General features: G+C 64.3%; 91 protein-coding genes, 1 tRNA gene and 2 pseudogenes (1 of these 94 only partly in view). 46 read left to right on the top strand and 48 right to left on the bottom strand.

The genetic code is table 11. The features are described 5' to 3' along the window. The first annotated feature begins 4 nt into the window (after positions 1 to 4). A complete protein-coding gene (locus GIW57_RS01475; protein ID WP_329605736.1) occupies positions 5 to 1,543 on the top strand; it encodes a diguanylate cyclase in 1,539 nt (512 codons plus the stop codon). Between the two features lie 714 nt (positions 1,544 to 2,257). Here the strand turns inward: GIW57_RS01475 and GIW57_RS01470 are convergent. Next, positions 2,258 to 3,184 (bottom strand): DUF808 domain-containing protein, encoded by a 927-nt coding sequence (locus GIW57_RS01470; protein WP_099819718.1) that lies wholly within the window; start codon positions 3,182 to 3,184, stop codon positions 2,258 to 2,260. A 185-nt stretch (positions 3,185 to 3,369) separates the two neighbouring features. Here GIW57_RS01470 and GIW57_RS01465 point away from each other — a divergent pair, with 185 nt between their 5' ends. Beyond that, complete coding sequence (locus GIW57_RS01465; RefSeq protein ID WP_100462148.1) at positions 3,370 to 5,061, top strand: AarF/UbiB family protein; 1,692 nt, start codon at positions 3,370 to 3,372, stop codon at positions 5,059 to 5,061. Between the two features lie 271 nt (positions 5,062 to 5,332). Next, positions 5,333 to 7,438, top strand: coding sequence for a phosphoglycerol transferase I (locus GIW57_RS01460; RefSeq protein ID WP_100462147.1), 2,106 nt, complete (start codon positions 5,333 to 5,335; stop codon positions 7,436 to 7,438). A gap of 643 nt (positions 7,439 to 8,081) precedes the next feature. On the opposite strand, the gene GIW57_RS01455 is transcribed toward GIW57_RS01460, so the two are convergent. Continuing rightward, the gene (locus tag GIW57_RS01455; protein ID WP_236508969.1) at positions 8,082 to 10,511 is read right to left on the bottom strand and encodes a DUF3772 domain-containing protein; all 2,430 of its coding nucleotides are present in this window, start codon (positions 10,509 to 10,511) and stop codon (positions 8,082 to 8,084) included. A gap of 90 nt (positions 10,512 to 10,601) precedes the next feature. Next, a complete protein-coding gene (locus GIW57_RS01450; protein ID WP_329605735.1) occupies positions 10,602 to 10,850 on the bottom strand; it encodes a hypothetical protein in 249 nt (82 codons plus the stop codon). A 183-nt stretch (positions 10,851 to 11,033) separates the two neighbouring features. Here GIW57_RS01450 and GIW57_RS01445 point away from each other — a divergent pair, with 183 nt between their 5' ends. From GIW57_RS01445 to GIW57_RS01435, 3 genes are all read left to right on the top strand, one after another. Then, positions 11,034 to 11,528: a lipocalin family protein gene (locus GIW57_RS01445; protein WP_100462144.1), complete on the top strand. Its 495-nt coding sequence runs from the start codon at positions 11,034 to 11,036 to the stop codon at positions 11,526 to 11,528. Positions 11,529 to 11,540: 12 nt separating this feature from the next. After that, positions 11,541 to 12,749 (top strand): FAD-dependent oxidoreductase, encoded by a 1,209-nt coding sequence (locus GIW57_RS01440; protein ID WP_236508967.1) that lies wholly within the window; start codon positions 11,541 to 11,543, stop codon positions 12,747 to 12,749. Between the two features lie 125 nt (positions 12,750 to 12,874). Then, entirely contained in the window at positions 12,875 to 13,366 is a 492-nt protein-coding gene (locus GIW57_RS01435) for a hypothetical protein (protein ID WP_100462142.1), read from the top strand. 178 nt (positions 13,367 to 13,544) lie between these two features. Here GIW57_RS01435 and GIW57_RS01430 read toward each other — a convergent pair whose 3' ends face one another. Next, positions 13,545 to 13,979 carry a PepSY domain-containing protein gene (locus GIW57_RS01430; RefSeq protein WP_236508966.1) on the bottom strand — a complete coding sequence of 145 codons (435 nt, stop codon included), beginning with the start codon at positions 13,977 to 13,979 and terminating at the stop codon, positions 13,545 to 13,547. A 148-nt stretch (positions 13,980 to 14,127) separates the two neighbouring features. Between GIW57_RS01430 and GIW57_RS01425 the strand changes: the two genes are divergently transcribed. From GIW57_RS01425 to GIW57_RS01415, 3 genes are read left to right on the top strand one after another with little or no spacing between them, the layout of a single operon-like run. Beyond that, positions 14,128 to 14,418, top strand: a complete 291-nt coding sequence (locus GIW57_RS01425) for a PepSY domain-containing protein (RefSeq protein ID WP_312704660.1) — start codon at positions 14,128 to 14,130, stop codon at positions 14,416 to 14,418. Further along, positions 14,418 to 15,077 (top strand): response regulator transcription factor, encoded by a 660-nt coding sequence (locus GIW57_RS01420; protein ID WP_100462140.1) that lies wholly within the window; start codon positions 14,418 to 14,420, stop codon positions 15,075 to 15,077. Before GIW57_RS01425 ends, GIW57_RS01420 begins: the two co-directional genes overlap by 1 nt. After that, positions 15,074 to 16,393 (top strand): HAMP domain-containing sensor histidine kinase, encoded by a 1,320-nt coding sequence (locus GIW57_RS01415; protein WP_236508964.1) that lies wholly within the window; start codon positions 15,074 to 15,076, stop codon positions 16,391 to 16,393. The genes GIW57_RS01420 and GIW57_RS01415 overlap by 4 nt, the downstream gene beginning before the upstream one ends. Before the next feature lie 186 nt (positions 16,394 to 16,579). On the opposite strand, the gene GIW57_RS01410 is transcribed toward GIW57_RS01415, so the two are convergent. Then, positions 16,580 to 16,900: a DUF6122 family protein gene (locus tag GIW57_RS01410; protein ID WP_033832425.1), complete on the bottom strand. Its 321-nt coding sequence runs from the start codon at positions 16,898 to 16,900 to the stop codon at positions 16,580 to 16,582. 57 nt (positions 16,901 to 16,957) lie between these two features. Beyond that, positions 16,958 to 18,847 (bottom strand): arginine decarboxylase, encoded by a 1,890-nt coding sequence (gene speA / locus GIW57_RS01405; protein ID WP_088101771.1) that lies wholly within the window; start codon positions 18,845 to 18,847, stop codon positions 16,958 to 16,960. Between the two features lie 179 nt (positions 18,848 to 19,026). On the opposite strand from speA, the gene speE reads away from it, so the two are divergent. After that, complete coding sequence (gene speE / locus GIW57_RS01400) at positions 19,027 to 19,881, top strand: polyamine aminopropyltransferase (protein ID WP_032977218.1); 855 nt, start codon at positions 19,027 to 19,029, stop codon at positions 19,879 to 19,881. Positions 19,882 to 20,085: 204 nt separating this feature from the next. Here the strand turns inward: speE and GIW57_RS01395 are convergent, their stop codons facing one another. Beyond that, positions 20,086 to 20,991, bottom strand: a complete 906-nt coding sequence (locus GIW57_RS01395) for an aspartyl/asparaginyl beta-hydroxylase domain-containing protein (protein WP_049465655.1) — start codon at positions 20,989 to 20,991, stop codon at positions 20,086 to 20,088. A gap of 441 nt (positions 20,992 to 21,432) precedes the next feature. Between GIW57_RS01395 and GIW57_RS01390 the strand changes: the two genes are divergently transcribed. Next, the gene (locus GIW57_RS01390) at positions 21,433 to 22,092 is read left to right on the top strand and encodes an RIO1 family regulatory kinase/ATPase (protein ID WP_236508963.1); all 660 of its coding nucleotides are present in this window, start codon (positions 21,433 to 21,435) and stop codon (positions 22,090 to 22,092) included. Between the two features lie 162 nt (positions 22,093 to 22,254). Here GIW57_RS01390 and GIW57_RS01385 read toward each other — a convergent pair whose 3' ends face one another. After that, positions 22,255 to 22,593 (bottom strand): P-II family nitrogen regulator, encoded by a 339-nt coding sequence (locus GIW57_RS01385; RefSeq protein WP_032977217.1) that lies wholly within the window; start codon positions 22,591 to 22,593, stop codon positions 22,255 to 22,257. Positions 22,594 to 22,751: 158 nt separating this feature from the next. On the opposite strand from GIW57_RS01385, the gene GIW57_RS01380 reads away from it, so the two are divergent. Both GIW57_RS01380 and arr read left to right on the top strand, forming a co-directional pair. Beyond that, the gene (locus GIW57_RS01380; RefSeq protein WP_089237467.1) at positions 22,752 to 23,003 is read left to right on the top strand and encodes an accessory factor UbiK family protein; all 252 of its coding nucleotides are present in this window, start codon (positions 22,752 to 22,754) and stop codon (positions 23,001 to 23,003) included. A gap of 126 nt (positions 23,004 to 23,129) precedes the next feature. Continuing rightward, positions 23,130 to 23,564: an NAD(+)--rifampin ADP-ribosyltransferase gene (gene arr / locus GIW57_RS01375; RefSeq protein ID WP_236508962.1), complete on the top strand. Its 435-nt coding sequence runs from the start codon at positions 23,130 to 23,132 to the stop codon at positions 23,562 to 23,564. A gap of 171 nt (positions 23,565 to 23,735) precedes the next feature. Here the strand turns inward: arr and GIW57_RS23750 are convergent, their stop codons facing one another. From GIW57_RS23750 to GIW57_RS01335, 6 genes are all read right to left on the bottom strand, one after another. Further along, positions 23,736 to 31,001, bottom strand: coding sequence for a calcium-binding protein (locus GIW57_RS23750; protein WP_329605734.1), 7,266 nt, complete (start codon positions 30,999 to 31,001; stop codon positions 23,736 to 23,738). Between the two features lie 152 nt (positions 31,002 to 31,153). Beyond that, the gene (locus GIW57_RS01355) at positions 31,154 to 31,705 is read right to left on the bottom strand and encodes a transporter (RefSeq protein ID WP_236508961.1); all 552 of its coding nucleotides are present in this window, start codon (positions 31,703 to 31,705) and stop codon (positions 31,154 to 31,156) included. A 65-nt stretch (positions 31,706 to 31,770) separates the two neighbouring features. Further along, on the bottom strand, positions 31,771 to 33,192 hold the full coding sequence (locus GIW57_RS01350) for an HlyD family type I secretion periplasmic adaptor subunit (RefSeq protein ID WP_236508960.1): 1,422 nt from the start codon (positions 33,190 to 33,192) through the stop codon (positions 31,771 to 31,773). Continuing rightward, positions 33,189 to 35,351 carry a type I secretion system permease/ATPase gene (locus tag GIW57_RS01345; RefSeq protein ID WP_236508959.1) on the bottom strand — a complete coding sequence of 721 codons (2,163 nt, stop codon included), beginning with the start codon at positions 35,349 to 35,351 and terminating at the stop codon, positions 33,189 to 33,191. Before GIW57_RS01345 ends, GIW57_RS01350 begins: the two co-directional genes overlap by 4 nt. 424 nt (positions 35,352 to 35,775) lie before the next feature. Next, complete coding sequence (locus tag GIW57_RS01340; RefSeq protein WP_236508958.1) at positions 35,776 to 36,141, bottom strand: hypothetical protein; 366 nt, start codon at positions 36,139 to 36,141, stop codon at positions 35,776 to 35,778. 54 nt (positions 36,142 to 36,195) lie between these two features. Further along, the gene (locus tag GIW57_RS01335) at positions 36,196 to 36,798 is read right to left on the bottom strand and encodes a DUF998 domain-containing protein (RefSeq protein ID WP_236508971.1); all 603 of its coding nucleotides are present in this window, start codon (positions 36,796 to 36,798) and stop codon (positions 36,196 to 36,198) included. 262 nt (positions 36,799 to 37,060) lie between these two features. On the opposite strand from GIW57_RS01335, the gene GIW57_RS01330 reads away from it, so the two are divergent. From GIW57_RS01330 to GIW57_RS01320, 3 genes and pseudogenes are all read left to right on the top strand, one after another. Continuing rightward, positions 37,061 to 37,921, top strand: coding sequence for an OST-HTH/LOTUS domain-containing protein (locus GIW57_RS01330; RefSeq protein ID WP_236508957.1), 861 nt, complete (start codon positions 37,061 to 37,063; stop codon positions 37,919 to 37,921). 482 nt (positions 37,922 to 38,403) lie between these two features. Then, positions 38,404 to 38,760 (top strand): hypothetical protein, encoded by a 357-nt coding sequence (locus GIW57_RS01325; RefSeq protein ID WP_100553860.1) that lies wholly within the window; start codon positions 38,404 to 38,406, stop codon positions 38,758 to 38,760. 46 nt (positions 38,761 to 38,806) lie between these two features. After that, a pseudogene (locus tag GIW57_RS01320) lies at positions 38,807 to 39,221 on the top strand (cold-shock protein); the annotation flags it as partial. A gap of 130 nt (positions 39,222 to 39,351) precedes the next feature. Here the strand turns inward: GIW57_RS01320 and GIW57_RS01315 are convergent. The 6 genes from GIW57_RS01315 to GIW57_RS01290 all read right to left on the bottom strand — a co-directional run bounded on the left by GIW57_RS01315 (position 39,352) and on the right by GIW57_RS01290 (position 45,245). Then, positions 39,352 to 40,599: an FtsX-like permease family protein gene (locus GIW57_RS01315; RefSeq protein WP_236508956.1), complete on the bottom strand. Its 1,248-nt coding sequence runs from the start codon at positions 40,597 to 40,599 to the stop codon at positions 39,352 to 39,354. Then, positions 40,596 to 41,903: an ABC transporter permease gene (locus tag GIW57_RS01310; RefSeq protein ID WP_100462132.1), complete on the bottom strand. Its 1,308-nt coding sequence runs from the start codon at positions 41,901 to 41,903 to the stop codon at positions 40,596 to 40,598. Before GIW57_RS01310 ends, GIW57_RS01315 begins: the two co-directional genes overlap by 4 nt. A 10-nt stretch (positions 41,904 to 41,913) precedes the next feature. Beyond that, the gene (locus GIW57_RS01305; RefSeq protein ID WP_236508955.1) at positions 41,914 to 42,687 is read right to left on the bottom strand and encodes a class I SAM-dependent methyltransferase; all 774 of its coding nucleotides are present in this window, start codon (positions 42,685 to 42,687) and stop codon (positions 41,914 to 41,916) included. Beyond that, positions 42,677 to 43,522: a hypothetical protein gene (locus GIW57_RS01300; RefSeq protein WP_100462130.1), complete on the bottom strand. Its 846-nt coding sequence runs from the start codon at positions 43,520 to 43,522 to the stop codon at positions 42,677 to 42,679. Before GIW57_RS01300 ends, GIW57_RS01305 begins: the two co-directional genes overlap by 11 nt. After that, entirely contained in the window at positions 43,519 to 44,766 is a 1,248-nt protein-coding gene (locus tag GIW57_RS01295) for a hypothetical protein (RefSeq protein ID WP_236508954.1), read from the bottom strand. The genes GIW57_RS01300 and GIW57_RS01295 overlap by 4 nt, the downstream gene beginning before the upstream one ends. 170 nt (positions 44,767 to 44,936) lie before the next feature. Next, positions 44,937 to 45,245 (bottom strand): hypothetical protein, encoded by a 309-nt coding sequence (locus GIW57_RS01290; RefSeq protein ID WP_100462128.1) that lies wholly within the window; start codon positions 45,243 to 45,245, stop codon positions 44,937 to 44,939. Between the two features lie 448 nt (positions 45,246 to 45,693). Between GIW57_RS01290 and GIW57_RS01285 the strand changes: the two genes are divergently transcribed. The 7 genes from GIW57_RS01285 (at position 45,694) to GIW57_RS01255 (ending at position 53,716) form a co-directional block, all read left to right on the top strand. Then, on the top strand, positions 45,694 to 46,044 hold the full coding sequence (locus GIW57_RS01285) for a helix-turn-helix transcriptional regulator (RefSeq protein WP_100462127.1): 351 nt from the start codon (positions 45,694 to 45,696) through the stop codon (positions 46,042 to 46,044). A 129-nt stretch (positions 46,045 to 46,173) separates the two neighbouring features. After that, positions 46,174 to 47,688: a YifB family Mg chelatase-like AAA ATPase gene (locus GIW57_RS01280; RefSeq protein WP_236508953.1), complete on the top strand. Its 1,515-nt coding sequence runs from the start codon at positions 46,174 to 46,176 to the stop codon at positions 47,686 to 47,688. 10 nt (positions 47,689 to 47,698) lie between these two features. Beyond that, positions 47,699 to 48,100, top strand: coding sequence for a hypothetical protein (locus tag GIW57_RS01275; protein ID WP_236508952.1), 402 nt, complete (start codon positions 47,699 to 47,701; stop codon positions 48,098 to 48,100). A 52-nt stretch (positions 48,101 to 48,152) separates the two neighbouring features. Beyond that, positions 48,153 to 48,416: a hypothetical protein gene (locus GIW57_RS01270; RefSeq protein WP_236508951.1), complete on the top strand. Its 264-nt coding sequence runs from the start codon at positions 48,153 to 48,155 to the stop codon at positions 48,414 to 48,416. 182 nt (positions 48,417 to 48,598) lie between these two features. Beyond that, positions 48,599 to 48,796, top strand: coding sequence for a hypothetical protein (locus GIW57_RS01265; RefSeq protein WP_236508950.1), 198 nt, complete (start codon positions 48,599 to 48,601; stop codon positions 48,794 to 48,796). A 285-nt stretch (positions 48,797 to 49,081) separates the two neighbouring features. Continuing rightward, on the top strand, positions 49,082 to 49,336 hold the full coding sequence (locus GIW57_RS01260) for a hypothetical protein (RefSeq protein ID WP_236508949.1): 255 nt from the start codon (positions 49,082 to 49,084) through the stop codon (positions 49,334 to 49,336). A gap of 36 nt (positions 49,337 to 49,372) precedes the next feature. Then, positions 49,373 to 53,716: an AAA domain-containing protein gene (locus tag GIW57_RS01255; protein ID WP_236508948.1), complete on the top strand. Its 4,344-nt coding sequence runs from the start codon at positions 49,373 to 49,375 to the stop codon at positions 53,714 to 53,716. Positions 53,717 to 53,755: 39 nt separating this feature from the next. On the opposite strand, the gene GIW57_RS01250 is transcribed toward GIW57_RS01255, so the two are convergent. Together GIW57_RS01250 and GIW57_RS01245 are read right to left on the bottom strand one after the other, a co-directional pair. Next, positions 53,756 to 54,151 (bottom strand): hypothetical protein, encoded by a 396-nt coding sequence (locus GIW57_RS01250; protein WP_236508947.1) that lies wholly within the window; start codon positions 54,149 to 54,151, stop codon positions 53,756 to 53,758. 161 nt (positions 54,152 to 54,312) lie between these two features. Continuing rightward, positions 54,313 to 56,628 (bottom strand): TonB-dependent receptor, encoded by a 2,316-nt coding sequence (locus GIW57_RS01245; protein WP_236508946.1) that lies wholly within the window; start codon positions 56,626 to 56,628, stop codon positions 54,313 to 54,315. A gap of 462 nt (positions 56,629 to 57,090) precedes the next feature. Here GIW57_RS01245 and GIW57_RS01240 point away from each other — a divergent pair, with 462 nt between their 5' ends. After that, entirely contained in the window at positions 57,091 to 57,573 is a 483-nt protein-coding gene (locus GIW57_RS01240) for a hypothetical protein (RefSeq protein ID WP_236508945.1), read from the top strand. Between the two features lie 57 nt (positions 57,574 to 57,630). On the opposite strand, the gene yidA is transcribed toward GIW57_RS01240, so the two are convergent. Continuing rightward, entirely contained in the window at positions 57,631 to 58,464 is an 834-nt protein-coding gene (gene yidA, locus GIW57_RS01235; protein ID WP_236508944.1) for a sugar-phosphatase, read from the bottom strand. Positions 58,465 to 58,636: 172 nt separating this feature from the next. On the opposite strand from yidA, the gene GIW57_RS01230 reads away from it, so the two are divergent. Further along, entirely contained in the window at positions 58,637 to 59,299 is a 663-nt protein-coding gene (locus tag GIW57_RS01230; protein ID WP_236508943.1) for an exopolysaccharide biosynthesis protein, read from the top strand. A gap of 111 nt (positions 59,300 to 59,410) precedes the next feature. Here the strand turns inward: GIW57_RS01230 and GIW57_RS01225 are convergent, their stop codons facing one another. Further along, a complete protein-coding gene (locus GIW57_RS01225; RefSeq protein ID WP_236508942.1) occupies positions 59,411 to 60,721 on the bottom strand; it encodes a sorbosone dehydrogenase family protein in 1,311 nt (436 codons plus the stop codon). After that, the gene (locus GIW57_RS01220; protein ID WP_236508941.1) at positions 60,714 to 61,154 is read right to left on the bottom strand and encodes a DUF2231 domain-containing protein; all 441 of its coding nucleotides are present in this window, start codon (positions 61,152 to 61,154) and stop codon (positions 60,714 to 60,716) included. The genes GIW57_RS01225 and GIW57_RS01220 overlap by 8 nt, the downstream gene beginning before the upstream one ends. A 317-nt stretch (positions 61,155 to 61,471) precedes the next feature. Between GIW57_RS01220 and GIW57_RS01215 the strand changes: the two genes are divergently transcribed. Both GIW57_RS01215 and GIW57_RS01210 read left to right on the top strand, forming a co-directional pair. Further along, positions 61,472 to 63,238 (top strand): S8 family serine peptidase, encoded by a 1,767-nt coding sequence (locus GIW57_RS01215; protein WP_236508940.1) that lies wholly within the window; start codon positions 61,472 to 61,474, stop codon positions 63,236 to 63,238. Then, positions 63,238 to 63,819, top strand: coding sequence for a DNA breaking-rejoining protein (locus GIW57_RS01210; RefSeq protein WP_099819761.1), 582 nt, complete (start codon positions 63,238 to 63,240; stop codon positions 63,817 to 63,819). The genes GIW57_RS01215 and GIW57_RS01210 overlap by 1 nt, the downstream gene beginning before the upstream one ends. A gap of 149 nt (positions 63,820 to 63,968) precedes the next feature. Here GIW57_RS01210 and GIW57_RS01205 read toward each other — a convergent pair whose 3' ends face one another. The 5 genes from GIW57_RS01205 to cyoA form a co-directional block, all read right to left on the bottom strand. Then, entirely contained in the window at positions 63,969 to 64,655 is a 687-nt protein-coding gene (locus GIW57_RS01205) for an SCO family protein (protein WP_236508938.1), read from the bottom strand. 115 nt (positions 64,656 to 64,770) lie between these two features. Then, positions 64,771 to 65,103, bottom strand: a complete 333-nt coding sequence (gene cyoD, locus GIW57_RS01200; protein WP_025877422.1) for a cytochrome o ubiquinol oxidase subunit IV — start codon at positions 65,101 to 65,103, stop codon at positions 64,771 to 64,773. Position 65,104: 1 nt separating this feature from the next. After that, positions 65,105 to 65,740 (bottom strand): cytochrome o ubiquinol oxidase subunit III, encoded by a 636-nt coding sequence (gene cyoC / locus GIW57_RS01195; RefSeq protein ID WP_080149637.1) that lies wholly within the window; start codon positions 65,738 to 65,740, stop codon positions 65,105 to 65,107. Further along, positions 65,737 to 67,713 (bottom strand): cytochrome o ubiquinol oxidase subunit I, encoded by a 1,977-nt coding sequence (gene cyoB, locus GIW57_RS01190; protein ID WP_100462105.1) that lies wholly within the window; start codon positions 67,711 to 67,713, stop codon positions 65,737 to 65,739. Before cyoB ends, cyoC begins: the two co-directional genes overlap by 4 nt. A 5-nt stretch (positions 67,714 to 67,718) precedes the next feature. Then, positions 67,719 to 68,624: a ubiquinol oxidase subunit II gene (cyoA, locus tag GIW57_RS01185; protein WP_100462104.1), complete on the bottom strand. Its 906-nt coding sequence runs from the start codon at positions 68,622 to 68,624 to the stop codon at positions 67,719 to 67,721. Between the two features lie 183 nt (positions 68,625 to 68,807). On the opposite strand from cyoA, the gene GIW57_RS01180 reads away from it, so the two are divergent. The 4 genes from GIW57_RS01180 to GIW57_RS01165 all read left to right on the top strand — a co-directional run bounded on the left by GIW57_RS01180 (position 68,808) and on the right by GIW57_RS01165 (position 72,697). After that, complete coding sequence (locus GIW57_RS01180; protein WP_236508937.1) at positions 68,808 to 70,223, top strand: PLP-dependent aminotransferase family protein; 1,416 nt, start codon at positions 68,808 to 68,810, stop codon at positions 70,221 to 70,223. A 72-nt stretch (positions 70,224 to 70,295) separates the two neighbouring features. Beyond that, the gene (locus GIW57_RS01175; protein WP_099819766.1) at positions 70,296 to 70,556 is read left to right on the top strand and encodes a hypothetical protein; all 261 of its coding nucleotides are present in this window, start codon (positions 70,296 to 70,298) and stop codon (positions 70,554 to 70,556) included. Next, positions 70,556 to 71,158 carry a DUF6436 domain-containing protein gene (locus GIW57_RS01170; protein WP_236508936.1) on the top strand — a complete coding sequence of 201 codons (603 nt, stop codon included), beginning with the start codon at positions 70,556 to 70,558 and terminating at the stop codon, positions 71,156 to 71,158. The genes GIW57_RS01175 and GIW57_RS01170 overlap by 1 nt, the downstream gene beginning before the upstream one ends. A 9-nt stretch (positions 71,159 to 71,167) precedes the next feature. Beyond that, positions 71,168 to 72,697, top strand: a complete 1,530-nt coding sequence (locus tag GIW57_RS01165) for a PLP-dependent aminotransferase family protein (protein WP_236508935.1) — start codon at positions 71,168 to 71,170, stop codon at positions 72,695 to 72,697. A gap of 142 nt (positions 72,698 to 72,839) precedes the next feature. On the opposite strand, the gene GIW57_RS01160 is transcribed toward GIW57_RS01165, so the two are convergent. Both GIW57_RS01160 and GIW57_RS01155 read right to left on the bottom strand, forming a co-directional pair. Beyond that, entirely contained in the window at positions 72,840 to 74,141 is a 1,302-nt protein-coding gene (locus GIW57_RS01160; RefSeq protein ID WP_236508934.1) for an aminotransferase class V-fold PLP-dependent enzyme, read from the bottom strand. Continuing rightward, positions 74,141 to 76,546 (bottom strand): TonB-dependent receptor, encoded by a 2,406-nt coding sequence (locus GIW57_RS01155; RefSeq protein WP_236508933.1) that lies wholly within the window; start codon positions 76,544 to 76,546, stop codon positions 74,141 to 74,143. The genes GIW57_RS01160 and GIW57_RS01155 overlap by 1 nt, the downstream gene beginning before the upstream one ends. Positions 76,547 to 76,898: 352 nt before the next feature. Between GIW57_RS01155 and GIW57_RS01150 the strand changes: the two genes are divergently transcribed. From GIW57_RS01150 to GIW57_RS01140, 3 genes are all read left to right on the top strand, one after another. Then, a complete protein-coding gene (locus tag GIW57_RS01150; RefSeq protein WP_236508932.1) occupies positions 76,899 to 77,726 on the top strand; it encodes an AraC family transcriptional regulator in 828 nt (275 codons plus the stop codon). 16 nt (positions 77,727 to 77,742) lie between these two features. Then, positions 77,743 to 78,822, top strand: a complete 1,080-nt coding sequence (locus tag GIW57_RS01145) for an alpha/beta hydrolase (protein WP_236508931.1) — start codon at positions 77,743 to 77,745, stop codon at positions 78,820 to 78,822. Between the two features lie 118 nt (positions 78,823 to 78,940). Then, on the top strand, positions 78,941 to 79,612 hold the full coding sequence (locus GIW57_RS01140; RefSeq protein ID WP_236508930.1) for a VOC family protein: 672 nt from the start codon (positions 78,941 to 78,943) through the stop codon (positions 79,610 to 79,612). Position 79,613: 1 nt separating this feature from the next. On the opposite strand, the gene GIW57_RS01135 is transcribed toward GIW57_RS01140, so the two are convergent. From GIW57_RS01135 to GIW57_RS01125, 3 genes are all read right to left on the bottom strand, one after another. Next, positions 79,614 to 81,026, bottom strand: a complete 1,413-nt coding sequence (locus GIW57_RS01135; RefSeq protein ID WP_236508929.1) for a TPM domain-containing protein — start codon at positions 81,024 to 81,026, stop codon at positions 79,614 to 79,616. Beyond that, entirely contained in the window at positions 81,023 to 82,861 is a 1,839-nt protein-coding gene (locus GIW57_RS01130; RefSeq protein ID WP_236508928.1) for a M3 family metallopeptidase, read from the bottom strand. The genes GIW57_RS01135 and GIW57_RS01130 overlap by 4 nt, the downstream gene beginning before the upstream one ends. Positions 82,862 to 82,933: 72 nt before the next feature. Further along, positions 82,934 to 83,437 carry a hypothetical protein gene (locus GIW57_RS01125; RefSeq protein WP_236508927.1) on the bottom strand — a complete coding sequence of 168 codons (504 nt, stop codon included), beginning with the start codon at positions 83,435 to 83,437 and terminating at the stop codon, positions 82,934 to 82,936. 81 nt (positions 83,438 to 83,518) lie between these two features. Here GIW57_RS01125 and GIW57_RS01120 point away from each other — a divergent pair, with 81 nt between their 5' ends. Beyond that, a complete protein-coding gene (locus GIW57_RS01120; protein ID WP_236508926.1) occupies positions 83,519 to 84,145 on the top strand; it encodes a YiiX/YebB-like N1pC/P60 family cysteine hydrolase in 627 nt (208 codons plus the stop codon). Positions 84,146 to 84,199: 54 nt separating this feature from the next. Here GIW57_RS01120 and GIW57_RS01115 read toward each other — a convergent pair whose 3' ends face one another. Further along, entirely contained in the window at positions 84,200 to 84,361 is a 162-nt protein-coding gene (locus GIW57_RS01115) for a hypothetical protein (RefSeq protein WP_164745118.1), read from the bottom strand. 309 nt (positions 84,362 to 84,670) lie between these two features. Here GIW57_RS01115 and GIW57_RS01110 point away from each other — a divergent pair, with 309 nt between their 5' ends. Next, complete coding sequence (locus GIW57_RS01110) at positions 84,671 to 86,335, top strand: AMP-binding protein (RefSeq protein ID WP_236508925.1); 1,665 nt, start codon at positions 84,671 to 84,673, stop codon at positions 86,333 to 86,335. Between the two features lie 63 nt (positions 86,336 to 86,398). Here the strand turns inward: GIW57_RS01110 and GIW57_RS01105 are convergent, their stop codons facing one another. The 4 genes from GIW57_RS01105 to GIW57_RS01090 all read right to left on the bottom strand — a co-directional run bounded on the left by GIW57_RS01105 (position 86,399) and on the right by GIW57_RS01090 (position 92,333). After that, the gene (locus GIW57_RS01105) at positions 86,399 to 87,823 is read right to left on the bottom strand and encodes a TIGR00366 family protein (protein ID WP_236508924.1); all 1,425 of its coding nucleotides are present in this window, start codon (positions 87,821 to 87,823) and stop codon (positions 86,399 to 86,401) included. Between the two features lie 176 nt (positions 87,824 to 87,999). Beyond that, complete coding sequence (gene ubiA / locus GIW57_RS01100; RefSeq protein WP_100462091.1) at positions 88,000 to 88,893, bottom strand: 4-hydroxybenzoate octaprenyltransferase; 894 nt, start codon at positions 88,891 to 88,893, stop codon at positions 88,000 to 88,002. 113 nt (positions 88,894 to 89,006) lie between these two features. Then, on the bottom strand, positions 89,007 to 89,996 hold the full coding sequence (gene galE / locus GIW57_RS01095; RefSeq protein WP_236508923.1) for a UDP-glucose 4-epimerase GalE: 990 nt from the start codon (positions 89,994 to 89,996) through the stop codon (positions 89,007 to 89,009). A 111-nt stretch (positions 89,997 to 90,107) separates the two neighbouring features. Continuing rightward, entirely contained in the window at positions 90,108 to 92,333 is a 2,226-nt protein-coding gene (locus tag GIW57_RS01090; RefSeq protein WP_236508922.1) for a polysaccharide biosynthesis tyrosine autokinase, read from the bottom strand. 557 nt (positions 92,334 to 92,890) lie between these two features. On the opposite strand from GIW57_RS01090, the pseudogene gmd reads away from it, so the two are divergent. From gmd to GIW57_RS01045, 9 genes and pseudogenes are all read left to right on the top strand, one after another. Next, positions 92,891 to 93,997, top strand: a pseudogene (gmd, locus tag GIW57_RS01085) (GDP-mannose 4,6-dehydratase). Further along, the gene (locus GIW57_RS01080) at positions 93,972 to 95,297 is read left to right on the top strand and encodes an oligosaccharide flippase family protein (protein ID WP_236508921.1); all 1,326 of its coding nucleotides are present in this window, start codon (positions 93,972 to 93,974) and stop codon (positions 95,295 to 95,297) included. The pseudogene gmd and the gene GIW57_RS01080 overlap by 26 nt, the downstream one beginning before the upstream one ends. Next, the gene (locus GIW57_RS01075; RefSeq protein WP_236508920.1) at positions 95,294 to 96,259 is read left to right on the top strand and encodes a polysaccharide pyruvyl transferase family protein; all 966 of its coding nucleotides are present in this window, start codon (positions 95,294 to 95,296) and stop codon (positions 96,257 to 96,259) included. The genes GIW57_RS01080 and GIW57_RS01075 overlap by 4 nt, the downstream gene beginning before the upstream one ends. Further along, positions 96,246 to 97,346, top strand: coding sequence for a hypothetical protein (locus tag GIW57_RS01070; protein ID WP_236508919.1), 1,101 nt, complete (start codon positions 96,246 to 96,248; stop codon positions 97,344 to 97,346). The genes GIW57_RS01075 and GIW57_RS01070 overlap by 14 nt, the downstream gene beginning before the upstream one ends. Continuing rightward, a complete protein-coding gene (locus tag GIW57_RS01065) occupies positions 97,334 to 98,137 on the top strand; it encodes a glycosyltransferase (RefSeq protein ID WP_236508918.1) in 804 nt (267 codons plus the stop codon). Before GIW57_RS01070 ends, GIW57_RS01065 begins: the two co-directional genes overlap by 13 nt. Continuing rightward, the gene (locus GIW57_RS01060; RefSeq protein ID WP_236508917.1) at positions 98,134 to 98,637 is read left to right on the top strand and encodes a hypothetical protein; all 504 of its coding nucleotides are present in this window, start codon (positions 98,134 to 98,136) and stop codon (positions 98,635 to 98,637) included. The genes GIW57_RS01065 and GIW57_RS01060 overlap by 4 nt, the downstream gene beginning before the upstream one ends. 2 nt (positions 98,638 to 98,639) lie before the next feature. After that, on the top strand, positions 98,640 to 99,788 hold the full coding sequence (locus GIW57_RS01055) for a glycosyltransferase (protein ID WP_236508916.1): 1,149 nt from the start codon (positions 98,640 to 98,642) through the stop codon (positions 99,786 to 99,788). A 198-nt stretch (positions 99,789 to 99,986) separates the two neighbouring features. Further along, positions 99,987 to 100,571: a WecB/TagA/CpsF family glycosyltransferase gene (locus GIW57_RS01050; RefSeq protein ID WP_236508915.1), complete on the top strand. Its 585-nt coding sequence runs from the start codon at positions 99,987 to 99,989 to the stop codon at positions 100,569 to 100,571. Beyond that, positions 100,568 to 101,050 (top strand): GDP-mannose mannosyl hydrolase, encoded by a 483-nt coding sequence (locus GIW57_RS01045; protein ID WP_236508914.1) that lies wholly within the window; start codon positions 100,568 to 100,570, stop codon positions 101,048 to 101,050. The genes GIW57_RS01050 and GIW57_RS01045 overlap by 4 nt, the downstream gene beginning before the upstream one ends. Before the next feature lie 37 nt (positions 101,051 to 101,087). Here GIW57_RS01045 and GIW57_RS01040 read toward each other — a convergent pair whose 3' ends face one another. Continuing rightward, complete coding sequence (locus GIW57_RS01040; protein WP_236508913.1) at positions 101,088 to 102,032, bottom strand: GDP-L-fucose synthase; 945 nt, start codon at positions 102,030 to 102,032, stop codon at positions 101,088 to 101,090. 196 nt (positions 102,033 to 102,228) lie between these two features. On the opposite strand from GIW57_RS01040, the gene GIW57_RS01035 reads away from it, so the two are divergent. Then, positions 102,229 to 102,305: transfer RNA gene (locus tag GIW57_RS01035), tRNA-Arg, on the top strand. Positions 102,306 to 102,550: 245 nt separating this feature from the next. On the opposite strand, the gene GIW57_RS01030 is transcribed toward GIW57_RS01035, so the two are convergent. The 7 genes in view from GIW57_RS01030 to GIW57_RS01000 are tightly spaced (at most 55 nt apart) and all read right to left on the bottom strand, a layout consistent with a single transcriptional unit that may run on beyond the window. After that, complete coding sequence (locus GIW57_RS01030) at positions 102,551 to 103,327, bottom strand: SapC family protein (protein ID WP_236508912.1); 777 nt, start codon at positions 103,325 to 103,327, stop codon at positions 102,551 to 102,553. A gap of 55 nt (positions 103,328 to 103,382) precedes the next feature. Further along, the gene (locus GIW57_RS01025) at positions 103,383 to 105,110 is read right to left on the bottom strand and encodes a putative porin (RefSeq protein ID WP_236508911.1); all 1,728 of its coding nucleotides are present in this window, start codon (positions 105,108 to 105,110) and stop codon (positions 103,383 to 103,385) included. Between the two features lie 52 nt (positions 105,111 to 105,162). Continuing rightward, positions 105,163 to 105,858, bottom strand: a complete 696-nt coding sequence (locus GIW57_RS01020) for a TonB family protein (protein WP_236508910.1) — start codon at positions 105,856 to 105,858, stop codon at positions 105,163 to 105,165. Between the two features lie 4 nt (positions 105,859 to 105,862). Continuing rightward, entirely contained in the window at positions 105,863 to 106,276 is a 414-nt protein-coding gene (locus GIW57_RS01015; RefSeq protein ID WP_236508909.1) for a biopolymer transporter ExbD, read from the bottom strand. An 11-nt stretch (positions 106,277 to 106,287) separates the two neighbouring features. Then, positions 106,288 to 108,093 carry a MotA/TolQ/ExbB proton channel family protein gene (locus GIW57_RS01010; RefSeq protein ID WP_236508908.1) on the bottom strand — a complete coding sequence of 602 codons (1,806 nt, stop codon included), beginning with the start codon at positions 108,091 to 108,093 and terminating at the stop codon, positions 106,288 to 106,290. A gap of 34 nt (positions 108,094 to 108,127) precedes the next feature. Continuing rightward, positions 108,128 to 109,720, bottom strand: coding sequence for a ShlB/FhaC/HecB family hemolysin secretion/activation protein (locus GIW57_RS01005; protein ID WP_236508907.1), 1,593 nt, complete (start codon positions 109,718 to 109,720; stop codon positions 108,128 to 108,130). A 50-nt stretch (positions 109,721 to 109,770) separates the two neighbouring features. Beyond that, a protein-coding gene (locus GIW57_RS01000) for a filamentous haemagglutinin family protein (RefSeq protein WP_236508906.1) crosses the window boundary here: on the bottom strand, positions 109,771 to 114,017 show its 3' portion. It continues 9,376 nt past the right edge of the window; 4,247 of the gene's 13,623 nt are visible here — the last part of the coding sequence; its start codon lies off the right edge, out of view; the stop codon is at positions 109,771 to 109,773.

Here is a 114,017-nt window from a genome sequence, read left to right as displayed (position 1 = left end):
TTCCATGACGGACCAGCCCGACCCCCGCCCTGCCCCCGGCACCGCCATCGGACCGCCGGCGCGCGTGCGCGCGGTTGTCGACGACGGGCGCGGCGACCGGGTGGTGCTGCAGGGTGGGAACAGCGTGGCATTGCAGCAGCTGTTCGCCGGAGCCGATGCACCCGAGCCGCTGCTGGCCGCCTTCGCCAATGGCATGGCCACCCTGCCCGGCGAGCTGGGCGACATGGGCGATCGCCTGCAGTCGGCGCAGGCCAGTGCCGATTGGCCGCGCTATGGCCGGGCGATGCGGCAGCTGATCGACAAGTACATCCGCACCATCGACCAGCATTCGCCCGATGGCCAGCCCGACAGCCTGCGCCTGTCCGAACAGCTGCGGTTGCTGCTGGGCGGCGCGGTGGTGGCGCTGCTGCAGCACGATCCTGATCTGCGCGAGCAGGCGCAGGCGTTGGCCGTACGCCTGCGCCAATGGCAACCGGGCGCGGCACTGGAGCCGATCGAACAAGGTGCGCGCGAGTTGGGTCACCAGATCGGCGTGCGCGCCGAGAGCTGGCAGGAACAGCAGGCACTGCTGCTGGAGTTGTTCGCACTGCTGCTGGAGAACGTCAGCGAGCTGCTGGATGACCGCAGTTGGCTGCAGGGCCAGATCGCAGCCGTGCGCCAGTTGCTGGCCGGGCCGCTGGAGGCCGAGTCGGTCGAGCGCACCCGCGCCGAGCTGCGCGAAGTGATCTACAAGCAGGGCCTGCTGCGGCAGGGAATCGACGATTCGAAAGCGGCCATGCGTAGCTTGATGGGCGAGTTCATCGAGCGCATGGACGGCATGGCTGCCAGTACCGGTGAATACCACGACCGCATCGGCAGCTACGCGTTGCAGTTGCGCGAGGCGCGCAGCATCGCCGACCTCAACCACCTGCTGCAGGAAGTGATGCAGGACACAGGCAAAGTGCAGCAGCAGGCGGCGCAGGCACGTGATCACCTGGCCAGCGCACGGCAGGAGGTGGAACGCGCCGAACAGCGCATCAACCAGCTGGAACAGGATCTGCGCGCGGCCGGCGATCTGGCTCGCATCGATCCGCTGACCCAGGCCCTGAACCGGCGTGGTCTGGATGAACTGCTGCAACGCGAACTGGCCCGCGCCGCACGCAACAACTCGCCGTTGGGGCTGGCGGTGATCGATCTGGATGATTTCCACCAGACCAACGACGAACACGGCCACGCCGGCGGCGACGCGCTGCTGCAGCACCTGGTGTCGGTGTGCCGCCTGCTGCTGCGTGCTACCGATGGCATCGCCCGGCTGGGCGGCGACGAGTTCGTGCTGGTCCTTCCCGAAACCCCCGGCGCGGACAGCATGGCCACGGTGCAGCGCTTGCAGCGTTCACTGGCGCATCGCGTGCTGACCGTGCAGGACCGGCGGGTACCGGTGCATTTCAGTGCCGGGCTTTCGCAATGGCAGCCGGGCGACGACGCGGATTCGATGCTGCGACGCGCCGATGACGCCCTGTATGTGGCCAAGCGCGAAGGCAAGAACCGGGTGCACGCGGGATAGTTCCCCGGCACACAGGAAACCGCTTGGTAGGTGCCAACCTTGGTTGGCGCGCGCAGCAAACAAGCCGCCGACCAGGGTCGGCCCCTACCGGGCAAGGCACCGGAAACCGCTTGGTAGGTGCCAACCTTGGTTGGCACGCGCAGCAAACAAACCGCCGACCAAGGTCGGCCTCTACCGGGAAAGACGTCGGAAACCGCTCGGGTAGGTGCCAACCTTGGTTGGCACGCAGCAAACAACCCGCCGACCAAGGTCGGCCCCTACCGGGCAAGGCACCGGAAACCGCTTGGTAGGTGCCAACCTTGGTTGGCACGCGCGGCAAACAACCCGCCGACCAAGGTCGGCCTCTCCCGGGCTGGGCATCGGAAACCGCTTGGTAGGTGCCAACCTTGGTTGGCACGCGCGGCGATCAAACCGCCGACCAGGGGCGGCCTCTACCGGGCAAGGTGCCGGAAACCGCTTGGTAGGTGCCAACCTTGGTTGGCACGCGCAGCAAACAAACCGCCGACCAAGGTCGGCCCCTACCGGACAAGGCGCCGGAAACCTCTTGGTAGGTGCCAACCTTGGTTGGCACGCGCAGCAAACAAACCGCCGACCAAGGTCGGCCTCTACCGGGAAAGACGTCGGAAACCGCTCGGGTAGGTGCCAACCTTGGTTGGCACGCGCGGCAAACAAGCCGCCGACCAGGGTCGGCCCCTACCGGGCAAGGGGCTCGCGCTACTTTCCGCGCAGCTTCTGCACGCCGGTCACCACCGCCAGCACGATCGCACCGGCAATGATGCCGACCACCATGTTGCCCAGCGCGTTGACCAGCCAGCCCCACTGGCCTTCACCGCCCAGCGCCTGCACCGCGTGGTGCAGCGCCGGCACGTTGTGCACCAGGATGCCGCCGCCGACCAGGAACATCGCCGCGGTTCCGGCCACCGACAGGAACTTCATCAGCCAAGGCGCCGACACCAGCAGGCCGCGGCCGACTGCCGCCAGCGCCGCGCCCTTGCGCGACAGGTACAGGCCCAGGTCATCAAGCTTGACGATGCCGGCGACCAGCCCATAGACGAACACGGTCATCGCCAGCGCGATCACCACCAGGGTGCTGACCTGGTTGATGAACGACGCCGTGGCGACCACACCCAGCGACAGCACGATGATTTCGGCCGAGAGGATGAAGTCGGTGCGGATCGCGCCCTTCACCTTGTCCTTCTCCCACGCGACCATGTCCACCTGCGCGTCGGCCAGCGCCTTGCGCCGCTCGGCCTGGTGCTCGGCGTCCTCGTCGGCTGAATGCAGGAAACGGTGCGCCAGCTTCTCCACGCCCTCGAAGCACAGGAAGGCACCGCCGATCATCATCAGCGGCACGATCAGCGGCACGTTCCAGCCGCGGCTGTGCAGCCAGGCTTCCAGCGCGCTGATCGCCAGCGCCGCCGGCACCAGGATCACCTTGTTCACCAGCGAACCCTTGGCCACCGCCCACACCACCGGCAGTTCGCGGTTGGCGTTGACGCCGGTCACCTGCTGCGCGTTCAGCGCCAGGTCGTCGCCCAGCACGCCGGCGGTCTTCTTGGCGGCGACCTTGGTCAGCACCGAGACGTCGTCGAGCAGGGAGGCGATATCGTCGAGCAGGGCAAACAGGCTGGCACCGGCCATGGGGAATCCAGTAAAGGGAATGAGCGGATTCTGACCGATCCTGCGCCGCCTGCGGTAGCGGGTTCACCGCGCGCCTACCGCGGCGCAGGGACACTGGCAGCGTATTCCGATCCCGCCGGGCATGGCCCGGCGCTACCCGGCCGCCAGATCACGGCCGCCGGGGCGTCGCTTTCGAGGAGTTCTGTTTGAGCAAGCCGCCCACCGCCGCAGGCAATCCCCCGCTCATTCGTGGCATGAACCGGCGCAGCCAGATCCTGCGCCTGTTGATGCGCTACCGCCATTCCGGCGTGTTCTCGGGCATGAATCTGGATGCTGCCGGCAGCCACACCGATGTGCCGCCCGACGGCAACCCCGAGCAGTTCGTCAGTGACCTGGAAGCGCTGGGGCCGACCTTCGTCAAGCTCGGGCAGATGCTGTCCACCCGCCCGGACATGGTGCCGGTGGAGTTCGCCACCGCGCTGGAGCGGATGCAGGAAAAGGTCGCCGAGATCCCCGTCGAACGCATCCACGCCATCGTCGAGCAGGAGCTGGGCGCGCCGGTGAACAAGCTGTTCGCCGCATTCGATCCGCAGCCGCTGGGCTGTGCGTCCATCGCCCAGGTGCATCGCGCGGTGCTGCATGACGGCCGCGAGGTGGCGGTGAAAGTGCAGAAGCCGGAAGTGGCCGCGCAGCTGCGTTCGGATCTGGAGGTGCTGCGCAGCTTCGCCCTGGCCGCCGACCACCTGACCCAGATCGGCCGCCGCGTGCGCCTGCGCGACTGGCTCAACGAGTTCTCCAAGACCCTGATGCAGGAGCTGGACTACCACGCCGAGGCCGAGAACCTGTCGCGCTTCGGTCGCCATCTGAAGCCGTTCCGGCGCCTGTGGATTCCGCAGCCGCTGTGGGATTACTGCAGTCATCGCGTGCTGACCATGGAACTGGCCAGCGGCGTACGCGTGGATGCCATTCCCGATGTGCGCCGTACCGAACAGGCGATGGACCCGCTGGCGGCGGCGCTGATCCGCGGCTATCTGGACCAGATCTTCGTGCACGGCGAGATCCATGCCGATCCGCACCCGGGCAATCTGCGGGTACTGCCCGATGGGCGCCTGGCGATCTTCGATCTGGGCATGGTCGCGCACATGCCGCCGCGGCTGCGCGAGCGACTGCTGAAGATCCTGTTCGCCGCCGTCGATGGCCGCGGCGAGGAAGTGGCCGATGACCTGATCAGCATCAGCACCCGGCTGGAGGCGTTCGACGAGGAGCGTTACCTGCGCGAGACCGGCCAGCTGATCGCACGCTACGCAGCCAGCGCGAATTTCTCCGAAGGGCGCGTGGTACTGGACATGGTGCGCATCGCCACTTCGTCCGGATTGCGTACGCCGCCGGAGCTGAGCCTGCTCGGCAAAGCACTGCTGAACCTTGAGACCGTATGCAGGCTGCTGGCGCCGGACCTGGATACGCGCCGCATCGTCGAGCGGCAACTGCAGCACGTGATGCGCGCGCGCCTGAAGAAATCCCTGTCGGCCGCCAACCTGGCCAGCGAAGCGATGGAGGTGCAGCAATTGTTGCGCGACGGGCCGCGCAAGCTGTCGGACATCATGGCGCTGCTGGCCGAGAACCGCCTGCAGATGAAGGTGACCGGGCTTGAAGAATCGCGGCTGATGGAAAACCTGCAGAAGATCGCCAACCGCGTGGCGGCCGGCATCATCAGCGCGGCGTTGATCATGGCCGCGGCGATGATGATGAAGATCGACACGGGCTGGCATGTGTTCGGCTATCCCGCCATCGCACTGGTGCTGTTGTTGATCGGCGTGGTGCTTGGGCTGGGCATCGTGACCAGCGCCTTGTTGTTCGATCGGCGTGCGCGTTCGCGCGAAGAACGCGGGCACCGGTAGTGGTGATGCGTGGTTGTATCCACGTGTCGCGCGGATCTACGCAAACAGCGTATTCATGCGGTTTTTAATGCAATCTAGCGTGAGTTTTCACGCTCGACTTACGTTAGCGGCGTGATATCGCGCGCACGATTTCAACAAACATTTCAGTCAGGTTCGTGCATGCACTATCGGGTCATCGGCCTGTCATGCAGATGTGCTTGCAGCAGCGCCGGTCGGATGGACACGCGTCGGTACGACGTCCATCGCCACCCCGTCACTGCCGAAGCTGCCTATGCTCTGGATTCTGCTGCTGTCGCTGTTGCTGCTGTCCTGGTTGTTCCTCGCGTCCGCAAAGTGGGTGTGGTGGAAAGCCGGCTTGTTCTCGCTGTTGCTGCTGGCGCTCAGTGCCTGGTGGCTGATCGACAAGCTGTCCGGTGACGGACTCAACGCCGCTACCCTGTATCACCTGGGTGCGGACATGGAGGGCGCCGGTGTCGCCGACTTCAAGGGCTATATCGCCGGCTTCATCGTGCTGGCTGCCGTTTCGCTGCTGCCGCTGTTCGCTACGCGGGTGAAGCGTTGGCGCCGCCCCACGGCCGGTGGTGCGTGGTTTGCCGGTTTCGCCGCGCTGTGGGTGGCCACGATCATGATCAGCCCGCTGGCGCGCGATGGCCAACGCCTGTACCAGCAGCTGCGCCCGGTGGATTTCGCCCGTATCGCCCCCGAATACCAGGTGCCTACGCAGGCTCTGCAGCGCCCACGCAACATCGTCTGGATCTACGGCGAGAGCCTGGAGCGCACCTATCTGGATGAGGCCGTGTTTCCTGGCCTGATGCCCAATCTCAACCGTTTGGCGGCCAAGTCGCTGGATGTACGCGGGCTGGCCTCGGCCGAAGGCGGCGGCTGGACCATCGCCGGCTTGGTGTCGTCGATGTGCGGCGTGCCGCTGACCACCTCGCAGGGTGATGAGAACAGCATGGACCGCATGGGCAGCTTCCTGCCCAAGGCCGTGTGCCTGGGCGACTACCTGAAGCAGCAGGGCTACACCAACCATTACCTGGGCGGCGCCAACGGCCAGTTCGCCGGCAAGGGCCAGTTCCTGGCCAGCCATGGCTTCGACGAAGTACATGACCTGGCGTGGTTCAAGCAGCAGAAGAAGATCGGCCGCATCCACTACTCGGCATGGGGCGTGCATGACGACGTGCTGCTGGACACTGCCTACCAGCGCTTCGAGCAGCTGTCGCGGCAGGACGTACCGTTCATGCTGACCACGCTGACCATGGACACGCACCACCCGGCCGGGCATCTGCCGGTGGCCTGCAAAGGCACGCGTTACCAGAGCCAGCACGGCAACATCGGCATGCTCAATGCGCTGAAGTGCACCGACCGCCTGATCTCGCAGCTGGTCGAGCGTATCCAGGCCAGCCCGTATGGCAAGGACACGCTGATCGTGATCGCTTCAGATCACCTGGCCATGCCCAATGACCTCAGCCATATCCTGACCAGGCAGAAGCGCGAGAACCTGCTGCTGTTCCTCGGTGACGGCGTGGCCCCGCGCCAGCTGGCCGCCGAAGACGGCTCGACGCTGGATTCCGGTGCCACCCTGCTCAACCTGCTCGATCCGAACCTGCAGACGATGGGCTTTGGCCGTTCGCTGCTGGACGACAAGCGCGCGCCGAGTGCCAGCGCCGCCGCGCGCCGCGATGGCGGCCGCGACTATCCGCAGTACCTCGCCTTCGCACGCTCGCTGTGGCTGGGTGAACCGACCCGGCAGCTGAAGATCGACGGCGATGACCAGGTCGTGGTCGGCCTGCAGCACGTGCAGCCTCCGGTGCTGCTGGAGTACGACAAGGACTGGGACCTGAAATCGGTGTACCTGGAAAACACCTCGCGCCAGTTCGACGACGCCGACCCGGACAACACACTCGCCTACGTCGATCGCTGCACCGCGTTCGAGGATGGCTCGGCCGACGGCGACTGGTGCGCGCTGCTGGTGAACCGCGACAACGGCATCAAGCTGTACCGCGATGGCCAGCTGCGCAACGGCATCGACGTGGATGCACCTCTGGATGCGTTCCAGGGCCCCCGCCCCAGCGTGCGCCAGGCACACATGATCACCCAGAAGGGCCGCCGCACCCGCGCGGGCCAGTACATGCTGCAGCTGGTGGCGAGTACGCGCCCGGATCGCGGTTTCTGGATCGAAGCGGTGTCCTCGCAGCGCAAGGTGGTGCTGGCCCAGCAGTGGGTGCAGCCCGATGCCGACGGCAAGATCAACGTGTCGTTCGGTCTTGACCACGAAGTGGACGATCTGGAAATCCGCGCGTGGTTGAACCACGCCGAGAAACTGGCAGTGGATACGTTCGCACTGGTGCCCTCGCGCGGGCGACCGCGGGGATAAAGGGGTTTCGGCAGGGCTGCGCCCTGCACCTGCCGAAGCCGAAGCAACGGCAACAGCCGAAGCAAAAGCGGGTTTCCTGTGGGATGGCGGGGTGGGTCCGGTTGCGGGGGACGCCGTGAATCCGTCCATGGAGGCTTGGCCGCGGCATCCATGCCGCGGACACCCCCGCAACCGGACCCACCCCGCCTTCGACAGATTTCCGCGATCTGTCGGAATGTCATGGCCTGCTTCTGGTGGGCGTCGACCTTGGTCGACACGTAGATCCACGCCATGCGTGGATGCTTTTTGATCAATTGTCGACATATTCGATTTCGATGGAGATTCATCCACGCATGGCGTGGATCTACCAGACATCGGGAAACTGTCGAAGGTGGGGCGGTGTCGGATTGCGGGGTGTCAGCCGCATGGGCCCGAGGCATGCCTCGGGCGGGTTGGGCAGGATGCCCAACCCCGGTCTTGCCGTGTGCGCAGGACAGCGCACACGAGCAAGCGGCTGCCAAGCCTACAAGGACGTACTTGCGGCGTCCCCGCAATCCGACACCGCCCCGCCACCCCACGGAATACCCGCGTTTGCTGTTGCTTCGGCTGTTGCCGTTGCTTCGGCTTCGGTAGGTGCAGGGCGCAGCCCTGCCGACCCACCCTCCTACTGCGGCGGGTCGCGGGTGATGTGGATGTCCGTCGGCGTGGACAACGGGATGTTCCGCTCGGCCAGGATCTGCAGCAGGCTGAAATACAGATCGCTGCGCGTGCCGTACACCTGTCGCGGGCTGGCCACGTAGGCGAAGCTGTTGATGGTGATCTGGCCGCCGGCGATGCTGTCGATGTAGACCGACGGCGCCGGCTGCTGCAGTACCGTGTTGTGGGCACCGTAGGCATCCAGCAGCGCCTGTCGCAGGCTCGCAACGTCGGTGCTGGCCGGCACCGCGAACTGGATCTGGATGCGGCCCTGGTTGTTGCCCATCGTCATGTTGCGGATGGTCTTGGTGATCAGTTCCGAATTGGGCACGATCAAGGTGGACTTGTCGCTCACCTGGATCTCGGTCGAACGCACGTTGATGCGCTTGATATCACCTTCCTGGTCACCCAGCTTCACCCAGTCACCGATCTTCACCGGCCGCTCGGTCAGCAGGATCAGGCCGGAGACGAAGTTCTGGATGATCGCCTGCAGGCCGAAGCCGATACCCACCGACAGCGCACTGACCAGCAGCGCCAGGTTCTTCAGGTTCAGGCCCATCGCGGTCAGCGCCCACAGGCCCACCAGGATGATGCCGACGTAGCCGGCGATGGTGCTGATCGAATTCCGTGCACCCAGGTCGAGTTCGGTCTTGGGCAGGTAGGTATCGGTCAACCAGCGCTGCAGCAGCTGGGTCAAGCCCATGCCCACCAGCAGCACCAGCACGCCGGTGACGATGCGGCCCGGCTGCAGCGTCAGGTCCTTGTTGATCTCGATGCCATTGGCCAGCGAGGCAATGCGTTCAACGATCGTGCCGATGTTGCCGAACGGTGCGGCCAGCGCCAGCAGGGCGATCAACACCACCAGCGTGCGCAGCATCGCCGACAGCAGCACGCCCGCCTGTTCCAGCTTCGACACGCTCAGTCCGGTGCTGAGCAGGATGGTCTGGCCAACCTTGCTGTCGGCGTTGAGCAGCCAGGTGGAGAAATCGTCGACGAACTTGAACAGCAGGGTTGCCGCCAGCACCACGATGCTGCCGCCGATCAGCTGCTGGTTCACGAACTTGGCGAAGTTCACATAGCCCATCAAGGTGGCGATGATCGCGGCGACCACGGCGATGTTGCCCGCCACGCGGGCCAGCACCAGCCAGCTGCTGCGTCGTACCGGCAGCTGTGCGCCAAGACCGTCGGCCTGTGCTTCCAGCTTCGCTTCGGCCTCGGCGGTCTGCCGCCGATGCAGGCGCGCCAGGGTCACCAGCATGGCCATGATCAGGCCCAGGTAGGTCAGTGCGATCACGCCGTCCAGCGCCACCGTGGTGACATCGCTGGTGCGGGTAGCTTGGTCGACAGCCAACAGCACCGTGCTCAGCCAGGCCAGTGCCGCCGCACCCCAGGCGTATTTGCGCAGCTTCAGCGCGGCGGTGTCATCCAGATTCAACAGCCGCCAAGATGGGCGCTGGGGCACCAACATGCAGGCACTGAGCGCGGCGATGAAGGCCGCGCGGAAAGTGGCGGTCTCCAACCCCTCGGCCACCACCTGCAGGCGCGGTGCGATCGCATCGATCGCATCCAGTGCCGCCATCAGCACCACCACGGCATAGCCGGGCAACAGCGTACCGACCAGCAGCAGCCACATGGCGAGCCCCGAGCGGCGCAGTCGGCCGTCAGGCGCACGTTCGGATGCGGCAAACCGCCGTCCCAGCGCGCGCAGCCACAGCCGCAGCGGGAACATCATCACCAGTGCGGCCACCACGCCCAGCAGCAGGGTGCCCCAACCGTGGGTACGGATGCCGGCGACCAGCGCGTCCCGGCCCATCTGCGCCAGCGGTGCGACACGTGCGATATCGATCGGCAAGCGCTCGGCCACCTTGGTCCACAGCGCAGGAGACAGCGGCGAGGCGACCTTCTGCCCCAGTTCCTCGGTGCGCTGCGCGTTGCGCTGCTTGTCGATGTCCTCGCTCAGCTGCTGCGCACGCACGGCGCTGGATTTAGCCTGGGCAATCGATGCCACCAGGGCATCGCGCTGGCGGGTCAGCGTGCGCCGCTGCGCGGCCAGCTCCGGCGGTTCAGTGGTGTCCTTGGGCGCATCGCCCAGCTGCGTCAGCTGCTCGATGAGCTGGTCCAGCTGCGGCTGCAGGGTCTTTTCCAGCGCCTCGGCATCGCGCTTGGCCTGTGATGCATTTTCCGAAAGCGTGCCCAGCGTTTCGGTGGCCTCGGCGTCAACGCGCTTGCGTGCAACATCCTTCAGCGTGCTGTCGATCTGCGCCAGCTGCTGCTTCGGTGTGGGGTCGTCATCCTGGGCCAGTGCCGGCACAGCCAGCAGCAACGTGCAGCACAACAGCAGGCCCAACCAGGGGCCACGCACCAGGATCGTTCGGAAGAAGGAAGACAAGCCAGCCACACCGGTTCACGCGGACCACCGCGCCTGCGCGCGACTATACGGCAGGTGCTGTAAACGGCGGATGCGCAGGCGCTGGCGGCTGGCGGCGGCTCAGTACTTCAGCCGCAGCTCTTCCACCTGCGACTGCTGCAGCGCGTACCACTCCTGGAATTCTCCCTCGGTGATCTCATCCGGCGCGTACACCGCGATCGGGTGCCAGGCATGGTCGGTCGGCAACGGCTGGCGCGGCCCAGCGCGCAGGCTGTAGGCCACGCCTTCGTAGTCCACCAGATCGTCGACCTGCGGCCACTGCTCGCGGGCGAACTGGGTTTCACTCTTCAACAGGATCACCTGGTACATCGGCACCTCCACTGCGGTTGGATCGGAAAAACGCGGCGCTGGGCGGAAGCATACCGCTGCACCGATGACGGCACGCGCTCCGCCGAGGCGACGGAACGTTCTGGACATGGCCCTCGCCCCGGCTTCACCCGCCCGTGGCAGTGTCCTCGTCATCGTGGAGGTCCTCTCCTGCCACGCCTGACAATGACCGACCTGCCGCCCCTGAAGACCGTCGCCGACCTCAAGCTGCCCCGCTACCTGGGCACCTGGTACGAGATCGCCCGCCTGCCGATGCGCCATGAGCCGGAGGGCTGCACCGACGTGTCAGCCCATTACCAGCTGCTTGACAACGGCAACGTGGGTGTCACCAACCGCTGCCGCATGGACGGCGAGGTCGAAGAAGCCACCGGCGAGGCCTGCGCCATCGACAACGACAGCGCGCGGCTGGAAGTCAGCTTCCTGCCCAAGGGCCTGCGCTGGCTGCCCTTCGCCAAGGGTGACTACTGGGTGATGCAGGTGGCGCCGGACTACAGCGTTGCCCTGGTCGGCAGCCCCGATCGCAAGTACCTGTGGCTGCTGGCGCGTGAGCCCCGGCTGGATGCCACCGTGCAGGAACATTATCTGGCAGCCGCACGCCTGCAGGGCTTCGATCTGTCCGAACTGATCCAGACCCCGCATACCGGCCACCCCACTGCCTGAGCACCAACGCGCATGGACCTGAAGAGTGGCTACCCGTGGTGGGCGGTGCGCAATGGCCTGATCCAGACCTTTCCGCCGCTGGAACAGGATCTGCACTGCGATGTGCTGGTGGTCGGTGGCGGCATCACCGGCGCGCTGATCGCCGATGAGCTGTCGGCCCATGGGCACGACGTTGCAGTGATCGAGCAGCGCGACATCGGCTGGGGCAGCACCGCAGCCAGTACCGCGTTGCTGCAGTACGAGATCGACACCCATCTGCTGGAGCTGGCCTCGCAGTATGGCGAAGACGCTGCGGCGCTGGCCTACCAGGCATGCGCGGATGCGATCCCGGCCCTGCGCCAGGTGGCACGCGGCCTGAAGGAGGTGGATTTCAAGCAGATGGACAGCCTGTACCTGGCCAGTCGCCGCCGTGACGTACCGCGGCTGATGGCCGAAGGCGAGGCGCGCCGTGGCATCGGCCTGGATGCGCGCTGGCTGGACCGGGAGGCGCTGCAGGAACGTTTCAGCGTCGATGCCGGCGGCGCGCTGCTGACCCGCCAGGCCGCGCGCGTGGATCCGTACCGTCTGGCCTATGGCCTGCTCGAGCGTGTGCGTCGGCGCGGCGGCGTGGTCCACGACCGCACCGTGTTGCATGCCCTCACCCCCAGCACGCGCGGCGTGACTGCGCGCACCGAATCCGGCATGCAGATCCGCGCCCGCCACGTGGTGCTGGCGATGGGCTATGCCAACCAGCAATGGCTGGACCCGCGGGTAGCCCGCAACCGCAGCAGCTACGCCTTCATCACCGACCCGATCAACGCCGACGAACTGGGCTGGCTGCAGCGCACGATGGTCTGGGAGAGCGCGCGTCCCTACCTGTACCTGCGCGCCACCGGCGACCGCCGGTTGCTGGTGGGCGGGCTGGACGATGCCATCGATATTCCCGCCCGCCGCGATGGCCGGGTGGAAAGCAAGGCCCGCAAACTGATGAAGCAGCTGCTGCAGTGGTTCCCGCACCTGCAGCCAACCCCGGCGTTCTCGTGGGCGGGCACCTTTGCCGAGACCGCCGACGGTCTGCCGTTCTTCGGGCCGCATGCGCAGTGGGGCCAGCGGGTGCAGTTCGCCATGGCCTACGGCGGCAACGGCATCACCTATTCAATGATCGGCGCCGGGCTGCTGCGGGCCGGGATCGAGCGGCGCCGACACCCGCTGCAGGAGCTGTTTGGATTCGGGCGGTTGTAGCGTGCAGCCAGGCATGGCCTGGCTCTACCGCAAGCGGGCGCCGACAGGCATCATTCAAGCAACGCCTGCTAGCGTCGGCCTGTACCGCCGCGTGCTGCGCGGCCCCTCTCCGTTGGAGCGCCGTCATGATCCGCCCCCTGACCCTGCTGCTGTGCCTGGCCGCCCTGCCCGGGACCGCGTTGGCGCAGTCCGCTGCTGGCGCCACCGCGCCGCAGGCCTCCGGCCTGGACCTGTCCGTGCCGCAGACGCCGATCCGCTATCTCAACGATCCGGCGCTGCAACAGGATCCGCCGGGCACGTTCTACGGCGACAAGACCGGCCCGCGCGTGAATGGCGACGGCAGGATCGCCGACGTGACGGATGACAAGGTCAAGGTGTCCGGCAGTTTCACCACCGGCATCGGCTACGCCAAGAATTACGGCAACACCCACTACAACGCCGCCACGCTCAACCTCAGCAAGAACTACACCAACGATGAAGGCAAGACCCGCGGGGTCAACGTCAACATCCACGTGAGCGAAGGCAAGGGCCCGGGCTTCTTCGGGCCGTATGGCGGTGGCGGCTACTACGGTGGTGGCCCGGGCTATTGGGACTACCCGCCGCCTTACGGCTGGTAAGGGCCCGCTCCATCGTTCGGGACACCCCACGCTTGGTAGGTGTCGACCTTGGTCGACACGCTTTTCCGGCCCTGTGCCGACCAAGGTCGGCATCTACCGAAGCGCAGCTCAATCCAGCCAGCGGCCGGCCCTACCCGGTAGGTGTCGACCTTGGTCGACACACCCACCCCAGCAGGCATCAATCCAGCCAGCCATCACGCTCGCTGTGCAGAATGCGGCCATCATAACCACTCAGGCGCACATCAACACGCTGGTTGCGGGCATTGCGGGCTTCCAGCGACCACGTCGCACCATCGCGTTCCAGCGAATGGATCTCACGCAGTCCCTGCGACTGCGCCTTGGCCAGCACCTGTTCGGTACTCAGCAATGCGCGGCTGTCATGCTCGTCGAAGATCTCGCCGGTCTTCGGGTCCACATACACCTCGCTGAAGCGGCCGTCGGCACGGCTGACATCGGCTTCCCACAGGCCGTCATCGCGCTCGATCTCATGGATCTGGGTGTAGCCGGCCTTGCGCAGGGTCTGTTCGACCTGGGCCATGCCCAGCGGTGCGGCCTGGGCAGCGGGAGCGACGGCGAACGCAACGACAGTGGCGAGGGTGAGCGACTTCAACATGGGGGTTCTCCTGTTCGGTGCCGGACCATCCCGGCAACGCCACGATGCGCCGCGTGGTTAACAGCCACTTAGCCGGCGCTGTTAGCCAATGGTTAGTCAGCGGCGGCACACTCGCGCCTGTTCCCCATTCCCCATCCTCCACGTGCCGATCCTGCCTTCCCTGTCCTTGCTGCTGGCCCTGGCCAGCGCCCCGACCGCCACCGGCCCTGCCCAGGACCCGGCGCAGCAGGTCGCGCGCCGCGCCGTGCAACAGGGCCGCTACGTGCCGCTGGAAAGCGTGGTGCGCGATGCACTCAAACGCCACCCCGGCCAGCTGCTGGAAGTGGAGCTGGACGATGGCGTGTACGAAGTGGAGATCCTGCGCGCCGACGGCGTGGTGGTGGAGCTGGACTATGATGCGCGCAACGGCAGGCTGCTGAAGACGGAGCTGGACGACTGATGCGCATCCTGTTGGCCGAAGACGATGCTGCATTGGCCGAGCGCCTGCAGCCGCTGCTGGAGCAGGCCGGTTACGTGGTCGACGTGGTTGCCGATGGTCGCCAGGCCGAGGAGATCGGCCAGGTGGAAGACCTGCAGGCCGCCATTGTCGATCTGGGCCTGCCCGGGCTGGATGGCCTGAGCGTGATCGAGCGCTGGCGCGGCAATGGCCGCGACTTCCCGGTGCTGGTGCTGACCGCACGCGGACGCTGGCACGACAAGCTGGCCGGCTTCGATGCCGGCGCCGACGACTACCTGACCAAACCCTTTCAGGCCGACGAACTGGTGCTGCGCCTGCGCGCTTTGATCCGTCGCAGCCGCGGCCACGCCAGCCCGCGCCTGCAGTGCGGCCCGCTGCAGCTGGACGTCAATGCCGGGCGCTTCGACCTGGATGGCCAGGCACTGGCACTGAGTCCACAGGAATTCCGCCTGCTCAGCTACTTCATCCACCACAGCGGCCAGGTGATCGGCCGCGACCGTCTGGGCGAACATGTGTTCGATGGCGGCCACGATCCTGATTCGAATGCACTGGACGTGCTGCTGGGACGCGTGCGCCGCAAGCTCGGCACCGACCTGATCCAGACCGTACGCGGCCAGGGCTGGCGGTTGGCCGCGCCGTGAGCCGGCAACCGTCACTGCGACGCCGGCTGCTGCTGGCCGGTGGCATCGGCCTGCTGCTGGTCTCGGCACTGGCCAGTGCGCTGCTGGGCGAACTGTTCAAGCGCAGCGCGCGCGACCGCCTGGACAACGAACTGCAGCAGGACATGCTGACCCTGCTGGCGCAGGCCGAGATCGATGCCGACGGCCAGCTGCAGCTGCGCCAGGAACCCAACGACGCGCGCTTCCAGCGTGTGTTCTCCGGCGCCTACTGGCAGATCGCCGATGGCAGCGGCAAGGTGTTGCTGCAGTCGCGTTCGCTGTGGGATGAAACACTGGCCGCGTCGGCTGCGGGCCCGACCGCACGCAATCTTCCCGGCCCGCTGCAGCAGTCGCTGCGCGCGCGCGTGCAGCAGGTGCGCCTGCCCCGCGCGAACGAACCCTATGTTGCCGTGGTCGCCACCGACCGCAGCGCACTGGACGCGGACGTCGCCGCGTTCCGCCAACGCAGCGCGATGGCGCTGGCGGTACTGGTTGCCGCGTGGCTGGCGGTACTGGCCAGCCAGGTGCATTTCGGCCTGCGCCCGCTGCAACGTCTCGGTACGCAGTTGGAACGTGTGCGCCGCGGTGATGCACAGCGCATCGATACGGCGGGACTGGGCGCTGAAATCGCGCCGTTGGGTGAGGAACTCAATGCGCTGCTGGACCACCAGCAACGGATGGTCGCGCGCGCACGTACCAGCGCACAGGACTTGGCGCATGCGCTGAAAACACCGCTGAGCGTGCTTGCCGCCGAAGCCGATGGCGAAGGCCGCGAGTGGCGCGCGACGCTGCGCGAGCAGGGCGCGCGCATGCAGGCCAGCGTCGATCGCTATCTCGCCGCCGGACTGACCGCCGATCATCGCGAGCGCACGCCGGTGGCAGCGGTGGCACAGGCGATGTGCAGGTTGATGGCACGGGTGCATGGCGACCGTGCGCTGCAGTTCCAGGTCGGGGGCATTGCCAGCGATCTGCAGTTCGCCGGCGCCAGTGCCGATCTGGAAGAGATGCTCGGCAACCTGCTCGACAACGCCGGCAAGTGGGCACAGCGGGAGGTGACAGTGACGGCGCGTGCGGACGAAGGGCAGTTGCGCATCGATGTGCGCGATGACGGTCCAGGTCTGGCAGTCGAGGCGCTGGCGCAGGTCACCCAGCGCGGCGTGCGGCTGGATGAGCGCGAAAGCAGCAGCGGCCTGGGGTTGGCGATCGTCGGTGATATCGCCGCCAGTTATGGCGGGCGTTTGGCGTTGGAGAATGCGCAGCCAGGGTTGCGCGCGACGTTGTGGTTGCCGGTGGGGTGACCTGCCGCTGCGCTCGCCGGGCATGGCCCGGCGCTACCGGATCACGCGCCACCCGGTAGGTGTCGACCTTGGTCGACACGCATAAAGAGCGCCGACCAAGGTCGGCATCTACCAAAGCAGTGCGTCAGTTCCGTGGGTTATCGTGCGCCCCGGTAGGTGTCGACCTTGGTCGACACGCATCAAGCATCAGCGGTGATGCATCCACCAGCAATCGATGGCGTCCAGCACGATGTGGATCATCAGGCCAATCCCCACCAGCCGCGTCTTCTTCGGCACGCACAGGCCCGCATACACGGCAATCGCCGGCGCGGTATGCAGCGGGTGGAAGCCGATGCTGCAACGGTTCGGGGCGTAGATCGGGTCGGCCAGCAGATGGTCCAGGTCGATGATCCAGCCCAGCAGCAGCAACAGCCACGCCGAGGCGAAGCGCTTGCGCCAGAACAGCCATGCCAGCAACGCTGGCACGGCGGCATGCAGGAACAGATGGAAGATCGCGCGCGCGCTCATCAGACGGGACTCATCACCGCCGGTAGCGCCGGGCCATGCCCGGCGTTCCCGTCCCCCTTAGACCAGTGGCTCGTCAGACAGGTAGGTGTAACCGGTCAGGCCCGCTTCCAGCGCTTCGGACAGCTCCTGCGCGCGCTCCGGCGACAGGTCCGCCGATGCCACGCGGTCGGCGTAGGCCGCACGCAGGTCATCGAGCTTGTAGCCCACGTAATCCAGCATCACATCGGTGGTGTCGCCGCGACGCTGCTGGGTAATGGCGTAGCCATCGGCATCGGCCAGCACTTCCACCGCGTCGGTATCACCGAACAGGTTGTGGATGTCGCCGAGGATTTCCTGGTAGGCACCGACCATGAAGAAACCGATGCGGTAGCTCTCGCCGTGCTTGATCGCGTGCAGCGGCAGCGAGCTGTCCAGGCTTTCGTTCTCGACATAGGTCTTGACCATGCCATCGGAATCGCAGGTCATGTCGGCGATGATGCCGCGGCGATCCGGCGTCTCGTTCAGGCGTTCGATCGGCACGATCGGGAACACCTGGTCGATCGCCCACGCATCGGGAATCGACTCGAACACGCTGAAGTTGACGAAGTACTTGTCGACCAGGCGCTCGTTCAGTTCATCCAGTGCCGGGCGATGGCTCTTCTCGTCGTAGCTCAGGCGCGCACGCACGCCGTGGGCGATGGCATAGAACAGATCGTCGATGCGCGCACGCTGCGGCAGGTCGATCTGGCCCAGCGCATAACTGGACAGGCCTTCGGCGTGGAAGTGCTGTGCTTCCTGGAACAGTTCCACCGCCGGACGCACGTCCAGCTCTTCGTGGATCTCGCGCAGGTGGCGGATCGAGGCCGGCTCGTCGTCGTGCTGATCCGGCACGCGGCCTTCCTGCGCCTGTTCCACTTCGGACACGTTGGCGATCAGCACCGCGTGGTGCGCGGTCATCGCGCGGCCGCACTCGGTGACGATGCGCGGCGGGGTCAGGCCGTGTTCTTCGCAGGCATTGGCCAGCGGCTGCACGATGTTGCTGGCGTACGAATTCAGGCCGTAGTTGATCGAGCAGAAGCTGCGCGAACGGGTGCCTTCATAATCCACGCCCAGGCCGCCGCCCACGTCGACGTGGGTGATCTTCGCACCCAGCTGTGACAGCTCGACGAAGTAGCGGGTGGCTTCGCGCATGCCGTTGGCGATGTCGCGCACGTTGGAGATCTGCGAGCCCATGTGGAAATGCAGCAGGCTCAGGCAGTCGGCATATTCGGTATCGCGCAGCGACTTCCACAGGTCCAGCAGCTGGCGCGGGGACAGGCCGAACTTGGCCTTGTCGCCACCGCTGTTCTGCCACTTGCCGGCGCCCAGCGAGGCCAGGCGCATGCGCACGCCCAGGCCCGGCTTCACGTCCAGCGCCTTGGACTCTTCCAGCACCAGCTTCAGCTCGGACGGCTTCTCGATGACGATGAAGGTCTGCAGGCCCAGCTTGCGGCCGATCAGGGCCAGGCGGATGTACTCGCGGTCCTTGTAGCCGTTGCAGACGATCAGGCCACCCGGGCGCGACAGCGCCAGCACGGCCATCAGTTCCGGCTTGCTGCCCGCTTCCAGGCCGAAGCCTTCACCGTGGTGGCTGGCCAGGGTGCCGGCCACTCCGCGGTGCTGGTTCACCTTGATCGGGTACACGGCGGTGTAGCCGCCCGGATAGTCCCAATCCTGCTGGGCCTGGGCGAACGCCGCCTGCAGCTTGCCCAGGCGCTGGCCGAGGATGTCCGGGAAGCGCACCAGCAGCGGCAGCTTGGCGCCGGCCGCGCGCGCGGCATCCACCACCTTGGGCAGCGACACCACCGGGCCATCCGCCCCGGTCGGTCTCACCACCATGTGCCCGGCCTGATCCACGTCGAAATAGCCATCCGCCCAGTGCGGGATCGAGTAGGTCTTGCGGGCTTGGTCGAGGGACCAATCGGTCATTGCAGTCGGCCTTGTGGCAAATAAAAGGGGGGGCATGATAACGCCTATATGCCCACAGGTTCGTTATCATGCGCGCCCGCGCCCGCGGCAGGTTCCAACCTGAACGGGCCGATCCGTCCGGATGCGTGGCACCCCGCCTTCAGCCCGGCTCCATCCCTTCCGAACAGGAATGCTTTCCCATGACTGACAACAGCAACTGGTACATCGAACACTTCGAGCGCACCGGCTCGGCCATCGGCTACCGCATCACCGGCAAGCTGGACGAAGTGCAGTCGCCGTTCCAGAAGATCGAGATCTTCCAGACCACCGACTGGGGCAACCTGATGACCATCGATGGGGCCATCATGCTGACCAGCAAGGACAACTTCTTCTACCACGAGATGATCAGCCACCCGGTGCTGTTCACCCACGCCGCGCCCAAGCGCGTGGTGATCATCGGCGGCGGCGACTGCGGCACCCTGCGCGAAGTGCTCAAGCACAAGGGCGTGGAGAGCGTGACCCAGTGCGACATCGACGAGCAGGTGACGGTGATGGCGCGCAAGCACTTCCCGGAACTGTGCGATTCCAACGACGACCCGCGCGCCGAGCTGATGTTCGATGACGGCGTGGCCTACATGGCCAACTGCCCGGCCGGCAGCGTGGACGTGGTGATCGTCGATTCGACCGACCCGGTCGGCCCGGGTGAAGGCCTGTTCAACAAGGCGTTCTACGAGAGCTGCTTCAAGGCCCTGAAGGACGACGGCATCCTGGTGCAGCAGTCGGAGTCGCCGCTGATGCAGCTGGAGCTGATCAACGAAATGCGCACCGAGATGGGCAAGGCTGGCTTCGGCTCGTTCAAGACCCTGCCGTTCCCGCAGCCGTGCTATCCCACCGGCTGGTGGAGCGTGACCCTGGCGCGCAAGGGCGACAGCAGCTTCGACTTCCGCCAGGCCGATTCGGCCGCCAAGACCTTCGACACCCTGTACTACACCGCCGCGCTGCACACCGGCGTGCTGGTGACCCCGCCGTTCGTGAAGGCGGCGCTGAAGGGCTGATCGAAACGCGTGCCAACCAAGGTTGGCACCTACCAAAACAAAAACCCGCGCTGGCGACAGCGCGGGTTCTTGCCTTCTGTAGAGCCGAGCCGTGCTCGGCTGCTCTTCGGACAGGTTGCGGTAGACCAAGCCGAGCATAGGCTCGGCTCTACAACATGCCCCGCGGAATCCGGTAGCGCCGGGCCATGCCCGGCGGCCGTCCGCTTACAGCGCCCAGATACCGGCGATCACCGCCACCACCAAACCCCACTTGATCACCTGGTAGGCCACCACGCTGCGCTCGCGCAGGGCCTTGGCCTTCAACCGCACCTTGTACACGCTGCCGAAGGCCTTGTTGACGCCGCCGGTCGGGTCACCCGGCAGGTTCGGCGATGCACCACCGGCCAGCAGCGTGGACGCCACCAAGCGGTTGAACAGGCCGGGCAGGCCGAAGCGCAGCGGGCGGGCGATATCGCAGAACAGGATCACCCGGTCATCGGGCGTCTCGTTGTGCGCGTGGTGGATATAGGTCTCGTCGAACATCATCCACTCGCCGTCGCGCCAGCTCTTCTTGATGCCGTCCACTTCGATGTAGCAGGCATCGTTGTTGGGCGTGGCCAGGCCCAGGTGCAGGCGCAGCGAACCGGCGAACGGATCGCGATGCGGGCGCAGCTCGCTGCCCGACGGCAGCTGCGCGAACATCGCCGCACGCACGTCCGGCAGCGATTCCAGCAGCGCCGTGGTCTTCGGGCACATCGCCTTGGCCGACGGGTGCGAGGGGCCGTACCACTTCAGGTAGAAGCGCTTCCAGCCGCGGCGGAAGAACGAATTGAAGCCCGCATCGTTGAACGTACTGGACGCAGCGATCGCCTGCGCATCGCGCAGCGCCAGCGCCTCGTCGCGGATCATCTGCCAGTTCTGCCGCAGCGGCTCCAGCTGCGGGAATTCCTTGCCCGGGTCCAGGAACGGCGTGGTCGGCACCTTCGAGAACATGTACATGACCACGTTGATCGGGGCCATGAAGCTGGAGTGGTCCAGCAGCTGGCGCGACCAGCGCGCACGGACCTTGCCACGGAAGTGGATGTACAGCACGCAGGACACGAACAGCGCCGCAAGTACGATTTTGATGATCAAAGCACTTTCCTCCAGCACGCGCCGGACAGTGAAACAGGGCGATGCGGCCGCAGGGCCGGCATCAGTGGGGGAACGCGGCAGGAGACGGGGACGTGCCGGGTGGGTGCGGCCGTCGATGTCGCGTGTAACAGCTTATGGTCGGCAGGCCGTGCGCCGGGGTCAAGCCGGGCGTGCGTGGCGCGCAGCGCGGCCGTGTGTGCGGCAACGCCATATCTCACAAGTTATTGAAATTTAATGCCTTTTAAAAAAGTGAGACAGAATTGTCCGAATGTATGTGACGAACTGTTCCAGCCACGACGCCGACATTTCTCCGACAAATCGTGGAATAGCGAACTCGCCGGTACTAAAATTGACTTAACGAAAGTTTAGCCAGTTCCCCAAGTCGTACCGGTTCGCTTGACGCTTCAGCGCCGCCCACCGGGTCGCCCGAGACCCCACATGATCCCTTCCATCACTCCCTCCCCGTCCTGCGGCGATGACGCCGTGGCGCCGCTGCTGCTCAAGCGCGGTGAGCGCTTCCTCGCCCCCGATGTCTACCGCACCTGCCTGGACGGCCGTCCGGCGGTGGTGAAGGACTACTCCCGCTACCGTGGCACCCCGGTGTCGCCGATCGCCCGGCTGATGGTGCGCCGCGAAGCGCGCATGCTGGAGCGCTTGGGCGGCTGGAAGCACGCCCCGGCCCTGCTCGGCACCCTCGGTGGCCTGGCACTGGGCATGGAATTCATCCCCGGCCAGACGCTCAGCACCGCGCAGGCCGTGGGCAATGAAGTGTTCGAGCAGCTGCAGCACGCGATCACCCGCCTGCATGCCGCCGGCATCACCCACAACGACCTGCATGGCACCAACGTGGTGGTCAGCGCCGGCGTGCCGGTGCTGCTGGACTTCACCTCGGCCTGGCGCGTACCGCGCTGGCTGCGCCGCAACCCGCTGAGCCGGCAGCTGAGCCGCAGCGACATGAAGAACCTGCTGAAGATGCGCCAGCGCGTGACCGGCCAGGCGCCGAGTGCTGCGCAGGCGGCCATGGTGGCCGACCCGGGCTGGGTGGCGGCTGTGCGGCAGGGCTGGAAGCGGTTCTACAAGTGGGCCAAGCGGCGGTAAGCGCTCCGCTCTGGTAGAGGTCGAGCTTGCTCGACCGCTTCACCCGCTTTACCGGTTTACCTGTAGAGGTCGAGCTTGCTCGACCGCTTTTCTGTAGAGCCGAGCCCACGCTCGGCTGCTCTTTGCACCAGCCGAGCGTGGGCTCGGCTCTACAAAAACGGCTTACAGCGCGTCCGCGTCCAGCTCACCGGTACGAATACGCACCACGCTGCCCAGGTCGTACACGAACACTTTGCCATCGCCGATCTTGCCGGTGCCCGCCGCCTTCACGATGGCTTCCACCACCACTTCCACCTGATCGTCGGTCACCGCCACTTCCAGCTTCACCTTCGGCAGGAAGTCGACCACGTACTCGGCGCCTCGGTACAGCTCGGTATGGCCCTTCTGGCGACCGAAGCCCTTCACTTCCGTCACCGTGATCCCGGTGACCCCGCGCTCGGCCAGCGCTTCGCGCACGTCGTCGAGCTTGAACGGCTTGATCACCGCCATGACCATCTTCATCGTCTATCTCCTGTATTCCGGCGTGGAGGATAGCGCCTGAACGCGGCCGGTGCGAAACCCGCAGCGCCTGTCCGGCAGACCGGGGCCAGCAGTATCCTTACTGCCGAACAGCCGTGGCCGCGCCGGATGCGCAGGCCCACCACCCCACGGAGCACCCCATGATCGACCTGAACCAAATCGATGACCTGGCCCGTCGCCTCAGCGACCTGGTGCCCCCGGGCCTGCGCGAATCGCGCGAGGAACTGCAGGCCACCTTCAAGAGCGCGCTGCAGGCGGGGCTGGCCAAGCTGGACCTGGTGACCCGCGAAGAGTTTGAAGTGCAGCGTGCGGTGTTGTTGAAGACCCGCGAGAAGCTGGATGCGCTGGAAACGGCGGTGCGCGAACTTGAAGGCCGCAGCAAGGCAGAATGAAAAAAGGAGGCGCACCGCGCCTCCCACTTACAGAGTATTTCCCTGATGGGGCCTTGCCGCAAGGCCCGCCCGGCGCCCTAGACTCGCCGGCCTGTCGATCCGGCAGGACAGGTAGGGGCAGTGCCGATGGCGCAGGACACCGAATGGACACCCGTTTCGCATGACACCTGCGACCAGGTTGCCGGGCCGTTCTATCACGGCAGCCGCGCTGACCTCGCGGTGGGCGAGCTACTGAGCGCAGGCTTCCGCTCCAACTATCGCGACAGCGTGGTGATGAACCACATCTACTTCACAACGATTGCCAAGGGCGCGGGGCTGGCTGCGGAGATGGCCCGGGGTGAAGGGCGGCCTCGTGTGTATGTTGTGGAGCCAACCGGGCCGTTTGAGGACGATCCGAATGTGACCAACAAGAAGTTTGCGGGGAATCCGACGCGGTCGTATCGGAGTGCGGAGCCGTTGCGGGTTGTTGGTGAGATTGCGGAGTGGGAAGCCTACGATGCAGACTTCATCAGGCAGATGAGGGAGTTTGTCGCCTCCGGCAGCGGCAAGATCATCAACTGATGGAGGGGAAGGCTCCTGCTTTGGCTGACGGAAGAGCAACGCAGCAGGTTTTCGAACGATGTCTGCTTTCGGCCAGAAGCGGACATTCATCGTCAACGCCCGAGGGGCCTCAAGCTATCCGCCGCCAGCTAGATGCCGAGGCGCCCTCACTGCGCCTCGGCATCCATTTCCTCACCGGCTGTAGTGCATGGATGCGCTCATGGCCTGTCCCTGATCGTAGCCAGCATGGCCCATCAGCGGCTCGGCCACGACACCCTGCTTTTCACTCCACCCGGCGCTGGCATCGCTGGCAAACCCACCGATGGCCTCGATCAGCTGCCGCACTTCAGCGCTGGCCGACGTGTCCATCGTGCGGCCCGAAGCCAGAGAGGCTGCGGCCGGCAGCGGCTTGAGCTGGCCGGCGATCGCCGATGCCGAGATGGCATTGCCCCCATCTCCTGGCTGCACGAAGGCGATGGCGTACTGCCCGCCCTGGAAGTGCTTCAGTACCCGCATCTGCTGTCCGGCATCGGCGTCTACCCGCACGAGCAGGTCATCGCCGTCACGGTAGTAGCTCAGGCGGCTGCGCGCGATGCCGTCGAAGTACAGCCAGTCGGTACCGCCGCCGGTGTTGTCCACAGTATCCACGCCACCGGCTGCGCGGTAGAAGTAGGTGTCGTTGCCGACGCCACCGAACAGCAGGTCGTTGCCATCCTCGCCCACCAGCTGGTCGTCACCCGCGCCACCGATCAGGATGTCGTTGCCCGAGCCGCTGAAACTGCCATTGCCGCCGGACAGGTAATCGTTCCCATCGCCGCCCTCGAGCTTGTCATCCCCGCCCATGCCGAACAGGGTGTCGTCGCCGCCGAGGCCCTGGATACGATCACGGCCACTGGTACCGACCAGCTGCTCGCCGGCCGCCGTGCCGGTGATCTGTGAGGGATAGTCGCCGTCGTTGCCGCCCCCCGGATTGCCGCCACCGGTGCCCGGCACCAGCGCATTGATGGCCGCCGTGTTCAGCGCCGAGCCCCCTGCCGGCTGTAGGTAGTCCAGCGCCATGTCACCCCCGAGGAAGTGATTGGTGACGGTAACCTTCTGGGTGGCATTGCCGTTGACGGTGATCACCAGGTTGTCGCCATCACGGGCGAAGGCGAGTTTGGACAGCGAAATGTCGTTCTGGAAGATCAACCAGTCCGTACCGCCACCCGTATTGTCGATGACATCGATGCCGCCGCCGTAGACGTACTGGTCGTCGCCTGCGCCGCCGACGAGCGCGTTGCTCCCATCTTCGCCACGCAAGGTGTCATTGCCCAGCCCACCCTCGAGGCGATCGTCACCCGAGCCGTTGCCACTTCCATTGCCGCCGGACAGGTAGTCATTCCCGTCTCCACCGCGCAGGGTGTCATTGCCGCCCATACCAAACAGTGTGTCGGCACCGCCCAGGCCTTCGATCAGATCCTTGCCGGCGCTGCCCGCCAGCTGCTCGCCCGCTGCGGTTCCCTGAATGACCTGGTCGAACTGTCCGCCGGTACTGCCACCGGCAACGATCTGGTTGATCTGCGCGGTGGTCAGGTAGGAACCGCCATCCGGCTGCACGTAGTCGATCGCGGCGTCGCCGCCCAGGAAGTGATTGGTGACCCGGACGGACGGCGTGGCGGCGTTGTCCAGCGTGATCAGCAGATCGTTGCCGTCACGGCTGAACGAGATCCGCTCGCGGCTGATGCCGCCGGTGAAGAACACGCCATCGAAGCCTCCGCCGGTGTTGTTCACCGTATCGGTACCGCTGCTGGCGTCGAAGACGTATTTGTCATCGCCGCTGCCACCGATCAGCGTGTCGTTGCCACCGCCGCCGACAATAGTATCGTTGCCACCCAATGCGTGGATGGTGTTGGCTTCCGCGTTGCCGGCAAGGTAGTTGTCCAGTGCGTTGCCACTGCCATTGATGGCGTCAGCGCCGGTCAGGAACAGGTTCTCGATGTTGTCCGACAGTACGTATGAGGCGCTCGACTGCACCTGGTCCTTGCCGGCGCCGAGGGCCTCGACCACCACGTCGGCACTGTCATCGACGATATAGATATCGTCGCCGGCACCGCCCTCCATGCGGTCGATGCCTTCGCCGCCATCGTGATAGTCGTTGCCATTGCCTCCGTACAGAGTGTCGCTGCCGCTGCCACCAAACAGCGAATCATTGCCATCCAGGCCGTACAGCAGATCATCGCCATCCCAGCCTCCCAGGGTGTTGGCGCCTGCATTGCCGGTGATTACGTTGTCCAACCCATTGCCATTGCCGGTCTGGATGCCGACGGCCAGGATCAGATTCTCGACCTCATCGGCGAGCACCAGGTTCGTTTCATAGCGCCGTTCGATGGTATCGACCCCCTCCCCGGCATGCTCGACGATCCAGTCACCACTGCTGTCGTTGATGTAGTAGTCGTCTCCTTCGCCACCCTGCATACGGTCGCCACCGGCGGCGCCATCCAGGCGGTTGTTGCCTGCATTGCCCGTCAGCTGGTTGTTGCCGCCGTTGCCGGTACCATTGATGTTGACGGTGCCGGTCAGCGCCAGATCTTCCAGGGTATCGCCCAGCACATAATCGATGCTGGATTCCACCGTGTCGTGGCCTTCGTCGGCGAGTTCAACCACCACATCGCCGGTCTGGTCGACCACGTAGGTGTCATCGCCCAGACCACCCAACATGCGGTCGGCCCCTGCCCCGCCGTCTAGGCGATTGCTGCTGCTGTTGCCTGTCAGTTCGTTGTTGTCGGCGCTGCCGATGGCAGTGATGGCACTGCTCCCCTCCACCAGCACCAACCGCTCGATGTTGCTCGACAGAGCGTAGTCGCTGGTGGCATGCACGACATCGAGTCCCTCGCCCGCGAGTTCGACGATGCTGTCCAGCTGGCTGTCCACATGGTAGATGTCATCACCGGTACCGCCGTCCATGTGATCGTCCCCGGACTGGCCATCCAGCACGTCGTTGCCGCTGCCACCCAACAGGCGGTCGTTTCCTTGACCGCCGAACAACTGGTCATCGCCGGCGCCACCGTCCAGCCGGTTGGCACCCTCGTTGCCGGTCAGGACGTTGGCGAGTTCGTTGCCGGCTCCGTCGATGCTCCCGTTTCCGGTAAGCAGGAGATCTTCCACATTGGCTGCCAACCCGTGGTTCACCGAGCTGTGCACGATGTCCCTTCCTTCCGCGGCGGCTTCGATCACGACGTCACCGGCATCATCCACGATGTATACGTCATCACCCTGCCCGCCCTCCGACCGGTCAGCGCCGGTCCCGCCATCGAGGACGTCGGCACCCGCGCCGCCGCGAAGTGTATCGTTGCCTTCTCCTCCAAGGAGCCGGTCGTCACCAGTGTCGCCCTCGAGCAGATCGTCGCCACCTTCGCCGAGGAGCTGGTCATCACCCTCGGCGCCGTGGATGACGTTGCCCAAGGCGTTGCCTACGATCACGTCGTTGTGGCTGGTAGCCAGCAGCACCTGCTGGTCGAGCGCGGAAGCATCCAGCCAGCGCGGAGTCGCATCTCCGACGATCAGGTGCAGGCCGCGCGTTGCGAGCCCACTGGCCACATCGAAGATGTCCTCGACACGAACTTCATCCACGCCGTTCTGATCGATCCTGAGAACCAGGGTCGAACCCTCCCGGCGCATGACCACGCTGCCCTCGGCGACACCCAGAAGCCGCAGTGTCGAGGCGCCCGCGGTGTCTACGATCCGGTCGTGACCATCGCCGGCGGAGAACCGGTACTCGTCGTCACCCTCGCCGCCCTCCAGCACGTCGTTACCAAGACCACCGGCTAGCACATCGTTGCCGGACCCTCCCAGCAGTTCATCGTCGCCAGTGCCGCCGAGGAGCAGGTCGTCGCCCTGGTCACCTGCCATCCAGTCGCGGCCGTCCCCACCTTCCAGGATGTCCGCCCCGGCTCCGCCGTACAGCGCGTCCATGCCATTGCCGCCGAAGATCTGGTCCGCGCCTTCGCCGCCAGTAAGCGTGTCGTTTCCATCATCGCCATGAATCACGTCGTCGCCTGCCTCACCCTGCAGCAGGTCGTCCCCTTCGCCACCGGAAAGCTGATCGGCGCCGGCGCCGCCGGAGATCTCGTCATTTCCCTGCAGGCCGGCCAGGACATCGTCGCCCTCATAGCCCCGCAGAACGTCGTCGCCGGCGGTGGCAGCCTGGACCATCGACTTGATCATGGTCACCGACCACGATGCACCATTGGCGAAGCGGATCTCGTCGATCCGGGAGGGACCGGCAGCGTCTTCTCCGAAATAGTTCTGCACCGTCAGCACGTCCGAGCCGTTAGCGAGCTGCAGGACCAGATCGTTGCCCACCCGCGTTGCCCGCACGTCGGCGGGGTCGATGCCGGGCAGGAACTCGATGGTATCCACGCGATCAACCGCTGCGTCGTAGTTGTTGATCACGTCGCGCCCGAAGCCACTGGCGAAGAGGTACCGGTCATTGCCGGCTCCTCCCTGGAGAGTGTCGTTGCCGGCGCCGCCCTCCAGCCGGTCATTGCCATTGCCACCGTCGAGATAGTCGTCGCCCTCGCCGCCCAGAAGCAGATCGGCGCCGTCCCCGCCGGACAGATGGTCATTGCCCGTGCCGCCGTCGAGCGCGTCGTCGCCATCATCCCCATTGAGTCGATCGGCGCCGCCTCCGCCGGCCAGGCTGTCATTGCCGCCTCGGCCACTGAGCCACTCGTTGCCATCGCCGCCCTGGATCACATCGTCACTTTCGTACCCGTACCGGTCATCCACCCCGGGGGTAGGAACCAGCACGATCTGCTTTACATCGGCAATCGTCCACTGCGTGCCATCGGCAAAGCGGATGAGGTCCACGCGATAGGCGCTGTTGCCGTCGTCACGGAAGTAGTTCTGGATGTCGATCCGGTCATCCGTGCCGCTGATCTGGATGCACAGGTAGTCGCCGCTGCGCCAGACCTTCAGGTCTGAAGCGAGAACACCGCTGCCCATTTCGAGCACGTCGATGCGCCCCTGCGAAGCATCATGGTTGTAGATGCGGTCATGGCCGGACCCGCGGCCGAACACGTAGAGATCATTGCCCGTGCCGCCATCCAGATAATCATCGCCTGCGCCGCCATCGATGCGGTCGTCACCGGCGCCGCCGTTCAGCGAATCAGCGCCTGTGCCACCGAAGAGCCTGTCGCGGCCGTCACCGCCGTCCAGCGAGTCATCACCCGCTCCGCCATGCAGCGTATCGGCACCCGCACCACCATCGAGCTGGTCCTGCTGCGCGCCGCCATACAGGACGTCATCACCGGCCTCGCCGCGCACGATGTTGCGGCCCTGACCGCCGAATACCACGTCGTCGCCAGCGCCCGCAGAGATGGATTCGGATACATCCGGCGTGTCCTCGCCGAGAATCGTGTCATCGCCGGCTCCACCAGTGCCGCGACGCAGCCCGACCTGTTCCAGCGACTGGATGAACACGGCGTCCTGCGCGTTCTCGGCCACCCACGCACGCAACAGTGCCTCGCCCTGGGTCCAGGTGACCGCACCTGATACCTGTCGCGGCAATGCCCTGGCCAGCTCCACCAGATCGATGGCCGCGTTGGTACGGTCGGCGGCATAGCGGGACAGCAGTACCGTGTCGACGGGCGCAAAGTCCACGTCCGTCTTTCCGGTGACGGTGTCAATGGTCAGCGTCACCTTGTTGATGTAGGCCTGCAGGCGCGTCTGCAGTGCAAGCTGCGCGTAGCTGCCTTCGAAGAAGGCATCGTAGACCCGGCCATAGTTGTTGAGGTTCTCGGTACCCCAGAAGACGGCGCTGATGGGCTCCATGCCAAGGATGGCTTCGACGACACGCACCTTGCGCGTATAGGCCTCATCCATGCTGCCGGGTTCGCCGACAAATACCTGCTCGCCGGGACGCAAGCGGATCACATTCTCCGAGTTCTCGTCATAGCGTCCGCCGCTCATGTAGAGGGCGATGCTGTCATCGCTGAATCTGGGGTTCGTCCGTGCCCACTGGTAGAGCACCTCGCCCAGCAGTTCACGCTGGGCGCTGCGCGTGGTCGCTGCGGAGAATGCCTGGATTGCCTGGAGCAGCGCGGGCGACAGCGAGGCCGCCTCGCGCAGGTCCCGCAGCATCCCCATACCCTGCAGGTTCGCGAGCCCCGCCAGCGCCTCCGGAATCACGATGCGATCCACATAGCGGCTGTGGATGGTGTCGGCGTCAAAGTTGAAATCCTGCATCAACCGGGTCGATTCCACCCCGTTAGCATCCACGCGGGTGTAGCTACTGGTGCCCATCAGGTTGCCGCCGGGCACGTCGTCACTGGCAGGCCCATTGCCTACAAAGTTCGTGGAAAGGCGAGTGATTCCAAGTTCGGCTAACGTCTTCAGTTCGCTCGATTCACTGATGCCATTGCCGTTGCCGTCCTGCCAGATCTTCAGTGAACTGAAGGTCGCGTCGGCTGCGTCGATGGACCCATCGCCATTGGAATCGAGATCGGCAAGCGCCTCCATTCCGTTGAGAGCGAGGCGACCATTGCGCAGGCGCGTGCGGTCGCCGAACAGTTCACTGCCATTCTCGATCGCACCAGAGCCGTCGATATCATGCACCAGCAGACCATCGCGTGCACCGACCCAGCCGGTCGCCGTGCGAATGCCGTCGCCGTCGTAGTCGAAAAGTGGGCCGGACAGATCGCCATCAACGATTGTCGATACAACTCCGTCTCCGTCCAGGTCCAGGGCGATGGGATCGTAGCGCTCGATACGATAATCGTCGCCCCGGATCGAATCGCCCAGTTCACCGAGCTTGTCCTGCAGCGGCCCGTTCACTTCGTCCCACAGCATGCCCCCCAGGTAGCCACCGAGGACGGCGGCGAGCCCGATGGCGATGGTCACCGGAAGGCCGACGGTGAGGCCGAAGGCTCCCAGCAGAGCCATCGCGCCATAGCCGAAGGCCTCTGCCAGCAACAAGCTGGTGCCGGCCTTGCCGAGGCCGTTCCAGTCCTGGTTCAGCGCTGCCTGGCCGATCTGGTACGCGTCGAACGCCGGCCCCAGATACTCTCCGAGGGCTCTGCCAGCAGCACTGTTGCCGAAGGTGCCAAGATCACTCAGTGCCTGGGTCTTCATGTTCCCCAGAAAGCCGTTGAGCTGATCCTGGGTCTGGATGCTCTGGGTTACCAGGCTGTCAGCCATGGCGTTGTAGTGATTGGCCAGATTCTGGTAGGTCTGGGAGAAGCTGAGGTCTGGATTGTTGGCGTAGCGCTGCGCGTTGAGATCTGCATAGTGCGCGTTGGCCCGGATTCCGCTCTCCAATCCTGCGATCTGGGAGTCGAACGACGACCGGCCCTGCGCAACGGCCAGGTCATAGCCGTTCTTGTATGCATCGTAGAATCCACCGATGAAATTGTTCAGGTGTCCTGCGAGATCACCCGCATTCTGTTGAATTTCTTCAAGCGTAATGACGGAAGTTGCCACGGTTCACACTCCTTGTTGAATCAGGCCAGAGAGAAGGGATGACACACATGCGTGCAGGCGACCGCTCGAGGCTGAAGCGATCCTGCAGATCCGTTACGAGCAGGCAGCGCGCCCTGACGCGGGTGGGCGTCTGGACGGCCACCGCCCCGCGCCTAGTGCACGGCAGGTTTGGGGAAAAGCAGCCTGGGGGTTCCGACCAGCAGCAACCAGGCAGCCATTGCCGCGCCGTAGGCAAGAACAGTTCCTACCAGGAACGTGCCGAACAGGCTGCCAGTGAACAACTGATATAACCCCTTGCCGCGTCCAGCAGCGCTGCTGCCAACAGTGAGCACGATCACCGGCAGCAGCATCAGCCCGCTGCAGAGGACCAGCGAAAAGGCACCCAGCAGCCAACGCTTGAACACGGGGTTCCAGGGCACGGGATAACCTGCGAGCCGTCGTCTCATCTGGAAAAACAGCACTGGAATGGCGACCAGATACATCAGTGCCACGTACAGCCAACTCCGGACATCGGTGCCAGCGCTATCAAGCAATGCGTGGGGGTAGGCCCCTGTACGATGCAGCACGTGGGCACCTGCCGCCAACAATGCGCTCATCGCCATTGCGGGCCAGAACAGCCGCGAGACGCTGCCCCATTGTGCGTTGCGTTGCTGTTGCCCATCATTCATGCCAGACATGAAAGCCTTCTTGGGAGGTTGTGTCATGAGATATCCGGGAGCACTCCCGGGCTTTCGCAGATTCGGCCAGGGAATGGCAGGAGCGGTTGTTGCTAGCGTTCTCGCAGCGCCTCGCCTGCATGTTGGCGCAATGGACTCAGCAGGTAGTCGATGACCCGCCGTTTCCCGGTCTTGATCTCGGCGCTCAGGCTCATGCCCGCGGTCAGGCGGACACGCACTCCGTCGATCTGCAGGGTGGCCTTGTCGAGCTTGACCCGTACCGGGAAGACCAGGCCGAGATTCTCGTCCTGCATGGCATCGTGGGAGACGCTCACTACTTTTCCTGTCAGGTAGCCGTAGCGGGTATACGGGAAGCTCTCCACCTTCACGGTTACCGCCTGGCCGGTGCGCACAAAGCCGATGTCCTTGTTGAGGATGGCAGCTTCGACCTCCAACGCGTCCTCGCTGGGGACTACGGCCAACAGCGGTTGCGCCGGAGTAACCACGCCGCCCACTGTGTGCACGACCAGCTGCTGCACGGTGCCATCGACAGGGGCCCGCAGGGTCATCTGGTGGTCACGCTGACCTGTCCGCGACACTTCAGGCGTCATCTGCCCTATCTGCTCCTGTGCATCGCGCAGCCCATCCAGGGTCTGTTGGCGGAAGTCCGCCACCAGTACCCTCAGTTCTTCTTCGGCGGCGCGCTGAGCGGATCGGATCTCCTGCGCGCGATTGCGCTGTGCGGCGAGGTCGCGTTCCCCCGCGATGCGTTCCTGCTCTCGCAGCAGATAGTCGTGCCGCCCCACGTAGTTGCCCTCCAGCAGGCTCCGGTAGTCGTCTGCGCGCAGCCGGGAGATCCGTGCAGATTCCTCCAGCGGCTTCACCGCGGCCTGGGTGGTTTCCAGTTCCGCGCGGCGCTGTGCGATCAAGGCCTGCAGATTGTGGCGCTTGGCCTGTAGTGCCTCGTACTGGCTTCGCGCCAGTGCCAGCTCAGCCTGCACCCGGTCTGCGGGCAGGTCCGGATCAACATGGAATACCGGAGCTGCGCCATTCTCCTGAGCCTCGGCGAGGGCGCGCAGGCGCAGGGCGGACATGCGGGCGTTCAACAGTGCATCGCCTGCCTTGGCCACGTCGGCCGACGTGGCGGTCGCATCGAGTTCGATCAGCACCTGCCCTGCTTTCACCGTCTGCCCGTCACGCACCAGAATCCGCCGCACCACGCTGGTTTCCGCCGGCTGCACCACCTTCGTCCGTGAGTCCACGACAGTTTTTCCGGGCGCCACGGCAACGATATCGAGCTTGCCGAGACTGGCCCACAGCACCGCCACACAGAACAACGCGATGATGATGCGCAGCGTCCACCGTGCGGTGGGCGACGCAGGGGTTTCAATCAGTTCCAGGTGGGCGGGCAGGAAGGCGCGCTCGTCGGCCTCGCGCGCAGGCGGGTCCATCTCGTGGCGGGCCTGCCAGGCGCTACGGAACACGGCAAGGTAACGCGCCGCAAAGGCACTCACCGCATCACGGATGTGCTTCATGCCGCCCCCTGCTGCAGGCGATGCAGCTGCGCATAGTGCCCATCTGGCTGTGCCAGCAGCTCATCGTGCGTTCCGCTCTCGACGATGCGACCGCGGTCCACCACGACGATGCGGTTGGCCCTGCGCACGGTGGAAAGGCGATGCGCGATGATGATGACGGTGCGACCCCTGCAGATCTCGCGCATGTTGGACATCACCGCATGCTCGGACTCGTAGTCCAGAGCACTGGTGGCTTCATCCAGGATCAGGATGCGGGGATCGGTGATCAGCGCACGGGCGATCGCCACGCGCTGCCGCTGGCCACCCGACAGTCCTGCACCGTGCTCCCCCACTTTGGTGTCATACCCTTCAGGCAGCGCCGAAATGAACTCATGGGCACCGGCCAGGGTCGCCGCCTGTATCACCCGCTCAAGCGGCATGCCTGGATCGCTCAGAGCGATGTTCTCGCGCACGCTGCGGTTGAACAGAAAGTTCTCCTGCAGCACCACACCCAGCTGCCTTCGCAACCAGGCTGGATCGGCCAAGGCCAAGTCGTGTCCGTCCACCAGAACCCGCCCGCGCTCGGGCGTGTACAAGCGTTGGACCAGCTTGGTCAGTGTGCTCTTGCCGGAACCGGAACGCCCGACGATGCCAATGACCTGACCGGCCGGCACGTGCAGATCGATGCCGGCGAGGATTTCCGGCGTATCGGGGCGATAGCGAAACCCGACCTGCTCGAAGGTGATGTCTCCACGGATGGGCGGCAGTGCCATCCGGCTGCCGGGCAGTTCCGTGCGGGTGTTCAGGATATCGCCGAGACGCTGGACCGAAATGCCCACCTGCTGGAAGTCCTGCCACAGCTGGGCCAGGCGGATGATCGGCGCCGCGACCTGTCCGGACAGCATGTTGAAGGCGATCAACTGGCCCAGCGACAGCTTGCCATCAATGACCAGCTTTGCCCCCCAGAACAGGATCGCGACGCTGACCAGCTTCTGCACGAGTTGTACGCTCTGCTGGCCGACCGTCGCGACCTTGGTGACCCCGAAGCCGGCATTTACATATCCTGCCAGCTGGCTATCCCAGGTGCGCGTCACCCGCGGATCGACCGCATTGGCCTTGACCGTGCCGATGCCACTGATGGTTTCGACCAGGAAGGACTGGTTGTCCGCGCCGCGTGCGAACTTCTCATCCAGGCGCTTGCGCAGCACCGGAGTAATGCCCGCCGAAACAAGCGCATAGAGCGGCAGCGAGATCACGACGATCAGCGTCAGCCAGCCGCTGTAGTAGAACATCACGGCCAGGAACACCACGGTGAACAGCAGGTCCAGGACCGAGGTCAATGCCTGGCCGGTCAGGAAATTGCGGATGTTCTCCAGCTCGCGTACGCGTGCGATGGTGTCGCCGACACGCCGGGATTCGAAGTACGCCAGCGGCAATGCCAGTACATGCCGGAACAGCCTGGCGCCGAGCTCGACATCGATCTTGCTGGTGGTGTGGGCAAACACATACGTACGCAGCCCGCTGAGCACGACGTCGAACACGGCGATCGACACCAGGCCGATCGCAATCACATCCAGTGTTGTCAGGCCTCGATGCACCAGAACCTTGTCCATCACCACCTGGTAGAACAGCGGCGTGACCAGTGCGAACAATTGGATGAAGAACGAGACAACGAAGACTTCCAGCAGCATCTTCCGGTACTTGATCACCGCTGGAATGAACCAGCTGAAATCGAACCGGGCCAGCTCGCCGAGAACCGACGCCCGCGATGCGACCTGCAGCAGGCGTCCACGGTAGCGTTGCCGAAGCACGGCCATGTCAATGTTCTGCGGGCGCTTCTGGGCCAGATCGTGGATCAGTACCTGATCGCCATTGATGCGGGCGATGATGAACGCATCGCCGTCCTCACCCAGGGCCAGCGCAGGCAGGTTGGCGAGCGCCAGGCGCGCGCAGGGCGTCGATACCATCCGCGCTTTGAAACCCAGCTTGCGGGCCGCCAGGACCAGAGTCGTTTCGTCCATGGGGCCATTGCCCAGCCCAGCGTCGTGCGCCAGCTGACTGGCGTCGGCCGCTATGCCATGAAATTGAGCAAGCAGTACCAGACCACGCAACGCCAGATCCTGTTGATCCTGCGCACGCCCTCCCCCCGACACCAAAGGTGCCGCGTCTCCCTGTGGCATAACATCCCCTGCGCAGCTTCCATTGTGCGCGTCCCCGTCGCGGAGATTGGGGTCACCAAAGATCCCTGTCAAGTGGTGGGCTTGGCACCGTCGGGGGCGCCAAATGTGTCGCTCTCGGTTTGAGGACTTCGCCCCCTGTGAGAACAGCTTCCTGGTCATACCAGCTGTATAGAAATTTTCGAGAGCTTTCGTACAGACTGGATGCAAACTGCCCGGGATCCGTAGTGGGTTTGCTCTAGCTTTAGTGGACCATTTCTAGAGCATCTGCTGCTGGCCCGAGGCGGACATCCGCCCGACCCCTGATAGATCCCCCTAATCCCCTCCCTCGCCGATGTCCGCTTCCGGCCAGCAGCGGACGCTCCAACATCTCGGCCAGGCCCATCCATGGAGCGGCTTGACCTTGAAAGAAGTATTGAGCCGGGTACTACTTGAGCATGTCCAACAAGTCCTTGTCTTCATGCCCATGCTCCCACGTAGAGAGAAAGCAGAAGCTCACACCGCTTTGCATGGCAACCTTCTGGAACCCAGCGAGCTCTTCCTTCGTGATCGGATACTCAACCGGGTCAAAGTGCAGAAGCGCCCACGGCTTGAAGAGTGAGAACCCGCTCGTAAGCTCCGAGAAGACTTCCTTCAGCTTAGGCCGGATGGTGGAGAAGTCCCTGATCGCCCCCGCGCGATTGCCAAGGGCGTGACACTGGCGACGGATGGTCCTGTCTCCACCGACCACGCGGGCAATGAAGTGGTCCTGGTGCACTTGAACGTAGATCAGCTGACGGCGAAAGATCTTCATCCCCATCTCAACGCCACCTGCTCAACAGCCGTCCGTGTAACTGCATGCCTGCCATCAATGCGCGGGCTGCGTCTGCAGCGCGCTTGAACCACTGCGCAGCAGATACAGTGCAACCAGGAATGGCCACAGCGAGTTGATCGATGAGAACACGCGCTGGGTCAGCCCCCTGAAGCCGTCCGGATCCGCGCCCACCAGGTTCAACCAGAGGTAGACGATGCTCGCGATGCTCACCACAGCGGTCACGGCGTACGCCTTTCGATTGACGGACCACGCACTCAACTCGATATGCGACATCGCCGGTGCAATGATGTTTGCGATGCCGATGGTGTAGAAGCCGTGCATCGGATGACCCATGGGCCAGAGCCCGTTGGTCAGCATCGAGACGCCAAAGATCATCCAGCAGACGGCACCTACGGCAATCCGACGACCGGACTCCCGCCACACCCCAATGGAGAACGCCACGAAGCCGACGCCGGAGCCGATGGCCGCAATCCTGGCGCAGATGCCTGCGAGCGTTGACGCCTGCAGCAGCTCGCTGGCGTGTTGTGCAAGCGGGTTGTAGCCCGGCGCGAACACCGCGGCAATACTGGTCCAGAACAGGAACCACGGAAGCGGGACCAGACCCGCGGAGAGAAGAAGTCGGTTGCGACGTAACACGTACAGTGGTCCTTGTTTTGGCCTGCGCCAGTGGAATCCGTTCAAGTGCTGCAAAACCTTCCCGTTGTAGGCAGGACAGCTCTGCGTGACTACATCGGTAGTCAGAATGTGCGTGGCGTCCTGTGGGGGTCAATAGGCAGAAAGTCATTCACGCCCGGAAGCGATGCGGACAACGGCCTCGTGGCAAGGCGCCCTTTCTGGTCCACCCTGCGCTTCTACCAGCTCAAGCGGTAAAGTTGCGTATCCCATGCTCAGGTGTGCCATGCCCGCACTCGACCAAAATGACATTGTCGGTGCACAGCACGAAGTGCAACGGCTCCTGGGCCGTTGCATTCTGCGCCTGCAGCAGTACGAGCATTTGCTGAAGGCCATGCTGGCCGTGAACAAGCTTTCGGGCACCTCGGAAACACTGCCACTCGCCTTGGATAATCGCAGGGCTGAGATCAGCGGCAAGACAATGGGCATGCTGGTCGGCCGTTTGATGGCCGAATACGTGATGAGGGAAGGCGCAGAAGCCCCCGCCGACACTCCGGATTCACGCTCCGACTCATGCTTTCTCACTGTCCGGACGCAGCTCAATCTTCCAGACGAAAGCCATGCGGCGCTCCAAACCGAACTGCGTGAACTAGTGAGACTGAGGAACATGCTCGTTCACGGCTTCATCGAGCGGCACGACATCTGGACCATCGATGGATGCTTGCAGGCGCAGGATGCGCTCCGCAGCTCTTACACCAAGATCGACCAACACCTCCAACAACTGCGCACCTTCGCTGAAAATATGGACGAGACAAGAAGAGCGTTTGCAGAGTTGATGCAATCGCCCGAGTTCCATGAGCTTGTGGTCAATGGCGTCGCGCCTGATGGACAGATTCTCTGGCCCATCGCGGGTATTGTCAGTGCGTTGAGGCAAGCCTGCCGGGAACGGCCCATCGATGGCTGGGTGAATCTGGACACAGCTGTTCGCTGGGTTTCCGAGCATCATCCGGAACAGACACCGAAGAAGTACGGCTGCGCCCGCTGGCGGCATGTCATTCACGAATCCGGGCAGTTCGAGTTGCGCCGTTTCACTCACAACGGACAGTTCGGGGCGTGGCTCCGCGAGCGCGTCAGTTCGACGGGTTGAAGAGGGACTTCCGCCAGCAATAACCACAGCAGTAGTTCGCCATTGCCGATGACGTGATGTCGCAACTGACGCACTCAGCGCTTTTGGCTGAAGGATCTGACGACTCTGTTCCAGAAGTGCCGGCACTCCCGCGCCGCAAGGCTCTCGCGCCACTCCACGCTATGCCAGAATGCCAAAAGCGTCTCGGGCTTTGGCGGCTTTGACCCCAACCCCTTGGCATTTCAAACAACATCAGGCAACTCTGGTAGAGCCACCGACAACGGGTGGCCGGGCGTCGAAAACCCGATTCACTAGAAGTTGTTTACGCTTGTCAGCCGGCCCCACCACGCGTGGTGCCGGCTGGCAATCCGTCTGCCGGCTATGGCGGGCGGTGCGTGGGGGTCTTGTACCCGCCGGCATTGTCTAGTGATCCGGTTTTCGAGCCACGCATCGTCCGCCACCTTTATCGGTGGCGGCTTCTGACTGCTTGCACGGAGCCTGCCATGACCACGCCGCACTCCCCTCCCCCGCGCCCCATCCAGGAGGCGCCCTCGCCTTCCCCTGCGCTGGACCCCAACAGCCTCATCGCCATCCTGCGCAGCATCGGCGCAGGCGCTGCGGCCGACGGTCAGCCGTGGCCCGAGCGCCATCACCTGCGCAGCCGGCAGATGCAGCTGTCCGACGCCGACTGCGCGCTGACGGGCCAGCGCATCGTGCAGGAGATCCTGCTGGCGGCCGAGCGCACGCGCCAGAACGGCGAGCCCGACCAGTACGTGGGCGATCGGGTGATGGAGGGGCTGGTGATGGCCGACATCGCACTTACCGCCTTCATCCACGAACGAGTGCGGCCACAGGACTGAGAGCGCGCTTGTGGGCGTGACGTTCTGTTTGCGTGCGGGGTGACGAATGAAGAAGCACGGCCTTGCCGCTGCGGCGGTGTGCATCGTGGTGATCGGCGCGGTATGGCTGGGGTGGCCCGAGCCAGCGGGCGAGCAGGTGTGGGCCTACCAGACGCTGCACGAGGTCGATTACCGGTTGCTGCGCGGCGATGCGCTCGGCTTCGTGACCGCGAAGGCCCAGGAGGGCTTTGAACTGCACACGCGCTATTCCGAAGCGACGTCCTTCGAGATCCGGTGCAAGGGCGTCCGGGTGATGGCGGTGGAGAATGCGTCCTCACGTGTGTTGATCCGAATCCCTACGGATGCACTGCGGCGCGCGCCCGATATCGCGCACCTGCACGCCAACTTCCGCCGTTGGCTGAAAGGACCCGAGCCACGCGCGGTTGCTGGTGGCGCCTGAAGAGCCGTCGTGGTTTGAGGCGAGTTTGCGTAGCGTCGTAGAGCGCGTGCCCCGCAAAGAGCAGTGCGGCCTCGACGCTACGGTTGGACGGCACCGTTCGCAAGAAACGCTGCGCTGGTAGGGACACTGGCCCGAAGACAATCCCGTCTGGGTCAGGCGCTGCGCAGGATCGCTACCGGGGCTTCCTTGGCTGCTCGTCGAGCCGGTACAAATGCTGCGGCCTGGCCCAACAGAAGCACCGTGAGTACGCCAATCGCGAGAAATGGCGCTTCGATCCTGGCCACCTCGTAGTACCGGGCCACGGCCATGTTCAGCCCGATGGCCAGTACGGTGCCGACAACAGACCCGGCGGCGGTGAGAATCAGGTTCTCCACCAGGAAGTACCGGAGGATGTCGGATTTCCGGGCGCCCAGTGCGCGCCGGATACCGATCTGCCGATACCGCTTGCGGACCCAGAAGCTCGCCAGTCCGTACACGCCCGTTGCGGTTACCACCAACAGCGCCAACCCGGAACTCAGGAACATGATCGCCATGGTCTGATCGTGTCGGAAGTAGTCGGCGCGCAGCTCCCGGAATGAGGTGCTGCGGGCGATGGTGCGGTTGGCATCGCGTTGCGACAAGGCTGTTTCACTGGACGCAATCACGTCTGCCAATCGTTCATCAGTGCTGCGGATGGCGAACATCACGCGAGTCCCGTCCGGAATCAGCGGCAGGATGAGTGACAGGTCGTTGTCTGCATCGGTCTTCAGGACAGGCCGCGAAAGCGTCTTGACGATGCCGACCACCTGGATGGGATGCTGCGCATCGGCATACAGGAACTTGCCGACCGCGCCGCCCTCCGGAAACAGCTTGTCCGCCAGTGTCTGGGAGACAACCGCCTCGCTCGCCTTGTAGAGCCCGGCATAGTTGGCGCTGGCCTCCATCGGCACAAATGCTCCCGCAGACAGATCACGGCCGGCAACAATGGTCAGGCCCAGCACCTTGGCTGCAGGCGAAGATGCCGTGTAGACAGTCGGCTCTGCCTCGACGATGCCGGAGATATCATTCCCTTCAAGCACCTTGTTGGTGAATCCCACCGTCCAGCTGCGCTGGGAAAGGGGAAGCGACTCTGTTGCGATAACCTGCTCCACGCCCGGCTGCTGCCGGATGGTCTCCAGGTCGGTCTTGATCGAGGCTGCAGGGTTGGCTGCGGCAGGCCCCAGGTACTCGGTCTCGATGACGCCCAGGTTCGCCTCTTCCAGGCCTGTATTGTAGGTGAGGGTTCCCAGCCGCTCGGACAACAGAAACGCAAGGTTCGTAACGCACGCCGTGGCAACCAGCACCTGGACCAGGAGAATGGACGCAATGAATCGGTTGCGGGTGAGCGCCCGGACGATAATGGGGACTTCTGCAATGCTCATTCTGAAGCCTTGATCTGCATGGCCAGACGGCCTGAGGTAGCGCGCAGCGCAGGGAAGAACGCAGCGATGACACTGGAAACACACGCCAGGCCCACGGTGAGAACGGCCATGCTGAGATCCATGTTTGCCAGCGAGGCGTAGTCTTCCGGCTGCATCCGCACAAGGTAGAGACCGGCCTCCGCAACGATCAACCCCACCGCTCCGCCCAGGCCGCCGATGATCAGTGCCTCAGTGCAGAGCTGATAGATCACATCCTGGCGGCGGGCGCCCAGCGCTCGACGGACTGATATTTCATGGGACCGGCGGATGAAGCGGGCGAAGATCAAGGCACTCATGTTCAGCAGGCAAACGATCAGGAACCCCAGGCACAGCGCCAACTGCAGCTTCACCTCGTTGGGGATGATGCGATGCTCGACCAGGAAGTCCTTCAAGGACACCATCCGCGGTGCGGTAGCCCTTTCAAACCTTCCCGCCTGGTGCTGTGCACGTGCGTAGTTGCCCAGGAAACGCTCGTACTGTTCGACACTGGCCGCGTCAGGCAACTCTGCCCAGAACTGGATCCATGATGTGCGGGCGTCCTGCAGGCGATTGAGGGGTTTGTCACCGCTCCATGAGAAGACGCTGTTGGACACCGTCATCTGCATTTCTGCCGCGACACCTATCGGGATGAAGAAGTCTTCGCGCCCCTTGAACACATCCCGCTGAAGGTCCGTATAGAACCGGGGGCGCGGGCTCCACGGACCGGCAATACCCACCACCGTGAATGCTTGGCCGCCAAGCCGAACCGCTGTTCCCACCAGGCCTTCACTGCCCAAACGAGCAGCCAGTTCCTGACTCAGCACGACAACCCGGGCGTGGGCAGCATCATCTTCACGTGTCCAGGCCCTGCCCTGCGCCACCGGGATGCCGAACATGGCAAATGCATCGGCAGTGACGTACTGCCCCTGCGTGAAGAATGGGATCTGCACGCTGCGCTGCGCATCCACCAATAGGCGAGCAGATGCCAGCGCGGTCTGATGGGAGGCAGGGGCCTGCCGAAGCAGGTTCTGCGCATCTACCCAGGTGAGGGCCACGCGCGGGTCCTTGCCTGGCTTGACGTCGTAGGACGTGGGGAGTGCGTCAATGAAGGGGTGATAGAGATGCTCGCTTCGCCCCGGTAGCGGATCCCACGTCATTGTCCGCACGACAGTCAACATCGTCATGCTTGCGCCGATGCCCAATCCCAGCGCCAGGATCAGCGCGGCGCTCATCCCCTTGGTTTCCAGAAGCCTTGTGCGCGCCAGCGCAACGTAATAGCCGAACATATACGTCTCTCTAATGCAGGAAGGTGGCTGCAGTCGGAATCACGTCCACCGGTTCAATCGAGATCCACGCTGTGCTGTTCTGCGCCCTGTCGCAGGCTTCCAGCAGATGCATCAGGCGAAAGCGCGAGCGCTGGATGATCCGAAGGATCGCTTCGATGTCCTTCTCGCTTCGATCCTTGATGAACGCCCTGGGCATCTTGTTCTGATTCAGGGCGTCCACAACGGCCTCCAGGGTCAGGTAGCTGAGCCGTTGGGTGGAGGCACTGTCGATGAAGATCGAGGCGCTTTCCGCCATGCGCGGCAGAAATTCCGCCAGCAAGGCCTGGATGCTGTCCTGGGAGTGGTTGAAATCGGAGAAGACCATGTCTATCCCGTCGTCAAACGCGGGGGCTTGGGCAATATCGGCGAAGTCGATCTCCTGCCAGTTGGCGACGACGTGATTCTCGACCCCGGCCCACTGGAATACGTGCTTCAGGAAAGCGGGATAGTCCTGTCCCATCTCCCGCAGTGAATCGGCAAGCGGCCCCTGCAGGCCCTCGACAAACCTGATTCCTGGCTCACTGGAGAAGTGCGAACCGTTGTCATAGGTGTGAATGACACCGCTGCCGTTCTCCCGCAGTGCACCGGCCATCCAAGCCGCAGTGACGCCAAACCCGGTACCCAGTTCGACCACGATGCGCGGGCGCGTCCGCTTGACCAGGCTGTACAACAGTACGCACAGGTCCTCGCTTCCGTAGGCCCAGCCCATGGACTCGCGCAGCGAGCTCAGCTTCTCAAGCAGCATTCATACCTCCGGCGTTGCCGGCAAGCAACCACGCGTCCAATGCAGTCTGCACAGCGGTGTCGGCGGCGACGGAACGAAGGTAGGGCGAGAATGCATGGAAGGTGACTGCTTGATCCGTCACGTACAGGAGCATCTCTCCTGCTTCGGAACGGAAGGCCTGTGCAGCTGCTCGGGTCAGCTGCCCGCACACAGCATCATCGACCTCAGCGCTTGCACGGGGAAAGTGGATTCCGTTGTAGTCCCGCCCAAGGAACCAGGCGATCACGGGGACGCCCTTCGGCCTGGACACGTGGAACTGATGCCTGCGGCGCTCTTCGTCATCAAGCTGCCGTTCCTGTCGCCAGTCAAAAAGCGACCAGACTGACTTCTGCATGGGGTCCTCGATGCGGGACAGGTCTGGTTCTTCGTAGCCATAGCTGTAGGCGAAGTCAGGCGTATTCGCCTCCGGGAGGGCGCGTTGGAGTTCAAACCACTGCACATTCAGCGGGGCCAGACACCGGGATACGCCGCGCGTGCCGGTGTCGTGACAGAGGTTCACCCCCAGCGCAAGAAGCGGCTGCAGGCGGATATGGAACCAGCGGGCATCCACACCGTGCTCTGCCAGGAGCCGCTCGATCTGCGTTCCTTCCAGAGAGAAGACCCGGTTCACCACGTTGGCTCCGCGGAACAGACTCTCAAGATGCGCACCGGGGCTCAAGCGGAGAACCTCGGGCCAGGGTTGACCCTCCATTACCGGTATCAGCTCATCAACGTGTATGGCAGGGACACCCGTAGCCAGCGCCCGCAGCGCGACCGGGTCAAGGTGATCCGCGTGGATGACGACCGTTCTGCTCATTGCTGCCACTCCCCGTAGCGATACTGACGCTTCATCTCGGCCTGCATCTGATCGATCATCTGCCCGACCTCACCATTGATGGCGTCCTTGGTCATCAACCGACCGCTGAGATCCTGCTCGATCAGGAAGCCGGCGGCGCAGACGGCCAACCTGCGCTGGACGTGGCGCTTGGCGGCTTCACCCAGGTCCGGAGACATCTCGAGATGACGCTTGAGCAGGCGGTGACACACGTAGTAGACGAAGACCGCGTGGATATAGGAGGAGTTGGGAATGGGATTGCCGGACCACGGAGACACGACACGGTGCCGGTAGTCATTGGCAACGAAGAACCCGTTGGCAAGCTCCCATGCGGCCAGATAGTTGTGGGTGCTTTCATGCATGATGCTTTCCATGCACGCCTCAACCAGAAGTTCCGGGTTATGCGTGTTCAGCAGTCGAATGGAACCTGGCTGCCTCGGCACATGCTCGGAGCCGTAGCGGCCGGCTTCATCGGACGTGACCTCTGCCGACTTGCGCACGGTGATCCGCCGGACGAAGTTGCGGATGAGAAGGCCGTACATGGGTTCTGACCGGTCGATCGCTGCCAGCGCCTCTGCCAGCTTTCGCGAGACATGCTCGCGCTCCGCATCGGTCAGCGGTAGGCACGGTTGGCTCAGCACTCCAGAGCGTGGCTCATGGTGCCGCGCCGGTGGGCTCTCAAGATCGAGCGCGATACAGTCACCCAGCTTCGGCAACTGCCGAAGGGTCCACACGCCCGTGGCATCCTTTTCCGCAACGCAGTCTCCAACCGGACTGTAGAGCTGCCACTGCCGTGCCTCTCTCAAATACCTGTCGGTCCGTCCCTGCGCCAGCTCGGCGATCGACTTCTCCCGAGCGATGATATCGTGCAGCGCGCCAAGCGCGCGGGCCTGTTCCTCTGCCCTCTCCTGCTCGTCGGCTCCTGACTCCACCCTGCCCTTCCGCGCAGACTCCAGGCACAGATATTGCTCGCAGAATTCGGAACTGAGCAGCACACGGGCTTGGCGATCGGGCCCGATTGACTGGTAAATCTGGTGCATGGCACGAGTCGTGACTCCGTATTTCTGGTCAGCAAGCACTTCCTGAAGTCGCGCTCTCATCCTGCGGAGTCTTGACCACAGGATGCCCTCGACGACCGACTCCATGCATTCTGATGTGTCTGCGATCTCCATCAGGCAGATCGGGTTTCTTACATCAGTCCGTTGCGCCTGGGTCATCGAATTCATTTTTCTCCTCCATGCAGTCATCGCCGTCCTCGCTACTTGCACCTGGCCGCTCTTATCAACCCTTCAGATCCACCTTGAGGCCAAAGATCGAAAACCACCTCTGGCCTCTATAGGCTCTGCATGACAGTGATCTACGTGCAAGGGGCGGAGAGATCCCCGCCCCTCTCCCTTCAGACGTCGAATCGGGAATCGGCGGAACTGCGCGAAGCAAATGCCACCTGCTTGCTCGCCGTGTCGTGATGGTGATGCGACCCGATAGAATCGGAGTGATGGTGCCCATCTGCAAGAAGCGCAGATTTTTCGGCTGTGAACTCACCAATGCTCAGGGACTGCATATCCGCCTTGATAGACGTCGACGCCGCAATGTCATTGGCGAAAGTGCTGTTCGGTGCGGCAGCAGAAGCCGCGCCTGCGGCTGCGACACCCGCAATGATCAGCGCGAGGGGCGAGAGAGTCTTCACAGCAGTGCGTTGGGTCATTTGTCTTTACTCCATGTAATGGTAGGCATTTGATCTTCTGAGCTGCGAACGTGATCAGCGTTGTGGCTCAACTTGATTCAACGACCTGCCGGTATCCGACTGCAACCTCGCTGCTGTGCCGCGCACAGCTTCCGCCTCGCTTGGGCGGTTGCGCCCCAGCTGCCACTGCGTCCAGAGAGCAACCATCCCGGGTTGAGCGCTTGCATTTGCACTTGTGTGCTGGCCCTGAAAAGGCGCCACTGTCGCTAACGTCTTGGCCAGGGATAGGGAGGACACGACGGCCACCCCGTATCGTGATCTGTGAGAAGCAGCGTCCTCAGCACATTCAAGAAGAGATTCGTGCGAGAAACGACATATATAGACCTGCTACAGAATTGACGATCTGCATTGGCGCTCACACACTTCCCCGCATGTCCTGTGCAAGGCAGCCTAGGAAGGGGGGGTATTCATGGAATTCCGCACTGATTCACTGTCCGCTCGGATCCGCGCTGCTCGTATCGGCAGCGGGCTATCTCAAACCGATCTCGCCAAAGCTCTGAACGTAAACCGGGCGACGGTGGGCCACTGGGAACGCGAACTAGGCTTCGTGCCGTCTATCGACCATCTGCATGCGCTGAGCAGGGTCACGTGCGTGAGCGTATCCTGGCTGATTTCGGGTGACACCATCGCCGATGGTGGGAAGCCGGAAGGAATGCGCCTGCAAATGGAAGCACGCATGTTGACGGCATCGCGCAACCTTCCGATCTCCCTCCTCGACAACATTGTTGAGTTGATGAGGTCTGCCGAACGCCATATCTGACGTCGTCCCGACGACTGAACCACACGTAGTGGCAGGCCGGATAATTCCTAGATGTCACGCCGAAGTATTCCGATGGTGATCGGCACGCCGCCGCCGCACCATCAAGCGCCTCTCCGCAGGAATCCACACATGAGCCTGGCGCTGGTCCATAGCCGTGCCCGCGCTGGGGTCGATGCCCCGCTGGTGCGGATCGAAGTGCATCTCTCCGGTGGCCTGCCGGTCACCCAGTTTGTCGGCCTGGCCGAGACCAGCGTGCGTGAATCACGCGAGCGCGTACGGGCGGCCCTGCTCTGCGCGCGCTTCGATTTCCCGCAGCGGCGCATCACCTTGAACCTGGCGCCCGCCGACCTGCCGAAGGAAGGCGGACGTTATGACCTCGCGATTGCCTTGGGCATCCTCGCTGCCAGTGGCCAGGTCGATCCGCAGTCGCTGCTGCAGTACGAGTTCCTCGGCGAGCTGGGCCTGACCGGCGAGCTGCGCCCGGTGTCCGGTGCGCTGCCCGCCGCCATTGCCGCCGCCGAAGCGGGGCGCATCCTGATCGTGCCGCCCGGCAACGCTGCCGAAGCTGCGCTGGCCCAGCACGCCGATGTGCGCGTGGCGCGTACTCTGTTGGAATGCTGTGCCGGGCTCGGGAATCCACGTTTGCTGCCGCAGGTGGAACGCGTGGACACCGCACCGCTGCCACTGCCGGATCTGGCCGACGTGCGCGGGCAGGCGCTCGCACGCCGGGCGTTGGAAGTCGCCGCCGCTGGTGGTCATCATCTATTGCTGATCGGCAGCCCCGGCTGCGGTAAGACCCTGCTGGCCTCGCGCCTGCCCAGCCTGCTGCCGGATAGCGAAGAGATCGATGCCCTGCAGTTGGCGGCCATCACCTCGGTCAGTGGCGAAGGGCTGGACCCGAAGCGTTGGCGGCAGCGGCCGTTTCGCGCGCCACACCACAGTGCGAGTGCAGCGGCGTTGGTGGGTGGCGGCAATCCGCCCTGCCCCGGCGAGATTTCGCTGGCCCATCACGGCGTGCTTTTCCTGGATGAACTGCCGGAGTGGAACCGCAGCGCGCTGGAAACTCTGCGCGAGCCGCTGGAATCAGGCCACATCCGCATCTCCCGCGCGGCGCGCAGCGTGGTCTATCCCGCGCGTTTTCAACTGGTGGCGGCGATGAACCCATGCCCCTGCGGCTGGGCCGGCGACCGCAGCAACCGCTGCCTGTGCAGCGACGAGCGCATCACCCGCTACCGCGCGCGGGTATCGGGCCCGTTGCTGGACCGCATCGACCTGCACATCAACGTGAGCCGCATGGATGCGGTGGAGTTGCGTGAGAGCACACCGCTTGGCGAACCCAGCGCCAGCGTGCGTTCGCGGGTGGAAGCGGCGCATGCGCGGCAACAGGCGCGTGGTGGCCTCAACGCGCACCTGCCGCCTGCTGACCTACGTGCGTGCACGCGTTTGAGCGAAGCCGACCAGGACCTGCTGGAACACGCCATCGAGCGCCTGCAGCTGTCGGCGCGGGCAATGCATCGCATCCTGCGCGTGGCACGCACGATTGCCGATCTGGCCGAAAGCGAGACCATCCAGACCGCGCACCTGGGTGAGGCCATCGGGTATCGGCAGTTGGAACGGAGGAGGACCGAACCGTATTCCCGATGAATCAGTCTTCTTGGAGACTGCGGAAGCAGTTATCACCGCGACGCGTGCGAATAACCAACGCGACTACAACAGCGTGGCGACTCAGGTCTCCTCCAACGGCGTCGCCATTCGGAGCATCGCACCAGGAGAGACGTCGGACGGCTTGAGCGGGGCTGCCGGTGACATCATTGCCTTCCGCGTACCACTTCCCACTGGAAAGACTTCGCTGAGCATTCTCAGCTACGGTGGCACAGGGAATATCTCGTTGTTTGGCGCCGATGGTCGTCCGGCCTCACGCGAGTCGTACGACACGTTCTCTACGCGGCAAGGCAACGTCGAGACGATCCGCTTCACCGGCTTGGCAGGCAATGCGGTTTACTTCATTGTCAGTGGTGAGTCTGGGTTCTCGGGCGTGCCGGTACGCGTTCAGTAAAGCAATCGCCCGGCTGCGCTGTGCAGCCGGGCACTTTTCTGGAGTATGTTGGATGAAAACAGCTTGGGGCGTGCTTGCGTCGGTGTCATTGCTCTGCGCTGCGCTCTCAGCGTGGCTGCTTTTCACTTCTTCAGCGGGGCCAAGGATGTATGCGGCCATGCAGCTCCTCATTGCGGGATTGCTGGCGTCCGTGATCTGTACAATTTTGTCGGTTGCGCTTGCCGACTATAGGCGGCGGCTGTTAAGTGCGGCGTTGCTCGCCGGTTACGCCGTGGCAGTGCTGGTGTACTTTGGATCAATGGGGAACGTTAGTTGATTGCGGTCTTTCGACGCCGATCACGGTCGATCACCGCGGGCCACCGGCACCTAGAGCGGAGGAGTGTCGGCATCGCAGGCGCTACCACCGTCTCCGTAGCCACGGTGGCCGCAAGCCTTGCATCGCACTGGTGTCAGGAACGAGTCGTTGCTGCTGGCGAAAAGCTAAACAAGCATCTCTTCTTGAGTCTGCTCAACAAGCCTGAGTATCAATGGGGCGAATTGGATACTCTCATGCATTTCATTGGCTCAGACGAGGCCACAACCAAACGACTGCTGCTTGAGATTGGCGCCCGTGCGACGTCCCCCGGCCCGAGTAGCGGGCAGGTTTATGTTCAGGTGTTGATGTTACCTTTCTTCACCGCAAACTGCGCGATGTAATCAAAGCGGCGCTATGCCGGATAGATTCACATCGGCTTCCTTGGAGCTCGCCCACCAGTGATGCCTCGCTTAATGCGGGGCGGCCCCGTATCACTCACCGAGCGGCGATTGCCTCGCGTGGCTCGGCCACTGGCGCTGAGGGCGACTGCATGTGACGCGCCTTGGTTGCCGCCAAGAGCTGGGCGCAGCGTGGACAGCGGCCTGTCGGTGCTGGAGTGGCGCAACTACGATCTGGTGGGAACGTTCCTGGCGGCCGGTCTCGGCACGCGCCTGCAGGAATAGTTCGTGCTGCGCGATGCAAAGGTGCATCTGGTGCTGTTCGGTATGGGGCTGAGCGAAGAAGTCGCCAGTATCCGCCTGCGCCTGCGCGCGCAGGGCATGCCGTCGCCGATTCTGGTCCGGACGTACTTTGACAGCTACGACGAGTCACTGTTCTGGCGATCGCTGGCGGCGCACATGATCCTGCCATCGGTGCAGGAGGGCGCTGGCCCCCTCCCCGCCACAGGCGACGCGTGCGACCATGCAGGGCCCAGTCCCTAGCGGTGCCTGCCTCGCCAGGTGCCCGCCCAGACATAGATGAGTACTCCCCAGCCGCCGCACCTGCCGACCTCCGATGCATCCGCTCCGCTGACGCCTGCTGCAACCGGCGGCGGGCCACTGGGTGAAACGAAGATGCGCGAAATCGCGGTGCGGATCTCGCAGTACTTCCGCGATTTCCTCGAATCCGATTTCAAGCGCGCGCAGGCCCCCCGGCGCCGCATCGTGCTCACCAGCGATTCCGGCTTCCGCGCGGGCATGCGTACGGCGCCCTACCCGGCGCTGGACAAAGAGCTGTGGAAGCTGCTCAGCCGGCCCTCCGGCGAGGAGCTTTCCCTCACCATCGGCCCGCGCAGCTACACGCGGCCGATCAGCGCGACGCTGCGCCGGATTGTCGAAGAGCAGGTGAACGCCATCAGCGAGACCGCCATCGCTACGGTGCGCGTGGCGGTGCTCGACACGGCGCGTGCCAGCATGGCCGGCACACTGGAAGACCCGGAAGCCTGGGTGGAATCGGTGCAGGGCACCCTGGTGGACGCGATGTGCGTGCAGGTGGTGCGGCCGCTGATCGCGCATCTGGCCGGCCCGCTGCAGGGCCAGGCGTACTGGGTGATGGATTCGCTGCACGCAGCGGAATCGGACCTGGTCACGCGCTCCGTTGTCGATCTGTACCAGACGCTGCCGGAAGTGCTGGCACGCCTGCTCGCCACCGGCGACGAGCTGCCGCTGCAGCTGGCCTGCGAGCACCAGTTGACCCGCGACGGCACGATCAGCGCGCTGATGGCGTTCTTCGAGAACTTCGTGGCGGCGGACGCCTTCCATGAGTTCCGCGACCTGGAAACCTATGTCGCCACCGGCGATGGTCTGCAGCTGTATCTCTACGTGGGCACGCTCAAGTACGCGGGCGTGCAGTACCCGGTGTTCTACCTGCCGCTGGACGTGGTGCGGGCCAAGGATGGGTCTGGCTATACGCTGACGCTCAGCAACCGCCTTTTCGCCAACCGCCGCGCGATCGACTTCGTGCTGCAGGAGCTGGCCGTGGGCATGGCACGCGAGTGGGTGTCGCCGATCCAGGAGCGCATCCAGTACCTCGAGCCGGCACAAAGCCTGTTTGAAGTGGCCGCATCGCTGTTCCGGCAGGTGGCCAATGCCGTGGATCTGGGCGGCGAGGTCTCGCTGTCCTCGTCCGCCAGCGAGGCGTCCACCGCCACCGTCGCGCTGTCGCCGGCCCTGCACCTGGCTGCATTCGAGCGCGCCGACGAGGCGCTGCTGAATGATTTCGAAGAGATCATCGACCAGGCCCGCAACGGTGGGTCGAAGCTGGTGGATCTGTTCCACGGCATGGTGGAAGGCGTGCTGATGCGCAACCCCGAGCCGATCGGGGAACGGGTGGAATCGGCGTGGGATGCGCTGCCGCTGGTGGAGCGCATGGTGTTCGATTCGCCCATCCCGTTGAACGAGGAGCAGCGCAAGATCCTGCTGGCGGTGCGCGAGCCGCAGGGGCGGATCGTGGTGGTCGAAGGCCCACCCGGCACCGGCAAGTCGCACACCATCACTGCCATCGCCGCCGACTGTGCGTTCAACAAGAAGAGCTGCCTGGTGCTGTCGGACAAGACCGAAGCGCTGGACGTGGTGTACGACAAGCTGTCCGATGCGATGAGCCGGGTTCGCCACGATCGCGATTTCCCCAACCCGATCCTGCGGCTGGGCCAGCAGGCGGCCAACTTCAAGCGCCTGACCTCCACCGGCACCATCAGCCAGATCTCGGCCTTCGCCAAGGCCATGAAGGCCAACCAGCCCGCCCTTGAGAGTGAGCGCCAGGACACGGCGCAGACCCTGCGACAGGCCATTTCCAGCACCGTGCAGACGCTGGGGCGTGTCTCGCTTGCCGCTGTGAAGACCATGCACGAGCAGGAAGCGGAGCTGGGCGAACGCGCACCTGCGGTATTGCAGCAGGTGCACGCGGTGATGGATGCCAACGTGCTGGCCGAGCTGGAAGCGGTGGCCGCGCAGGCGGACGCATTGGAAGCCTATCTTGCTGACCTGTTCGACAGCACTGACTACACCCCGGCGTCGCTGGACGAGCGCATCCGTCGCGATGCAGTGACAACGGCCTTCCTTGCCGACCGACCGGTCGACGGCTGGGAGTTGTTCGAGTCGTTGGATGCCGACCAGGTACGGCTGCTGGGCACGCTGCTGCTGCAATACCAGCAGCTGAAAATGCCGGTGCTGGGCTATCTGCTGCGCGGCAATGCGGTACGCGGGCTGGAACTACAGCTCAACCAGCTGGGCACCACCCGGCCACTGCTGCTCAAGCACGATGCAGCGGCCCTGCAGGCCATCGTGCAGGGCGCAAACGCGCTGCGCATGAAGCTGGAGGCCGAAGGCCTGGGCGCACAGCTGCCTGCCAGCTACCGGCAGATCGCCCACGGCGCCGCGCCGGGACCGGGTGCGGCGGTTGCACGGCAGGCAATGACCCTGCTGGCGCGGCTCAATCCGGCCATCGTCGAGACCCTGCTGGCCGAGCCGAAGGACGATCCCGCGCTGTGGGCGCTGACCCTGCGCTTCCTGCAGGGCTGGATGGCCACGCGCAAGGCCTTCGTCGATGCGCCGCAGTACGACTATGTCGGCACCAAGACCAAGCTGGAACGCCTGAACACCTCGGTGATGAATGCCCACGTGGATGGGCGCCTGATCAGCTTCATGGATCATCACCGTGCCGACGCGCGGGCATTGGCGGGCGTGATCGCCAACCGGCAGAAATTCCCGGTGGACAAGTTCGAGAGCGTGCGCGAGTCGTTCCCGGTGATGATCGCCAGCATCCGCGAGTTCGGCGAGTACATGCCGCTGGCACCGGACCTGTTCGACGTGCTGGTTATCGACGAAGGCTCGCAGGTCTCGGTGGCGCAGGCGCTGCCGGCGCTGCTGCGCGCGCGCAAGGTGGTGGTGCTGGGCGACTCCAAGCAGTTCTCCAACGTCAAGGCCGCCAACGCCAGCATCGCGCTGAACGACAAGTACCGCTCGGATCTGGTCAACTACTTCCGCGCCAACGTCAGCCAGCAGGCCGACGTGCTGGAGCGGTTGGCCATGTTCGATGTGAAGCGCTCGGTGCTGGAGTTCTGCTCGCTCTCGGCCTCGTACTCGGTGATGCTGCGCAAGCACTTCCGCAGCTATGCGGAACTGATTGGTTTCTCGTCCTCCACCTTCTACAACCACCAGCTGCAGGCACTGAAGATCCGCAGCCGGCCGCTGCAGGAGGTGATCCGCTTCAGCCAGGTCGATGCCAGCGGGCACCGTACCAGCCGCAGCACCAACGACGCCGAAGCGGCGTTCATTGCCGAGCGCCTGGCCGAACTGCTGGATACGGAGGCGCCGCCCACGGTGGGCATCATCACGCCTTTCCGCGAGCAGCAGACGTTGCTGTCCAAGGCATTGTTCAACCATCCGCGCGGCCGCGAGTTCGAAGAGCGGCTTCGTCTGAAGGTGATGACGGTCGACTCCTGCCAGGGTGAGGAACGCGGGCTGATCTTCTATTCGATGGTGGCGACCGCCGGCCAGGATGCCTTGAACTACATCTTCCCGGTCAGCCTGACCGGCGCGGTGGATGCGGTGGAGGACAAGCTGAAGGTGCAGCGCCTGAATGTCGGCTTCTCCCGTGCGCAGGAGGCGATCTGGTTCGTCCATTCGATGCCGGTCGATGCGTTCCGCGGTGCGATCGGCAATGCGCTGCGTTACTACGCCAGCCAGCTGGACCGCCCCGCGCCCGACGCCGCGCAGACCGACGCGCGCAGCCCGATGGAATCGAAGGTGCTGCAGTGGCTGCAGCAGACGCCGTTCGTGTTGGAACATGGCGATGCGGTCGAGATCATTCCGCAGTTCCCGGTGAGCGACTACCTGCGCCAGCTTGACCCGACCTACCAGCATCCGGCGTGGCGCGTGGATTTCCTGGTGACCGTGCAGACCGTGCGCGGCGCGCTTCAGATCGTGATCGAGTACGACGGCTTCGAGTTCCATTTCCGCCGCGACAAGCCGGTGCATGTAGGCAACCACGAGCGCTATCTGGTGGAGACCGATGTCGAGCGCCAGCTCACGCTGGAGAGCTACGGCTATCGCTTCCTGCGCATCAACCGCTTCAACCTCGGCAGCGACCCGGTGCAGACGCTGTCCGACCGGCTCTACCGCCTGATTGAAGTGGCCGGCACGGAAATCCGCTCGGCAGCGGTCGATCAGGTGATCGAGCAGGTGCAGGGACTGGAGTCGAAGGAAAAGAAGGTCTGCAGCCGCTGCGGGCAGATCCGCAGCCAGGAGGAATTCTTCGACCCTGACCTGCGCGCCGGTGCCGGTGGGGTGGGACGGATCTGCATGCCCTGCAAAGTCAGCTGACGGAGGCAGCGTCGCACATGGACGGTGATGCGGGACGGATCAGGGCGCCAGCTTGCGGAACGAATCCTGGCCGCGTACCGCCACCGCCGCCAGCCGGCGGCTGACGAGCGCGTACAGCTCCTCCAGCTCGGCGGCGCGGTCGGCGGTCATGTTCGCGCCAAACAGCACGCGTGACAGCGCGCGCTTGTGGGTGTCGTCGGGATGGCGCGCCCGCGCCCGGTACACGGTCTGCAGCACCAGCCAGGCCAGGCGGAAGCCGCCCCCGGGCAGGGGCCGGACCACGCGGTCATAGACCTGCCAGAACTGGTACTCGGCCTCCAGGTCGACCGCCGGTGCGGCGAACGGCACCGGACGCGCACGTCCATGGGCGCGCCTGCGGACCGGAGGGAATCGGGGGTTCTGCTGTGCCATGCCTACAGGATGACCCAGCAACATTGTGGGAACCTTGCGCTGGTGCCACGAAATCAGTGCAGATCGTGCAAACAGCGGGTGGGGTCGGAACCCTTTGCGTGGCAGAGGGATCCGACCCCGGTCATGGCATCCGCCGAGGAGCCGCGAAGTGCATCCACGCATGGCGTGGATCTACGGGCAGAGGATCAGAACGACATCGAGGTACTGAACATCACCTGCCGCGGTGCGCTGCGCTGCAGGGTCTGGTAATCCCCCGAGAACGACGAACCGGCGATGGTGGCAGTACCGATGTTGTTGCGGTTGAACAGGTTGCTCACGTCCAGCCGCAGCTCCAGCCCCGGCACCAGGCTGTCCGGGCCCAGCCTGTAGGCGGTGTACGCGTTGACCTGCCAGAACGTCGGCACGCGGATGTCGTTTTCATAGGTGAAGGGCTGGCGCAGGTACGAGGTACTGGTGGCACCGAATCGCCAGCCGCCGAAGTGCGCGGACAGGTCGCTGACCAGCGACAGCTGCGGATAGCCCGGCTGTGCGTTGCCCTTGATCGGGTACACGGTATCGCCCACCACGAAATCGCTGTCGTAGTACGAGCGCGCAAGCGCGATGCCCTGGTAGAACTGCAGGTGGTCGGTCAGGTCGGCGGTGATGCCGAGATCGGCGCCGATCACGTGCATCTTCGGCATCAACCGCACCGTATTGATCTGTGCGAACTGGGTGCCGATCGCCGCCGACAGCAGCCGGTTGCGGATGTCGTTGTAGAACACATCTGCGGTGACCGTCAGCCGGTCGAAGCGATGGCTGGCACCGAGGGTCAGGTTCCAGTTCTTCTCCGGCCGCAGGGTGCCGGCCACGCGGTCGAACTCTTCCTGGTCGGTGATGGTCCAGGCCGACGCGGTATAGCCGATGTTGCCGCGCTGGGCCACGCGATAGCCGTTCATGGTGTTGGCCAGGTCGATGAAGGCATCGGTCTTTTCTGTCGGGCTCCAGTACAGCGACACATGCGGCAGGAAGTTGCTCTTGGCGCGCAGTGTGCCGGACACCGGGCGCTCCGGAGCATCGCCGATACCACCCCCGGTGGTGCTGAAGTCCACCGCCTTGAAGCCCAGCCCCAGCACCAGCGTGTCGGTGACGGCGTAGTTGTCATGCAGGTAGAACTGCCGTGAACGGGTCACCCAGCTTGATGCGTTGTCGGCCTGGAACGCCGGCCCGTACACATCGAACGGCCCGGTGGCCTTCAGTGGTTTGCCCTCCCCCAGCAGCGGCTGCTGGTACCACTCGGTCTTGGCGGCCGCCTTGCTCTTCTCCTGCCAGAAGCCGGTGGTGATGGTGTGCGCACCGGCTTCGAACTGCAGGTTGAACATGCCACCCAAGCGGTTGAGCCGTGGCGTCTGCACCTGTTCGGAGAAGGGCGCACCGTTGGGTGACGGCACGGTCGGGTCGGTCAAGGTGGCCTGGGTGTGGCTGTTGGCGTTGTACAGCTGCACGTTGCCACTGAGCGCGGGCGTGATCTGGAAACGATGGTTGATCGACGCGACGCGGTCGCGGGTCACCTGACCGGTGTCGTACGGAATCAGTTCGGACAGCTCACCGCAGGTGTAGGCGCCGCAGGATTTGTCAGCGTTCTCCGGCGAGGCTACGTAGTACGCCCACGCATAGTCCGGATAGAAGCTGTCGGCCTTCCAGCCCAGCTTGCGGATCATGTCGAAGGAGATGTTGTTGTAGCCCCACACCGCGGCCTTGCTGTCGGACAGGAACACGGTGAAGTCACCCCACGCCACATCCTGCTGCGCCTTCAGGTCGCCGCGCAGGAACTTCTGCGTGCCGGCGCCTTGGTACTTGTCGGCCGACACGCGCTGCAGGTCGACCAGCAGCTTCGGGCCGTGCTCGCCGAGCTGGCCGCTCTGGCCCGAGACCGTGGTGACCAGCGTGTTGTTGCTGCCTACGCCCTGCTTGATGCGCAGGCTGGACGTGTCCTGCAGTTCTGCCAGCCGGTACTCGAGGCTGCCGCCATTGACGCTGCTGGAGAACACACTTACCGGCGCTCCGCCCGGGCTGACCGTGATCGAGCCGATGCCATCGGGCACGCCGACGTTGACCACGCTGGTGCCGGTAAGCGAGAGGAAGCCGTTGTCGTTCAGCGGCACGCCTTCGAAGGTGATGCCCATTTCATTCATGCGGAAGCCGCGCACGAACAGGCTGGTGGCGGAGATGTCCAGGCCGAGACCGTCGGTGGCGGTGTAGCTCGCGCCCGGCACGTTCTTCAGCATCGACAGGCCGTTGTTGCCCGACACCATCGCGTCCAGGTCGGTGGCGTTGATGACGTAGCGGTTCGGTCCCACCACCTGCGTCGGGGCGACAGCAGCACCGCGCGGCGTGGCGATGACCTGCAGCGCGTTCAGGGTGGTGGGGGTTTCATGGGCGGCGCCGGTCGACTCGGCAGCGTGCAGCGGTGCAACGAGAGCGGTGCCGATCGCCAAGGCAATAAGCGTAGGTGGAGTGTTCATGACCAGATCCAGGGTGCAGGGGAAAGGTGGCGCAGGCACACGCCCAGCGCGATGCAGCGCCGGTGTGCGGCGCGCTGGCTGGCGGCGATTGCGTTGAAGAAATGACGGCGCCGTGCGCGCCGGTCAGCAGCGGATGGAAGCGGTGATCTTCCGGGTGATGCGGCGGGGTGATTTCGACGTGCGGAATTCTTGCATCTGCCCGCCCATACCGCCATTGCACCGTGGTAAAGCGCGGCTATACGCAGGTATCGTTTTCGATGCCGCACTATCACTTGCACGTTGCAATGTGATGTATGTGCGCTCCGTCAGCCTTTCGACCATTCGTGCCTGGCTCGACTTGCGCCGCCCTGGCTGCTGAATGATCATGACCACGGCGGCGGCGCGGACATCTGCGATGCCTCCCGCACACGCTGCCATGCAAGGCTCCGACGCGTTAACTCGACACTTCAAAGGACGAACGTCATGTTGAATGGATTGAAACCGCTCGCCGCAACTGCACTGTGCCTGCTCGGCCTGTCCGCCTTCGCCGAAAATGCTGCCGCCGCGCAATGGGTCGACAGCGGCCGCACTGCGTACTTCAAACAAAGCCCCTTCTCCAGCGCATGGGAACACACCTGCACGACCGGCGGTACGCCGATCCAGGACTTCCCGGGCACCTGCGCCAACGATCCGTTCAGCGGCTGGACGACCAACTACAACGCCGCCAGCGCATCGGCCAACAACCAGCTCAATGCTTGCCACTTCGACTCGCAGAAGCTCGGCTCGGCCTGCTACGGCCTGGCGTATGCGATCAATGGGCAGGTCTACGCTGGCGGCCTGCCCGCCGCGTGCAACGTCGGCGCCCGTGCGGTGGTTGTTTCGACCCGCATGGAAACGATCGAGATCCAGAACCATGAGCTCGATGTGGAGAGCGTCCAGTCGGGCTACGAGTACGTCTGCCAGTAAATCCGTTGGTGGGACGCCGCCGCCGTGCGCGGCGGCGTCCTTCTTCGCATTACCGGCTTACTGCAGCACGAAGCGCTCAATCGCCTGCGCGACGCCGTCTTCGGAATTGGTGGCGGTTTCAAAACGCGCCACGGCTTTCACCGCATCGATGGCATTGCCCATCGCCACGCTGGTGCCGGCGTACTGCAGCATGGTCAGGTCGTTTTCCTGGTCGCCGATGGCCATCACGTTGGCGCGGTCGATGCCCAGGTGCTCGGCCAGCTTCTGCAGGCTCGGCCCCTTGCCGGCGCGGCGGTCGAACACTTCCAGGAAGAACGGCGCACTCTTCAGTACCGCGAAGCGCTCGGTCAGTGCGGCTGGCAGGCGCGCGATGGCGGCATCCAGCACCTCCGGCTCATCGATCATCATCAGCTTGATGAAGGACATGCGCGGGTCCATGTCGGCCACGCGGCGGTATGACAGTGGCATGCGCGAGAGATGCGAGTCGGCCACGGTGTAGATGCTGATGTCCTGGTTGGGCGTGTACATGCGCTGTGCATCCAGTGCCTGGAAATGCACGCCGATCTCGCGGGCGACCTGTTCGCAGTACACGAAATCGTCGAAGCTGAGCGGATACTCGACCACCGTCTCGCGCGGGCCGATGCGCTGCACCAGGCCTCCGTTGCAGGCGATGCAGTAGTCATCGTCGCCCTCGATGCCAAGCTCATGAAGGAACGGCGCCAGCCCCGGCACCGGGCGGCCACTGGTCAGCACGATGTGCACGCCCAGCGCGCGCGCCTCGGCGATGGCCTGCTTCACCCGCGGGGTGAGCTTGTGGGCGGGGTCCAGCAGGGTGCCATCCATATCGATGGCGACCAGTTCGATGGTCGATTGCCTGCGACCCATGTCCATCATCTTCAACCAGTGCGGGGGACCCCCATTTTAGGCCAGGCCGCCTGGCGCTGCCGGCCTCATGGATCGTTCACCTCCGCGCAGCGCTGGCCGGAGATACTCATCGGGCCTGTGCGTCCCCCACCGCAGGACGGCCCTATCGACCGCCCTTCCCTGGACACTTCTTCGACGCATGACCTACCAAGCGCCCGACGCCAGCGACACCGCCCCGCTTGCCCAGCAGATTGAAGACCTGATCGACGGTCTGCCCGGCGACCACATCCGTGTTGGCACCCTGCTGCACGCACTGGGCGACGAAGGCCTGATGCTGGTGGTGATCCTGCTGTCGGCGATCTTCCTGATTCCGGTGTCGATTCCCGGGCTGAGCACGGTATTCGGTGCATCCATCCTGCTGATCGGTCTGAGCCGCGTGCGCGACCGTCCGTTGTGGGTGCCGCAGCGATTGGCCGACAAGCAGATCGCCACCGACAAGCTGAAATCCAATCTGGGCCGTGCCCTGAAATGGGTACACCGGATGGAGCGGCTGTCGCGGCCGATGCGGCTGGCAGCGATGGTGCGCTCGAAGAAGATGATGCGGTTGAACAACCTGGCGCTGGTATTCGCCACGATCCTGCTGATGCTGCCGGCCGGGCCGATTCCCTTCAGCAACACGCTGCCGGCGCTGGCGTTGATGTCATTTGCGATCGGCTTCATCCAGCGCGATGGCGCTGCGGTGGCGGCTGGCTACGGCTTCGTGGTGGCGTCGGTGGTGTATTTCGGCGTGCTGCTGGGTGGTGTGGGGTTTGCGGCCGAATCGGTGTTCAGTGGGCTGCGCACCGGACCATCAGCGCTGTAGAGCCGAGCCCATGCTCGGCTGCTCTTCCATCTGGGCATGGCAACCCCGCGCTGCGCACGTCAGCCGAGCATGGGCTCGGCTCTACAACACGGGTGATGCGCGGGTGGCCGGTTACTTCGCCGATACCCGCCACACCACGTCGCCCACGTCGTCGGCGACCAGCAACGCGCCTTCGGCATCGATGGCCATGCCTACCGGCGCGCCCATCAGCGTCTTCTCATCCTTGGACGCGAACCCGCTCACCACCGCTTCCGGGCGGCCGGCCGGTTTGCCGTCCTTGAACGGCACGTACACCACTTCGTAACCACTCAACGGCGAGCGGTCCCAACTGCCGTGCTCGCCGATGAAGGCGCCGCCGTGATACTTCGCCGGCAACGCCTGGCCGGTGTAGAACAGCAGGCCCAGCGGTGCCACGTGCGAGCCGATGGCGAAGTCCGGGCGGATCGCCTTGGCCACCAGGTCCGGCCGCTGTGGCTGCACGCGCTCGTCGACGTGCTGGCCGTAGTAGCTGTAGGGCCAGCCGTAGAAACCATGCTCCTGCACCGAGGTGAGGTAATCCGGTACCAGGTCGGCACCGATCTCATCGCGCTCGTTCACCACCGCCCACAGCTTGCCGGTGCTCGGCTCCCAGTCCAGGCCGGTGGGGTTGCGCAGGCCCGAGGCGTAGATGCGGCTGCCGCTGGTGGCCACGTCCACTTCCAGCACCACTGCGCGGCGGTACTCGACGGCCAGGCCGTTCTCGGTGATGTTGCTGTTGGAGCCCACGCCCACGTACAGCTTGCTGCCATCGCGGCTGGCCAGCAGTTCCTTGGTCCAGTGGTGGTTGATGGTGCTGGGCAGATCGGTGAACTCGCTGCCCTTGTCGGACATGCGGGTTTCGCCCGGCACGTAGTGGAACTTCATGATGTTGCCGGTGTTGGCCACGTACAGCATGTCGCCGATCAGCTGGATGCCGAATGGCGAGTGCAGGTTTTCGATATAGACGTGCTGGGTCCAGGCGTTGGTACCCGGCGTGCGCCGCAGCAGGGTGACCCGGTTGCCGCCCTTGCCGGCCTTGCCCGAACGCGCCTTCACCTTGCCGGCGATCCATTGCTTGGGCGTGGTGACCGGCTCTTCGCCCGGGCCGTTGCCTTCCACCACCAGCACATCGCCGTTGGGCAGCGACAGCAGCCGGCGCGGATGCTGCAGGTTGGCGGCGATGCGCTCGATCTTCAGGCCATCGGCCACGGACGGCGCCTGGCCCTCGGCCCAGCCCACGCCCTTGGGCACCTGCATCGGCGGCATCAGGTAGTTCTGCGGCGCGGGCAGCGGTGGCTGCGCACCGGACTGATCGGCCGGGTGGTACTCAGCCTTGCCGGCACATGCGGCCAACGCCAATGCCAGCGAGAGCACGCCCACGGCGGGCAGGATGCGCTTAGCCATGACGGGCTCCTTGCAGCACCGGCTGCTGCAGCGAAAGCAGGAAGAAGCCGAGCGCGATCAGTGCCACCGTCAGCGCGGAAAGGATGGTGCCCGGTACGGCCGCCGCATAGGCGTCGCGGCTGTGCACGAAGGCGTTCCAGATGGCCAGCACGATGGCGACCAGGTTGAGCAGGAAATCGAGGCGGTCGGTGCCGGTCGCGGTGCCGTTGCGGCGCCAGACCGCGAACAGGTTGATCAGGCGCGGCAGGATGGCGATCAGCAGGCCGAAGGTGATCAGCCATGCCGCCGACTTGCCCCACATCACTTCAGCGGTGTTGAGGTAGAGGATGTCGAAGATGAGGCCGGCCACGAAGAAGCCGAACGGTATCGGGTTCAACAGGCTGAAGAGTGTTGTGCCGAGGCCGCGGTGGGCCTGGGCGACAGGGTTGACCATGGTCGTGCTCCGTACGGGGAAGGGCTGCACGGGCTGTAGTAGCACAGGGGGGCGGGAGGGGGTGCGATGACCTGGTAGATCCACGCCATGCGTGGATGCGCGGTGCCAATCAAGGATGGCATTTACCGAGGCTCAGAACAGAGCAGCGCAGTCGTGATTACCAGGCGGCATAAGTGTTTGTGACGCATTTGGCACATCAGCACATTGGCTGCGTGAAGAGGTAGGGGGTTGTTCGTTGTGTCGCGTTTGGCTCGTTGCGATGGGGCAGATCCGCCCCGCCGTCCTGCCATGCCGATTCACAACAGAAGGATTCGTGTATGAAGCGACACACGCAACGCTCCGCGCCACCGCGCTCTGCGCGCCTGGCCCTGGCCACTGCCTTGGTACTCGGCAGCCTGGCCCTTACTGCCCAGGCGCAACAGGCCGACCCGCTGGCGGGTATCCAGTGGCATCTGCTCAATACCGGGCAGACGGTGCCGGCCGATACGCTGCCGGTGGCCGGCAACGATCTCAATGTCGATGGCCTGTTCCGCAATGGCATCCGTGGCCAGGGCGTGGTGATCGGCATTGTCGATGACGGCCTGCAGATCGCCCACCCGGACCTGGCCGCGAACGTGGCGGCGGTGGCCGGCAAGAACTTCGCCAATGGCTCCAACAACCCCACGCCATCCAATCCCGATGCCGACAACCACGGCACGATGGTGGGCGGCATCGCCGGTGCCGTGGGCGCCAACAACCTGGGCGTGCGCGGCGTAGCCCCGGCGGCGACGCTGAAGGGCTTCAACGTGCTGGCCTCCAACGCGCAGGGCAACCAGCAGAGCAACATCGAATACGCCTGGTGGGATGGCGCCGAGTCGGCCGATGTGCAGGTGTTCAACAACAGCTGGGGCGCGGGCCCGGGTAACCCCAACCTGCCCGTGGCCTACAGCCAGAACACGGTGAGTTCGTACGAGCAGGCACTGTCGGGCACCCGCGGTGGCCGCGGCGGCATCTATGTGAAGTCGGCCGGCAACAACTTCAACAACGCCTCGATCAGCCAGACCCAGGACGTCTGCACCACCGATACCAAGAACCGCAACACCGGCTGCGTGCCAGCCGGTCGCGATCCACGCAACAACCTGTTCAACGTGATCACCGTGGGTGCGGTGCGCGCCGACGGCGTTCGCTCGTCGTACTCGTCCACCGGTTCGGCACTGTGGGTGTCGGCCTTTGGCGGCGAGTACGGCCTGCAGGCGCAGTACGCGCCGAACCTGGTGGCACGTGCGTACGATCCGGCCATCGTCACCACCGACGTGACCGGCTGCACGCAGGGCAGCAACAAGAACACCAACCGCCAGAACACACTGGACAGCAACCTGTCGGCCATCGACAGCACCTGCAACTACACCGCCAAGATGAACGGCACGTCGGCGTCGGCGCCGATGGTGTCGGGCGTGGCGGCGCTGGTGCTGGAGGCCAATCCGAACCTGTCCTACCGCGATGTGAAGTACATCCTGGCCACCACCGCTACCCGCAACCACCCGAACCAGCCCGCAGTGACGCTGGCCGACGGTCGCACGCTGGTGCCGGGCTGGACGGTGAACGCTGCCAACCGCGCGTACAGCAACTGGTACGGCTTCGGTGTGGTCAATGCGGCGCGTGCGGTGCAGGTCGCCGAGACCTTCCAGTCGCTGGGGCCGCTGCTGGACACCGGCTGGCGCACCACCACGCGCACCGTTGCCATCGGCAACACCACCAACGCTGCCGCGCGGTTGACCTTCCAGGTGGCCAATGGCGCACGCAACATCGAGTCGGTGCAGCTGGGCTTCCGCGTGAACCACAGCAACACCCGCCAGCTGCAGTTCGTGCTGGTTTCGCCCAGTGGCACGCGCAGCGTGGTGCAGCCGGCCTTCACCGCGATCGGCTCCGGTACGGGTGGCGTGCAGCGCAACTTCACCAACTGGGATCTGCTGTCCAGCAACGCCTTCCTGGATGAAAGCGCCACCGGCACCTGGACGCTGGAAGTAACCGACATGGGGCAGGCCGCGAATGCTGCATCGCGCGGCAACCTCGAATTCTTCAAGATCCGCGTTCTGGGGCACTGATGATGAAGACGACCATTCTGTTGAGCACCCTCGCCTTCGCGGCGATGACCTCCCCTGCCTGGGCACAGAGCTCGGGGCAGACCCCACCGGCCCGGAGCCTGTCCACCGTGGATGCGCAGGAACTGAAAGCCTCAGCCACCGGCCGTTCGTTCGACGTGGGCGGCGCGCGTTTCCAGCTGTCTCCTTCGACCACCGTGAAGCAGGCCGCAGGCGGTCAGTTCACGATCACCCCGCAGGCGGCAGCGACCACGACCAGCGCGCGCAGCAAGCGTTCGCTGGATGGTGCAGCAGCAGGCGGCGCTGATGCCGGTGCCGGCAAGTTCGCGGCGGCGGTATCCAATGATGGTGCGCCGGTGGTGGCGACCTCACGGGTGAAGGTGTTCTTTACCGATGCGGCGTCTGCGCAGCGCGCGGCGAAGGCCACTGGTGGCACCGTGGTGAAGGTCTCCAAGGCCGCCGGCCTGGCCATCGTGGAATACCCGTCGGTGAACGCGGCGCTGGATGCGAGCACCCGGCTGCTGTCGACCGCGGGCGTCAAGGCGGCCGAGCCGGACGTGGTGCAGTGGGAAGAGAAGAAGTGATCTAGGGCGTTGCGTGGTGCCCCCGGTCGGTTGGCTCTCCTGGCCGGCCGGGGGATTGGCGCATGGGTGATCGTGTCGACCATGGTCGACACCTACCAGAGCGAACATCGTGTCGACCAAGGTCGACAGCTAACAGGGCGATGCGTCGCTCAGCGGGCGGCGACGCTGGTGTTGTGCGGCAGTCTGCATGCGGCCAGTGCTTCACTGCCAGCAGCCTGATGTTCCGGCTCCAGCAACAACCGCTGCACGTCCGAGAACAGCTGTTCCACCGGCATGCCGTAGGGGGCGAACAGGCGCAGGCGGCCCTGGCGGTCGAACACGTAGCCGCCGGCGATGTGGCTCATCGTATAGGTATCCGGCAGCTGCCCGGGCTCTTTCTCGTAGAACGCCTTGAAGTCACTGGCCATCGCCGAGAGCTGCGCTTCATCGCCGACCAGCGCCATCGCCTTCGGGTCGAATGCATGCACGTAGGTGTGTGCGACTTCGGGGGTATCGCGCGCCGGGTCCACGCTGACGAACACCACCTGCAGCTGGTCGGCATCCTTGCCCATCAGGTGCTTGACCTGGCTCAGTTCGACCATGGTGGTCGGGCACACGTCCGGGCAGCTGGTGAAGCCGAAGAACAGGTAGGTCACCTGCCCCTGCAGGTCCTTCGGGCCACGCAGGGTGCCGGCGCTGTCGGGCATGGTCCAGTGCTGGCCCAGCTCCTCGCAGGCGATGTCCTTGGAATAGAAATCCATGCGCGACTGCGCGCTGCAGCCGGCCAGCAGGCCGAGTGCCAGGCCTGCGGCAAGCAGCGGCAGGCGAAGGGAACGAACAACGGAAGCAACACGCATCACGGGTACCACCAACACGAGGTGGGCGCGGTCTCGGTCAGGCCTGCCCTGGGGGGGAGAGAGGGCTGAGGTGCCAGGGCGATCGCGCACTCCTTGCCGATCGCCCCGGCCACGGTCAGTTGATCATCATGTGGTAGTGCATGCTCCAGATGATCCAGATCGACAATGCGACCACGATGAACAGGATCACCAGGGTGAACACGAAGCTGGCGAGGTTCCAGCCACCTTCGGACTTGCGGTCCATGTGCAGGAAGTACACCAGCTGCACCAGGATCTGGGCGACGGCGAAGCCGACCAGCAGGAACAGCGTGACCGGCCGCGACAGCACCGGGTTCATCACCAGCGCGAACGGCACCACCGTCAGCAGCGCGCACAGCACGAAGCCGATCAGGTAGGACTTGGTGGAACCGTGCGCATTGCCGGCGCGCGAGGTTTCGACGTGGGCCATGTCAGAAGGCTCCGATCAGGTAGACGAAGGTGAAGACGCAGATCCACACCAGGTCCAGGAAGTGCCAGAACAGGCTCAGGCAGGACACGCGGGTGATGTTGGTCGGGGTCAGGCCACGGCGGTAGACCTGGTGCATGACCACCGCCATCCAGATCAGGCCGCTGGCCACGTGCAGGCCGTGGGTGGCGACCAGGGCGAAGAACGCCGACAGGTAGGCACTGGTGCTGGGGCCGGCCCCTTCGTGGATCAGGTGCGAGAACTCGTACAGCTCCATGCCGATGAACGAGGCACCGAGCACGAAGGTCACGCCCAGCCAGCGCAGCACCGCTGCCTTGTCCAGGCGATGCATGGCCAGCACGGCCTGGCCGTAGGTGATGCTGGACACCAGCAGGATGAAGGTCTCTGCCATCACGAACGGCAGCGAGAACAGCTCCTTACCGGTGGGGCCGCCTGCGTAGGCGGTGCTGAGCACCGCGTACGAGGCGAACAGCGAGCCGAACAGCACCAGGTCGGACATGAGGTACACCCACATGCCGAACACTTTCATGCCGCCCTGTTCGTGGGCGTGGTCGTGCTCATGGTGGTCGTCGTGGACCAGTGCATCGCTGTCCAGTTGCGGACGGGTCAACAGGTTCATGCGCCTGCCTCCTGCAGCTTGGCGTGGTTGGCCGCTTCGGTACGCGCCACCTCCTCGGAGCTGACGTAGTAATCCACGTCCTCGTTGTAGGAGCGCGCGATCAGGGTGACGATCATCGCGATGAAGCTGGCACCGGCCATCCACCAGATGTGCCAGACCAGGGCGAAGCACAGCACCAGGATCCAGACGTTGAGGATCAACGGCACGCCGGTGTTCTTCGGCATGTGGATCGGCGCGTACTTCTTCGGCGGTGGCGGCAGGCCACGCTTCTTCGCTTCGTGGAAGGCGTCCAGCTCATCGGCCTTGGGCACCACCGCGAAGTTGTAGAACGGCGGCGGCGACGGCGTGGCCCATTCCAGCGTGCGTGCATTCCACGGGTCGCCGGTGAGGTCGAGGTTGCGCTTGCGGTCACGCACGCTGACGTAGATCTGCACCAGCATCAGGATGATGCCCGCGAACACGAACAGCGCACCAATGAACGCAGCGATCAGGTACGGCGTCCACGCCGGGTTGTCGTACTGGTTCATGCGCCGGGTCATGCCCATGAAGCCGAGCATGTACAGCGGCATGAAGGCCAGGTAGAAGCCGATCACCCAGCAGGCGAAGGACCACTTGCCCAGGCGCTCGTTGAGGGTGAAGCCGAACACCTTCGGGAACCAGTAGACGAAGCCGGCCAGGTAGCCGAACAGCGCACCACCGATGATGGTGTTGTGGAAGTGAGCGACCAGGAACAGGCTGTTGTGCAGCAGGAAGTCCGCACCCGGGATGGCCAGCAGCACGCCGGTCATGCCACCGATGGTGAAAGTGACCAGGAAAGCGATGGTCCACAACATCGGCACGCTGAACTCCACGCGGCCGCCGTACATGGTGAACAGCCAGGTGAAGATCTTCACGCCGGTGGGGATGGCGATGATCATCGTCATGATGCCGAAGAAGGCATTGACGCTGGCGCCGGAACCCATGGTGAAGAAGTGGTGCAGCCAGACGATGAAGGACAGGATGCCGATCGCCAGGGTGGCGCCGACCATCGACTTGTAGCCGAACAGCTTCTTGCGCGAGAACGTGGCGGTCACTTCAGAGAAGATGCCGAACGCCGGCAGCACCAGGATGTACACCTCCGGGTGGCCCCAGGCCCACACCAGGTTCACGTACATCATCGGGTTGCCACCCAATGTGTTGGTGTAGAAGTTGAAGTCCAGGTAGCGGTCCAGGGTGAGCGCACCCAGAGCCACGGTCAGGATCGGGAAGGCGGCGATGATGATCACGCTGGTGACCAGCACGGTCCAGGTGAACACCGGCATCTTCATCAACGTCATGCCCGGCGCACGCATGCGCAGGATGGTGATGAACAGGTTGACGCCGGTCAGCAACGTACCGATGCCGGAGGCCTGCAACGCCCAGATGTAGTAATCGACACCCACGCCTGGACTGAACTCGATGCCCGACAGCGGCGGATAGGCGACCCAGCCGGTCATGGCGAATTCGCCGACACCCAGCGAGATCATCATCAGCGCAGCGCCGACCACGAAGATCCAGAAGCTGAAGGCGTTGAGGAACGGGAACGCCATGTCGCGCGCGCCGATCTGCAGCGGCACGATGATGTTCATCAGGCCGACCACGAACGGGGTGGCCACGAAGAAGATCATGATCACGCCGTGCGCGGTGAAGATCTGGTCGTAGTGCTCCGGTGGCAGGAAGCCATCGCTACCCGGCCCGGCCGCCGCCAGCTGTGCGCGCATCATCAGCGCATCGGCGAAGCCACGCACCAGCATGACCAGCGCGACGACCACGTACATGATGCCGATCTTCTTGTGGTCCACAGTGGTGAACCAGTCGCGCCAAAGCACGCCCCACAGCTTGAAATACGTCACCGCGCCGAGCAGCGCGAGGCCGCCCAGAACCATGGCCGCCAGCGTGACCACCACGATCGGCTCGTGCAGCGGCACGGCCTCCCACGTCAATTTACCCAACATGTTCGTTACTCCTGGGAAACCTGGGCACCGGCGGCCGTACCGGCCGGGGCCGCAGCAGCGGTGTTCTCACCGACGCCGATGAACTGGTCGATGACTTTCTTGAACAGCAGCGGTTCGACGCTGGAGAAGTGCTGCACCGGCGCGTTCTTCGACGGTGCGGCCAGCGCCTTGAACTGCTCGAAGCTGAGCGCATCCGGCGCGCTGCGCACTTCGGCCACCCAGCGATCGAAGTCTTCGTTGCTGCTTGCGGTGGCCATGAACTTCATGTTCGAGAAACCATGGCCGCTGTAGTTGCCGGACATGCCACGGAACTGGCCGGGCTCGTTGGCGATCAGGTGCAGCTGCGTGCGCATGCCGGCCATCGCGTAGATCTGCCCACCCAGCTGCGGGATGAAGAAGGTATTCATCGTCGAGTTGGAGGTGATGTTGAACGCCAGCGCGCGGTTGGCCGGGAAGTTGAGCTGGTTGACCGTGGCGATGCCGAGGTCCGGGTACACGAACACCCACTTCCAGTCGGTGGCGATCACGTCCACGTGCAGCGGTTCGCCGGCCACGTCCAGCGGCTTGTACGGGTCGAGTTCGTGGGTCGACTGCCACACGATCACCGCCAGCACCGCGATGATGATCAACGGCACGCCCCAGACCACCACTTCCACCTTGGTGGAGTGCGACCAGTCCGGCGTGTACTTGGCCTTGGTATTACCGGCGCGGAAGCGCCAGGCGAACACGAAGGTCAGCACGATGGCCGGCACGACGACGATCAGCATCAGGCCGATGCAGATCAGGATCAGGTCGCGCTGTGCGATCCCGACCATGCCCTTCGAATCCAGCAGCACCCAGTCGCAGCCCGTCAGGGCGATGCAGGCCAGGGCGACCAGCGCCAGGCGGATGCGGTTCCAGCAGATATTCATTGGAGGTCAACCCTGTTGAAGATGCGCGCTTGACCGGCTCGCCTGCGCGCAGCGCCCGGGCGTGGAGCGGCTACACTGTGGGTACGAGGTCGCCTACAAATAGGCGAGCCACTCCAATCAAGCCCATACAAAATACAACATTGTATGGACTTGTGCATCTGCACGTATGGAAAAATCCGACCGATGACGCCTCCTGCTGCCGGCCGCCGCCTGAAACACCCCAACCGGACCTGGGTTCGCCCCTTCCGTGAGGGCGCCGGACCGCTGTACCTGCAGATCGCCCAGCAGGTGCGTGAGGCGGTGGATGACGGTGTGCTGCGCCCGGGCGACCGCCTGCCGCCACAGCGTGACCTGGCCCAGCAGGTGGGGGTGGACCTGACCACGGTCACCCGCGCCTTCGCCGAACTGCGCCAGGCCGGGCTGCTGGATGCACAGGGCGCCGGCGGCACCTTCATCGCGATGTCCGCCGGCAACCGCAGCACCTCGGTCGACCTGAGCATGAACATCCCGCCGCTGCTGGGCAGCGCGCCGTTCGCGCAGGGCATGGAGGCCGGATTCCAGCACCTGGGCCAGCAGCTGGGCCAGGGCGAGCTGATGAGCTACCACGTCGGCGCCGGCAGCCGCGACGACCGCGCGGCGGCCGTGCAATGGCTGGCGCCGATCCTCGGCCCGGTCGGCGCCGAGCGGATGGTGATCTGCCCCGGTGCGCAGACCGCGCTGTGCGCGCTGATCCTGGCCCGCACCCAGCCGGGCGAACTGATCGCCGCCGAACAGCTGACCTACCCGGGCCTGCTGGCCGCCGCGCGGGTGCTGCAGCGGGGCGTGGTGCCGGTGGCGATGGACGCCGAGGGCATGCTGCCCGATGCCCTGGAAGAGGCCTGCCAGCTGCGTCGGCCGCGCCTGCTGTATCTGGTACCGACCATCCAGAACCCGACCACGGCGACGATGTCGGCGCAGCGCCGGCAGGCCCTGCTGGCGGTGGCGCGGCGGCACGAACTGACCGTGGTCGAGGACGATCCCTACTGGCTGCTGGCCGGCGATGCCGCCCCGCCACTGGCGGCGCTGGCCGACGGTGACTGCCCGGTCTATTACATTTCCACCCTGTCCAAGTGCCTGGCCCCCGGCCTGCGCACGGCCTACCTGGTGGTGCCAGCCGGCCAGCCGATGGAACCGGTGCTGGACGCCCTGCGCGCGATCGCGCTGATGCCCACCCAGTCGATGGTGGCCGTGGCCTCGCACTGGATCCGCACCGGCCAGGCGCAGGCGATGGTGCAGCGCTTCCAGCAGGAACTGCGCGAGCGCCAGGCCATCGCCGCCCGCTACCTGCCCGCCCGGCGCCAGGCCCATCCGGCCGGCCTGCATGTGTGGCTGCCATTGCCGCCGCGGCTGGACCAGTACCGTTTGATCCAGGCCGCGCAGGAACAGGGCCTGGGGATTGCCAGCTCCGACGCCTTCAGCGTGGAGGAACCGCCACCGGGCAACGCCATCCGCCTGTCGCTGGGCGGTGCCGTGGACCAGGAGGCCTTGGCCGGCGCGCTGGCCAAGCTGAACGAGATTCTGTCCGAGGCACCCGACGCGCGGCATTCGGCGATCGTCTGAGCCCCCCCGTGAGCCATAACCATACAAGATGATATCTTGTATGCAATGTATGGACCGAGGGACGTGCCGCCGATGGCCGCCGACAAACTGAAGTTCCACCTGGTGATGGCCGGCTGCGGCGGTTTCGTCGTGTTGATGCTGGCTGCCCTGGCCTGGGTCTGCCTGCAACCGCAGACCGTGGATGTGCAGGCCGCCGAGCGCCACGCCATCGAACAGTGCCTGCAACGCAGCGAGGACGCGGCGCGCAGCGAGATCCAGCGCCGCGCCCAGGCCGATTCGTGCCGCGAGATGCGCAAGCAGTACGTGCACAAGTTCGGCGAGGACGGCTCCTGATGGGCGCAGCCGCGCCGCGTCCACGCCGCTCGATGCTGCCGGTGATGATCGCCCTCGCCTGCCTGTTCATGGCCGGCGTGGCAGCGGCCCTGTGGCAGTACTTCGGCTATGGCGAGCAGTCCACGTTCGCCGAACAGGCCATCGTCTTCGATGACTCGCAGCTGCGGTTGCCGGCGGAACTGGCCGGCGACACCGGCCGCATCCGCGTGGTGCATTTCTGGGACCCGGCCTGCGGCGTGTGCAACCGCGAAACCGGCGCGCACCTCAGCTACCTGATCAGCATGTACCGCCGCGCCGGCATCGACTTCTATGCGATCCGTCGCCCCGGCACCGCAGGCGAACTACCCGAGCCGCTGCGCAACAAGGTGATCACCCTGCCGACCATCGACGGCATCGAGAACATTCCGGCCAGCCCGGCGGTGGCGATCTGGGACCGCCAGGGCCACCTGGCCTATGCCGGCCCGTACAGCATCGGCATGGTCTGCAATTCGGCCAACAGCTTTGTCGAACCGTTGCTGGACAAACTGGTGCGCGGGGAAACCGTGCGCCCGAAAGGACTGCTTGCCGTGGGCTGCTACTGCCCCTGGCAGGCCAAGCGCTGAGGACGCGCGATGACATCACCGATGCTGGCCGGCGCAGCCGCCACAAACAACAACGGCGGTCACCTGTCCGAACCGACCGATGGTTATGGACAGGCTCCCGCCGTTGGAAGCAACGATACGCCCCGACATCCTCCGTACATGCCGCGACCCGATGTCGCAGGGCCTGGCGTCGCAGGGCTGGGCTGGGTGCAGGACGTGCACGTGCACAGCGGTCCGATCTACCTGCGCATCGTCAACACGCTGGAACGCACCATCAATCGCGGTGGCCTGGCGCCCGGGCAACGGCTGCCTTCGCAGCGTGCATTGGCGCAGCAGCTGGGTGTGGACCTGACCACGGTGACCCGTGCCTTCGATGAAGCACGCAAGCGTGGACTGATCGAAGCACGTGGGCCGCAGGGCAGCTTCATCGCACCGCCCAAGGCCGGTTTTGATCAGGCCGTCGATCTCAGCATGAACGTGCCGCCGGTACCTGACGCCGATGCACTGGCGGACATGCTGCGTCGAGGCGCAGCGGCGGTGCTCGCGCGCAGCAATGCGCCGAACCTGATGACCTATCACCTCGGCGGTGGCAATCCGACCGATCGCCACGCGGCGGCGCGCTGGCTGCAACCGATGCTGGGCACGGTGGACGACGCGCGCCTGCTGCTGACCGAAGGCGCGCAGGTGGCGCTGGCGGCGATCCTGGTCAGCCAGGGGCGCGAGGGCGATGCGATCCTCTGCGACCCCTTGGTGTATCCGGGCCTGCTGCAGGCGGCCGCTGCACTGGGACGGCGGCTGGTCACGGTGGAGGGCGACGAACAGGGCATGTGCCCGGAGGCGCTGGCACGCCGGGCGCGGGAATGTGGCGCGCGCCTGGTCTACCTCAACCCCACCTGCCAGAACCCGACGGCGCTGACCGTGCCCACCCCGCGGCGCGAGGCGCTGGCGCGGGTACTGGAGCGCGAAGGCCTGCTGGCGATCGAGGACGATCCGTACTGGCACCTGGCCGTCACCCCGCCCATTGCGCTGGCGACGTTGGCGCCCCGGCACGTATTCCATGTGGCCACGCTGTCGAAGGTGATCAGCCCCGGCCTGCGTACCGCGTTCGTGCAATGCCCAAGCGCCACCCACGCCGAGGCGATGGCTGCCGCACTGCGTGCCACTCGGTTGATGGGCCATCCGCTGGTATCCGCGCTGGCCAGCCAGCTGCTGCTGGATGGTTCGGCGCAGGCGCTGCTGGTGCAGGTGCGCGAGGAAGCGCGCGAGCGTACGCGGATGGCGCGATATCTGCTGGCACCCTCACTGCTGGAGCGCGCCGATGGGCTGCATGCATGGTGCCGGGTGCCAGCGCCATGGACCGATGCGACGCTGGTGCGTACGGCACAGCTGCAGGGTTTGGCGATCGCACCTTCATCGGCGTTCTGTCCGCCGGGCGCAGCGTTCACGAGTGGGGTGCGGCTGTCGTTGGGATTGGCTGCGGACCGGCGGCAACTGGAGAACGCGCTGCGGCGGATCGATCGGTTGTTGTTGTCCGATGCGTTGCCGGCGATCGAGCGGTAGGCGGAGAGCATCCACGCATGGCGTGGATCTACTGGACCTGTTTCGGTATTCGGTAGATGCCAACCTTGGTTGGCAATGCCCGTTCATGCCATGCGTGGATGCGGTGCCAACCAAGGTTGGCATCTACCAACGCGGGGGGCGTTCAGGCCAGCGCGGCCAGCGCCTGCACCAGCGCATCCATCTGCGCCGGGCGGGTGAACACCGACGGCGTCACCCGCACGCAGGCGCCGGAGTCCAGACCATCGCGATGCGTGGTGAATATCCGGTGCTCATCCAGCAGACGCTTCTGCAGCGTCTGGTTCTCTTCCATCGAGGTATGGCCACGCAGGCGGAAGCTGGCCAATGCACTGGCCAACGCCGGATCCGGCGACGACAGCACCTCGATATGCGCCATCTGCCGCGCTGGCACCGTCCACCGCTCGCGCAGGTAGCGCAGGCGCGCCTGCTTGTTGGCTGCACCGATGCGCTGATGCAACGCGATGGCCTCGGGCAGCGCCAGATAGGCAGCGAAGTTGACCGTGCCGGTGTGCACGCGGCTGCCCACGCGACCATCGTCGGTCTCGCCCATGTACGGATCCAGGTCGGCCACGCGCCCCTTACGCACGTACATCGCGCCCACGCCCACCGGTGCGCCGATCCACTTGTGCAGGTTGATGCCAACGAAATCGGCCTTCAGCTCCGGCACCGCGTAGTCGATCTGACCGAAGCCATGTGCGGCATCGACAATCACATCGACGCCGCGTGCACGCGCACGCTCGGCGATCTCCGCCACCGGCAGCACCAGCCCATGGCGGTGGCTGACCTGGGTCAGCAACACCAGCTTCAGGCGCGGCAGGCGCGCGAACGCGTCATCGTAGACCTGCAGGATCTGCTGATGGGTTGGCACCGCTGGCAATGCAATGCGCTCGACCTGCGCGCCACGGCGCTGCTGCAGCCAACGCATGGCGTTGATCATGCTGTCGTAGTCGATATCGGCGTACAGCACCTGGTCGCCGGGCTGCAGCCGGTTGTAGCCGCCGATCAGCGCCAGCATTGCTTCGGTGGCGCCACGGGTCAGCGCGATCTCGTCCGCACCGACACCGAGCATGTCGGCCACCTGCCGATGCACCGCCATGTACTGCGTGGGAAACGCATGGCGCCCGTACCAGGCGTTGCCGCGATTCACTTCGGCGGTGTGCCGCTGGTAGCTGGCCAGGGTCTCCCGGCCCATCGCGCCCCAGTAGCCATTCTCCAGGTGGTTCACTTCATCGGTGATGTCGAAGTGGCTGGCGACGGCGGACCAGTACGACTCGTCACGGGCCAGCACGTCCGGCGTCGTGGAAGGTGCGGGAATGTCCATCGGCACAGCGTAGCGCGCGGCTGCCGGAGCAGCCAGCGCGGCCAGCGCCGCACTGGCCGGCAACAGCGCACCCGCGCGCAGCAGGGAACGACGTCGGCTGTCCATCAGAAGGTCAGCCGGTACTGCGCGTACACATTGGCGCCGTCAGTGTCATACGGGGCGTTGCGCGAATAGATCAGGCCGCGGCTGGCCTGGAACGTGGCTTCATCCGGGTAGCGGTCGAACACGTTGTCGGCGCCCACGCGCAGGCTGTGGTGTTCGTTGATGCGATAACCCACCGCGAGGTCGAGGAAGGTCATCGCGCCGAACTTCTGGTAGATGTCGCCCGTAGCGTTGCCGGTGGAGTCGGTCCACTTGCCGTAGTAGCGCACGCGCGCCATCAACGACCACGCGCCGACGTCCCAGCTGCCGGTGAAGCTGCCCTTGTGCTCGGGCAGGCGGTCTTCGAACAGCACGCGCTGGGTCTCGTTGGTGGCCACCGAGGTGCTGCCGTTGTCGACGCGGGTCTGGTTGTAGTTGTAGGCCAGGGTCAGCGTCATGCGTCCGGCGCCGAGATCGCGCAGGTAGTTGCCGACCACGTCCACGCCGGTGGTGGTGGTGTCGAAATCGTTGGTGAAGTAGTTCACAGAGGTGTAGCCCAGCGGGTTGGGCGTGCCGGCCGGAATGGCGAAGCTGGCCGACTGGCTGAAGCGGTCGCTGAGCGTGATCCGGTAGACGTCGACCGACCCTGAAAGCCCCATGTCGGTGCGCCAGGTCAGGCCCAGCGAGGCGGTGCGCGATTCCTCCGGAGTCAGCGGCTTGGCACCGAGCAGCTGCGCCAACGGATCGCTGGGTGACAGGCGGCCGCTGGTGAAGATCTGCAGCGTGCGCGTGTCCAGGCCCTGGGTAGTGCTGGTGGTATTGAGCTGGGCCGGCGTGGGCGCGCGGAAGCCGGTGGAGAGCGTTCCCCGCAGAGCCACGTCGGGGGTGATCGCAAAACGTGCCGACAGCTTGCCATCCACCGTGCTGCCGAAGCTGGAGAAGTCTTCATAGCGACCGGCCGCGCCGATGCTCCAGCGCTCGCCCAGCGGCACTTCCATGTCTACGTAGGCCGCCTTGCTGCGCTGATCCCACGTTCCCGCCTGGCTGGCCGAGAAGCCCGGCGCGCCGTTGGAATTGGCTTCCAGCCCCGCCGCCGCGCCTGGGCCCACCGCGTACGAGGCCGGATCACCGGCACGTACCTGATAGGTTTCCTGGCGGAACTCGGCCCCGAAGGCGACGTTGATCGGCTTCGACAGCGCGGCCACGTCCCATTCGTAGTTGAAGTCCGCATTGGCGTTCTTCTCGGTCTGGGTCAGCCGGCCGAGGTCGAAGGAGGTCGGGCTGTCCGGGCCAAGCGATGCGTTGATCGAGTTGTCCAGGCTGTAGTCGATTGCGTTGCGGCCATACGAGGCGCTCAGGTCCCAGCGCAGCTTGGGGGTGATCTCACCGCGCAGGCCAGCGACCAGCTGCAGGTCGTTCTGCGTGTTGCCGTACTGCGGGCTGAAGCCTACCGGATACAGCGAGCGCAGGTTCCAGCCCGGGAAGATGCTGGTCGTACGGTACGCGCCAGTGGTGGTATCCGGGTTGCGCCAGTTGAAATCGCTGACGCCATCGCTGTGGCTGTACAGGCCGAAGGCATAGATCTCCAGCGTATCGCTGGCGTTGGCCTTCAGGTTGAAGCCCACACGGCGGCTTTCCAGCTCCGGCTGGCCCCAGCGCTGCACCGGGTTGGGCACGTCCAGTTCGGGATGCGCGGCCTGGAATGCGATGGCGTCGGGGCGCTGGCGGGTGCGCGAGGTCGCGTCGGAGTTCGAGGATTCGGCGAACAGGGCCAGGCTGCCGTAGTCCCCCAACGCCCAGCCGGTGCGCGCACTGAAGTCGCGCGAGCCGCCGTCGCCCTGCGCGTACTGCGAATAGCCGGCGGTGATCTCGGTGCCCGGGCTGTCTTCCAGAATGATGTTGATGACGCCGGCGATGGCATCCGAACCGTACTGCGCCGACGCACCATCGCGCAGCACTTCGATGCGCTTGATGGCACTGGTCGGGATCTGCGCCAGGTCGGCGGCCTGTGCGCCGCGGTTCCCAAGCAACGCACTGCGATGGAAGCGGCGGCCGTTGACCAGCACAAGCGTCTGGTCCGGCGACAGGCCACGCAGCGTGGCCGGGCGCACGAACACCTGGCCATCGGCCATCGGCAGGCGCTGCACCACGAACGACGGCACCAGCTGCGCCAGCACGTCCTTCAGGTCGGTGGAGTCGACCGACTGGATGTCCTGCTTGGTGAACACGTCCACCGGCGCCAGGGTTTCAAACTGGGTGCGGTTGGAGGCTCGGGTACCGGTGACCAGCATCGCGTCGAGCTGGGTAGGTGCGGTGTGGCTGCCGCTGCTGCTGGTGTCCGCCGTTCCGGCATCTGCCGCGATCGCGCCTCCTGCGCTGACCAGACCAAGGGCGAGGAGGATGGAACGCGACAGCTTCGAACGATGCACGGCGGAACTCCGGGAAGGCACGACAGGGCCAGGTGGGACCTGGACAAGGCGCGCAGTCTCGGGCTGCGATGTGAAGCAGCGATGACGTGGAGACGACAGTTGCAGCGGTTACGGTGCGGATGCTGCCCATACCGGGCGTGCGCTACCCGGCAGCGTCGTCGTCGAAGCCGAAGGTGGCTGGCCGCGCCGTCCGCAACGGGATGAACAGTGCGAGCGCGAAGACCACCAGGAAGCGGGCGGGGAGAGCTGCCGCTACCACGGCAAACGCAAAACCCCGCCACCGCAAGAACTGCTAAGCGCCCCACCCCGTCGATCCGTTACGCTGCCCGACATTCGAACAAGGGACAGCGCGATGAGCGCGGCAGGCAAAGCGTTGTGGTACATCGAAAGCCATGCGGACAAGCCGCTGGCGCTGGCCGACATCGCGGCCGCCGCAGGACTGTCGCCGTTCCACCTGTCGCGCCTGTTCCAGGCCCGCACCGGTACGTCGGTGGTGCGCTACCTGCGCGGACGCCGCCTGACCGCCGCTGCGCAGCAGTTGGCCAACGGTGCCGGCGACATCCTGCAGGTGGCGCTGGCGGCGGGCTACAGCACGCATGCTGCGTTCACCCGTGCCTTCTGCGAGCAGTTCGGGCAGACCCCGGAGCGCGTACGCGAGCGCGGTCTGACGGAGCTGTCGCTGGTGCACGCGATCCGCCTCGACGATGCACCACAGGCCTGCGGCGAGGCGCCCAGGCTGATCGACTGCACGCCCTTCCAGGTGGCTGGCATCGGCATGCGCCACACCCGCGACAGCGGTGGTGCGATTCCGGGGCAGTGGGCACAGCTCAATCGCGAATGGCCAACGCCGGCACCGGTCAGTTTCGGTGTGTGCTGCAACAGTGACGACGATGGCGGCTTCGACTACATCGCAGCGCTGCCGGTGAACGCACTGTCATCGGTGCCGGCACACTGGCAGCGGGTGGATGTGCCTGCGCGCCGTTACCTGGTGGCCTGGCATGGCGCGCATATCTCCACCATCCGCTCGACCTGGTTCTGGCTGCTGGACCAGTACCTGCCCGCCAGCCACCTCAGCCTGGCCAACGCGCCGGACCTTGAGCGCTACGACACCCGCTTCGACGAGCACAGCGGCCACGGTGGCGTGGAAATCTGGCTGCCGGTCGATCAACGCCCTGCCTGACCCGGAGAGACTGACGATGCACGCAACGCGATGGATCCTGGCCCTGCTGTTGGCTTCGCTGTCGCCCATGGCGATGGCAGCGGCTCCCCTCATCGCCGGTGAGCGCCATGGTGTGACAACGCTGGAAAGCGCGGCGATACGCGATGGCGCGCACCGCGATGTGTTGCGCTTCACCGTGTGGTACCCGGCAAGCCCAGGCAGCGACGAGACGCCGCTCACCATCGGGCCAGCGGATGCGCCACTGTTCGAGGCGGGGCGCGCCGCGAAGGACGCCCCCATTGCCGGCGCGCGCCTGCCGACCCTGTTGCTGTCGCATGGCAATGGCGGTACCGCGCGCATGATGGGGTGGCTGGGCACCGCGCTCGCGCGCGCCGGCTACCTGGTGATCGCCGTGGACCACCCGGGCAACAACGGCGTCGATGAGATGACGCTGGCCGGGAGCGTGCTGACCTGGCTGCGCGCCGACGACCTGAAGGCCGCGCTGGCCGCAGTAAAAGCCGACCCGCAACTGGGGCCACACATTGATGCGTCGCGGCTGGGCGTGATCGGCTATTCCGCCGGTGGCTTCACCGCACTGCTCAGCGCCGGCGCAAGGCCGGACATGACGCGGTTGCTGGCGTTCTGCCGGGCGCACGCGGACGACGGCGTGTGCAGACCCCAGCAGGAAGCGGCCGCACATACGATGGAAGCGCGCCTTGCTGCAGCAGCATCACCGCAACTGCAGCCCTACGTGCAGCACGCGCAGGATGATCGTTCGATTCCCGGTGTCCGCGCAGTCTTCGTGCTGGCGCCGGCCATCGTGCAGGCATTCGCACCGGAGCAGCTGAAGGCGTTGCAGCAGCCGGTGGCGATCGTGCTGGGCGCTGCCGACGAGGTGGCGCCACCAGCGACCAACGGCGATGTGGCGGCGGCGCTGATTCCGAAGGCAACGCTGCACACGCTGCCGGGTGTCGGGCACTACGACTTCCTGTCCGGGTGCACGCCGCTGGCGAAGGAGCGGCTGCAGGCGCTGTGTGTAACTGAGGTGCCGAAGGAACAGACTCATGCCGTGGTGGTGGAAGATGCGGTTCGCTTCTTCGGTGATGCACTGCGGTAGAAGCTGTCGAGCACGGCTCGACGCTGCGGCTGGCAGTAACGATTCGTTGCGCAGGTGATGACGCGGCGCGAAGGTGCGCGGGACTACACTGCACCCAGCGTTACACGGAGGATCGACCATGCGCCTGCTGCACCTCACCCTGCCTGTATCCGACGTCACCCGCGTTGCCACTTGGTTCCGCGACGTGCTGCAACTGGAAGTGGCCGGTGACCAGGTCCGCATCGGCTGGAGCACGATCCAGTTGCAACCTGCCGGCGACCACCCTGTCGGCGGCGTGCACCTGGCCTTCAATGTGCCGGACAATCGCTTCGCCGAGGCCATGACCTGGTTGCGAGCACGCACGCCCTTCCAATGCAGCCCGGAAGGCCGCGATTACTTCGCACTGGAAAGCAGCTGGCAGTCGCAATCGGTGTATTTCACTGGACCCGATGGCCTGATCCTGGAGCTGATCGGCCGCAGGCGCTTGCCGGCCAGCGAACGCAGCGGTGCCTTCCATGGCAGCGAGCTGACCTGCCTGAGCGAGGTCGGCCTGCCCAGCCACGATGTCGATGCGGTACGCGAACAGTCCAGCCAGCGCTTCGGCCTGCAGCCGATCAGCCCGCCGTCGCCGCAGTTCGCACCGATGGGCGACGACGAGGGGCTGCTGATCGTGGTCGCCGCCGATCGTCGTTGGTTCCCCGAGCAGAAGGACCTGCCCAACGCGCAGGGACTGCAGCTGCAGGTGGGCGATGTGAGCGGCAGCGGCGAACTGCACGATGCCGCGCTGGGCTGGCGGGTGCAGGCGGCCTGAGCTACCAGCTGCCCGAGGCGCCACCGCCGCCACTGCGGCCGCCACCACCGGACCAGTCGCTGGAACTGCCCGAGGACGAACTGGACGACGAGGTGCTGGAGGAGGAACGGTAGCCTCTGGACGAACTGCGGCCGCCGCGGGCTTTTTCGCCGGGCAGCAGGGTGAGCACCCAGATGAAGTACAGGAACAGCGTGCCCACGCTGGACACGATCGTTGCCAGCACGCGGGCGTTCTCGTCGCCGGCACGGTCGATGGCCAGCACCGCGCCCAGCGCATAGCCAGTGGTCAGCAGCACCAGCACCACCACGCGGATGGCGAAGCTGTTGCGGTTCTTCCGCCAGCGCGCGCGACCGGCCTGCACCAGGAAGAACACCAGCATGGCGGCGATGCCGACTGCCAGGTTCAGCAGCGTGTGCAGCGCAAGGCTGGGCGGTAACTGGCCACGCACCAGCATCACCGCGAAGAAGCCGGTGCTGACGGCCAGCATGCCGTACAGCACGATGCGTACGCCGCGGCTGCGATGCCAGCACCAGCCCAGCAGCGTCGCCACCGGTACGGCAGGCACCATCACGAAGAACAGCGCCGGCAGCACGTGGCGCGGCAGCAGCAGCGTCGCAGACAGCAGTCCCGCGGCGATCACCGCCGTCACCAGCAGCGGCCGGCCCCATGCAGGTAAGGTCGGCCAGCTCGGCCTGGGCATCGCCGCGTTGGCTGCCAGTGCCTTGCGCCGCCGCTCGCGGCGGTTACCGGTGAAATCGGCTTCGGTCCTCGTCGCCAGCAGACGCGGTGGCGATCGCCATAGACCGGCCAGGAAGCCCGCCAGCAACGTCAACGCGACGACCGAATCCCCCGTGCGCCAATCCGGCGGCAACACGTTGCGTGCCAATGAATCTTCCCAGGGTGGCAGTTCCTCACCATCGACCAGCGCCACCAGCACCGCGGTACCGTCCAGCACGCCTTGGTCCAGGTCGCCCTCGCGCAACCGCGGCACGATCGCCTTGTCGATGATGCGCGCGGCATAGGCATCGGGGATGGTGCCTTCCAGGCCATAACCGGTCTGGATGCGTACGCGCCGATCCTGCACCGCCACCAGCAGCAGCACGCCATCATCGACACCGGCACGGCCCAGCTCCCATTGGTCGAAGACGCGCTGTGCATAGGCTTCGATACCTTCCTCGCCAACGCTGGGTACCACCAGCACCTGCAGCTGCGCGCCTTTGCGTGCCTGCAACTGCAATGCCTGCTCGCGCAGCGTGGCGCGGGTGCTGGCCGACAGCGCGTCGGCGGTGTCCACCACCGGGTCATTCAACGCAGGGATCGGGGCTGCCGCCAGTGCCAGCAGCGGCAGCAGGCAGAGCAGCAGCGCAAGCCATGCCCACGGCCTGGCAACGCGTGCCTGCGGCCCCCGGCTCATGTGCCCTGCCCGGCCTCGATCTGCGCATACAACGCCTGCAGCCGTGCAGCGTTCTGTGCGAACACCTGCAGATCCGCGTCGACCAGTACCGGCCAGTCCGGTGCATGACCCAGCAACTGCGCCACCTGTTCCTGCGGTGCGCGGTCAAAGCCCTCACCCAGTATGGTCAGGTAGCGCTGGCGGAAGCCCTCCGGGTCCTGCTGGTCCTGCACATACAGCTGCACCGCCAGCAAGCCGGCATAGAGATAGTTGACCAGATACTGCGGGTCGTCATACATCAGGCGCTTGCCGATCCAGGTGCTGCGCAGCTGCGGGTAGCGCTGCGGCTGCTGGCCGTAGCGCGCCAGCACCTGGCCGGTGAGCGCGTCCAGATCGTCGGCGGTGCCCAGTGTATTGCTGGCCACGCCCTGGTAGATCGACTGCTCCAGCTGTGCTTCCTCGGAGGACGTGAACAGCTGCAACACCATGTCGTCGAGCAGCGACTTCAGGTAGTACGCCTTGGCGCGCGGGTCCTGCGCCTGCTGGTACAACTGGTCACGGAAGCGCAGCTCGTTGTAGATGGCGAAGGCCTCGGTCATCCACGCACTGCCATTGAGATGCAATGGCGAGGCATGCCCGCGCAGCATCCACTGCCCATGCATGGCGTGACCTGCTTCATGGGCGATCTCCACGTCACTTTCCAGATCGCCGCTGCGCTGCCCCACGAACAGCAGCGTCGGCGTGTCCGGTGCAAACATATGGAACGCATCCTGGCTGCGGCTGCCCAGCACGGTAGCCAGGTCCATGCGCTTGTGCGCAGGATCCAGCAGCGCACGCAGCTCGGCGACATACGCCGGCCCCAGCGGCTGCATGGCGTCGGCAGCGGTATCGCGCAGCTGCTCCAGGGAAAGCACCGGTGGCGTGTAGCCGGCATCCGGCACGGTGGTATCCCACAGCTGCGGCGACACCACACCGCTGCGCCCGGCATGCTGCAGCAGCATGTCCTGGTAGTCACGCCGGTCTGCCGCGTGGCGCTCGATCGCCGCCAGCGTCGCGTCGACCGTCTGCGTATCCATGCCCATGCGTCGATAGCCACGTGCGGTGGCCGAGCCGTCGCCCTGCAGACGCGCGGCGGCATCATTCACCTGCACCAGGCCCAGCAGTACCGACGCCATCGGCTCGCGGCGCGACTGCACGCCCTGCCAGTATCCCTTCCAGCCGGCCTCGCGCAGCGCCCGGTCCGGGTGCTGGGCCAGGGCCTGCTTGTCGGCGCCGGTATCCCAGCTGCGGCCAGCACCCTCGATACGCGGGTATTCCGCGCTGTGCATGATCTGCCGGCGCAGGCGCGCGAACGTATCCAGCGCCGGGTCGGCCAGTGCGTCCACGGCATCATCCAGCTGCGCATTGGCCGGCGCCGCGGCTTCCTGCAGCGCGCGGGCGCGCAGGAACCCATAGGACGCCAGCCAAGGGGCATCCGCCGGCGCCTCACGCAGGGCGGCCCTGCCGGTGCGGGCGATACGGCTGCACAGCCCCATCACCTGGTCCAGCGCCTGCGCCGGGCGACGATCGCGTGCGTTGCGCGCGGCCTGCAGATGCAGATACGCATGGTGACGCATGCACTGTGCCTGCAGCGCTTCGGCCTGGCGGAAGCGCGTGGCCGGCTCGCCCGCCGTGGCGCTCTGCAATGCCTCCACGCGCTCGCCCAGGGTGACCCGTGCCGCCTGTTCGGCGGCGGCGCTGGGGAAGTAAGCGCGGTCATCGGCGTGCAGCGACTGTGCGTGGGCGCCGAGGGAGGTGGCCATCGCCCACAGCGTGGCGATGACAACGGTGGTGGTGCGCATCCTGCGGGCCTGCATCGGCGTCTCCGTGCCTTGATCGGACTTCGAGCCTAGCAGCCGACGACCGTCCGCGCCTGTCCCGATCTGGCCTCAGATCGACTCGTCTTCACGCTTGACCAGTGTCCAGCACGGCTTCTGCGCGAAGGTATAGGTCTGCTGGTCGCTGCTGTCAGGCGTGCGGATCTGCACCTGCATCTGCCCATCGGCCACGGCCGTGACCTGCATCTGCCGGCCCTGCCCGGCCAGCCCGGCTGGATCAGGCATCACCGGCCATTCGACATCGGCCAATGCCACTGGGCGTTCCACTGTGCGCGGCTCGGGCTCGGCGCCGGCGTCAACGTAGCTGTCCAGCAGCGGATCGGCCGTTGCCTTTTCCTGCAGGGTGATCTCGTTGCCGAAGTGCTTCAGGAAGGTATCGAACGCCGGATGGGGGCACGCCACTGCGGGTGCCGGCTCCACCGCCTTCGCTGTGCTGGCAGGTGCCGCTGCAGGGGCCGGGGCTTCAGCAGGCGCTGGCTGCGGCGCAGGCCTGCAGGCGGACAGCACGAGGCCAAGAGCGGGTGCCAGCAGCGCAAGGGAACGGCGGAGCTTCATGGGATCGTCCTGATGCCGGTTGGGTCGCGCCATCCTAGCCCGCCGCCTACAATCGCGCCTTTCCGCCTGTCCGAGATGCCCATGCGCCGCCTCCTGCTATTGATGGGCCTGCTGCTGCCCGCCTGTTGGCCAGCCTTGGCGACGGCCATCCAGGTCCGTGAAGGCGACCTGCTGTTCGTCACTGCCGGTCATGCCGGCCTGAGCGCGGCCATCGACGATGCGACGGGAAAGCAAGGGGCGCCCAGCTTCGACCATGTCGCGCTGGTGGCGTCGGCACCGCAGGGCTGGGAGGTGCTGCACGCCGATGAGAAGGGCTCGCGCCGGCAGACGCTGGACCAGTTCCGCCAGGACGCGCGTGGCAAGCGGCGGCAGATCGTGGTCTATCGCCTGCGCGCGCCGCCAGGGAATGCCATCACCGATGCCGTGACCACCGCACGCACGATGCTGGGCAAGCCGTACAACACCGCCTATGTGTTGAACGACGAAAGCTACTACTGCTCGGACTTCATCGAACGCGCGTTCCGTGCGCACCATGTGTTCGCGCTGCAGCCGATGAACTTCCGCAACCCGCAGACCGGTGAGATTTCCCAGCACTGGGTAGACCTGTATCGCGGCATGGGCATGGACGTTCCGCAGGGCCTGCCCGGTACCAATCCCAACGACATGGCCGCAGCACCGGTGCTGCAGCGGATCGGCGTGCTCGAATAAGCGAAGCCCCGCACGGGGCGGGGCTTCGTCGGTGATGGATGGCGGCTGCCAGGATCACTCTTCCTCGTCCTGCCCGCCCTGCTGCTGGTTCTGGTTGCGCTTCTGCTGTTCCTGCTGCTGTTGCTGCTGCTGGTCGCGGCCGCGCCCCTGCTGCTGATCCTGCTGGTTCTGCTGGCCCTGCTGCTTCTGGTTCGGGTTCTGGTTCTGCTGTGCCATGTCCGATCTCCAAATGCCACGCGCGGAATGCGGTGGACGGGGCCATCGTCGGCAGCGATTGGTTAACCATGCGTTGTCAGCGGGCTACACGGATGTGTACGTGCGTGAATGAACCCGCGCCAGCCCTTGCGGCACAAGCCACTGAAGGGTTCATGCGGGTTTGGCATGTAGTCATGCTGCAGCAGGGAACGAACGCATTCAGCGGCCTGCGCCGGCGGGGCGTGCGCAACGGCCGCCTACGCCTATGGTCCCATTTGCAGCATGCGGGGGCGCCGCCTATCGTCGGGTGACATCACCCCGGAGATGCGCATGGCCCGCGACACCGCAGCACGCCCCACCTACGAACAGGCACTGGCCGGTTTCAGCATCGAGCTTGCGCAGCGCCAGCTGCATGGTGATCTGCAGGCCGGCATCAATGCCTGCGTGGAGTGCTGTGACCGCCACTGTGGCCGCAATGCGCTGGCGCTGCGCTGGGTGGATGCCCACGGCGCACTGCATCTGTACACCTTCGAGGACCTGCGCGATGCCTCCGCACGTGTTGCCCAGGTGCTGGCCGCGCAGGGCATCGGCAGGGGCGATGTGGTGGCCGGCCTGCTGCCGCGTACGCCCGCCCTGCTGGCAACCATCCTCGGCACCTGGCGGGTGGGCGCGATCTACCAGCCGTTGTTCACCGCGTTCGGCCCCAAGGCCATCGAAACACGGTTGAACACCGGCCGCACCGCACTGGTGGTGACCGACAGCGCGAACCGCAGCAAGCTGGACGAGGTCGATGGCTGCCCGCAGGTGGCCACGGTGCTGGTAGCCGGTCAGACGCTGCGTGCCGGCGACATCGACTGGAGCGCACACACTGCCGGTGCCACGCCTGACTTCGCGCCGGTGATGCTGCACGGCGATGCGCTGATGGCACTGCTGTCCACCTCCGGCACCACCGGCAGTCCCAAGGGCGTGCCGGTGCCGCTGCGCGCATTGCTGGCCTTTGCCGGTTACATGCAGTTGGCCGTAGACCTGCGCGCAGACGATGTGTTCTGGAACATCGCCGATCCCGGCTGGGCTTATGGGCTGTACTACGCGGTGATCGGCCCACTGCTGCTGGGCCAGGCCACCACTTTCAGCGAAGCCGGTTTCAGCGTGCAGGGACTGAACGACATCGTCGCGCGGTTGGGTGTCACCAATCTTGCCGGCTCGCCCACCGCCTATCGCCAGATCATCGCCGCCGGCCCCGAGGCCAGCGCTGCCATCAAGGGACAGCTGCGGGTGGTGAGCAGCGCCGGCGAACCGCTGAACCCGGAGATCGCGCGCTGGTTCACTGCCCATCTGGGCACCACGGTGCTCGATCACTATGGCCAGACCGAGACCGGCATGGTGGTCAACAACCACCACGCGCTGGAGCATGCCGTGCGGCCGGGGTCATCGGGCGTTGCGATGCCCGGTTACCGTGTGGCGGTACTGGACGATGCCGGCAACGAACTGCCACCGCGCACGCCGGGCATCCTCGCCGTGGACCTGCGGCAGTCGCCGATCATGTGGTTCACCGGCTACTACGGTGCCGACACACCGGCGCTGGGTGATCGCTACTACCTCACCGGCGATTCGGTGGAATGCGAGGACGACGGCTCGATCAGTTTCATCGGCCGCTCGGACGACCTGATCACCTCGTCGGGCTATCGCATTGGTCCATTCGATGTGGAGAGCGTGCTGATGGAACACCCTGCGGTGGCGGAGACGGCGGTGATCGGCGTGCCGGATCCGGAACGCACCGAGATCGTCAAAGCGTTCGTGGTCCTGTGCGATGGCTTCAGCGCCAGCGACACGCTGGCGCAGGAACTGCAGCGGCATGTGCGGCGCCGGTTGTCCGCCCATGCCTACCCGCGACAGGTGGCATTCGTGGCGGAACTGCCGAAGACGCCCAGCGGCAAGCTGCAGCGCTTCCTGCTGCGCAAGGCGGAGATCGACAAGCAGGCGGCGGCTGGCTGAGGGTGTCCGGGGTCGGAGCCCTTCCTTCGAAAGGGATCTGACCCCACATGACCCGTGTTTGCGCTACGGCATCACCGGCGGCACATAGACCAGCGTCATCCCCAGCAGCCACAGCAGGCCCAGCACCAGCGGGATGTGCACCAGCAACTGGATGAAGGTGAAGCCGACGATGTCGCGGGCCTTCAGGCCAAGCACGCCCAGCAGCGGCAGCATCCAGAACGGATTGATCAGGTTCGGCAGCGCTTCGGCCGCGTTGTAGACCTGCACCGCCCAGCCCAGGTGCGCCTTCAACTCGTTCGCGGCCTGCATCACGTACGGCGCTTCGATGATCCACTTGCCGCCACCGGACGGCACGAAGAAGCCCAGCACTGCCGAGTACACGCCCATCACCAGCGCGAACGTATCGGTGCTGGCCACGTGCACGAACAGGCTCGACAGCCGATGCGCCAGCGTCTCACCGTCGCCACCGGCAGCGTGGGTGAGGATCATCGCGATGCCGCCGTACAGCGGGAACTGGATCAGCACACCGGTGGTGCTCGGCACCGCCTTGGCCACCGCGTTGAGGAAACTGCGCGGGCGCCAGTGCAGCAGCAGGCCCAGCGAGATGAACATGAAGTTGTAGGTGTTGAGGTTGGCGATCGCGCTGACCAACGGCTTGTTGGCGAACTCGTTGAACAGCCAGCCGAAAGCCAGCAGCGAAAGCAGCACGGTCAGCAACGGGCTGTATTCCAGCCACTCGCCCGGCCGGGTGCGGCGCTGCAGCGGTTCCGGTTCGGCCTGTGCGGCACCCGGGAAATCCTCGGCGGTGCGCGCACTGCCGGCGGCAGGTGCGGTCAGCCAGGCGATCAGCAACGAGACCAGGATCAACACGGCGGTCAGCACAATCGACTGCCACAGGAAGATGGTTTCGGTGAACGGCAACACGCCGGTGATCTCCACCAGCCCCGGCGGCATGCTGGCCGGATTGGCCTGCAGCTGCGCAGCCGACGAACTCAGGCCCATCGCCCACACCGCGCCCAGCCCCAGATAGGCCGAGGCACCAGCAGCACGATAATCCATGCGCAGCTCGCTGCGGCGGGCCAGCGCGCGCACCAGCAGGCCGCCGAACACCAGCGAGAAGCCCCAGCTGAGCAGCGACGCCAGCATGCTGACCAGGCCGACGTACACCACTGCGCCGCGACCGGTGCGCGGCACGCGGGCGAGGAAGTCGATGAAGCGCGCGACCACCGGCGCAGTGGCCAAGGCATAGCCACCGATGACCACGAAGGCCATCTGCATGGTGAAGGGAATCAGGCTCCAGAAGCCGTCGCCGAAGGCGCTGGCAGTGGCCTGCGGGGTGGCGCCAAAGCCCATCGCCGCCACCGCGACGATGACCACGCCGAGCACCGCGAACACATAGGCATCGGGGAACCATTTTTCCGCCCAGGCGGCCGAGCGCAACGCTGCGCGCGCCATCCAGCCGTCCTGTACTGCTGCCGTCGACGCCATCACCTACCCTCCCAGGTTCGATGGCCCGATTCTGGGCGGTGGGGTGCGGGCTGTCTGCCACCTATTGGTCGTAGGTGGCAGGATGCCCGGCGCTGTGCGCCGCCGCCCGAGCATGGGCTCGGGCGCTACAGAAGCACTGTCAGCTGTAGAGCCGAGCCCACGCTCGGCTGCGCGTCTCAACGCAGCGCCAGATCCACGGCGATGCCGGCAAACAGCGCGGCCCCCACCCAGTTGTTGTGCAGGAACGCCTTGAAGCACGGCCCACGCTCGCGGTTGCGGCAGATCCAGAACTCGTACATCACCAGCAGCGTCGCCAGCGCCACACCGGCCAGGTAGTAACCGCCCAGCCCGCCGCGCACGCCGACCAGCGCCATCGTGGCCAGGAACAGCGCGTACAGCACGCCCTGGATGACCAGGTCCAGATCGCCGAACAGGATCGCGGTGGAGTGCGAGCCCATCTTCAGGTCGTCTTCGCGGTCGACCATGGCGTACCAGGTGTCGTAGGCGGTGGACCACAGGATGTTGCCGGCATACAGCAGCCAGCCCAGCATCGGCACCTCGCCCTGCACGGCGGCGAAGGCCATCGGAATGCCCCAGCCGAACGACATGCCCAGATAGACCTGCGGCAGATGCGTGTAGCGCTTCAGGTAGGGATAGCTGGCGGCCAGGAACACGCCGATGAAGCTGAGGGCGATGGTCAGGCCGTTCAGGGTCAACACCAGGCCGAAGGCCACCAGCATCAGCACCGCGAACAACGCCAGCGCTGCCCGGCCGCTGATCGCACCGGTGGCCAGCGGACGGGCCTTGGTGCGCTCCACGTGCGGGTCGAGCCAGCGGTCGGCGTAGTCGTTGATGACGCAACCGGCTGAGCGGGTCAGCCAGACGCCGGCGGTGAACACGAACAGCGTCCACAACGGCGGCAGCCCGCCAGCAGCCAGCCACAAGGCCCACCAGGTGGGCCACAGCAGCAGCAGCGTGCCGATCGGGCGATCGGCGCGCATCAGACTCCAGTAATGCCGCCAGCGCGGCGTCGGCGCCGGATGCGGCGCGGAAAGGGGGGTATCAGCCATGGCACTAGGATACTCCTGCACTCCGCTGGTGGCAGCGCGGGCCCGGAAAAGACAGGGCCCGATGCGCCTGCGCGCACCGGGCCCCGGTGTTCTGCCCTAACGCGGCGATGAACTCAGACCTTGCCCCATGCTGCTGGCGCGTTGTGCCAGCGCCAAGCGCTCTCAATGATTGGCGCCAGTTCTGTCCATGCCGGTTGCCACCCCAGTACCCTGCGCGCACGCTCACTCGAAGCCACCAGCCGCGCGGGATCACCGGCCCGCCGCTCAGCAGCGTCGTAGGGTACGCGCAAGCCAGACACGGCTTCAGCCGTCTGGATCACGTCCAGAACAGAGAAGCCCTGTCCATTGCCAAGATTGAACGCATGGGCACCAGGCTGTGCATCCATGTAATCCATCGCCAGCGCATGGGCTTGGGCCAGGTCCTGCACATGCACGTAGTCCCGCACACAGGTTCCATCTGGTGTTTCGTAGTCGCTGCCAAACACCTTGAGCCGCCCGCCCTGCCCCAGCGCCGAGCGCAATACATTGGGGATCAGATGAGTCTCGCAGGCATGCGCCTCTCCGATGCCGTGCTGGGGCAATGCCCCTGCGGCGTTGAAGTACCGCAGGCATACCGAGCGCAGACCGTAGGCTGCAGCAGCGTCCGCCAAGATGCGCTCGGCCATCAGTTTGCTCGCCCCGTAGGGGTTGATGGGCTGCTTGGGATGGTCTTCGTCAATCAGTGCAGAACATGGCTCGCCAAAGATCGCCGCCGTGGAGGAAAACACAATGCGCTCCACCTCGTGACTTCGCATTGCCTCCAGCAGATTCACCGTGCCGGTGACATTGTTGGTGTAGTAAGCATAGGGATCACGTACCGACTCACCCACCAGCGACCGGGCCGCAAAATGCATGACTGCATCGAAGTGGCGGGCACCGAAAAGTCGTTGCAGAGCGGCAGCATCCAGCAAGTCGCCCTCTACCAGCTCTCCCCACGCCACGGCGCCACGGTGCCCCGTGGACAGATTGTCGAATACGGTTACCCGATGCCCCTGCTCGGACAAGTACTGGGCCATGTGGCTGCCGATGTAGCCCGCACCGCCGCATATGAGAACGTCATGCATGGGGATCTTCCCTGATCTGATAGGAAGAATGCCTGAAGCATCCTACCCCTGGAATGGACTGAGGATCGGCATACTCATGCCGATCCTCTACACGCCATCAATAGCAGGAAGTTATTCCTTGCCGTCAGACTTGTACTCGTAATAGCCGTAGCTGTAATAGCCTGTGGCACGCTTCTCGACCGCATTGAAGATCGCACCCTTGATCTGCACGCCGTTCTGCTCGAAGCGCTGCAGCGTCAGCTCGATTTCCTTGGCCTGGTTCACGCCGAAACGGGTGACCAGCAGGCTCGAGCCAGCGTGGGTGGCGACCAGCGCCGGATCGGTCACGGCCAGGATCGGCGGCGTATCGACGATCACCAGGTCGTACTTGCCGGACATGTCCTGCAGCAGCTGCGCGAAGCGCGGGTGCATCAGCAGCTCGGCCGGGTTCGGCGGAATGTCACCGCGCACCATGTAGTGCATGTTGTCCAGGCCGGACACCGGATGGATCACTTCGTCGACGCTGAGCTTACCGCCCAGCACGTCCGACAGGCCCTTCTGGGGCGACACACCCAGGATCTTGTGCAGAGTGCCCTTGCGCATGTCGGCGTCGATGACCAGCACGCGCTGGCCCGCTTGCGCGATGACCGCGGCCAGGTTGGTAGACACGAAGGTCTTGCCCACGCCCGGACGCGGGCCCGAGATGGTCAGGATGTTGTTCTTCGCTTCCAGCATGGCAAAGTGCAGGCTGGTACGCAGGCTGCGCAGCGCCTCCACCGTGGGGTCGGCCGGCGCGGACACCGCCAGCAGGTGCTGGCGACCGTCGGCCACGACGCGCGTACCGTGCTTGCCCTTGCGCAGCTTGGGCAGCGTATTGGACACACTGAGCGGGATGGCTGCGTAGACGGGCAAGCCCAAGGCTTCAATGTCTGCCGGGTCTTCGATGCCTGGGTTGAGCATTCGCTGGAGGAAAACAAACGCGACGGCGAGCAATGCCCCGAGTAGGGTGCTGACGATAACAATCAAAGCCTTACGCGGCTTAACTGGATTTGCCAGATCAACTACTGCGGAGTCGACAATACGCACGTTGCCAACCGCACCTGCGCGGGCTACATCCAGCTGCTGAGCTTGATTCAACAGCGCCGTATACAGCTCGTTACTTACTTGCAGATCACGTGTCAGGCGCAGCAACTCCTGCTGGGTTTCCGGCAGATCACCCACCTGCTTCTGGAATCCACCCTTGCGTCCCTCCAGATCACCGATCTGCCGGAGCAATGCGCGATAGGCTGGATGCTCGCGAGTAAAGCTCCGATCCATCTCAGCCTGCTTCAAACGCAACTGCTGGATGCTCGCCTCCACAGCGACTTCCTGCTCCAGCAGCCCTTTCGTCTGCATGGTGATATCCACCGAGCGAGACTGCGACTGGTACGCGCTCATGGCGGCCTGGGCCTGCTCGACCTGACGGCGAATAGTTGGCAGCTGATCCTTTACGAACTGGAGCTGAGACGCTGCCTCCGCAGAGCTCCGATCCACGTTCTGGCGAACATAGGCATCGGCGACTCTTTGCACCAGGGCTTCGGCACGAGCGGCGTCAGAGTCCTGATATCGAATTGCCAGGATCCCTGAATCTTTACCTTGCTCGACCGCCTGCAACTCATCCTGAACGCTTGCTACGACATCGAGACGCCGCGTCTTCACCAGCTCGAATCGGACACCGGGACTGCCTTGGAGACCTGAAACTTCAAGGACTACCCCACCGCGACTAACTGGCACACCCACCTTGCCGCGCAGCAGCCTTTCACCTTCAGGCCCGTAAAGGGAAAACTCACCAGCTCCATTTTCGACCTGAAGAATATACTTCTGGTCGATCTGAGATCCGGGAACGTCGAATCGATGGACGTCGAGCGCTTCACCACCCCAGGCATAACTAGTAAGTCCAAACCAAGGATCGGCTACAGGGGCGTCCTCAGTTGGCTTGAAACGACGTGAAATGAACCCGCCGATCAACGGAAACTGGTATGGCTCAACCTGTGTGTCGAGCTGAAGGGCATCAACAGCCGCCCCTACCACCGTGCGGGAGGTCAGGAGCGCGACCTCTGTAGTTGCGGCGGTGCTACCTCCACCTCCCAACGAAGCAAGATCGGCCAGACCCGGGATGGAGGGAACCTTAGACTCCACCTGAATCATAGCTTCCGCCTGATAAACAGGCTTCGAAAGCAATGCATAGGCACAGCCAACCGCGAAGAAGACCACCGCGACCGAGATTATCAACCACCGGCGATCCAACAATACGCCGAGTACTTCGCGCAGATCGATCTCGTCGTTCTTTGCAGCCCGGCCTTCCATTTGTTTGGTCATTGATTCCACTTCATCATCGAAAAATCTCGCGCAGCGACCCAGGGGCGATCCCGACAAGGCCGCACTTGTTGGCACCATCAAAGAACCGAGGATCCTAGATGCTTCTCAGCAGGCAGGAAGCAGGAGTTCGGCCGTCGGGCCACATAGCATACCTCGAATCCGGCTCAGAGATGAAGTTCGACGCTATCGATATCAACCACCTTGAACGCGCGCGCGTTGCATCGCGAACACGGACTGCTATGCTTGGGGGTCGTCGAGGACAGGCGATGGGCTCTAGTCAGCGGCAGAGCGCGCGACACGCGAAATCAGCTTGGGCAGCCACTGATAAGCAGACAAGCTACTTGACCGGACGCCCCACGGGAGACAAGTCACTAGGCGGCAGCAAGTCAGAGCCGTCTTGAGCACTCAAGGACCAATGGAAATGGAGTTTGGAATCGGGCAAGCCGCCGAAGAACACACGGGCATCCTCACGGACAGCACCTAAGCGTCGACTGCCAGCCTGAAAGCGACAATCAAGCAGCCGACGATACAAGTTAACGTCATCAAATGGAATTTCAATGAGCAAGCGCGCGCTAATTACAGGAATCACCGGACAAGATGGATCTTACCTCGCGGAACTATTGCTACAGAAAGGCTATGAAGTTCACGGAATCAAACGTCGATCCTCGTCCTTCAACACTCAGCGCGTCGACCACATTTATCGCGACCCCCACGACGCAACAAGCAAGTAGCACCTGCACTACGGCGACCTCACCGACTCCAGCAACCTAACCCGCATCGTCGCGGAAGTTCAGCCCGACGAGGTCTACAACCTGGGCGCTCAGAGCCATGTAGCGGTGAGCTTTGAATCGCCGGAATATACCGCAGACGTTGACGCCCTCGGCACCCTCAGGCTTTTGGAGGCCATTCGATTCCTGAAACTTTCTGAGAAGACTAGGTTCTATCAGGCCTCGACTTCTGAACTTTTCGGACTTGTCCAAGAATCCCCCCAACGGGAATCGACCCCCTTCTACCCCAGAAGCCCCTATGGCGTGGCAAAACTCTACGCTTACTGGATCACGGTTAATTACCGTGAGAGTTACGGCATGTACGCGTGCAATGGCATTCTGTTCAACCATGAAAGCCCGCGTCGCGGCGAAACATTCGTAACACGCAAGATTACCCGCGGCCTGGCGAATATCGCCCAAGGTCTCGAGAAGTGCCTTTATATGGGAAACCTCGACTCCCTTCGAGACTGGGGTCATGCGAAGGACTACGTGGAGATGCAGTGGTTGATGCTTCAACAACAGAAGGCAGTCGACTATGTGATCTCAACTGGCGTTCAGTACAGCGTCCGTCATTTCATTGAGCTCGCGGCACTCGAACTGGGCATCACGCTGCAGTTTGTCGGCGAGGGCGATTCGGAAAAGGCCGTAGTTGTCCGGGTAGAGGGTGATCAAGCGCCGCACGTGCGCCCTGGAGACACCATCGTTTGCGTTGATCCTCGATACTACCGCCCGGCAGAAGTTGAAACGCTGCTTGGTGACTACGCCAAGGCGGAACGCGAATTGGGATGGAAGCCAACTACCAGTTTGCAGGAAATGGTTTCGGAAATGGTGCAGTCGGACCTGCTAGAAGCCAGAGAGAAGCGCTACCTGATTGCATCTGGTATTCGCGATAGCTGACATAAAGATGTTTAGAGCATCGCTAATTTCAGCAATTACCGCCATCCTCGTGATGGCGGTAAATTTTCTAGTGAGCGTCGTCACCGCTCGAAGCCTTGGTCCAGAGGGTCGAGGCGCCTTCTACTCAGTGCAAGTTTTCGCACTTTTCGTAGCGTCATGCGCCCAGCTAGGCTTGGGACAGGCCATGGTTTATGCAGTTCGAGCGAAAATAGTAAACTTCAGAGTTGCATACGACACATCCAGCGCGGTAACCACTGCACTATCCGTCTGCATGGCTATAGCCGCCTTCAGTTTCTTCCTGAAAGAGGAAACTACCGAAATTTGGATGGCGGCCTGCTATGCAGCAGCAGTTTCCCTTACCGTCTTCTGCGGGTTCTGTGCCCAACTGGAGAGCTCGCTGAAAGCCTACAACACAGCAAGGTTAGCACTTCCGGTTCTGGTACTTCTAAGCCTTGCCGCGGTTGCCGCGACTGACTCAATGAACTTGAGCGCAGCAATCGCCATCCAAGCACTGGCAACGCTACTTGTTGCGAGCGGCACATGGGCCTACCTGCGCTGGAAGCTCCGCCGTACGCACGACGAATCGATCTCTGCCAAAGATACAAAGCCTCCTGGCGCGGGAACCAGTTTAGTAAAACTTGGCCTCAAATTCCACGCGACAACTCTCGCCGGAATTTTGGCAACAAACATCGACAAAATATATCTCATATCGAAGGCCGCCGCATCGGAACTCGGAATCTACTCAATTGCCTTCTCAACATCACGCATATTGAGCTCGCTTTACGAGTCGATGGCCACGTCACTATATTCTCGCTACGGCGGGCACAGCGACCCCGGCTCAACAGATGTAGTTGTACAGGTTTTTCGTGCGACCTTCATACCAATGATGGCCCTTGCTATTCTGGGGGGATTCATTGGCCAAGTATTTATACCACTGGTCTTTGGCCATAAGTTCAGCGGAGCGGCGATCCCATTCGCGATCCTTCTGATTGAATCGATACTTTCCGGATCGAGCTGGATGCTTGCGCAGAAGTTCAACATCGACGGGAAACCCGGGCTCGTTGCCATAAGACAGATTGCCTCGATTGCGCCAATCCTCATCGCCATGCCATTTCTACCACATCAGAATCTAATTTCATGGTTGGCGTTTGTGATGGCTATCTCAGGGGGAGTAAGGCTAGGCCTCACTATTTTCTTCATGATGAAAATGGAGAAGTCTTCGCTGCGCGATTTGACCCCAACGATAAGCGAATCGATGGCTCTAATTAATAAGTTTCGTAGGAAAGGGAGTTTCGAGTGAATAGTTGCACAGAGCTGGTTCCGCACGCCAAGGTTATGACGGACCTCAAAGAGAGCCTCTCCAAGGTGGCCGAAGTCATCAATAGCGACACTATTCACTATGTCGACATTCCCGTTCATGGGAATGTTGGAGACATCTTGATCATGGCTGGAACCATCAAGTTCCTTGAGGATAACGGAATACGTCGAACTCAGACGTCCGGGTACTTCAACTACAGCCCAAACTGGGCCGAGCCTGGTGTGCCGATTGTGTTTCACGGCGGGGGCAACCTGGGCGATCTTTACGCGTGCCCGCAGGCCATACGCGAAGAGGTTGTATCCAAGTGCCACGGCAACAGGATTGTAATACTTCCACAAACCATTCACTTTTCAGACACTGAAAAGTATGAAGCCTGTTGCGCGATATTTTCAAAGCATCCTGATCTTCACATATTTGTACGGGATGCCAAGTCGGTCGCCCTAGCAAGGAGGATGACTCCTAACGTCTATCTTTCGCCCGATATGGCTCATCAGCTTTGGCCGATGACCAAGCGACCGCGCCAAGGAAGTGGCAGGCTGAGATTCCTGCGCACCGATGACGAGCGCGGAAGCGAAAACTCCTCCGATGAACAAAAATCCATTGACTGGCCTGAACTTATCGGGTGGCATGGCACCATCTTGCGGGCTTATTCAAAAATTGGCCAGCTGCCACTGATTCGTAGCTTTCGCCTTACTGCAAATCTCCACAGCGCAGGCTGGTTACTCTATTCCAGTTACTTGATCGAACGATCAGCATCCTATTTCAGCAAGCACGCAGAAGTGGACACGGATCGACTTCACGGGCATATCCTAAGCTCATTGCTTGGAATACGTAACACCGTCAGAGATAATTCATACGGAAAGAACGGCAACTACGTTAGTTGCTGGACCCAAACTAGCGACCTTGTGCGCTCGGTCAAGCAGATAGAACATGGCGACTACTAATTTCCGAATCGATGGCAGGTCGCTCCTTTGGAGCTTCTGCCTCGTTCTTGTTCTGGTGTCCATGGCGGTGCATCAGCTTAGATACTCGATGTATCTGATTCCTTTTGCAGCCCTTCTGGCCGTTGTGTCCACCCTCAGGATCAAGATCCCGACTCCGACACTCCCATTTCTTGCTTACGCGATTGCTGGCGCAATCACAGTACCTCTTGGCGGAGAGTTGGGGTTCAAGGACTGCTACTTCGTGTTCTCGGGAATTGCACTCTCACTCGCCTTCACCAACCCGATTAGATTCTCCTGGATCAAATATCTCCTACCGGTGGCGTTCATTGCGAGCATAGTCGGAGCAATTACACTGCGTGGTTGGCACGGCCTTGAGTTTGACTTGCTTGACTCCTCGTCTTCAATTGAAAGTACAGGCTCTTTTGTATGCGGGCTGTTTGCTGTTGTCGCTCTAGCTCGCTCTCGCTGGATCCTATTCCTGATTGCAACGCTCGCCTCTTTGCTGCTTCTTAAGCGCGCCGCCCTCATTGGTATCGCAGTTTGCATTCCTTTTGCGCTGCTACCCGACAGGAAGGCGAAGCAGTTGCTTTCCAGCCCAGTGATGGTACTGGTAAACCTGGTGGCGGTCGCTTTTGCGGTGAAGTACGCCATCGGTGACCTCGACAGTGTAATCACGGCGTTAACAGGGAAGTCCGCCAATGAAATCGGGCTCGGACGACAGCTTTTGCAGTCGGAGGCAGCGAACAGTATCGTCGGAAATGCCCACTACATACTTTACGGAAACGGCGTTGGAACAGCCTACGCCACCTTCCTCGGAAAGTTCGGGCAAGGAGATGCAAACATGCACTCTGATGCCCTCAAGATGATTTATGAGCTCGGACTAGTATTCTTTCTTACATTCATCTGGCTCGGATACAGGGCAAAAACACTAGAAGCGAAAATGCTATTCCTTTATAGCAATCTTATATTCTACTTTGACAATACAATCATATATTCCTTCTATCTATTCTTCCTGCTTTCAATGCAAATGCTTGACCAGGCTGATAGGGAGTTGAAACAGGGGAGCCACGCGCCATGCAGCCAGTAGTTTCAGTTGTCATGCCTGCATACAATGCAGAGAAAACGATTGAGGAGGCCGTTGTCTCCATCCTCAACCAAGACCTGCGCGAAATTGAGCTGATCGTAGTGGACGATGGATCTACGGACCAGACAGGACTCGTCCTCGCTCGACTGCAGGGCGACAGCCGACTTCGGGTATTAACGCAGAAGAACGCGGGCGTGGTCGCTGCCCTCAATGCAGGAATTGCCGTTGCAGCTGGAACATTCATTGCTCGCGCGGATGCTGACGACTATTACAGCCCCAGTCGACTGAGCCTCCAGCGCTCGGTGCTTGACGCCGACCCTCGCGTTTCCCTGGTCTATACAGACTTTTTCAAAGTATATCCCGATGGAACACTCACGCCATCCACAACTCCGGACAATCACGACGATGCGATGACCTCGTTATTTAGAGGCAACTTCGTAATGCACAGCAGCGTCATGTTCCGACGAAAGGATTTCATCCAGGCGGGCGGTTATCGACCTGAGTGGAAACACATTGAAGATTGGGAGCTTTGGTTCAGACTTACTCTTCTTGGCAAAATGGCCAGAGTTGGCGATGGAGTTTCTTTCCTTCGCGTCCACGACGGAAGCGTGTCCGCAAAGCATGAGATCTTCCAGGCAAAAGCTGGATTGAAATTGAGATGGAGCCTGATCCAGTCTCAGCGATACCCTGTTTCGAGCATGGTCCATATGATCCGCCCGGCACTGAAGGTTTTCGTGGGCAAGCACGCGCTGTCCGTCGCTCGCAAAGTGCTCGGGAGGAAGCGCTATCAATGAGCTACATTACTTGTGATTGGGCTGCAAACCGAGGAAATCCCAAGGGCCGCTTGATATTGCTCAGCTTTCGAGCTGTCAATCTGATCAGTCGTATGCCCAAGGCCATCAGGCTCCCTCTACTTCCAGTCGTTGCTGCCTACAGAGTTGCGATCGAATGGATGCTGGGCGTTGAAATACCATGGAAAACAAGGATTGGTCCTGGCGCATCGCTCTACCACGGGGTTGGCTTGGTCATCAATGATCGAACGATTATTGGTCGCAATGTTGTACTGAGGCACTGCACTACAATTGGCGTTCGCGTTACAAGCTCGAGCTTCGACGGCATCGCCCCAGTCATTGGGGACAATGTTGATATCGGATCAAATGCAACAATCATTGGGCCAATTAAGATAGGGAACAATGTATCGATAGGCGCTGGAAGCGTCGTTATTACAGACGTTCCTGACGACTGCATCGCCGTTGGAAATCCCGCCCGAATAATCAATCGCCGGACAAGCTGAAGATGAGAGTTCTCATTGTCCACAACTATTATCAGCAGGCCGGCGGCGAAGATTCCGTTGTCAGGAACGAAGCGGAGCTGCTTCGTGCGAACGGCCATGAAGTGAAGCTTTACGCTGTCTCCAATCACTCAATCCAAGGGTTCGCATCGAAGATTATTGCAACGGTAAATGCAATCTTCTCCATTCCCTCATACCTCAGGATACGCAAAGAGATATCTGAGTTTCGTCCTGATGTAGTTCACGTCCACAACTTCTTCCCACTTATCTCGCCATCCGTATTTTATGCCTGCCGAGCCAAGAAGGTACGATCGGTTTTCACTCTTCACAATTACCGAATTGTGTGCCCGACTGCGACATTGTACTTTGATGGTGAAGTGACCGAGAGGAGCATAGACGAGGGCCCTTGGTGGACCGTGGCTCGTCGCGTGTATCGGAACTCGTTCATCGGAACTTTTTCAATTGCCGCCAGCGTCTCACTGCATCGGCGACTGGGTACGTGGAAGAAGGTTGATCAGTTCATTGCGCTCACCGAGTTTGCAAAGAGCCTGTTTTCGAGAGCGGGGATACCAAGCTCCAAGATTAGAGTGAAGTCCAACTTCTCTCATCTGGAAATTGAAGAGTTCCCCGAGCAGGGAGTTCGTGATGGTTATCTTTTCGTGGGTCGACTTACTGAAGACAAGGGAATACACGTGCTGCTCGAAGCGGCACGTTCCGCTGACGTAACTGTGACAGTCATTGGTGATGGCCCGCTATCGGACATCGTTTCAGCTAGCAAGCATATTAATTTCTTGGGCAAGCGAGATTCTTCGATAATCAGGTCTGAAATGAGGAAGGCCAAAGCACTTATCGTTCCCAGCTTGTGGTACGAAGGCTTTCCAATGGTCATCGCCGAAGCGTATTCACAGGGCCTTCCCGTCTTTGCCAGTGATATCGGTGCTCTTAGTGAGTTGATAGAGCCAGAAGTAACCGGCGAGTTGTTTAGTCCGGGAAGCCCTGATGAGCTCGCCGCTCTGTTGATCAGCCATAAAAACTCTGAGCATCGAATAGCGCGAATGAGCTCCGGTGCGCGCAACCATTATCTGGACTCCTACTCTCCGGAAGTAAGTCTTCGAACCCTTTTGTCGGCCTACAACTCCGAGCAGCCCCTCTAAATTGCATGGACAGCATCCATAGTGAATAGCCCCTGTACTTCTATCGACGTTATCGGCACACCGATCACTCGCGTCAGCTGGGATCAGTCCCTACACCGTATTCACGCTTGGAGCATGCGTCGAGACAGCAGGGTAGTCTGCATCTGCAACGCCCACTCCGTCGTTACAGCACGTCAGGACAAGGAGTTCGCAGCAGCCGTGAACTCTGCCGACATGGCAACGCCCGATGGTGCGCCGGTGGCTTGGCTCATGAGACGTCTTGGGGCTTCCGGACAGCAACGCATCAATGGTCCCGACCTGATGCTCAAGTACTGCGAGGCAGCCGCCAAGCGCGGCGAGTCCATCTACCTCTATGGTGGCGCTGAGACGACCTTGAGCATTCTCCGCGACGAGCTGCCCAAGCGATTCCCTGGCTTGGTCATTGCCGGCTCGCACTCACCGCCCTTCCGCGCACTCAGCGAAGAAGAGGATGCTGCCATCGTGCGCGACATCAATGACTCTGGTGCCGGGACGATCTGGGTCAGCCTCGGCTGTCCGAAGCAGGAGAAGTGGATGGCGGCGCACCGTGGCCGAATCAATGGCGTGATGATCGGTGTCGGGGCGGCATTCGACTACCATGCGGGTATTATCTCCCGGGCCCCCCTCTGGATGCAGAACAATGGCCTCGAATGGCTGCACAGGCTTGCGAGCGAGCCTCGTCGGCTCTGGAAGCGCTACTTCGTCACCAACACCCTCTTCATTTGGCACGCTGCGCGCCAGCTTATGACGGCGCAGTCGAAATGACCCACTTGACCGAGCTTCCACCACGGCACTTGAGTGCAGCTGACTTCAAAGCCGTCGTTCGGGACACACCCCTTGTGTCGATCGATCTTCTGGTCATGGATCCACGGCAACGCATGCTTGTGGGGTTGCGTACCAATGAACCTGCACGCGGATTCTGGTTTGCCCCGGGTGGGCGCATCCGCAAAGGCGAGAACTTCAGCCAGGCATTCCGCAGGCTGACTTTGGCTGAGCTCGGACAATCGCTGGATATCAGCGAAGCCAGCTTCGTTGGAGTGTATGAGCACTTCTACGCCGAGGACTTCACCGGAGCATCGGATGCAGGTACACACTACGTGGTGCTGGCCTACTCCATCAGCGTGGATCCCGCGGGAATGGCTCTGCCGGAGGAACAGCATGCTGAGTACCGTTGGGTAACGGCAGAAGATGCTTTGTCCGATGCCTCGATCCACCCCAATACCCAGGCATACGCCCGCAAATGAAAAGGGCCAGCGAACGCTGGCCCTTCCATCCAAAACCTTAGGCGGCGCGCAGGCGCCCTTGATTGTCGAGGAACCAGCGATACGTCTGTTCGACGCCTTCCCGAAGCTCAATCGAAGCCTTCCAGCCCAATCCATTCAACCGTGAGACGTCCAACAGCTTGCGCGGGGTGCCATCGGGCTTGCTGGTGTCATTACGGATCTCGCCCTTGAAACCTGTGACGTCCTTCACCAGCTCCGCAAGCTCGCGAATGCTGATGTCATCACCGACACCAACATTGACGATGTCCGAGCCTTCATAGGTCTCAGTCAGATAGACCGTTGCGGCTGCCATGTCGTCTACATGGAGGAACTCACGGCGTGGCGTCCCCGTACCCCACATGACGACCTCGCTGTCACCACGCTCAGCGGCTTCATGGAACTTCCGCAGAAGCGCCGGAAGCACATGCGAGTTCTGCAGATCGAAGTTGTCGCCCGGCCCATAAAGATTGGTCGGCATCAGGCTGATCGCGTTGAATCCATACTGCTTGCGATAAGCCTGGCACATCTTGATGCCCGCAATCTTTGCGATGGCATACCATTCGTTCGTAGGCTCCAGCCCCCCGGTCAGCAACGAGTCCTCACGGATGGGCTGCTCGGCGAACTTGGGGTAGATGCACGACGAACCCAGGAAAGTCAGCTTCTTGGCGCCATGGCGGTATGCCGCGTCGATCACGTTGTTCTGGATCTGCAGGTTCTCAAACAAGAATTCGGCAGGGTACGCATCATTGGCATGGATGCCACCCACCTTGGCCGCAGCTAGGATGACGATAGTCGGCTTCTCGGCCTCAAAGAGCGCTTCGACCGACGCGCGATCCCTGAGATCGACGCGCTCGCGCCCTGCCAGCAGCAGGTTGTCATAGCCCAATGCCTGCAATCGACGCACCACGGCCCCACCCACCAGTCCCCGGTGTCCCGCAACGAAAATCTTATCGTGCTTATCCATGCCCTTTCCGTTCACCTGCTGAGTCAGGGGTGGAATTTTAGCAGACCACTCCAGCCCAATCGGGCCCGGTTCGGCAGTTACGGCGGAAGGGTTGAGATTTATGGAGGGAAACCGGATAGAATGCTGTCCTCATTGCACCTCTTGGGTGCTTTGATGCCCGCCCCGGCTCTGGCCGACGGCGCGGCGGTTCCACCACGCGCTCGTAGCTCAGCCGGATAGAGTAGTGGCTTCCGAAGCCATTGGTCGGGGGTTCGAATCCCTCCGGGCGCGCCATCTTCCCTGTGATCCCCTGCGACGATTTCGACCTGGTCCTTGTCTGGCCGGGGACGCGTGGCCGTGCATTCGTGTTGAAGGCAGTCGAGCAAAGCTCGACGCAACTCAACAAGAGGTCGGGAACCGGACAGGAGGCCGCCGTACCAGGGCGAGGTCTTCCCACCTGCCTGGGGGGCGGCAGGCCGCGCATTGCGCGCAGCCTTCGACATCCGTGTCGTGCGCCTGTCCAGTATCCCGGTGAAGGGTCAGCCGCTGAGCAGGTCGTTGAAGCGCGCCAACGAGGCCAGGTGGAAGTGCACCGGCGCCAACCAGCCCTGGCGATGCCAGGCGATGACGGTCTCCTCGGGCAGCGCCGCGAAACGATCCGGATCGACGACCTGGAAGCCGAGCAGGCTGGAGGTTCGACCGTCGGCACGCACCACATCGGCCTGACGATCCACCAGCACACCCGAGGCCAGCAACTGCGCGCTGAAGGCAACGCTAGCAACGGCTTCGCCTGTGAAGGCTTCGCAGAACTGCAGCGCCTGGCGGGTCAATGCGCTGGGCTGGCCGTCGGCCTCGAACAGCGGCTGGCCTTCGTCACCCTCGGTGCGCAGCATCGCTGCGTCGGCATCGATTGCCAACGCATGGCCATCGGGTTGGGTGGTGCGCGCGAACACGAAGGGGTAGCGGCGCACGTAGGCCGGCACATAGGCCCCACTCTGCCAACGGTCGGCCACCACGAAACGATTGTGCTCGGCCTCCAGCCCCAGCACGGCCACCGGCGCGGCGTCTTCGCCGACAAACACCAGCGGGTAGCAACGGGCAGCAGCGGCAAATTCGCCCAGCACCAGTGGCACGGCATGGCTGGCTGCGGCGAAGGCGGCATCGCCAGGCAACAGACGCCAGTGCGCATGGTCGCGCGAGGACAGCATGACCGGCGCGCGGTACAGCGGCGGGTGCGTCGGGCCGATGGCCTCCTGCGCGGGCAGCGTGTCCACGGCATCAGCCTCGGCTACAGGGAGTTGTGAGTCTTCAATCATATCGGTCTGCATCCAGAGTGCGGGAAAAAGACCGGCGCGAACGCCGGCCTTCGCGTCAGAAGCCGGCGTTCACTTCCAGCTGGAACACATCGATGGACTGCGGCGCACCGGTGATTTCCTTGGCCGCCATCCAACGTCCGGTCAGCGACACGTTCTTGTCGAACATGTACGAACTGCCCAGGTAATAGCCCTTGGCATTGGTGCCGCCCAGGTGGAAGTTGGAATCGTTGTAGGCGTCGGGAAGTGCGTCGGCCTCCAGCCGCTTGTAGCCCAGCCACAGGTTCCAGTCGCCGGCCTGCTTCAGCGCAAGGTGGCCGAAGGTGGCCTGCGCCATGTAGGCCATGTCGCCGCTGTCGATGTCCTGCGGCCCGGCTACGCCGCTGGCGGCGGTGGCCAGGTTGGTGACGACGCCGCCCTGCGCACGACGCCACATGGCGTTGCGGTCGAAGGCCAGGTTCTTGATGCCGTGGCCTTCCAGGCGCAACGCGTATCCGGCGAACAGCGGTGTTTCCCACGCCAGGTTGAGGTCCAGCAGCTCGAACTCCGAGGCCAGCCCCACGTACTGCGGCATCGGTGTGTTGGCCGGGTCCAGCGGATTCAGCGCGATGTTACGCAGCAGCATCAGCGTGTTGCCCTTCTGCATGAACGCCGGTCGCGACCAGTCACTGCTGCAGAAATCGGCACCGGCATACAGCGCGCACGGCTGCGAGTACTCGCCGGCGATGTTGCGGAAATCGAAGTAGCCGACCGCCGCACGCAGTTTCTGTTCGTTGCCGAACTGCCAGTCCGCGCCCACCTGCAGACCATTGAGCCACTTGTTCTCGCTCTTCATCTTGCTCTGGCTGGTGCTTGGGAAACCGTCGGAGGAGTATTCCAGCGGGGTCAGGCCCAGCGTGGCGAACAGCGAGAGGCCTTCATCACCCAGTGCCTGGCGGTACTTGAACGCCACGCCGTCGAAGTTGAGGTCGTTGGAGAACAGGGTGTCGGTGGACCAGTACGGATTGCCGAAGCGGCCACCGATCACTTCCAGCCCCTGCACCGGCGCCCACGACAACCAGGCCTGGTCCAGCCAGAGATCCTTCTTGGCCAGACCGCCGCCCAGCGTCTGCGTGGATGACACCGGACCATTGTCGTTGCCGGTGGCCAAGCGCACGCCAGCGCGGGTGTGTTCGCCCAGATCGGCCACCACGCCCAGCCGTGCGCGGATACGCCAGGAATTGTTGCGGTCCTGGCGGTTGTTACGCAGCGGCGGCAGGCCCAGATGGGTATTGCCATTGACGTCGTAGCCGTTGCCGGCATTGATGCGCGCCCAATCCACTTCGATGTCGCTGTTGCGTTCGGAGTACAGGCGGCTCTCGTTGCGCACGCGCACATCCCCCTGCACGCGCAGGCGCTGGGTCCACTCCGGCACCTGGTCAGGTGCAGCCCAGCCATTGGCCTTGGCCTCGGCCATCACGCTGGCCTTGAGCTCATCGCGGATTTCATCGCGCACGGTCTGCGGGATGTACGGCACGCGCACGTCGCCTGCCTGCGCCGGGCTGGCGACAGAGCTGGTGGCGGGATTCGCAACCGCATCGCGCTGTGCTTCCAGCAGCAAGGCCTGGCCGGCTTCCGGCGTGAGTGCACCACTGTCCATCAGGCCACGGATCAGTTTGATCATGGTGCTTTCGCCACCGCCCTGCTGGGCGTGGACGCCGCCGCTGGCCAGCACCAGCACGATGCCAGTGGCCACGGCAGAGCGACGCAGGTGCCGCAGCACGGAATAGGAGTTGGAACGGGTCATCGGCTTGCTCACAGAAATTGGGAATTCGATGGAAAGAGCGTCATGGCAGCGTTCACCCGCCGGGGCGACGGCCCTGTACCAGCACGCGCGCAGGGAAATCCAGCGATGCCGGTGGGCGCTCGTCGATGCGGCCGACCGCGCGTATCGCCTTCAGAACACTGTCGTCGGCGTCGGCATTGCCGCTGCCACGCAGCAGTTCGACACGGCTCACCGCGCCGTCGGCGTCCAGCCAGATGTTGACCGTCAGCTGGAACGCCAACCGGCGCACCTGCTCATCGCGCGCCACGGCCTGCTGCAGCACATAGCCCAGGTAACGGCCGTAGCTGGCGTTGCCGGCGCCACCGCTGCCGGTGCCACTACGGCCACCGCCGCTACCGGACTGGATGCCGAAGCTGTCACCACCGGCCTGCGCATCGGCGTCCATGGTCACCGGGTCGGCCGTGTCCGGCGTGGGCGCCTCTTCGGTCGGCTTGGGCACTTCATCCAGCGGTTCCGGCTCGGGCATCACCTCTTCCGGCTTGGCTTCCGGCTCGGGCTCAGGTTCCGGCGGCGGCGGCGGCGGCGGCGGGGGTGGCAACATCACCATCGGCACCTCGGCCACCGGCCGCCGCGTACTGGCGGTGTTCTTGAACAGCAGCAGCCACACCAGCAGCGCCAACAGCGCGACAACGGCGGGCACCACCAGCAAGGGCCACCAGCGCCGCCATGCGGAAACCGCGTGGGTCGCGTGGGAGTGGAGTGGGGTCACGTGTTCACCCCTGCACTTTTCCGGTGACCAGGCCCACCTGGTTCAGGTCGATCCGGCGCAACAGATCCAGCACTTCGACCACACGGGCGTACTGCACCTGCGCGTCGCCGCGCACGATTACCGGGAAGTCCGGGGTCAGCGCCTTCTCGGTGCGCAGCCGGTCTTCCAGTTCGGGCAGGCTCACCGGATAGGCATCCAGGAAAACCTGGCCGTTGTTGTCCACGGTGATGGCCTTGGTCTTGGGTTTTTCCAGGGCCATGCTCGAGCTGGCCTTGGGCAGGTTGACCTGGATACCGGGAATGGAGGCGTTGCTGGTGAGGATGAAGATCACCAGCACCACCAGCAGCACGTCAACGAAAGGCGTGACATTGATGCCCTTCTCGCGCTTCTTGATGCCGAACCGCTTTGCCCTGGCCATGGCGATGCCCCTCAGGCCAGGGCCGGACGCGCGACGGCGGCCGGTTCGCTGCGGTCGAACTCTTCGGCCAGACGCGCGGTGAATTCATCGACGAAGACCGACATGTCGGCGGCGATTGCTTCGGCGCGCGAGGCCAGCCAGTTGTAGCCGAACAGTGCCGGGATGGCGACGCCAAGGCCCGCGGCGGTACACAGCAGTGCGGCGGCCATACCCGGTGCCACCGAGTTGATGTCCACTGCGCCGGCCATCGCGGCCACCACGAACACCAGCATGATGCCGATCACGGTGCCGAACAGACCCACGTAAGGTGCGCCTTCGATGGTGGTGGACAGCCAGTTCATGCGCTTGGACATGCGCTCGCTTTCGCGGGTCACTTCGGCATCCATCGACGCGCGGATCGAGGTGATCGCTGCGGCGGTCAGGCCATGATGATGCGAACCGCGGCCATCCATTTCCTCCATCGCGATGCGGTACAGCTTCCACAGGGTGGAGTTGTCGCGCACCTGCGGTGCCAGTACACCACTGCGCTCCACCTGCTGCAGCGCAGCCACGGGTGCGCCGGCTACCTTGCGGTACTGTTCGGAGAACGCCAGGTTGGCGCGGGCCACGGTGCCAAAGTAGCGGCTCTTGGCGATCATGATCGCCCACGACATCAGCATCATCAGGCCCAGCACCACCACCACCACCCACGCATCCACCGGCATCGCCTTGAGGATGAAGCCGAAGTGGCTGACACCGGCCGACTGCTCATCCTCACCAAAGGTCAGCAGGCGCGATTCGGCGCCCTGCGCAGTTGCGTCTGCCAGCAGCAGCGTGGCCGGGCGTGCGACCTTGGACACGCGCACTTCGTCGATATCGCCCAGGAACGGCTGCGCCATGGCGATCGCAGTGGCATCGCCAGCGGCAGGTGCGCTGTCGGCACCGATCAGGGCCTCACCTGCGAACGACGGCAGCGCCGCGTCGATCCGACTCGCTTCACGGCCGCCAACCCACAGTACGACCTTGCCTTCGCTGGCCGTGACTGCCACATGCGTCCACTGCCCTGCCACCAGTGCGGGCACCGACTGGCTGCGCTGATCGTTGACGCGCACGTAAGGCACGCCGTTGTCGAGGCCGATGATCATCACGTTGCCACCTTCGCGGCGTGCGTAGAGGGCCTGATCCGGGCCGAGCTGTGCCGGCTTGATCCATGCCGAGAAGGTCATCGCACCGCCAGCGGCAATCGCCAGTGATGGCGAGCCCGGCAACTGCAGCGGCGTGCCGGACAGGCGTGCACCGCGGCCGATGATGGCGCCGTCGGCGGGGGTGAACGCGCCGCTGGCCGGGTTGCCATAGGCGGTAGTGTCGCGCGCTTCATTGCCGCTGTCGGCGAAGTGCAGCACCGCGCTGTAATCCGGATCGAACACGCGCTGGCCATTGCTGGTGGCCGGCGCATTGCCGTTGCCGTAGTACATCCATACGGTCTGCGGCGCGGTGCCGCTGAGGCTGGGTACATCCACCCAGATCAACGCCATGCCCAGGCCGGCGTCGTACTGCTCGATCTGGTGGTTCAGCACCGTGTGGCCATCGGCGCCGACGAAGCGGATGTCCTTGCCGCCTTCCGCCACGCCATCAAAGGCGAAGTTGCCGGTGTGCAGGCGCACCAGTACAGGGGTGCGACCGAGATTGCCGCCGAGCGCAGCACCGCCGGGGCCCGCATCCAGGGTGATCGATTTGCGGTACTTCCACTCGGCCTGCCACCACGGTGTATCGGCGCGGGCAGTGCCGAGCGCGGACAGGCTCAGGCAGAACAACAACAGGGCAAGAACGCGTTGCATGGGAAGATCTCCAGGGAATTCGGAAAGGCCGGGCTCAGTAGCTGGCGCCAAGGCTCAGGTGCAGGCGGTTGGCGCCCTTGGTGGTGGTCGGCCCATCGCTGAGCGTGTGGCCGTAATCCAGGCGCAGGTTGAAGTGGTCGCTGATGCGCAGGCTGCTGCCGATGCCGATGGCCGACATCCAGTTGCTGTCGGTCTGCTCGGGCAATGGCCGGCGCAGACCCAGCCACGCACCATCAAGGAACGTGTAGAAGCGCCAGTCCTGCAGACCCCACAGGCTGAAGGGACGGGTGCGCCACTCCAGCGTGGCCAGTGCGCCGTAATCGCCGATGCCTTCGGCCGAGCGGTAGCCGCGCGTGGTGTACATGCCACCGGCGGCGAACTGCTCGCCCGAGACCAGCGGCTGGTCGGTCATCTGTGCCGACACGCGGGCGAACCACTGCGCGCCGCTGTCCAGCGTGTAGGTGTCGCTGATATCGAACTTGACGGCGAAGAAACTCGGATCGGCGTAGGCACGCTTCCAGTCGAATTCATCACCGGAACTGCCGTAGCCAAGCAGAGTGCGGGTGCCGAACACCGCCTGCAGGCTGACACTGAGCTGATGCTTCTCGCCCTGGCGGAAACCACTGTAGCCGACGGTGAACGGTGCGTACTTGAGCGGCGCGAAGTCCGATGCCTGGCCGACCATCGCCACCGACTCGTCCAGGTCCTTGAAGTCGATGCCGGCCGAGAGCTGGTGCCACCAGGCGCCGGTCATCGGCAGGGTGTGGTTGAGCTTCAGGCCCAGCGCATGGCCCTTGCCGGTCACGTTGGTCTGTCCGCTGGACACCACGTTGCTGTCGGAACGGTAGCCGGAGAATTCCAGCATCCAGTCCGGGCTGCCAAGCGGCAGGCCATAGGACGCCGAGAGCACGTTGGCCTGGTCCAGATCCTGCGGCGCGGCGAAGAAGGTGAGCGACGCGCTGTGGTCACGCTGCCAGAGGTTGTCGTTGCCGATGCTGAGCGTGCTGCGCAGCGGCTCGGTATCGACGCTGTGATCGTTGTTGACGGTGGCGCTGTAACGCCACGGCGACGCATCGTCCACCTTGAGTTCGACATCCATGCGGCCGTCGGCACCCGGCTTCACCAATGGAATCACCTGGCGCTTGCCGTTGCGGTTGAGCGCGCCCAGCTGCGCCTGCGCCTGGGTGAAGTCCGGCACCGCGCCGGCCTGCAGTGCCGGCACGCGCTCGCGCAGACGATCGGGATCGTTGTGCTGGGCGCCCACCACGGTGACCTGGCCGATGCGCGTCTCGCCCACCTGCAGGATCACCACGCCGCCGCTGACCTGCTGTTCGGGCAGCTCGACATACACCGACTGGTAGCCCTTGCCCTGGTAGGCCGCCTGCAGCGCCAGGCGCGCCGCCTCCACGTCCTGCAGCGTGCGATCGGGGCCGAGGTACGGCGTGACCGCGCGCTCTATCTCGCGCGCGTCCAGCACGCTGTTGCCGCGCACCAGGTATTCGTTGATGTTGACGCGCGCCGCAGGTGCGGCCGCAGCCGGCCCATCCTGCGCGGCCGCCAGCGGTACCACGCACATCAGGCACATCGGCAGGGGCACCCAGGCCCATGCCTTGGAAGTGAGGGACATCAGTTGCGTCTCGATACGGAAGAAGGAGGGCGTTGGCAGTGGCGGTATCGTCATTGCCGCTTCGCTGCCGGGGTCGCCATGCGTGCGCGCTGTTCGGCCGTCAGCTCGCCCATGCCGACCACCTGCACCACGCTGTCCGGGTCGTAGCGGCCGTCATCGCGGGCGGGGCTGACACTGCTGGTGGCGTCGCCGAAGCCGAGCACCTGCACGCTGATGGTCGAGGGCTGGCTCTGATTGCCCTGCCGCTTGACCATGTCCTGCGCGGCCTGCACGGCACTGTTGGCCGCGGTACTGGCCGAGGTCAGGGCGCTGACATTCACCGCCGCCACCACCGGGATGCCGGCGGCCTTGCCCTGCACCTGGATGTTGTCGGCGTTGAGTACCTGCAGTGCCGCCAGATTGACGTTGCCCGACACGCGGATGCCGGCCTCGCCCGCATCGATGGTGCCCAGCGGTGCGATCAGGTCGATGTCGCCCGGCGGTATCTCGGCGATCGGATTGAGGGTGGCGATGCCAGCGCCGGTGTTGGGGGTATTGGGCGACAGCATGACGTTGCCGATGCTGTCGTAGACGCGCCGCTGCGGGGTGTACACCACGGTGGTCTTGCTGCCGCGGCCGGCATTGATGTCACCTTCGGCCGACCAGGCCAGGATGTTGCCGCCAAAGGTGGTGAAGATGCGGCTCTGACCCAGCAGCAGGCTGCCACGCGAATAGATGTTGATATCGCCTTCGCCCTGGGTGAGCACGCCCGAGCCGGCTCCTGGCAGGAAGCCGCCGTCCACGCCGACCAGGGTGCGCCCACCCGGTACCAGCAGGCTGATGTCGCCGCCGAAATCGGTGTGGATGCCGGCGTCGTTGACCACGTAGTACGCCGCATTGGACGCGCTGCGACCGGCGGCGATCCACTCCGCTTCGGTCAGGTAGGTGCGGCCCGGCAGCGGACGACGCGTGGCCGCCGTGCCACTGCCCGGTTCGTAGTACAGCGCGCTGCTGAACATGGTGAGATCGCCTTGGTAGGCGATGTCCGTACCGGCCGCGTGCCTGGCCGGCAACAGCGTGGCGATGGCTTGGCGGCCGCGCAGGTAGCTGCCTTCGCGCGGGCCATCCACGGCGGTGTACTCGCGGCCAGCCGCCTTCAGTTCGGCGTAGTACACATTGCGCAGGAAGGCGCTCTGCTGTTCGGCCGGCAGCGCGGCGAAGAATGCCTGCGCGTCCATGCTGGCCGCATCGAAGTGCAGTCCGCGACCGTTTGCGCCCGCATAACGCGTGGTGAGCCAGTTGACCAGGTGCAGCTGGCTTTCCTGCTTGAACTCGCGTGCCAGGTCGCGGTTGGGCGCGCTGCCGCCGCTGGTCGCAGCGGCAGTGCGGGCTTGGTCCAACGTTTGTTGCTGCTGGGCCAGGAACGCGGCAGCACCCACCTCATCGCCGCCGTAGCCGAATTCGGCCTGCAGCCATTGCGCCAGCGTGACCGCCCCGCCGTAGACGCGCGCCACCTTGCCGGCCTGATCGGCCAGCGACAGTGCCGCATCGGCCAGGTTGGCCGCGTCCAGGTATCGCGCAGCAAAGCCCGTCCAGTCCGCGCCATGCGCGCCCATGCCGGCCGAGGCGGCGATGCTGGCACCGCTGCTGCGATCGCCCGGGGCAACGTTGGCCACGGCTCCCAGGCTGCGCAGCTCGCCCTTGTCGGCCATGTACAGATCGCGCCCGGCGCTGACATCGAGCAGGCCGGGGCCGGCGATGTAGAAGGTGCTGAAGCGGATATCGCGGCCGGCCTGCACCACCGACACATCATCGGCACTGGTATGCACGATCAGGTTGCCGCGTGCGGTGGCATCGCCGATTGCGGTGGGCCGCGGTTCGGCCGAGAGATCGTTGCGGTTGGGGGTGCCCATCCAGCCGATCGAACCGTTGGTATTGCCGAACACGGGGCTCAGGTTGTCATAGGCGCCCAGCGGCGTACCCGAGTTGACGATATCGCGACCAGCGCGGATCGCCACCGCGCCGCCACCGTCGTACCAGGTGGTGGTGGTCGTGGTGACGCTGCCGTTGACGAGCTCGTTGTAGCGCGTATCGACCACGCTGCCGCTGCGCAGGCCGACCAGGTCACCGTGCACGGCGTAGTAGCGCGACGGCTGCTGGCCCACGTGCACGTAGCCGGAGGCGGTGGGCGGGGTGAAGACGAACAGCGGGTACAACTGTGAGCCGCCACTGGCATTGACGCCGTCCAGCAGCACGCTGGGCGCGAGCGCGCCGGGATTGACGTTGTGCAGGAACTGGCGGCCGTACCAGGTGGTCTGGCCCATGCCCACGAAACCGGGATTCCACGGCGACGGCAGCGCGGTGGGATCGGCACCGGAGGTATTGAAGCCGGTGCCGTTGGCGTAGATCGAACCGGTAGCCAGCAGCTCCAGCTGGCCGGTGCCGTGAGTGGCGAACTGCGGGCCCACCGGCGACGGCGCAAGTACCACGCCGGCCACGAAGTTCTCGTTGTTGGTGCCTTGGCCGCTGGCCACGCGGGCACTGCCGTAGTAGATGCTGCCGGCGGCGGCGGCCGCGCGCAGCACCGAGGGGTACACGTGGTTGCCGTCGGTGGCCTGCGCATCGGTACGCGCGCTGCGGTCCTGCATGGCCAGCGACGGGGTGAGGTTGCCGCCGGCCGCCATCAGGTCCACCGCGGTGGATGGGGTCCACAGCGAGAACCAGCTCCAGCCACCGTCCTGGTAGGCCGTGCCGCCCACGTTGAAGGGCGTGCCGTTGTTGTACTGGGCTACGCGGCCGGGGTCGGTGACGGTGCCCAGCACCAGGTCGCCACGCGCCTCCAGGCGGGCACCGGCATCGCCGAGTACCAGCACCGGGCCACCGGCTGCGGTAGCCGCCGTGGCCGTATACACGTCGTACGGACGCGATTCCTTGCTGTCCTGGCGGCTTCCATAGCGCAGTTCCACCCCGCCGACCGCACCCGCTTCCAGGCGCAGCGCGCCGCGCAGATTGGTGAAGCTGCCATTGAGCTCCAACCGCTGCCGGTCGTTGACGGTGATCAGGTTGGCTACCGGCGGCGTGTTGCTGCCGGTGAACGAGCGCAGTGACGGATCGGGGTTGAGGCCGCCACCGATGCGGATATCCAGATCGCCACCGCCGGTCTGCACCAGCGTGCCGTCGGCGGTGACGCGGCCGGTACTGGCCACGGCCAGGTTGAGCCCGGCGCTGCGCGCGATGAACGCCGCGCCGTGGTCGCCACGTCCCTGCAACATGCCGGCATTGCCGCGGGTATCGAGCAGCAGGTTGCCGCCGCCAAGCGTGCCGAAGCCGGTGAAGCCCACCAGCTGCGGCATGCCCACGAAGTTGTTGTAGTAGTTGTCGGCATCGGGCGCGGCCACGTAGGTGCCGAAGTTGATCCACCACGCGGTGGGCAGGCCCTCGGCACCGCGCTGCACGCTGCCAGTGCCCTGCCGCCACAACCAGTTGCCCACCGCTGCGCTGGTGCTCAGGCCCGGGGTGGCGATGCCGAGTGTTTCGCTGCGTTGCAGATTGTCGGAGCGCCCGATGCTGTCACCCAGCATGTTGCCGCCGGCGCGCAGCAGCAGGTTGCCGCCCGCTTCGGGGTACCAGGCCTGGTACAGGCTCTTGCTGCCGCCATCGACCAGCGATTCGAACACGCCGCCCTGGTCGCCCAGCACGCTGTTGCCGATCGGGTTGGTGCGGCTGGGCGTCATCACCGAGCGCGGCAGGTTGTACGGATCGTTGCCCGCGGCCGGCAGCGTCGCCGAAGGCGTACCGGCGGTGTACACGCCATACAGCGAGGTGGTGGCGATATCGCCGGCCGACACCAGGCGCAGGTCACCGGTACCGGTGCGCACCACGCTGGGCAACTGCTCACGGCCCGGCAGGGTCTTGTACTCGGTGTCCGGCGGAACCGCCGGCGAACCCACCGCCGCCAGGCCTTCGTAGCCGAGCTCGTTGAGGTTTTCCGGGCCGCTGTAGATCAGGCCAGAACCCATCAGTTCAGTGAGCTGGTCGTCGGTGAAGGCAGACCCGGAGGTCGGCACGAAACTGAGGATGTACTCACCGAAGAATGCGTTGATCATTTCCGCGAAGAGGTCGGAATCGCCCCAGACATACGTGGCCGGCGAACCGGTGCCGGGGATCTCGACCACCGCCCCGCCCTGGCCGTAGTGCGGATCGGACAGGCGCAGGCTGCCGGTGGCGGCCGGGGCCACGCTGAGGCGGTCGGCGGCCTGCAGATCAGCGCCGGCCACCAGGCTGATGTCCCACGACTGCGAGCCGGCGGCCAGCATCG

Origin of the sequence: Stenotrophomonas sp. PA-6-5C, assembly GCF_021605635.1 — a bacterium.
Classification (GTDB): Bacteria; Pseudomonadota; Gammaproteobacteria; order Xanthomonadales; family Xanthomonadaceae; genus Stenotrophomonas; species Stenotrophomonas lactitubi.
Note: the sequence above shows the minus strand (reverse complement) of the source record. Positions and strands in the feature narration are given on the sequence as shown.

Excerpts from the sequence above, each read along its gene's own strand:
- GIW57_RS01475 (WP_329605736.1), top strand. The coding sequence starts at position 5 with ATGACGGACCAGCCCGACCCCCGCCCTGCCCCCGGCACCGCCATCGGA.
- GIW57_RS01470 (WP_099819718.1), bottom strand. The coding sequence starts at position 3,184 with ATGGCCGGTGCCAGCCTGTTTGCCCTGCTCGACGATATCGCCTCCCTG.
- GIW57_RS01460 (WP_100462147.1), top strand. The coding sequence starts at position 5,333 with ATGCTCTGGATTCTGCTGCTGTCGCTGTTGCTGCTGTCCTGGTTGTTC.
- GIW57_RS01450 (WP_329605735.1), bottom strand. The coding sequence starts at position 10,850 with ATGTACCAGGTGATCCTGTTGAAGAGTGAAACCCAGTTCGCCCGCGAG.
- GIW57_RS01445 (WP_100462144.1), top strand. The coding sequence starts at position 11,034 with ATGACCGACCTGCCGCCCCTGAAGACCGTCGCCGACCTCAAGCTGCCC.
- GIW57_RS01440 (WP_236508967.1), top strand. The coding sequence starts at position 11,541 with ATGGACCTGAAGAGTGGCTACCCGTGGTGGGCGGTGCGCAATGGCCTG.
- GIW57_RS01435 (WP_100462142.1), top strand. The coding sequence starts at position 12,875 with ATGATCCGCCCCCTGACCCTGCTGCTGTGCCTGGCCGCCCTGCCCGGG.
- GIW57_RS01430 (WP_236508966.1), bottom strand. The coding sequence starts at position 13,979 with ATGTTGAAGTCGCTCACCCTCGCCACTGTCGTTGCGTTCGCCGTCGCT.
- GIW57_RS01420 (WP_100462140.1), top strand. The coding sequence starts at position 14,418 with ATGCGCATCCTGTTGGCCGAAGACGATGCTGCATTGGCCGAGCGCCTG.
- GIW57_RS01410 (WP_033832425.1), bottom strand. The coding sequence starts at position 16,900 with ATGAGCGCGCGCGCGATCTTCCATCTGTTCCTGCATGCCGCCGTGCCA.
- speA (WP_088101771.1), bottom strand. The coding sequence starts at position 18,847 with ATGACCGATTGGTCCCTCGACCAAGCCCGCAAGACCTACTCGATCCCG.
- speE (WP_032977218.1), top strand. The coding sequence starts at position 19,027 with ATGACTGACAACAGCAACTGGTACATCGAACACTTCGAGCGCACCGGC.
- GIW57_RS01390 (WP_236508963.1), top strand. The coding sequence starts at position 21,433 with ATGATCCCTTCCATCACTCCCTCCCCGTCCTGCGGCGATGACGCCGTG.
- GIW57_RS01385 (WP_032977217.1), bottom strand. The coding sequence starts at position 22,593 with ATGAAGATGGTCATGGCGGTGATCAAGCCGTTCAAGCTCGACGACGTG.
- GIW57_RS01380 (WP_089237467.1), top strand. The coding sequence starts at position 22,752 with ATGATCGACCTGAACCAAATCGATGACCTGGCCCGTCGCCTCAGCGAC.
- arr (WP_236508962.1), top strand. The coding sequence starts at position 23,130 with ATGGCGCAGGACACCGAATGGACACCCGTTTCGCATGACACCTGCGAC.
- GIW57_RS01355 (WP_236508961.1), bottom strand. The coding sequence starts at position 31,705 with ATGACACAACCTCCCAAGAAGGCTTTCATGTCTGGCATGAATGATGGG.
- GIW57_RS01350 (WP_236508960.1), bottom strand. The coding sequence starts at position 33,192 with ATGAAGCACATCCGTGATGCGGTGAGTGCCTTTGCGGCGCGTTACCTT.
- GIW57_RS01345 (WP_236508959.1), bottom strand. The coding sequence starts at position 35,351 with ATGCCACAGGGAGACGCGGCACCTTTGGTGTCGGGGGGAGGGCGTGCG.
- GIW57_RS01340 (WP_236508958.1), bottom strand. The coding sequence starts at position 36,141 with ATGAAGATCTTTCGCCGTCAGCTGATCTACGTTCAAGTGCACCAGGAC.
- GIW57_RS01330 (WP_236508957.1), top strand. The coding sequence starts at position 37,061 with ATGCCCGCACTCGACCAAAATGACATTGTCGGTGCACAGCACGAAGTG.
- GIW57_RS01325 (WP_100553860.1), top strand. The coding sequence starts at position 38,404 with ATGACCACGCCGCACTCCCCTCCCCCGCGCCCCATCCAGGAGGCGCCC.
- GIW57_RS01315 (WP_236508956.1), bottom strand. The coding sequence starts at position 40,599 with ATGAGCATTGCAGAAGTCCCCATTATCGTCCGGGCGCTCACCCGCAAC.
- GIW57_RS01310 (WP_100462132.1), bottom strand. The coding sequence starts at position 41,903 with ATGTTCGGCTATTACGTTGCGCTGGCGCGCACAAGGCTTCTGGAAACC.
- GIW57_RS01305 (WP_236508955.1), bottom strand. The coding sequence starts at position 42,687 with ATGCTGCTTGAGAAGCTGAGCTCGCTGCGCGAGTCCATGGGCTGGGCC.
- GIW57_RS01300 (WP_100462130.1), bottom strand. The coding sequence starts at position 43,522 with ATGAGCAGAACGGTCGTCATCCACGCGGATCACCTTGACCCGGTCGCG.
- GIW57_RS01295 (WP_236508954.1), bottom strand. The coding sequence starts at position 44,766 with ATGAATTCGATGACCCAGGCGCAACGGACTGATGTAAGAAACCCGATC.
- GIW57_RS01290 (WP_100462128.1), bottom strand. The coding sequence starts at position 45,245 with ATGACCCAACGCACTGCTGTGAAGACTCTCTCGCCCCTCGCGCTGATC.
- GIW57_RS01285 (WP_100462127.1), top strand. The coding sequence starts at position 45,694 with ATGGAATTCCGCACTGATTCACTGTCCGCTCGGATCCGCGCTGCTCGT.
- GIW57_RS01280 (WP_236508953.1), top strand. The coding sequence starts at position 46,174 with ATGAGCCTGGCGCTGGTCCATAGCCGTGCCCGCGCTGGGGTCGATGCC.
- GIW57_RS01270 (WP_236508951.1), top strand. The coding sequence starts at position 48,153 with ATGAAAACAGCTTGGGGCGTGCTTGCGTCGGTGTCATTGCTCTGCGCT.
- GIW57_RS01255 (WP_236508948.1), top strand. The coding sequence starts at position 49,373 with ATGAGTACTCCCCAGCCGCCGCACCTGCCGACCTCCGATGCATCCGCT.
- GIW57_RS01250 (WP_236508947.1), bottom strand. The coding sequence starts at position 54,151 with ATGTTGCTGGGTCATCCTGTAGGCATGGCACAGCAGAACCCCCGATTC.
- GIW57_RS01245 (WP_236508946.1), bottom strand. The coding sequence starts at position 56,628 with ATGAACACTCCACCTACGCTTATTGCCTTGGCGATCGGCACCGCTCTC.
- GIW57_RS01240 (WP_236508945.1), top strand. The coding sequence starts at position 57,091 with ATGTTGAATGGATTGAAACCGCTCGCCGCAACTGCACTGTGCCTGCTC.
- yidA (WP_236508944.1), bottom strand. The coding sequence starts at position 58,464 with ATGGACATGGGTCGCAGGCAATCGACCATCGAACTGGTCGCCATCGAT.
- GIW57_RS01230 (WP_236508943.1), top strand. The coding sequence starts at position 58,637 with ATGACCTACCAAGCGCCCGACGCCAGCGACACCGCCCCGCTTGCCCAG.
- GIW57_RS01225 (WP_236508942.1), bottom strand. The coding sequence starts at position 60,721 with ATGGCTAAGCGCATCCTGCCCGCCGTGGGCGTGCTCTCGCTGGCATTG.
- GIW57_RS01220 (WP_236508941.1), bottom strand. The coding sequence starts at position 61,154 with ATGGTCAACCCTGTCGCCCAGGCCCACCGCGGCCTCGGCACAACACTC.
- GIW57_RS01215 (WP_236508940.1), top strand. The coding sequence starts at position 61,472 with ATGAAGCGACACACGCAACGCTCCGCGCCACCGCGCTCTGCGCGCCTG.
- GIW57_RS01210 (WP_099819761.1), top strand. The coding sequence starts at position 63,238 with ATGATGAAGACGACCATTCTGTTGAGCACCCTCGCCTTCGCGGCGATG.
- GIW57_RS01205 (WP_236508938.1), bottom strand. The coding sequence starts at position 64,655 with ATGCGTGTTGCTTCCGTTGTTCGTTCCCTTCGCCTGCCGCTGCTTGCC.
- cyoD (WP_025877422.1), bottom strand. The coding sequence starts at position 65,103 with ATGGCCCACGTCGAAACCTCGCGCGCCGGCAATGCGCACGGTTCCACC.
- cyoC (WP_080149637.1), bottom strand. The coding sequence starts at position 65,740 with ATGAACCTGTTGACCCGTCCGCAACTGGACAGCGATGCACTGGTCCAC.
- cyoB (WP_100462105.1), bottom strand. The coding sequence starts at position 67,713 with ATGTTGGGTAAATTGACGTGGGAGGCCGTGCCGCTGCACGAGCCGATC.
- cyoA (WP_100462104.1), bottom strand. The coding sequence starts at position 68,624 with ATGAATATCTGCTGGAACCGCATCCGCCTGGCGCTGGTCGCCCTGGCC.
- GIW57_RS01180 (WP_236508937.1), top strand. The coding sequence starts at position 68,808 with ATGACGCCTCCTGCTGCCGGCCGCCGCCTGAAACACCCCAACCGGACC.
- GIW57_RS01175 (WP_099819766.1), top strand. The coding sequence starts at position 70,296 with ATGGCCGCCGACAAACTGAAGTTCCACCTGGTGATGGCCGGCTGCGGC.
- GIW57_RS01170 (WP_236508936.1), top strand. The coding sequence starts at position 70,556 with ATGGGCGCAGCCGCGCCGCGTCCACGCCGCTCGATGCTGCCGGTGATG.
- GIW57_RS01165 (WP_236508935.1), top strand. The coding sequence starts at position 71,168 with ATGACATCACCGATGCTGGCCGGCGCAGCCGCCACAAACAACAACGGC.
- GIW57_RS01160 (WP_236508934.1), bottom strand. The coding sequence starts at position 74,141 with ATGGACAGCCGACGTCGTTCCCTGCTGCGCGCGGGTGCGCTGTTGCCG.
- GIW57_RS01150 (WP_236508932.1), top strand. The coding sequence starts at position 76,899 with ATGAGCGCGGCAGGCAAAGCGTTGTGGTACATCGAAAGCCATGCGGAC.
- GIW57_RS01145 (WP_236508931.1), top strand. The coding sequence starts at position 77,743 with ATGCACGCAACGCGATGGATCCTGGCCCTGCTGTTGGCTTCGCTGTCG.
- GIW57_RS01140 (WP_236508930.1), top strand. The coding sequence starts at position 78,941 with ATGCGCCTGCTGCACCTCACCCTGCCTGTATCCGACGTCACCCGCGTT.
- GIW57_RS01135 (WP_236508929.1), bottom strand. The coding sequence starts at position 81,026 with ATGAGCCGGGGGCCGCAGGCACGCGTTGCCAGGCCGTGGGCATGGCTT.
- GIW57_RS01130 (WP_236508928.1), bottom strand. The coding sequence starts at position 82,861 with ATGCAGGCCCGCAGGATGCGCACCACCACCGTTGTCATCGCCACGCTG.
- GIW57_RS01125 (WP_236508927.1), bottom strand. The coding sequence starts at position 83,437 with ATGAAGCTCCGCCGTTCCCTTGCGCTGCTGGCACCCGCTCTTGGCCTC.
- GIW57_RS01120 (WP_236508926.1), top strand. The coding sequence starts at position 83,519 with ATGCGCCGCCTCCTGCTATTGATGGGCCTGCTGCTGCCCGCCTGTTGG.
- GIW57_RS01115 (WP_164745118.1), bottom strand. The coding sequence starts at position 84,361 with ATGGCACAGCAGAACCAGAACCCGAACCAGAAGCAGCAGGGCCAGCAG.
- GIW57_RS01110 (WP_236508925.1), top strand. The coding sequence starts at position 84,671 with ATGGCCCGCGACACCGCAGCACGCCCCACCTACGAACAGGCACTGGCC.
- GIW57_RS01105 (WP_236508924.1), bottom strand. The coding sequence starts at position 87,823 with ATGGCGTCGACGGCAGCAGTACAGGACGGCTGGATGGCGCGCGCAGCG.
- ubiA (WP_100462091.1), bottom strand. The coding sequence starts at position 88,893 with ATGGCTGATACCCCCCTTTCCGCGCCGCATCCGGCGCCGACGCCGCGC.
- galE (WP_236508923.1), bottom strand. The coding sequence starts at position 89,996 with ATGCATGACGTTCTCATATGCGGCGGTGCGGGCTACATCGGCAGCCAC.
- GIW57_RS01090 (WP_236508922.1), bottom strand. The coding sequence starts at position 92,333 with ATGACCAAACAAATGGAAGGCCGGGCTGCAAAGAACGACGAGATCGAT.
- GIW57_RS01070 (WP_236508919.1), top strand. The coding sequence starts at position 96,246 with ATGGCGACTACTAATTTCCGAATCGATGGCAGGTCGCTCCTTTGGAGC.
- GIW57_RS01065 (WP_236508918.1), top strand. The coding sequence starts at position 97,334 with ATGCAGCCAGTAGTTTCAGTTGTCATGCCTGCATACAATGCAGAGAAA.
- GIW57_RS01060 (WP_236508917.1), top strand. The coding sequence starts at position 98,134 with ATGAGCTACATTACTTGTGATTGGGCTGCAAACCGAGGAAATCCCAAG.
- GIW57_RS01055 (WP_236508916.1), top strand. The coding sequence starts at position 98,640 with ATGAGAGTTCTCATTGTCCACAACTATTATCAGCAGGCCGGCGGCGAA.
- GIW57_RS01045 (WP_236508914.1), top strand. The coding sequence starts at position 100,568 with ATGACCCACTTGACCGAGCTTCCACCACGGCACTTGAGTGCAGCTGAC.
- GIW57_RS01040 (WP_236508913.1), bottom strand. The coding sequence starts at position 102,032 with ATGGATAAGCACGATAAGATTTTCGTTGCGGGACACCGGGGACTGGTG.
- GIW57_RS01030 (WP_236508912.1), bottom strand. The coding sequence starts at position 103,327 with ATGATTGAAGACTCACAACTCCCTGTAGCCGAGGCTGATGCCGTGGAC.
- GIW57_RS01025 (WP_236508911.1), bottom strand. The coding sequence starts at position 105,110 with ATGACCCGTTCCAACTCCTATTCCGTGCTGCGGCACCTGCGTCGCTCT.
- GIW57_RS01015 (WP_236508909.1), bottom strand. The coding sequence starts at position 106,276 with ATGGCCAGGGCAAAGCGGTTCGGCATCAAGAAGCGCGAGAAGGGCATC.
- GIW57_RS01010 (WP_236508908.1), bottom strand. The coding sequence starts at position 108,093 with ATGCAACGCGTTCTTGCCCTGTTGTTGTTCTGCCTGAGCCTGTCCGCG.
- GIW57_RS01005 (WP_236508907.1), bottom strand. The coding sequence starts at position 109,720 with ATGTCCCTCACTTCCAAGGCATGGGCCTGGGTGCCCCTGCCGATGTGC.